This window comes from Klebsiella ornithinolytica (assembly GCF_030505655.1).
Taxonomy (GTDB): domain Bacteria; phylum Pseudomonadota; class Gammaproteobacteria; order Enterobacterales; family Enterobacteriaceae; genus Klebsiella; species Klebsiella ornithinolytica.
Window position 1 is genome coordinate 2,115,540 of sequence record NZ_CP130153.1, and the last position, 114,082, is coordinate 2,229,621.

At 56.1% G+C, this 114,082-nt stretch carries 107 protein-coding genes, 2 tRNA genes, 1 other RNA gene and 1 other annotated feature (2 of these 111 only partly in view); of the genes, 69 read left to right on the plus strand and 41 right to left on the minus strand.

Annotated features, from left to right (window positions below; translation table 11 throughout):
- The 3 genes from prs to lolB all read right to left on the minus strand — a co-directional run.
- On the minus strand, positions 1-7 hold the beginning of the coding sequence (gene prs, locus Q1L34_RS09870) for a ribose-phosphate diphosphokinase (protein WP_004863536.1). The gene continues 941 nt to the left of window position 1, outside the view; 7 of the gene's 948 nt are visible here — the first part of the coding sequence; it begins with the start codon at positions 5-7; its stop codon lies beyond the left edge, outside the window.
- A 180-nt stretch (positions 8-187) separates the two neighbouring features.
- Entirely contained in the window at positions 188-1,039 is an 852-nt protein-coding gene (gene ispE, locus Q1L34_RS09875; RefSeq protein WP_162098182.1) for a 4-(cytidine 5'-diphospho)-2-C-methyl-D-erythritol kinase, read from the minus strand.
- Positions 1,039-1,650, minus strand: a complete 612-nt coding sequence (gene lolB / locus Q1L34_RS09880; RefSeq protein ID WP_004863531.1) for a lipoprotein insertase outer membrane protein LolB — start codon at positions 1,648-1,650, stop codon at positions 1,039-1,041. The genes ispE and lolB overlap by 1 nt, the downstream gene beginning before the upstream one ends.
- 273 nt (positions 1,651-1,923) lie before the next feature.
- On the opposite strand from lolB, the gene hemA reads away from it, so the two are divergent.
- Genes hemA through kdsA form a run of 6 tightly spaced genes read left to right on the plus strand, consistent with a single transcriptional unit; the run spans position 1,924 to position 7,254 of the window.
- Entirely contained in the window at positions 1,924-3,180 is a 1,257-nt protein-coding gene (gene hemA, locus Q1L34_RS09885; protein WP_004863529.1) for a glutamyl-tRNA reductase, read from the plus strand.
- 41 nt (positions 3,181-3,221) lie between these two features.
- A complete protein-coding gene (gene prfA / locus Q1L34_RS09890) occupies positions 3,222-4,304 on the plus strand; it encodes a peptide chain release factor 1 (RefSeq protein WP_004863527.1) in 1,083 nt (360 codons plus the stop codon).
- A complete protein-coding gene (prmC, locus tag Q1L34_RS09895; RefSeq protein ID WP_327204576.1) occupies positions 4,304-5,155 on the plus strand; it encodes a peptide chain release factor N(5)-glutamine methyltransferase in 852 nt (283 codons plus the stop codon). Before prfA ends, prmC begins: the two co-directional genes overlap by 1 nt.
- Entirely contained in the window at positions 5,152-5,544 is a 393-nt protein-coding gene (gene sirB2 / locus Q1L34_RS09900; RefSeq protein ID WP_004863518.1) for an invasion regulator SirB2, read from the plus strand. The genes prmC and sirB2 overlap by 4 nt, the downstream gene beginning before the upstream one ends.
- A gap of 3 nt (positions 5,545-5,547) precedes the next feature.
- Entirely contained in the window at positions 5,548-6,360 is an 813-nt protein-coding gene (gene sirB1, locus Q1L34_RS09905; RefSeq protein WP_004863515.1) for an invasion regulator SirB1, read from the plus strand.
- Positions 6,361-6,399: 39 nt separating this feature from the next.
- Entirely contained in the window at positions 6,400-7,254 is an 855-nt protein-coding gene (gene kdsA, locus Q1L34_RS09910; RefSeq protein ID WP_004863512.1) for a 3-deoxy-8-phosphooctulonate synthase, read from the plus strand.
- A gap of 107 nt (positions 7,255-7,361) precedes the next feature.
- Here the strand turns inward: kdsA and chaA are convergent, their stop codons facing one another.
- Positions 7,362-8,462 carry a sodium-potassium/proton antiporter ChaA gene (chaA, locus tag Q1L34_RS09915; protein ID WP_004863510.1) on the minus strand — a complete coding sequence of 367 codons (1,101 nt, stop codon included), beginning with the start codon at positions 8,460-8,462 and terminating at the stop codon, positions 7,362-7,364.
- A gap of 264 nt (positions 8,463-8,726) precedes the next feature.
- Here chaA and chaB point away from each other — a divergent pair, with 264 nt between their 5' ends.
- Together chaB and Q1L34_RS09925 are read left to right on the plus strand one after the other, a co-directional pair.
- Positions 8,727-8,957: a putative cation transport regulator ChaB gene (chaB, locus tag Q1L34_RS09920; RefSeq protein WP_032717148.1), complete on the plus strand. Its 231-nt coding sequence runs from the start codon at positions 8,727-8,729 to the stop codon at positions 8,955-8,957.
- A gap of 150 nt (positions 8,958-9,107) precedes the next feature.
- On the plus strand, positions 9,108-9,788 hold the full coding sequence (locus Q1L34_RS09925; protein ID WP_004863506.1) for a gamma-glutamylcyclotransferase: 681 nt from the start codon (positions 9,108-9,110) through the stop codon (positions 9,786-9,788).
- 31 nt (positions 9,789-9,819) lie between these two features.
- Here the strand turns inward: Q1L34_RS09925 and Q1L34_RS09930 are convergent, their stop codons facing one another.
- Both Q1L34_RS09930 and Q1L34_RS09935 read right to left on the minus strand, forming a co-directional pair.
- A complete protein-coding gene (locus Q1L34_RS09930) occupies positions 9,820-10,062 on the minus strand; it encodes a DUF1883 domain-containing protein (protein WP_004863495.1) in 243 nt (80 codons plus the stop codon).
- Positions 10,063-10,302: 240 nt separating this feature from the next.
- The gene (locus Q1L34_RS09935; RefSeq protein WP_004863493.1) at positions 10,303-10,656 is read right to left on the minus strand and encodes a DsrE/DsrF/TusD sulfur relay family protein; all 354 of its coding nucleotides are present in this window, start codon (positions 10,654-10,656) and stop codon (positions 10,303-10,305) included.
- A 70-nt stretch (positions 10,657-10,726) separates the two neighbouring features.
- Between Q1L34_RS09935 and nasR the strand changes: the two genes are divergently transcribed.
- From nasR to Q1L34_RS09970, 7 genes are all read left to right on the plus strand, one after another.
- Positions 10,727-11,914: a nitrate regulatory protein NasR gene (gene nasR / locus Q1L34_RS09940; protein ID WP_004863491.1), complete on the plus strand. Its 1,188-nt coding sequence runs from the start codon at positions 10,727-10,729 to the stop codon at positions 11,912-11,914.
- Between the two features lie 269 nt (positions 11,915-12,183).
- Positions 12,184-13,440 (plus strand): ABC transporter substrate-binding protein, encoded by a 1,257-nt coding sequence (locus Q1L34_RS09945; protein WP_004863490.1) that lies wholly within the window; start codon positions 12,184-12,186, stop codon positions 13,438-13,440.
- 1 nt (position 13,441) lies between these two features.
- Positions 13,442-14,326: a nitrate ABC transporter permease gene (gene ntrB / locus Q1L34_RS09950; protein ID WP_004863487.1), complete on the plus strand. Its 885-nt coding sequence runs from the start codon at positions 13,442-13,444 to the stop codon at positions 14,324-14,326.
- Between the two features lie 10 nt (positions 14,327-14,336).
- Positions 14,337-15,125: an ABC transporter ATP-binding protein gene (locus Q1L34_RS09955; protein ID WP_327204484.1), complete on the plus strand. Its 789-nt coding sequence runs from the start codon at positions 14,337-14,339 to the stop codon at positions 15,123-15,125.
- A 9-nt stretch (positions 15,126-15,134) separates the two neighbouring features.
- Positions 15,135-19,196, plus strand: coding sequence for a nitrite reductase large subunit NirB (gene nirB, locus Q1L34_RS09960; protein WP_152305696.1), 4,062 nt, complete (start codon positions 15,135-15,137; stop codon positions 19,194-19,196).
- Positions 19,196-21,796, plus strand: a complete 2,601-nt coding sequence (locus Q1L34_RS09965) for a nitrate reductase (protein WP_327204485.1) — start codon at positions 19,196-19,198, stop codon at positions 21,794-21,796. The genes nirB and Q1L34_RS09965 overlap by 1 nt, the downstream gene beginning before the upstream one ends.
- Before the next feature lie 104 nt (positions 21,797-21,900).
- Positions 21,901-23,277, plus strand: a complete 1,377-nt coding sequence (locus Q1L34_RS09970; protein WP_327204486.1) for a YchO/YchP family invasin — start codon at positions 21,901-21,903, stop codon at positions 23,275-23,277.
- On the opposite strand, the gene narL is transcribed toward Q1L34_RS09970, so the two are convergent.
- Both narL and narX read right to left on the minus strand, forming a co-directional pair.
- Positions 23,274-23,924 carry a two-component system response regulator NarL gene (gene narL, locus Q1L34_RS09975; RefSeq protein ID WP_004863467.1) on the minus strand — a complete coding sequence of 217 codons (651 nt, stop codon included), beginning with the start codon at positions 23,922-23,924 and terminating at the stop codon, positions 23,274-23,276. The genes Q1L34_RS09970 and narL overlap by 4 nt on opposite strands.
- A 10-nt stretch (positions 23,925-23,934) precedes the next feature.
- Positions 23,935-25,713 (minus strand): nitrate/nitrite two-component system sensor histidine kinase NarX, encoded by a 1,779-nt coding sequence (narX, locus tag Q1L34_RS09980; protein ID WP_004863464.1) that lies wholly within the window; start codon positions 25,711-25,713, stop codon positions 23,935-23,937.
- Between the two features lie 311 nt (positions 25,714-26,024).
- Here narX and Q1L34_RS09985 point away from each other — a divergent pair, with 311 nt between their 5' ends.
- The 5 genes from Q1L34_RS09985 (at position 26,025) to narI (ending at position 34,422) form a co-directional block, all read left to right on the plus strand.
- On the plus strand, positions 26,025-27,416 hold the full coding sequence (locus Q1L34_RS09985) for a NarK family nitrate/nitrite MFS transporter (protein WP_004863461.1): 1,392 nt from the start codon (positions 26,025-26,027) through the stop codon (positions 27,414-27,416).
- Between the two features lie 343 nt (positions 27,417-27,759).
- Positions 27,760-31,503: a nitrate reductase subunit alpha gene (locus Q1L34_RS09990; RefSeq protein ID WP_032717155.1), complete on the plus strand. Its 3,744-nt coding sequence runs from the start codon at positions 27,760-27,762 to the stop codon at positions 31,501-31,503.
- Positions 31,500-33,038 carry a nitrate reductase subunit beta gene (gene narH / locus Q1L34_RS09995; protein ID WP_015584094.1) on the plus strand — a complete coding sequence of 513 codons (1,539 nt, stop codon included), beginning with the start codon at positions 31,500-31,502 and terminating at the stop codon, positions 33,036-33,038. Before Q1L34_RS09990 ends, narH begins: the two co-directional genes overlap by 4 nt.
- A complete protein-coding gene (gene narJ, locus Q1L34_RS10000; protein WP_004863449.1) occupies positions 33,035-33,745 on the plus strand; it encodes a nitrate reductase molybdenum cofactor assembly chaperone in 711 nt (236 codons plus the stop codon). Before narH ends, narJ begins: the two co-directional genes overlap by 4 nt.
- Positions 33,745-34,422, plus strand: a complete 678-nt coding sequence (gene narI / locus Q1L34_RS10005) for a respiratory nitrate reductase subunit gamma (RefSeq protein WP_004863445.1) — start codon at positions 33,745-33,747, stop codon at positions 34,420-34,422. The genes narJ and narI overlap by 1 nt, the downstream gene beginning before the upstream one ends.
- Positions 34,423-34,440: 18 nt before the next feature.
- Here narI and Q1L34_RS10010 read toward each other — a convergent pair whose 3' ends face one another.
- On the minus strand, positions 34,441-35,337 hold the full coding sequence (locus tag Q1L34_RS10010) for a DMT family transporter (protein WP_327204487.1): 897 nt from the start codon (positions 35,335-35,337) through the stop codon (positions 34,441-34,443).
- A gap of 108 nt (positions 35,338-35,445) precedes the next feature.
- On the opposite strand from Q1L34_RS10010, the gene Q1L34_RS10015 reads away from it, so the two are divergent.
- Positions 35,446-35,889, plus strand: a complete 444-nt coding sequence (locus Q1L34_RS10015) for an Lrp/AsnC family transcriptional regulator (protein WP_004863438.1) — start codon at positions 35,446-35,448, stop codon at positions 35,887-35,889.
- A 119-nt stretch (positions 35,890-36,008) separates the two neighbouring features.
- Here the strand turns inward: Q1L34_RS10015 and Q1L34_RS10020 are convergent.
- From Q1L34_RS10020 to Q1L34_RS10035, 4 genes are all read right to left on the minus strand, one after another.
- Positions 36,009-36,093, minus strand: a tRNA-Tyr gene (locus Q1L34_RS10020).
- Positions 36,094-36,228: 135 nt separating this feature from the next.
- Positions 36,229-36,313 (minus strand) — tRNA-Tyr (locus Q1L34_RS10025).
- Between the two features lie 159 nt (positions 36,314-36,472).
- Entirely contained in the window at positions 36,473-37,315 is an 843-nt protein-coding gene (purU, locus tag Q1L34_RS10030) for a formyltetrahydrofolate deformylase (RefSeq protein WP_004863432.1), read from the minus strand.
- A 43-nt stretch (positions 37,316-37,358) separates the two neighbouring features.
- Entirely contained in the window at positions 37,359-37,817 is a 459-nt protein-coding gene (locus tag Q1L34_RS10035) for a YchJ family protein (protein ID WP_064357764.1), read from the minus strand.
- 111 nt (positions 37,818-37,928) lie between these two features.
- Here Q1L34_RS10035 and rssA point away from each other — a divergent pair, with 111 nt between their 5' ends.
- The 3 genes from rssA to galU all read left to right on the plus strand — a co-directional run bounded on the left by rssA (position 37,929) and on the right by galU (position 41,028).
- Entirely contained in the window at positions 37,929-38,825 is an 897-nt protein-coding gene (rssA, locus tag Q1L34_RS10040; protein WP_071359553.1) for a patatin-like phospholipase RssA, read from the plus strand.
- Positions 38,826-38,915: 90 nt separating this feature from the next.
- A complete protein-coding gene (gene rssB, locus Q1L34_RS10045; RefSeq protein WP_004863426.1) occupies positions 38,916-39,929 on the plus strand; it encodes a two-component system response regulator RssB in 1,014 nt (337 codons plus the stop codon).
- A gap of 196 nt (positions 39,930-40,125) precedes the next feature.
- On the plus strand, positions 40,126-41,028 hold the full coding sequence (galU, locus tag Q1L34_RS10050) for a UTP--glucose-1-phosphate uridylyltransferase GalU (RefSeq protein WP_004863423.1): 903 nt from the start codon (positions 40,126-40,128) through the stop codon (positions 41,026-41,028).
- A gap of 117 nt (positions 41,029-41,145) precedes the next feature.
- Here galU and hns read toward each other — a convergent pair whose 3' ends face one another.
- Entirely contained in the window at positions 41,146-41,553 is a 408-nt protein-coding gene (gene hns / locus Q1L34_RS10055; RefSeq protein ID WP_004863421.1) for a histone-like nucleoid-structuring protein H-NS, read from the minus strand.
- Between the two features lie 559 nt (positions 41,554-42,112).
- On the opposite strand from hns, the gene tdk reads away from it, so the two are divergent.
- The gene (tdk, locus tag Q1L34_RS10060) at positions 42,113-42,730 is read left to right on the plus strand and encodes a thymidine kinase (RefSeq protein ID WP_104896389.1); all 618 of its coding nucleotides are present in this window, start codon (positions 42,113-42,115) and stop codon (positions 42,728-42,730) included.
- Positions 42,731-43,083: 353 nt separating this feature from the next.
- Here tdk and adhE read toward each other — a convergent pair whose 3' ends face one another.
- Positions 43,084-45,762 carry a bifunctional acetaldehyde-CoA/alcohol dehydrogenase gene (gene adhE / locus Q1L34_RS10065; RefSeq protein ID WP_004863415.1) on the minus strand — a complete coding sequence of 893 codons (2,679 nt, stop codon included), beginning with the start codon at positions 45,760-45,762 and terminating at the stop codon, positions 43,084-43,086.
- A 475-nt stretch (positions 45,763-46,237) separates the two neighbouring features.
- Here adhE and Q1L34_RS10070 point away from each other — a divergent pair, with 475 nt between their 5' ends.
- Positions 46,238-46,885 (plus strand): YchE family NAAT transporter, encoded by a 648-nt coding sequence (locus tag Q1L34_RS10070; RefSeq protein ID WP_004863410.1) that lies wholly within the window; start codon positions 46,238-46,240, stop codon positions 46,883-46,885.
- Positions 46,886-47,259: 374 nt separating this feature from the next.
- Here the strand turns inward: Q1L34_RS10070 and Q1L34_RS10075 are convergent, their stop codons facing one another.
- Positions 47,260-47,550, minus strand: coding sequence for a hypothetical protein (locus Q1L34_RS10075; protein WP_123656516.1), 291 nt, complete (start codon positions 47,548-47,550; stop codon positions 47,260-47,262).
- A gap of 89 nt (positions 47,551-47,639) precedes the next feature.
- Here Q1L34_RS10075 and oppA point away from each other — a divergent pair, with 89 nt between their 5' ends.
- From oppA to Q1L34_RS10105, 6 genes are all read left to right on the plus strand, one after another.
- A complete protein-coding gene (oppA, locus tag Q1L34_RS10080) occupies positions 47,640-49,271 on the plus strand; it encodes an oligopeptide ABC transporter substrate-binding protein OppA (protein ID WP_004863408.1) in 1,632 nt (543 codons plus the stop codon).
- Positions 49,272-49,355: 84 nt separating this feature from the next.
- Positions 49,356-50,276, plus strand: coding sequence for an oligopeptide ABC transporter permease OppB (gene oppB, locus Q1L34_RS10085; RefSeq protein WP_004863406.1), 921 nt, complete (start codon positions 49,356-49,358; stop codon positions 50,274-50,276).
- 14 nt (positions 50,277-50,290) lie between these two features.
- The gene (gene oppC / locus Q1L34_RS10090; protein WP_015584100.1) at positions 50,291-51,199 is read left to right on the plus strand and encodes an oligopeptide ABC transporter permease OppC; all 909 of its coding nucleotides are present in this window, start codon (positions 50,291-50,293) and stop codon (positions 51,197-51,199) included.
- Between the two features lie 11 nt (positions 51,200-51,210).
- Positions 51,211-52,224, plus strand: a complete 1,014-nt coding sequence (locus Q1L34_RS10095; RefSeq protein ID WP_004863400.1) for an ABC transporter ATP-binding protein — start codon at positions 51,211-51,213, stop codon at positions 52,222-52,224.
- Positions 52,221-53,225, plus strand: a complete 1,005-nt coding sequence (gene oppF / locus Q1L34_RS10100; protein WP_004863396.1) for a murein tripeptide/oligopeptide ABC transporter ATP-binding protein OppF — start codon at positions 52,221-52,223, stop codon at positions 53,223-53,225. Before Q1L34_RS10095 ends, oppF begins: the two co-directional genes overlap by 4 nt.
- Before the next feature lie 46 nt (positions 53,226-53,271).
- Positions 53,272-54,105 (plus strand): ion transporter, encoded by an 834-nt coding sequence (locus Q1L34_RS10105; RefSeq protein ID WP_004863394.1) that lies wholly within the window; start codon positions 53,272-53,274, stop codon positions 54,103-54,105.
- A gap of 75 nt (positions 54,106-54,180) precedes the next feature.
- Here the strand turns inward: Q1L34_RS10105 and Q1L34_RS10110 are convergent, their stop codons facing one another.
- Positions 54,181-54,510 carry an HI1450 family dsDNA-mimic protein gene (locus tag Q1L34_RS10110; protein ID WP_004863389.1) on the minus strand — a complete coding sequence of 110 codons (330 nt, stop codon included), beginning with the start codon at positions 54,508-54,510 and terminating at the stop codon, positions 54,181-54,183.
- A 34-nt stretch (positions 54,511-54,544) separates the two neighbouring features.
- Positions 54,545-56,005, minus strand: coding sequence for a cardiolipin synthase (cls, locus tag Q1L34_RS10115; protein WP_004863387.1), 1,461 nt, complete (start codon positions 56,003-56,005; stop codon positions 54,545-54,547).
- Between the two features lie 144 nt (positions 56,006-56,149).
- Here cls and Q1L34_RS10120 point away from each other — a divergent pair, with 144 nt between their 5' ends.
- Entirely contained in the window at positions 56,150-56,323 is a 174-nt protein-coding gene (locus Q1L34_RS10120) for a YciY family protein (protein ID WP_004863385.1), read from the plus strand.
- 50 nt (positions 56,324-56,373) lie between these two features.
- Here Q1L34_RS10120 and Q1L34_RS10125 read toward each other — a convergent pair whose 3' ends face one another.
- Positions 56,374-56,670 (minus strand): YciI family protein, encoded by a 297-nt coding sequence (locus tag Q1L34_RS10125; RefSeq protein WP_004863379.1) that lies wholly within the window; start codon positions 56,668-56,670, stop codon positions 56,374-56,376.
- 210 nt (positions 56,671-56,880) lie between these two features.
- Between Q1L34_RS10125 and tonB the strand changes: the two genes are divergently transcribed.
- On the plus strand, positions 56,881-57,624 hold the full coding sequence (gene tonB, locus Q1L34_RS10130; RefSeq protein WP_069475855.1) for a TonB system transport protein TonB: 744 nt from the start codon (positions 56,881-56,883) through the stop codon (positions 57,622-57,624).
- A gap of 20 nt (positions 57,625-57,644) precedes the next feature.
- Here tonB and Q1L34_RS10135 read toward each other — a convergent pair whose 3' ends face one another.
- From Q1L34_RS10135 to pfkB, 3 genes are all read right to left on the minus strand, one after another.
- Positions 57,645-58,517, minus strand: coding sequence for a fructosamine kinase family protein (locus Q1L34_RS10135; protein WP_004863375.1), 873 nt, complete (start codon positions 58,515-58,517; stop codon positions 57,645-57,647).
- Between the two features lie 105 nt (positions 58,518-58,622).
- The gene (gene ghoS / locus Q1L34_RS10140) at positions 58,623-58,907 is read right to left on the minus strand and encodes a type V toxin-antitoxin system endoribonuclease antitoxin GhoS (protein WP_004863372.1); all 285 of its coding nucleotides are present in this window, start codon (positions 58,905-58,907) and stop codon (positions 58,623-58,625) included.
- A gap of 89 nt (positions 58,908-58,996) precedes the next feature.
- Complete coding sequence (pfkB, locus tag Q1L34_RS10145) at positions 58,997-59,929, minus strand: 6-phosphofructokinase II (RefSeq protein WP_004863368.1); 933 nt, start codon at positions 59,927-59,929, stop codon at positions 58,997-58,999.
- 419 nt (positions 59,930-60,348) lie between these two features.
- On the opposite strand from pfkB, the gene Q1L34_RS10150 reads away from it, so the two are divergent.
- The 10 genes from Q1L34_RS10150 to ihfA all read left to right on the plus strand — a co-directional run bounded on the left by Q1L34_RS10150 (position 60,349) and on the right by ihfA (position 69,350).
- Positions 60,349-61,107 carry a DUF481 domain-containing protein gene (locus Q1L34_RS10150; protein ID WP_004863367.1) on the plus strand — a complete coding sequence of 253 codons (759 nt, stop codon included), beginning with the start codon at positions 60,349-60,351 and terminating at the stop codon, positions 61,105-61,107.
- Positions 61,108-61,377: 270 nt separating this feature from the next.
- A complete protein-coding gene (locus Q1L34_RS10155; RefSeq protein WP_015584102.1) occupies positions 61,378-61,611 on the plus strand; it encodes a YdgH/BhsA/McbA family protein in 234 nt (77 codons plus the stop codon).
- Positions 61,612-62,064: 453 nt separating this feature from the next.
- Positions 62,065-63,993 (plus strand): threonine--tRNA ligase, encoded by a 1,929-nt coding sequence (thrS, locus tag Q1L34_RS10160; RefSeq protein ID WP_015584103.1) that lies wholly within the window; start codon positions 62,065-62,067, stop codon positions 63,991-63,993.
- 3 nt (positions 63,994-63,996) lie between these two features.
- Complete coding sequence (gene infC / locus Q1L34_RS10165; protein WP_049267827.1) at positions 63,997-64,539, plus strand: translation initiation factor IF-3; 543 nt, start codon at positions 63,997-63,999, stop codon at positions 64,537-64,539.
- Between the two features lie 96 nt (positions 64,540-64,635).
- Positions 64,636-64,833: a 50S ribosomal protein L35 gene (rpmI, locus tag Q1L34_RS10170; protein ID WP_001124225.1), complete on the plus strand. Its 198-nt coding sequence runs from the start codon at positions 64,636-64,638 to the stop codon at positions 64,831-64,833.
- Between the two features lie 51 nt (positions 64,834-64,884).
- Complete coding sequence (gene rplT, locus Q1L34_RS10175; protein WP_004102963.1) at positions 64,885-65,241, plus strand: 50S ribosomal protein L20; 357 nt, start codon at positions 64,885-64,887, stop codon at positions 65,239-65,241.
- Between the two features lie 118 nt (positions 65,242-65,359).
- Positions 65,360-65,485 (plus strand) — a sequence feature (Phe leader region).
- The gene (pheM, locus tag Q1L34_RS10180; protein ID WP_001386830.1) at positions 65,365-65,409 is read left to right on the plus strand and encodes a pheST operon leader peptide PheM; all 45 of its coding nucleotides are present in this window, start codon (positions 65,365-65,367) and stop codon (positions 65,407-65,409) included. Its footprint overlaps the feature before it by 45 nt.
- Positions 65,486-65,659: 174 nt before the next feature.
- Entirely contained in the window at positions 65,660-66,643 is a 984-nt protein-coding gene (gene pheS / locus Q1L34_RS10185; RefSeq protein ID WP_004863355.1) for a phenylalanine--tRNA ligase subunit alpha, read from the plus strand.
- A 15-nt stretch (positions 66,644-66,658) separates the two neighbouring features.
- Positions 66,659-69,046 (plus strand): phenylalanine--tRNA ligase subunit beta, encoded by a 2,388-nt coding sequence (gene pheT / locus Q1L34_RS10190; protein ID WP_004863353.1) that lies wholly within the window; start codon positions 66,659-66,661, stop codon positions 69,044-69,046.
- Between the two features lie 4 nt (positions 69,047-69,050).
- Positions 69,051-69,350, plus strand: a complete 300-nt coding sequence (ihfA, locus tag Q1L34_RS10195) for an integration host factor subunit alpha (protein ID WP_004102960.1) — start codon at positions 69,051-69,053, stop codon at positions 69,348-69,350.
- Positions 69,351-69,403: 53 nt separating this feature from the next.
- On the opposite strand, the gene Q1L34_RS10200 is transcribed toward ihfA, so the two are convergent.
- From Q1L34_RS10200 to admX, 3 genes are read right to left on the minus strand one after another with little or no spacing between them, the layout of a single operon-like run.
- A complete protein-coding gene (locus tag Q1L34_RS10200) occupies positions 69,404-69,757 on the minus strand; it encodes a RidA family protein (protein ID WP_004863350.1) in 354 nt (117 codons plus the stop codon).
- Complete coding sequence (locus Q1L34_RS10205; RefSeq protein ID WP_032717755.1) at positions 69,754-71,007, minus strand: D-amino acid dehydrogenase; 1,254 nt, start codon at positions 71,005-71,007, stop codon at positions 69,754-69,756. The genes Q1L34_RS10200 and Q1L34_RS10205 overlap by 4 nt, the downstream gene beginning before the upstream one ends.
- Positions 71,008-71,048: 41 nt before the next feature.
- Complete coding sequence (gene admX / locus Q1L34_RS10210; protein ID WP_004863346.1) at positions 71,049-71,972, minus strand: HTH-type transcriptional regulator AdmX; 924 nt, start codon at positions 71,970-71,972, stop codon at positions 71,049-71,051.
- 278 nt (positions 71,973-72,250) lie between these two features.
- Here admX and Q1L34_RS10215 point away from each other — a divergent pair, with 278 nt between their 5' ends.
- Together Q1L34_RS10215 and btuC are read left to right on the plus strand one after the other, a co-directional pair.
- Complete coding sequence (locus Q1L34_RS10215) at positions 72,251-73,684, plus strand: gluconate:proton symporter (protein WP_327204488.1); 1,434 nt, start codon at positions 72,251-72,253, stop codon at positions 73,682-73,684.
- Between the two features lie 152 nt (positions 73,685-73,836).
- On the plus strand, positions 73,837-74,823 hold the full coding sequence (gene btuC / locus Q1L34_RS10220) for a vitamin B12 ABC transporter permease BtuC (RefSeq protein ID WP_015584105.1): 987 nt from the start codon (positions 73,837-73,839) through the stop codon (positions 74,821-74,823).
- A gap of 52 nt (positions 74,824-74,875) precedes the next feature.
- On the opposite strand, the gene Q1L34_RS10225 is transcribed toward btuC, so the two are convergent.
- The gene (locus Q1L34_RS10225; RefSeq protein WP_004863338.1) at positions 74,876-75,676 is read right to left on the minus strand and encodes a MetQ/NlpA family ABC transporter substrate-binding protein; all 801 of its coding nucleotides are present in this window, start codon (positions 75,674-75,676) and stop codon (positions 74,876-74,878) included.
- A 226-nt stretch (positions 75,677-75,902) separates the two neighbouring features.
- Here Q1L34_RS10225 and Q1L34_RS10230 point away from each other — a divergent pair, with 226 nt between their 5' ends.
- From Q1L34_RS10230 to selO, 4 genes are all read left to right on the plus strand, one after another.
- Positions 75,903-76,454, plus strand: coding sequence for a glutathione peroxidase (locus Q1L34_RS10230; protein WP_004863334.1), 552 nt, complete (start codon positions 75,903-75,905; stop codon positions 76,452-76,454).
- Positions 76,454-77,203 (plus strand): vitamin B12 ABC transporter ATP-binding protein BtuD, encoded by a 750-nt coding sequence (gene btuD, locus Q1L34_RS10235; RefSeq protein WP_327204489.1) that lies wholly within the window; start codon positions 76,454-76,456, stop codon positions 77,201-77,203. Before Q1L34_RS10230 ends, btuD begins: the two co-directional genes overlap by 1 nt.
- Before the next feature lie 81 nt (positions 77,204-77,284).
- Entirely contained in the window at positions 77,285-77,749 is a 465-nt protein-coding gene (locus Q1L34_RS10240; RefSeq protein ID WP_004863328.1) for an NlpC/P60 family protein, read from the plus strand.
- A 116-nt stretch (positions 77,750-77,865) separates the two neighbouring features.
- Positions 77,866-79,308: a protein adenylyltransferase SelO gene (selO, locus tag Q1L34_RS10245; RefSeq protein WP_015584107.1), complete on the plus strand. Its 1,443-nt coding sequence runs from the start codon at positions 77,866-77,868 to the stop codon at positions 79,306-79,308.
- A 41-nt stretch (positions 79,309-79,349) separates the two neighbouring features.
- Here selO and hemP read toward each other — a convergent pair whose 3' ends face one another.
- The 3 genes from hemP to ppsR all read right to left on the minus strand — a co-directional run bounded on the left by hemP (position 79,350) and on the right by ppsR (position 81,730).
- Entirely contained in the window at positions 79,350-79,529 is a 180-nt protein-coding gene (gene hemP / locus Q1L34_RS10250; protein ID WP_046852335.1) for a hemin uptake protein HemP, read from the minus strand.
- Positions 79,530-79,694: 165 nt separating this feature from the next.
- Positions 79,695-80,741: a 3-deoxy-7-phosphoheptulonate synthase AroH gene (gene aroH, locus Q1L34_RS10255; RefSeq protein WP_004863320.1), complete on the minus strand. Its 1,047-nt coding sequence runs from the start codon at positions 80,739-80,741 to the stop codon at positions 79,695-79,697.
- Positions 80,742-80,896: 155 nt separating this feature from the next.
- Positions 80,897-81,730, minus strand: a complete 834-nt coding sequence (ppsR, locus tag Q1L34_RS10260) for a posphoenolpyruvate synthetase regulatory kinase/phosphorylase PpsR (protein WP_004863318.1) — start codon at positions 81,728-81,730, stop codon at positions 80,897-80,899.
- Between the two features lie 340 nt (positions 81,731-82,070).
- On the opposite strand from ppsR, the gene ppsA reads away from it, so the two are divergent.
- A complete protein-coding gene (gene ppsA / locus Q1L34_RS10265; RefSeq protein ID WP_004863315.1) occupies positions 82,071-84,449 on the plus strand; it encodes a phosphoenolpyruvate synthase in 2,379 nt (792 codons plus the stop codon).
- A gap of 130 nt (positions 84,450-84,579) precedes the next feature.
- On the opposite strand, the gene rprA is transcribed toward ppsA, so the two are convergent.
- Both rprA and ydiK read right to left on the minus strand, forming a co-directional pair.
- An RNA gene (rprA, locus tag Q1L34_RS10270) (antisense sRNA RprA) lies at positions 84,580-84,687 on the minus strand.
- Positions 84,688-84,859: 172 nt separating this feature from the next.
- On the minus strand, positions 84,860-85,984 hold the full coding sequence (gene ydiK, locus Q1L34_RS10275; protein ID WP_044350647.1) for an AI-2E family transporter YdiK: 1,125 nt from the start codon (positions 85,982-85,984) through the stop codon (positions 84,860-84,862).
- A gap of 370 nt (positions 85,985-86,354) precedes the next feature.
- Here ydiK and ydiJ point away from each other — a divergent pair, with 370 nt between their 5' ends.
- Both ydiJ and menI read left to right on the plus strand, forming a co-directional pair.
- A complete protein-coding gene (ydiJ, locus tag Q1L34_RS10280; protein WP_004863306.1) occupies positions 86,355-89,411 on the plus strand; it encodes a D-2-hydroxyglutarate dehydrogenase YdiJ in 3,057 nt (1,018 codons plus the stop codon).
- The gene (menI, locus tag Q1L34_RS10285) at positions 89,408-89,818 is read left to right on the plus strand and encodes a 1,4-dihydroxy-2-naphthoyl-CoA hydrolase (RefSeq protein WP_004863303.1); all 411 of its coding nucleotides are present in this window, start codon (positions 89,408-89,410) and stop codon (positions 89,816-89,818) included. Before ydiJ ends, menI begins: the two co-directional genes overlap by 4 nt.
- Positions 89,819-89,894: 76 nt before the next feature.
- On the opposite strand, the gene Q1L34_RS10290 is transcribed toward menI, so the two are convergent.
- The gene (locus Q1L34_RS10290) at positions 89,895-90,083 is read right to left on the minus strand and encodes a YegP family protein (RefSeq protein ID WP_004863298.1); all 189 of its coding nucleotides are present in this window, start codon (positions 90,081-90,083) and stop codon (positions 89,895-89,897) included.
- 166 nt (positions 90,084-90,249) lie between these two features.
- Here Q1L34_RS10290 and Q1L34_RS10295 point away from each other — a divergent pair, with 166 nt between their 5' ends.
- Positions 90,250-90,498, plus strand: coding sequence for a GlsB/YeaQ/YmgE family stress response membrane protein (locus Q1L34_RS10295; protein ID WP_004863295.1), 249 nt, complete (start codon positions 90,250-90,252; stop codon positions 90,496-90,498).
- A gap of 163 nt (positions 90,499-90,661) precedes the next feature.
- Here Q1L34_RS10295 and Q1L34_RS10300 read toward each other — a convergent pair whose 3' ends face one another.
- The gene (locus Q1L34_RS10300) at positions 90,662-90,979 is read right to left on the minus strand and encodes a hypothetical protein (protein WP_004863292.1); all 318 of its coding nucleotides are present in this window, start codon (positions 90,977-90,979) and stop codon (positions 90,662-90,664) included.
- Between the two features lie 767 nt (positions 90,980-91,746).
- Here Q1L34_RS10300 and sufA point away from each other — a divergent pair.
- The 7 genes from sufA (at position 91,747) to ldtE (ending at position 98,383) form a co-directional block, all read left to right on the plus strand.
- Entirely contained in the window at positions 91,747-92,124 is a 378-nt protein-coding gene (gene sufA, locus Q1L34_RS10305) for a Fe-S cluster assembly scaffold SufA (RefSeq protein WP_004863289.1), read from the plus strand.
- 2 nt (positions 92,125-92,126) lie between these two features.
- A complete protein-coding gene (gene sufB / locus Q1L34_RS10310) occupies positions 92,127-93,614 on the plus strand; it encodes a Fe-S cluster assembly protein SufB (protein ID WP_015584111.1) in 1,488 nt (495 codons plus the stop codon).
- A gap of 31 nt (positions 93,615-93,645) precedes the next feature.
- Entirely contained in the window at positions 93,646-94,392 is a 747-nt protein-coding gene (gene sufC, locus Q1L34_RS10315) for a Fe-S cluster assembly ATPase SufC (RefSeq protein ID WP_004863281.1), read from the plus strand.
- The gene (sufD, locus tag Q1L34_RS10320) at positions 94,367-95,641 is read left to right on the plus strand and encodes a Fe-S cluster assembly protein SufD (protein ID WP_015584112.1); all 1,275 of its coding nucleotides are present in this window, start codon (positions 94,367-94,369) and stop codon (positions 95,639-95,641) included. The genes sufC and sufD overlap by 26 nt, the downstream gene beginning before the upstream one ends.
- Positions 95,638-96,858 (plus strand): cysteine desulfurase SufS, encoded by a 1,221-nt coding sequence (gene sufS, locus Q1L34_RS10325; protein ID WP_015584113.1) that lies wholly within the window; start codon positions 95,638-95,640, stop codon positions 96,856-96,858. Before sufD ends, sufS begins: the two co-directional genes overlap by 4 nt.
- Before the next feature lie 11 nt (positions 96,859-96,869).
- Positions 96,870-97,286 (plus strand): cysteine desulfuration protein SufE, encoded by a 417-nt coding sequence (gene sufE, locus Q1L34_RS10330; RefSeq protein ID WP_004863272.1) that lies wholly within the window; start codon positions 96,870-96,872, stop codon positions 97,284-97,286.
- 98 nt (positions 97,287-97,384) lie between these two features.
- The gene (gene ldtE / locus Q1L34_RS10335; RefSeq protein ID WP_048024815.1) at positions 97,385-98,383 is read left to right on the plus strand and encodes a L,D-transpeptidase LdtE; all 999 of its coding nucleotides are present in this window, start codon (positions 97,385-97,387) and stop codon (positions 98,381-98,383) included.
- Between the two features lie 72 nt (positions 98,384-98,455).
- On the opposite strand, the gene lpp is transcribed toward ldtE, so the two are convergent.
- The 3 genes from lpp to ynhH all read right to left on the minus strand — a co-directional run bounded on the left by lpp (position 98,456) and on the right by ynhH (position 100,696).
- A complete protein-coding gene (gene lpp, locus Q1L34_RS10340) occupies positions 98,456-98,692 on the minus strand; it encodes a murein lipoprotein Lpp (protein ID WP_001082307.1) in 237 nt (78 codons plus the stop codon).
- A gap of 308 nt (positions 98,693-99,000) precedes the next feature.
- The gene (gene pykF, locus Q1L34_RS10345; RefSeq protein ID WP_327204490.1) at positions 99,001-100,413 is read right to left on the minus strand and encodes a pyruvate kinase PykF; all 1,413 of its coding nucleotides are present in this window, start codon (positions 100,411-100,413) and stop codon (positions 99,001-99,003) included.
- Positions 100,414-100,420: 7 nt separating this feature from the next.
- Complete coding sequence (ynhH, locus tag Q1L34_RS28475; RefSeq protein ID WP_418338559.1) at positions 100,421-100,696, minus strand: protein YnhH; 276 nt, start codon at positions 100,694-100,696, stop codon at positions 100,421-100,423.
- Positions 100,697-100,918: 222 nt separating this feature from the next.
- Between ynhH and fumD the strand changes: the two genes are divergently transcribed.
- Complete coding sequence (gene fumD / locus Q1L34_RS10350; RefSeq protein WP_015584115.1) at positions 100,919-101,134, plus strand: fumarate hydratase FumD; 216 nt, start codon at positions 100,919-100,921, stop codon at positions 101,132-101,134.
- 27 nt (positions 101,135-101,161) lie between these two features.
- Here fumD and Q1L34_RS10355 read toward each other — a convergent pair whose 3' ends face one another.
- A complete protein-coding gene (locus tag Q1L34_RS10355) occupies positions 101,162-101,800 on the minus strand; it encodes a TetR/AcrR family transcriptional regulator (protein ID WP_004863188.1) in 639 nt (212 codons plus the stop codon).
- Between the two features lie 125 nt (positions 101,801-101,925).
- Between Q1L34_RS10355 and Q1L34_RS10360 the strand changes: the two genes are divergently transcribed.
- From Q1L34_RS10360 to Q1L34_RS10375, 4 genes are all read left to right on the plus strand, one after another.
- The gene (locus Q1L34_RS10360) at positions 101,926-103,779 is read left to right on the plus strand and encodes a bifunctional sugar phosphate isomerase/epimerase/4-hydroxyphenylpyruvate dioxygenase family protein (protein ID WP_032717733.1); all 1,854 of its coding nucleotides are present in this window, start codon (positions 101,926-101,928) and stop codon (positions 103,777-103,779) included.
- A gap of 82 nt (positions 103,780-103,861) precedes the next feature.
- Entirely contained in the window at positions 103,862-105,184 is a 1,323-nt protein-coding gene (locus Q1L34_RS10365) for an MFS transporter (RefSeq protein WP_015584118.1), read from the plus strand.
- A gap of 11 nt (positions 105,185-105,195) precedes the next feature.
- Positions 105,196-106,032 (plus strand): shikimate dehydrogenase family protein, encoded by an 837-nt coding sequence (locus tag Q1L34_RS10370; RefSeq protein ID WP_004863178.1) that lies wholly within the window; start codon positions 105,196-105,198, stop codon positions 106,030-106,032.
- Between the two features lie 59 nt (positions 106,033-106,091).
- Positions 106,092-106,832, plus strand: a complete 741-nt coding sequence (locus Q1L34_RS10375) for a substrate-binding domain-containing protein (protein ID WP_015584119.1) — start codon at positions 106,092-106,094, stop codon at positions 106,830-106,832.
- Here Q1L34_RS10375 and Q1L34_RS10380 read toward each other — a convergent pair.
- The 4 genes from Q1L34_RS10380 to Q1L34_RS10395 form a co-directional block, all read right to left on the minus strand.
- The gene (locus tag Q1L34_RS10380) at positions 106,816-107,565 is read right to left on the minus strand and encodes an ABC transporter ATP-binding protein (protein ID WP_004863172.1); all 750 of its coding nucleotides are present in this window, start codon (positions 107,563-107,565) and stop codon (positions 106,816-106,818) included. The two genes, Q1L34_RS10375 and Q1L34_RS10380, sit on opposite strands and share 17 nt — an antisense overlap.
- On the minus strand, positions 107,565-108,569 hold the full coding sequence (locus Q1L34_RS10385) for a FecCD family ABC transporter permease (protein ID WP_327204491.1): 1,005 nt from the start codon (positions 108,567-108,569) through the stop codon (positions 107,565-107,567). Before Q1L34_RS10385 ends, Q1L34_RS10380 begins: the two co-directional genes overlap by 1 nt.
- Entirely contained in the window at positions 108,559-109,620 is a 1,062-nt protein-coding gene (locus Q1L34_RS10390) for an ABC transporter substrate-binding protein (RefSeq protein ID WP_004863165.1), read from the minus strand. The genes Q1L34_RS10385 and Q1L34_RS10390 overlap by 11 nt, the downstream gene beginning before the upstream one ends.
- A 98-nt stretch (positions 109,621-109,718) precedes the next feature.
- Positions 109,719-110,525 carry a DNA-binding transcriptional regulator gene (locus tag Q1L34_RS10395; protein ID WP_004863162.1) on the minus strand — a complete coding sequence of 269 codons (807 nt, stop codon included), beginning with the start codon at positions 110,523-110,525 and terminating at the stop codon, positions 109,719-109,721.
- Between the two features lie 187 nt (positions 110,526-110,712).
- Between Q1L34_RS10395 and Q1L34_RS10400 the strand changes: the two genes are divergently transcribed.
- The 3 genes in view from Q1L34_RS10400 to mhpC are tightly spaced (at most 17 nt apart) and all read left to right on the plus strand, a layout consistent with a single transcriptional unit that may run on beyond the window.
- The gene (locus tag Q1L34_RS10400) at positions 110,713-112,377 is read left to right on the plus strand and encodes a bifunctional 3-(3-hydroxy-phenyl)propionate/3-hydroxycinnamic acid hydroxylase (RefSeq protein WP_004863158.1); all 1,665 of its coding nucleotides are present in this window, start codon (positions 110,713-110,715) and stop codon (positions 112,375-112,377) included.
- A gap of 1 nt (position 112,378) precedes the next feature.
- Entirely contained in the window at positions 112,379-113,323 is a 945-nt protein-coding gene (gene mhpB / locus Q1L34_RS10405) for a 2,3-dihydroxyphenylpropionate/2,3-dihydroxicinnamic acid 1,2-dioxygenase (RefSeq protein WP_004863155.1), read from the plus strand.
- 17 nt (positions 113,324-113,340) lie between these two features.
- Positions 113,341-114,082: the 5' portion of a 2-hydroxy-6-oxonona-2,4-dienedioate hydrolase gene (gene mhpC, locus Q1L34_RS10410; RefSeq protein ID WP_015584125.1), read on the plus strand. It continues 125 nt past the right edge of the window; only the first 742 of its 867 coding nucleotides appear in the window; it begins with the start codon at positions 113,341-113,343; its stop codon lies beyond the right edge, outside the window.

Below are 114,082 nucleotides of genomic sequence, written 5' to 3' on the forward strand. Positions count from 1 at the left end.
CAGGCACGAGAAGAACCTCAGGCATGCGTCCAGTGGTGGATGAAAAGCGCCAGAAACCGTGCGGGCGGCACTCTTCTATCCAGGCGGTGTATTTAAAGAGAACGATGCAACGTCTGGAACAGGGTGACGTTGTCACCGTTACTCAATTTGCCCGGCGTACTAAGGTAATTCGTGCAAAAAAGCAGAACTACCTGGGTAGGGCTAGCTTGAGCGGGGAGATATTAACTCCTCGCGCTACAAAGCCTTGTAGCCATTCCGGGGCTTGCTCCAGCACCTGACGAGCGGCAGATTCGGTGTCAAATTCAGCAAAGACACAGGCTCCTGTGCCTGTCAGGCGCGACGGCGCATATTCTAACAGCCAGGAAAGCGCCGCATCAACCTCGCGAAAACGTTTTCTTGCGATAACCTCGCAATCATTGCGAAATTCACATTTTAGTAACGTACTTATTGACCTTACCGGGGTGTTTCGTGGTAGCTCGGGGTCGCGGAAAATGGTCGGCGTCGGAATACTGACTCCGGGATGAGCGACCAGGTACCACTTTTCTGGCGGTTCGACCGGCGTCAGGATCTCACCAATGCCCTCGGCAAAGGCGGCGTGGCCGCGCACGAATACCGGCACATCGGCGCCAAGACTCAGCCCCAGCGTCGCCAGTTGCTCTTCCGACAAACCACAGCCCCACAGATGATTCAGCGCCACCAGTACCGTCGCGGCGTTGGACGAGCCGCCGCCCAGACCGCCGCCCATCGGCAGACGCTTGTCGATGCTGATATCGGCGCCGCTACCGGGAGGAAGCTGTCCGGATGCCGTCGCCGCCTGCATCAGCAGCCTTGCGGCGCGAATAATCAGATTCTCTTCATCGGCTACGCCGGCAACCGGCGTCAGCAGGCGCAGCGCGCCGTCATGACGCGGTTCGATCGTTAAGGTATCGCCATAGTCAAGGAACTGAAACAGCGTCTGCAGGGTGTGATAACCATCGGCGCGCTGTCCAGTGATGTACAAAAACAGGTTCAGCTTTGCAGGAGAGGGCCAGCGGGTCATCATTTCACAATCCAGTTATCCATTTTCAGCTTGATACGCTGACTGCCGTTATTCAGCTCCATGTTGGCCGGCAGCGATGGCTGGGTATCGCTGGTATAGCCGCCGTAGGTGACGTGCCAGGTTTTGCCGTTCTGGGTATAGTTCAGTTCGCTCAGGCGGTATTTATCGTCAAGCGAGTAGTCGGTGGCATCGCCCGGCAGGCCGACGATCCACTGGCGCAGGCTGTTTAGCGGAATCGGCATCCCGGTCAGGCGGCCAATCATCTCTTCGGCATCGGTCGCCGTATAGGTCTGGCCCTTGTTATCGATCAGCGTCACGCTGCCCGGCTGGGCGGTCAGCGACAGTTCGGTGCTGCCTAACGGGTTGGTCAGCAGCAGGCGATAGCGATCCTGGCCGGTTTGCTGCCAGAAGAAGCGGGCGTAAACTTTTTGTTCATCGGAGAGGTAAGCGAAGGCGCCGCGGGTCTGGTACTGGCTCAGATTGCGGACATCCTGCTGGTGCTGACGCCACTGAGGAGAGTCAGGGCTTTTGCCAGGGCCTTTCGGGGCGGTGAGTGTACAGGCGGTCAGGACCAGGCTTGCCAGCGGTAACAGGCGGAGCAGTCGATTCATAATGATGACAAATCCTTGATGTCTACAGTGAAATCCGGCGACGGGGTGGTACGCACACGATTTGTGTAGCGGGTTACAATTATAACCCTTAATGCTAGCGTTGCCCGGCGATAGCGTCTACGTTCAAATTGTCTGAAATCAAAAAATTACCGTTAATGGCTTTTAAGCCCGATGCCTATTACTCCAAAAGGGGAGCGTCTCTTTTATTGATTCCGCGCATCCTGTATGATGCGCTCAGACTAACCTTAGCAACGCTGGTACTACTCCCTCACAATGACCCTTTTAGCTCTTGGCATTAATCACAAAACAGCCCCGGTCGCGCTGCGAGAACGCGTAACGTTTTCGCCGGACACGCTCGATAAGGCGCTGGAGAGCTTGCTGGCTCAGCCAATGGTGCAGGGCGGTGTGGTGCTGTCGACCTGTAACCGCACGGAGCTGTATCTCAGCGTTGAAGAACAGGATAATCTGCAGGAAGCGCTCATCCGCTGGCTGTGTGATTACCACCATCTTAATGAAGAAGACCTGCGTAAAAGCCTGTACTGGCACCAGGATAATGATGCGGTCAGCCACCTGATGCGCGTCGCCAGCGGCCTCGATTCGCTGGTGCTCGGCGAACCGCAGATTCTGGGGCAGGTCAAAAAAGCCTTCGCCGATTCCAGCCGCGGTCACCTCAACGTCAGCGAACTGGAGCGGATGTTCCAGAAGTCGTTCTCGGTGGCAAAACGCGTGCGGACCGAAACCGATATCGGCGCCAGCGCGGTTTCCGTGGCTTTCGCCGCCTGTACCCTGGCGCGACAAATCTTCGAATCCCTTTCAAGCGTGACGGTGCTGCTGGTCGGCGCCGGGGAAACCATCGAACTGGTGGCGCGTCATCTGCGTGAACACAACGTGCGCAACATGGTGATTGCTAACCGTACCCGCGAGCGCGCGCAGGCTCTGGCCGAGGAGGTCGGTGCCGAGGTTATCGCCCTGAGCGATATCGACGAGCGGCTGAAAGAGGCCGACATTATTATTAGTTCGACCGCCAGCCCGCTGCCGATTATCGGCAAGGGGATGGTGGAGCGTGCGCTGAAGGCGCGGCGTAATCAGCCGATGCTGCTGGTTGATATCGCGGTGCCTCGCGATGTCGAACCCGAAGTGGGTAAGCTGGCGAACGCCTATCTGTACAGCGTGGACGACCTGCAAAACATCATTCAGCATAACCTGGCGCAGCGTAAAGCCGCGGCGGTACAGGCGGAAACGATCGTCGAGCAGGAAACCAGCGAATTTATGGCCTGGCTGCGTGCCCAGAGCGCCAGCGAGACTATCCGCGAATATCGTTCCCAGTCCGAGCAGGTCCGTGAGGAGCTGACGGCGAAAGCGCTGGCTGCGCTGGAGCAGGGCGGCGATGCGCAGGAAATCATGCAGGATCTGGCGCGTAAACTGACCAATCGCCTGATCCACGCACCAACCAAATCTCTTCAGCAGGCAGCCCGTGACGGGGATGATGAACGCCTGCATATTCTGCGCAACAGCCTCGGGCTGGAATAGCGCACATTTCTCTTTTTTCAGGACAGGGTGAATTCACGCCTATGAAGCCTTCTATTGTTGCCAAACTGGAAGCTCTGTACGAACGCCATGAGGAAGTTCAGGCGCTGCTGGGTGATGCTGCGACCATCGCCGATCAGGATCGATTCCGCGCGCTGTCGCGGGAATATGCGCAGCTGAGCGACGTGGCGCGCTGCTATACCGAATGGCGCCAGGTGCAGGACGATATCGAAACTGCACAGATGATGCTCGACGATGCGGAAATGCGCGAAATGGCGCAGGAAGAACTGCGCGACGCGAAAGCGAAAAGCGAGGAGATGGAGCAACAGCTGCAGGTGCTGCTGCTGCCGAAGGATCCGGATGATGAACGCAACGCCTTTGTCGAAGTCCGCGCCGGTACCGGCGGTGATGAAGCGGCGCTGTTTGCCGGCGATCTGTTCCGTATGTACAGCCGTTACGCCGAATCCCGCCGCTGGCGCGTGGAGATCATGAGCGCCAACGAAGGCGAACATGGCGGTTATAAAGAGGTGATTGCCAAAATCAGCGGCGATGGCGTGTATGGTCGTCTGAAATTTGAGTCCGGCGGTCATCGCGTACAGCGCGTGCCGGCCACCGAATCCCAGGGGCGTATTCACACCTCCGCCTGTACCGTGGCGGTGATGCCGGAGCTGCCGGAAGCCGAAATGCCGGATATCAACCCGGGCGATTTGCGTATTGATACTTTCCGCTCCTCCGGGGCCGGCGGTCAGCACGTTAACACCACCGATTCGGCGATCCGTATTACCCACTTACCGACCGGGATAGTAGTGGAGTGCCAGGACGAGCGTTCGCAGCACAAAAACAAAGCCAAAGCGCTGTCGGTGCTCGGCGCGCGTATTCGCGCGGCGGAAATCGCTAAGCGTCAGCAGGCGGAAGCGTCAACCCGTCGTAACCTGCTGGGCAGCGGCGATCGCAGCGATCGCAACCGCACCTATAACTTCCCGCAGGGCCGCGTGACCGACCACCGCATCAACCTGACCCTCTACCGTCTGGACGAAGCGATGGAAGGGAAACTGGATATGCTGATTGAGCCGATTGTTCAGGAATATCAGGCCGATCAGCTGGCCGCGCTTTCCGAGCAGGAATGATGACCTTTCAACAGTGGCTGGCGCAGGCGATTGCCCGACTGAGCGCGAGTGAAAGCCCGCGACGCGACGCCGAGATCCTGTTAGGGCACGTCACCGGCAGGGCGCGGACCTGGCTCCTCGCCTTCGGTGAGACGGTGCTGACTCTGGAACAGCAGGCGCAGCTGGAGACGCTGCTGAGCCGCCGCCAGCGCGGCGAGCCGGTGGCCCATCTGGTGGGCGTGCGTGAGTTCTGGTCGCTGCCGCTGCTGGTTTCCCCCGCAACGCTCATTCCGCGCCCGGATACCGAATGCCTCGTCGAGCAGGCGCTGGCGCGGCTGCCGGCTACGCCGTGCCGGATTCTGGATTTAGGTACCGGCACCGGCGCGATCGCCCTGGCGTTGGCCAGTGAACGCCCGGACTGCCAGGTCACGGCGGTGGATTTCATGCCCGATGCGGCGGCATTAGCCGCGCGTAACGCCGAGCGCCTTGCCATCACGAACGTTAGCGTCCTGCAAAGCCACTGGTTCAGCGCGCTGGCCGGGCAGCGGTTCACCATGATTGTCAGCAACCCGCCCTATATCGACGAAACCGATCCGCATCTTGAGCAGGGCGATGTTCGTTTTGAGCCAAAAACGGCGCTGGTTGCTGCCGATAACGGCCTTGCCGACCTCGCGCATATCATCCGGGAAGGACGCCGTTTCCTGACCTCCGACGGCGTGATGCTGCTGGAACACGGCTGGAAGCAGGGGGACGCGGTACGGGCGCTGTTCCGGGAAGCGGGTTACCACGATGTGACGACCTGCCGTGACTACGGCGATAACGATCGCCTGACGACAGGGCGATTTTCCGGCATGGAGAAAGCGGGCATATGAATCTGTTTAGCGCGGTGCTGTATCTGCATATAGCGTGTGTGGTGGTTTCCGTCAGTTTATTTACCTTACGCTACTGGTGGACCTACAGCGGCAATGCCCGGCTGAACCAGCGCTGGGTGCGCATTGCGCCGCACTGCAGCGACACGCTGTTATTTCTGAGCGGCGCAGGATTAATGGCCATAACGCACTATCTGCCTTTCACTGAAGACGGCTCATGGCTGACTGAAAAGCTGTTTGGCGTTATTATTTACATCGCATTGGGTTTTATCGCGCTGGGCCGTCGTCGCCCGCGCAGCCAGCAGAGCCGGTTTATTGCCTTTCTGCTGGCTTTGGTGGTGTTGTTCATCATCATACAACTCGCCATTACAAGAACACCGTTACTGGGGTAAGTCATGAGGTCATTAGCTGATTTCGAATTTAATAAAGCGCCATTGTGCGATGGCATGGTCCTCATTTCTGAATTAATCCGCGACGATTTTCCGACGCACTATGTGCAGGATGAACTGGAGCGGCTGCTGGGTCTGGCGCAGGAGGAAATTGCCTCTTCCTGGGATCAGGAGCGTCAGCTGGAGCGGCTGCTGGAGCTGTTCTACCATGAGTGGGGCTTTCGCGATTCCCACGGCGTTTACCGGCTGTCTGATGCTTTGTGGATCGACAAAGTCCTGATTAATCGTCAGGGGAGCGCGGCGTCATTAGGCGCTATCGTCCTGTGGATTGCTCAGCGCCTGTCGCTGCCGCTGGTCCCGGTTATCTTCCCGACGCAGCTGCTGCTGCGCGCCGACCCGGAAACCAGCGAAGAGATGTGGCTGATTAACCCGTTCAACGGTGAAACGCTCAACGAACACACGCTGGAAGTCTGGCTGAAGGGCAATATTAGCCCGGTTGCCGAGCTGTTCAACGAGGATCTCGACGAGGCGGATAACGCCGAAGTGATCCACAAGCTGCTCGACACCTTAAAATCGGCGCTGATGGAAGAGCGGCAGATGGAGCTGGCCCTGCGCGCCAGCGAAGCGCTGCTGCAGTTTAATCCGGAGGATCCGTATGAGATCCGCGATCGCGGGCTGATCTACGCCCAGCTTGAGTGCGATCATGTTGCGCTGCTGGACCTGAACTATTTCGTCGAACAGTGTCCGGAGGACCCGATCAGCGAAATGATCCGCGCGCAAATTAACACCATTTCGCATAAACAAATTACTCTTCACTAATCTGGAATGAATCCGGTTACACCCTGATAAGGCGATCTTATGAAACAAAAAGTGGTTAGCATTGGTGATATCAACGTAGCAAACGACCTGCCTTTCGTCCTGTTTGGTGGGATGAACGTGCTGGAATCCCGCGATCTCGCGATGCGCATCTGCGAACACTATGTGACCGTCACGCAGAAGCTGGGCATTCCTTACGTGTTCAAAGCCTCTTTTGATAAAGCCAACCGTTCTTCCATTCACTCCTATCGTGGTCCGGGCCTGGAAGAAGGGATGAAAATTTTCCAGGAGCTGAAGCAGACCTTCGGCGTGAAAATCATCACCGACGTTCATGAAGCAAGCCAGGCGCAGCCGGTTGCCGACGTGGTTGACGTTATCCAGCTGCCGGCATTCCTGGCGCGCCAGACCGACCTGGTCGAAGCGATGGCAAAAACCGGCGCGGTGATCAACGTGAAGAAACCGCAGTTTGTCAGCCCGGGCCAGATGGGTAACATCGTCGACAAGTTTATCGAAGGCGGCAACGACAAAGTTATCCTCTGCGATCGCGGGGCGAACTTCGGCTATGACAACCTGGTTGTCGACATGCTGGGCTTTGGGGTGATGAAGAAAGTGTCTAACAACTCGCCGGTTATCTTCGACGTGACCCACGCGCTGCAGTGCCGCGACCCGTTTGGCGCCGCGTCCAGCGGTCGTCGTGCTCAGGTGACCGAGCTGGCGCGTGCCGGTATGGCAACGGGCCTGGCAGGCCTGTTCCTCGAAGCGCATCCGGACCCGGAACATGCGAAATGCGACGGCCCGTCCGCGCTGCCGCTGGCTAAACTGGAGCCATTCCTGAAGCAGATCAAAGCAATTGACGATCTGGTGAAGAACTTTGAAGAGCTGGATACCAGCAACTAATTCATCGCTCCTGAGCGCGAAAAGCCTGCCCGTTGTAAAACCGGCAGGCTTTTTTTTGCGCCAGTAACGGCGCAGAACTCTCCCCGGTCGACGCCGGGGAAGAGCGGTCAGGCAAAAATGGTCATCAGATAAGCGGCGAAGAGCGCCAGGTGCGCGGCGCCGTTCAGCACATTGGTGCGCCCGGTAGAGAAGGAGATCTGGCACAACAGCAGCGAGGCGACCATCACAATCATTTCCGGTGCGCCAAGCCCGAATTGCAGCTCATTGCCGGTTAAGAAGGCGATTAAGGTGACCACCGGCACGGTCAGCGAAATCGTCGCCAGCACCGAACCGAAGAACAGGTTCATCGCGCGCTGCACCTGATTGTTGAGTACCGCTTTCAATGCACCGAGTCCTTCCGGCGAGAGAATCAGCAGCGCGACCAGGAAACCGGTAAAGGCCACCGGCGCGTTCATGCTGGTCAGCAGCGTCTCCAGCGGGTTCGCATTCATCTTAGTGACCGCGATAACCGCGACCAGGTGAATTAACAGCCACGCGGTGTGCCAGGCGCTGCTGTGGGCGGACGGTTTGCCGTGATGCGGGTCGTCGTCGTCGCCGTCGTCTTCATGCTCATAAATAAACAGGCTCTGGTGCGTTTTGGTCTGAATCAACAGAAATACGCCGTACATGGCGGCGGAAATCAGCGCAACCAGCAGCGCCTGCCCGGTGCTGAAATTCGCGCCCGGTAGCGCCATCGGAAAGACCAGCACAATAATCGCCAGCGGAAACAGGGCGATGAGATACTGCTTAATACCAAACAAATTCATGTACTGGGTGGCGAATTTACGTCCGCCCAGCAGCAGAGCAAAGCCGACCAGGCCGCCGGTGACAATCATAATGATTGAATAGAGCGTATCGCGCATCAGCGTCGGGGCCGCGTCGCCGGTGGCCATTAATGCAGAAATCAGGCTGACTTCAAGAATCACCACGGAAAGACTTAAAATTAACGAACCGTACGGCTCGCCGAGGCGGTGGGCGAGAACGTCCGCGTGGCGTACAACGCTGAATGCGCTACACAGAATACCCACTAAGGCCAGAATGTTAATGCCAATGACCGCTGGCAGTGACTGACTACTTCCGAAGAAGATAAGCACCGCCAGCGCCAGAATCGGGAAAACAAGCGATGTCTCCTTGTGGCGGGTTTTCACCGCCTCATGTACATGCGTCATGAACCATCTCCATTTATGCAGGTGTTATAATTATAGATACCGTAAGTAGATAAAATAACAGACATTTTGCTATCTGAATTGTTTTTTTACTTAAATTTACGGCTATTGGTAACTAATGCCTTGAGATTGTCATAACTTATCATTATTGCGATTTTGTATTTATTATTCAGACAATTACTAAAAATGCTTCTGGATTATATCCCGCCTTGAAAACCCGGAATTAGCGTCCCAGACTTATCTTTTTACCACCATCCGGAGGTGCATATGCCTTATCGCAGTAAACAAGCGCTACCCGATAGCGTCCGGCACGTGTTGCCGGCGCATGCCCAGGAGATCTATAAAGAAGCGTTTAATAGCGCCTGGGAGCAGTATAAGCGCCAGGCGGACCGGCGGGACGACGCCAGCCGTGAAGAGACGGCGCATAAGGTCGCCTGGGCGGCGGTCAAGAATGACTATCAAAAAGGAGACGATGATAAGTGGCATAAGAAAAAATAATCGTTCCTGCTGCCTCATCTGCTGCTCCGCGCCTTGCCAGCGTGTCGTTCATTGCTTATTGTCGATGAAAGCTGGATAATAATTCGGCAATATTTCACGGATGCCATCAGATAATCGCCGGGAAGCGGGCAGTGGCGGAGGTAGTAGAAAGTGTTAACTCGTGATTTCTTAATCAATGCGGATTGTAAGACGGCGTTTGGTGCTATTGAGGAATCGCTTCTCTGGTCGGCAGAGCAACGGGCCGCTTCCCTTGCGGCAACGCTGGCCTGTCGTCCGGATGCTGGCTCAGTATGGATTTTTGGCTACGGTTCGCTGATGTGGAACCCGGCTCTTGAGTATCGCGAAACCTGTACCGGTACGCTTCCGGGCTGGCACCGCGCCTTCTGCCTGCGGCTGACCGCCGGGCGCGGCAGCGCCTGCCAGCCGGGGCGCATGCTGGCGCTGAAAGAGGGCGGGCGTACCACCGGCGTGGCCTATCGACTCCCTGATGAGACGCTGGAAGAGGAGCTGACGCTGCTGTGGAAGCGGGAGATGATCACCGGGTGCTATCTGCCGACCTGGTGTAAGCTGGAGCTCGATGACGGGCGGACGGTGAACGCGCTGGTGTTTATTATGGATCCTCGTCATCCGCTGTTCGAACCGGATACCCGCGCCCAGGTCATTGCGCCGCTGATCGCTAAAGCCAGCGGGCCGCTCGGCACCAATGCCCAGTACCTGTTCTCTCTGGATCAGGAGCTACGCAAACTCGGTATGCACGATGATTGTCTTGACGATCTGGTCGGGACGGTACGGACGCTGCTGGGAGAAAACAGCCAGCCGGGGCTGGCCTGAAAAATGCCCGGGCTATCCCGGGCAGGTGATATCAGGCGGGAACGTAGCTAATGGAGTGCTCCAGTGACTGGCTGTGGCTATCGATCAGTACGTTCCAGGTGCCGTTATACGGCACGGTCAGATAGGCGCTGTCGCGATCCTGGACGCTCAGAATATCCGCATGGCTGTCGCCGGCAGCCTTCGCGCTCATCAGGTGAATATGGCAGCGTTCAGAACAACGAACCACCAGCGTATCACCGCCAAACAACATCAAACTTGCTTTAACCATCGCCATTTATCTACCCCGTTGTTGTCTGTCTACAGCATCCTGCCTGCTCAATCCCGCGCGTGATATTGTTCACACTTTACTCATGGCATAACACCAAATGGGGAGCAGACGAATGCTGATTTTGATCAAAAAAAGGGATAAAGATTAAACAAAAATGATGTTGTGCCTGAAAGCATTCAGCTGACTTAGTTTTTTGATTAACAAACGCTGCCTCGGTGATATTAAATCCCGCCAGAGGCCCTTTCTTCAGAAGGTCAGGATTTTATCGGCCGCCAGCGTCCACTGCGCCAGCTCCACCAGAGTGCCAATCTCCACGCCGTCAATCAGCGGCAGCGCGGTGATCCCGCGGCCGTCGGCGCAGGTTTTGCACAATTTCACCGGGACATTCTGGGCGGTGAGGATCTCCAGCATTTGCTGAATGTTATAGCCTTCCGCCGGCTTTTGTCCGCGCAGGCCTGCCGTCACCGCGTCAGACATTAAAAACAGTTTCAGATCGAGTTCAGACTGCTGTTCGCGCAGGGCAATCGCCAGGCGCAGGCTATTAAACAGCGATTCGCTACCGTAGGCAGCACCGTTGGCGATAATCACAATACTTTGCATAAGGACTCCTTGGTATAAGGCACGGTTATTGCTTGTGGTTAAAGTATAAAGCGTTGACCCGGGAGGGGGTATGAATAATACGGCTGGCATCACGCCTGAGGCCAACAGGTGGTTTCACCGCGCGCGGCAGCTGCAAAAAGAGCAGCTACGCCAGCTGGCGCAGCAGGGTACGCTGGCAAGCCGGATAAGCGCGCTGGTACACATGCTACAGTGCGAACGCGGTGCGTCCAACCTTTGGCTCTGCTCCGCTGGACGGCTCTATGCCGCGGAGTGCCGGGCGGGCTCGGCACTGGTGGATGAGCAGCTTATCGCCTTTCGCGAGGCGCTGGAAGCGGTGCGGGAGTGCGCCAGCGGCGCGCTATGCTGGCGGATTGCCAGCGCGCTCTGGTACCTGGAGCAGTTGCTGACGCTGCGCCACGCCGTGCGCGGCCGCGCTATCATCGCCGAAGAGGCGACAAACCAGTTTAGTCGCATTATCCGCCACTTATTAAATATTGTCCCGCAGCTCAACGACAGCATTGACGACCCGCAAATTGCCGGGCGCATGGTGGCGCTCTACAGTTTTATGCAGGGGAAAGAGCTGGTGGGGCAGGAGCGCGCGCTGGGGGCATCCGGCTTTGCCCGCGGCCAGTTTAGCGATGAGCTCCGCCAGCTGCTGGTGGACAGAATCGATGGTCAGCAGCCCTGTTTTGACAGCTTCCAGGCGCTGGCGGAGGCGCCGCAGACTGCGCTGTTTATGACCCAGTGCCAGGCCAGTCTGGAAATTGAGCAGCTGCGGCGGATCGCCTGTACCCGACAGCCCCCGGCAGACGAGGGGGAGACGGCGCTGCGTTGGTTTTGCGCCCAGACGCAGCGTCTGGAGCAGATGCGAGGTCTGGAAGAGCGGCTGATTGACGACCTGCTGAGCGTCGCCGATAACCTGCTCAGCGGCGAAGCGCCGCCCGCCAGCTGGCCGGAGGAAGAGGGTGATGACGGCATCGCGCGCCGTCTCGATAAACAGCTGCTGCCGCTGGTTCGCCAGCAGGCCTTTGAGCTCCAGCAGCTCTCCGGGCAACTGGCCTCGCTAAAAGATACGCTCGAAGAGCGCAAGCTGATTGAAAAAGCGAAAAGCGTGCTGATGGTTCATCAGGGAATGCAGGAAGAGCAGGCCTGGCAGGCGTTGCGGAAAATGGCAATGGATAAGAATCAGAGGATGGTGGAAATCGCCCGCGCGCTGCTGACGGTAAAGGCGTTGTGGTCCATAACCCCAAAGGAGTAGATGCACGATGGTTGGGCAGCGGCTGCCTGTCAGCGGTGCAATGAGCGGCGGGAAGCCGCCCGGCGCACAGCGGAAAACGGCCTGACACCGCCTCTGTGAACATTGGCATCTGTTTTGCAATATCCTGCAGACAACGGTTAATGCGTTAAATCGTTCAGTAAACAATTTTGGGCAACAGGCCAACGGCGGTTTGTGTGTCCATGGATAAAGGCGTCCTGCAGTGCATCAGCACTGTCGGGCGCTTTTTTTTTGCGTGTTCTGGAGCGGGTATGGGCGATAAATTTTCGATTTCACGACGGCATTTTTTACAGGCAGGCGCCGCGCTGGGCGGGGCGATGTTGTTGCCCGGCGTGATGCAGAGCGCATGGGCGGCAGGATCCGATAAGCCGGAGCAATCTACCGTACGAGTCGGATTTATTCCGCTGACGGACTGCGCGCCGATCGCGATCGCGTCGCTGAAAGGGTTCGATAAAAAATATGGCATTACCCTGGTACCGACCAAAGAAGCCAGCTGGGCGGCGGTGCGCGACAAACTGATCGCCGGTGAACTCGATGCGGCACACATTCTCTACGGCCTGCTGTATGGCCTCGAACTGGGGATCGCCGGCAAGCCGCACGCAATGGCAAACCTGATGACCCTCAACCGCAATGGCCAGGCGATTACGCTCTCCAGCGACCTGCGGGAGAAAGGGGTGACCGACCTCGGGGGGTTGAAACGGCTGATCGGCCAGCGCGCGCCGGGCAGCTACACCTTTGCCCACACCTTTCCCACCGGGACGCACGCGATGTGGCTCTATTACTGGCTGGCCAGCGGTGGCATCGACCCGTTTACGGACGTACGCACCGTGGTGGTGCCGCCGCCGCAAATGGTGATGAACATGCGTATCGGCAACATGGTTGGTTTTTGCGTCGGCGAACCGTGGAACGCGCGGGCGATCAACGACCGTATCGGTTTTACCGCAGCCACTTCGCAGGCCATCTGGCCGGAACACCCGGAAAAAATTCTCGGCACCCGCAGCGAATGGGTCGAACGCAATCCGAACACCGCCCGCGCGCTGGTCGCGGCGGTGCTGGATGCGGCGCGCTGGATTGACGCCTCGGAAGAGAACAAACGAGAGACGGCGCGCATTCTGGCAAAACGCGCCTGGCTGAATACCAAAGAGCAGTATCTCACCGGACGAATGCTTGGGGAGTACGACAACGGGCTGGGACAGCGCTGGCAGGACGCACACCCGATTCGCTTTTACGACCAGGGAGAGGTGAGTTTTCCCTGGCTGTCGGACGGAATGTGGTTTTTAACCCAGTTCCGCCGCTGGGGATTACTAAAAACGGCCCCGGATTATCAGGCGGTGGCCGGGCGCATCAACCGCATTGACGTCTGGAAAGAGGCGGCGCAGGCGGTGGGCGGCATCTCTACGCCGGCTGCGCTCATGCGCAGCAGCACATTAATAGACGGTACGGTCTGGACGGGGGCCGATCCGGAAGGTTACGCCCGCGGCTTCGCGATTCAACGTAAGGGGGCATGAAATGAAACACGCGCACAGTACGCAACCTGTTATTGCCACAGAAAAAACGCCGGGCGAAGTGATTGTCCTGCCACCGGTACAGGTCCGACGTCCGACGCCGCCCGTCAGGCGCTGGCTACGTGAAACCGTACAGCGGCTCCTGCCACCCCTGCTCGGGCTGGGGCTGCTGTTGCTCTGCTGGCAGCTGGCGGCGATCAACGGCAAGGGCTTTCCGACGCCGCTGAGTACGCTCGATTCCGCGCTGACCCTGTTTGCCGATCCTTTCTATCAGGACGGGCCGAACGACATGGGCATCGGCTGGAACGTGTTGGCGTCACTGCAGCGGGTGGCGGTGGGCTTTGGGCTGGCGGCGCTGGTGGGGATCCCGCTGGGCTTTTTGATTGGCCGCTCGCTGTTCTTTGCCCGCATGTTTAATCCGCTGATTGCGCTGCTGCGCCCGGTCAGTCCGCTGGCGTGGCTGCCTATTGGCCTGCTGCTGTTCCAGAAGGCGGAGCCGGCATCGAGCTGGACCATTTTTATCTGCTCTATCTGGCCAATGGTGATTAACACTGCCGAAGGGGTACGCCGCATTCCGCAGGATTATCTCAACGTGGCTCGCGTTTTACAGCTGTCGGAGTGGACGGTGATGCGGCGCATTCTCTTCCCGGCCGTGCTGCCCGCGGTGCTGACCGGCGTGCGTCTCTCTATTGGCATTGCCTGGCTGGTGATCGTCGCTGCTGAAATGCTGACCGGCGGCCTGGGGATCGGCTTCTGGATCTGGAATGAATGGAACAATCTCAACGTGGAAAACATCATCATCGCCATCGTCATTATCGGCGTCGTCGGCCTGCTGCTGGAGCAGGGGCTGATGTTGATCGCTCGTCGCTTCAGCTGGCAAGAAAAATAGGGGAATCGCTATGAAACCATTAATTCAGGTGCAGGCCGTCAGCCAGCGCTTCCATACCGCCAGCGGCGAATTTCTGGCCCTGCAAAACGTCTCTTTCGACATTTATGAAGGGGAGACCGTGAGCCTGATTGGCCACTCAGGATGCGGTAAATCCACGCTGCTGAACCTGATTGCCGGCATTACCTTACCCACGGAAGGCGGACTGCTGTGTGATAACCGCGAAATCGCCGGGCCGGGTCCCGAGCGCGCGGTAGTCTTCCAGAACCACTCCCTGCTGCCGTGGCTGACCTGCTTTGACAACGTGGCGCTGGCGGTCGACCAGGTTTTTCGCCGCACCATGAGCAAAGCCGAGCGCAAGGCGTGGATCGAACACAACCTTGAGCGGGTGCAAATGGGTCATGCGCTGCACAAGCGTCCGGGGGAGATCTCCGGCGGCATGAAGCAGCGGGTAGGGATTGCCAGAGCGCTGGCGATGAAGCCGAAGGTGCTGCTGCTGGATGAACCGTTTGGCGCGCTCGATGCCTTGACCCGCGCCCATTTGCAGGATGCGGTGATGCAGATTCAGCAGGCGCTGAACACCACCATCGTGATGATTACCCATGATGTTGATGAGGCGGTGCTGCTCTCTGACCGCGTCATGATGATGACCAACGGCCCGGCGGCGACGGTGGGCGAGATTCTCGCTATCGACCTGCCCCGGCCGCGTAATCGTGTTCAGCTGGCGGATGACAGCCATTATCACCACCTGCGTCAGCAGATTCTCCATTTCCTCTACGAAAAACAGCCGAAGGCGGCGTAAGGGGCGGCGATGAAGCGGCGACTGGTGATTATCGGCAATGGTATGGCGGCCACCCGGCTGGCGGAGACGCTGGTGGCGCGGGGGGGCGACAAATTTCAGATAGTGATTATCGGGGATGAACCCTGGCAGGCCTATAACCGTATCCAGCTGTCACCGGTACTGGGTGGGGAAAAAACGCTGGCGCAAACGCGGCTGCTGCCAGAGGAGTGGTATCACCAGCACGGCGTGACGGTACGCAGCGATGAATCGGTGCTGGCGGTGGAGATGACGACGCGAACGCTGCGCACCACCCGCGGCGAGCTCTCCTGGGATGAGCTGATTTTCGCCACCGGTTCACAGGCTTTCATCCCGCCGCTGCCCGGTGTGGCGCTGCCGCACGTCTACGCATTTCGCACCTTTGCCGATGTGGCCGCCATTCTGGCAACCGGTGGCCCGGCGGTCGTGATCGGCGGTGGGGTGCTCGGCGTCGAGGCTGCGGCTGCGTTACGACGTCATGGTGACAATGTCACTTTGCTGCATCGCGGCGACCGGCTGATGGAACAGCAAACCGATGCCTTTGCCGGTCAGCAGCTACAGCAACAGCTGGAGGAGCGAGGGATCCAGTGCGTCACCGGCTGCGGGATTGCCGCGATTCGCGAGCATGAGGTTGTGCTGGAGGATGGCCGGGCGTTTGCCGCCAGTCGCGTAGTGCTGGCGACCGGCGTGCGCCCCAACATTCAGCTGGCGCAGCGAAGCGGCCTGGCCTGTCGGCGCGGCATTATCGTGGACCGTCAGCTGGCGACCGCGCTGCCGGGGGTTAGTGCTCTTGGCGAATGTTGCGAAATTGACGGCCAGACCTGGGGACTGGTGGCGCCCTGTCTGCGCCAGGCTGAGGTGCTGGCCGGGCGGCTATGCGGCACGCCGGAGGCGGATTTTCACTGGCAGGATAGCGGTACCCGCCTGAAAGTCACCGGCATCGCGCTGTTCAGCGCCGGCGATCCGCAGGCCAGCGACCACGATGAGATCTGGACCAGCTGGGACCCGCTGGCCCGCCACTACCGCCGTCTGCTGGTCCGCGACGGCAAACTACAGGCTGTTTTGCTGCTGGGCGACTGCGCAAATGCCGCGCCGCTCACCGCGCTGCTGGCTACCCCCGCGCAGCCAGACTGGCTTTTTGATCCTTCTTCAACGCAGCCGCGCGCTGCAGGTGAATTTTCTATGACAAAACCTGTTTTGGTGCTGGTCGGACACGGCATGGTCGGCCACCATTTTCTCGAGCAATGCGTCAGCCGTAACCTGCATCAACAGTTTCGGATCGTGGTGTTTGGCGAAGAGCGTTACGCCGCCTACGACCGGGTGCATTTATCAGAATATTTTGCCGGTCGTAGCGCGGAATCGCTGTCGCTGGTGGACGGCGATTTCTTCGCCCGGCACGGAATTGAACTGCGGCTGTCCGAGACGATTACGGCCATTGACCGTGAAGCGCGGGTGGTACGCGATACCTGCGGCCATGAAACCCACTGGGATAAACTGGTGCTGGCGACCGGCTCATATCCATTCGTTCCGCCGGTGCCGGGCCACGATCTGGAGGGCTGTTTCGTCTACCGCACCCTCGACGACCTCGACCGTATTGCCGCCTGCGCCAGCAGCGCAAAACGCGGGGTGGTGATTGGCGGCGGGCTGCTGGGGCTGGAGGCCGCCAACGCGCTCAGACAGCTGGGGCTGGAAACCCACGTGGTGGAGTTTGCGCCGAATCTGATGGCGGTCCAGCTGGATAGCCCGGGCGCCGCGATGCTGCGGGAGAAAATCAATGATATTGGCGTCGGTGTCCATACCAGCAAGACGACTCAGAGTATTGCGCGCGGTGATAATGGCCTGGTGCTGAACTTTGCCGATGGCGGATCGCTGGCTACCGACATGGTGGTCTTTTCCGCCGGGATTCGTCCGCAGGATACGCTGGCGCGCGGCAGCGGACTGACGGTAGGAGAGCGCGGCGGGATCGTCATCGACAATCAGTGCCGCACCTCCGATCCGCAAGTGCTGGCGATTGGCGAATGTGCCCTGTGGCAGGACAAAATCTATGGCCTGGTGGCGCCGGGCTACCAGATGGCGAGAACGGCGGCGGCAATGTTGGCTGGAGAAGAGGCGAGCTTCAGCGGCGCCGATATGAGCACCAAACTGAAACTGCTGGGCATCGATGTAGCCTCTTTCGGCGACGCCCAGGGACGCACGCCCGGTAGCCAGAGCTACCAGTGGACGGATGGTCCGGGGCAAATCTACAAGAAAATTGTCGTCTGCCAGCAGAACAAAACGCTGCTGGGCGGCGTGCTGGTGGGCGATGCCAGCGATTACGCCACGCTGCTGCAAATGATGTTGAACGCGATGGCGCTGCCCGCGCGCCCGGAAAGCCTGATTCTGCCGGTGCAGGAGGGGAGCGCGCCAAAAGCGCTGGGGGTAGCGGCGCTGCCGGACAGCGCGCAGATCTGCTCGTGCCACAACGTCACTAAAGGTGATATCTGCCGGGCGGTCAGCGCGGGCGCCAGCGATATCCCGGCGATAAAAAGCTGTACCCGGGCGGCGACCGGTTGCGGTGGATGCAGCGCGCTGGTCAAGCAGGTGATGGAATATCAGCTCTCGGCGCAGGGCGTGGAAGTGAAAAAAGATATCTGCGAACACTTTCCGTGGTCGCGTCAGGAGATCTATCACCTCGTGCGCGTGAATCATATCCACACCTTTGATCAGCTGATTAGTCGTTACGGTCAGGGACACGGCTGCGAAATCTGTAAGCCGCTGGTGGCTTCAGTTCTGGCCTCCTGCTGGAATGAGTATCTGCTGAAACCGGCGCATTTACCGCTGCAGGATACCAATGACCGCTACTTCGCCAATATTCAGAAAGATGGCACCTATTCAGTGGTCCCGCGTATGGCGGCAGGCGAAGTGACACCGGACGGACTGATTGCCATCGGACAAATTGCCAAACGCTACCAGCTGTACAGCAAAATTACCGGTGGCCAGCGTATCGATCTGTTTGGCGCCCGGCTCGAAGAGCTGCCGGCTATCTGGCGCGAGCTGGCGGAGGCCGGCTTTGAAACCGGTCACGCCTACGGCAAGTCGCTGCGAACGGTGAAATCCTGCGTCGGCTCGACCTGGTGTCGCTACGGCGTTCAGGACTCGACGGCGCTGGCGGTCACCCTTGAACATCGTTACAAAGGATTGCGTGCGCCGCACAAGATAAAAATGGCGGTCTCCGGTTGTACCCGCGAATGCGCCGAGGCGCAGGGGAAAGATATCGGGGTGATTGCCACGGAAAAAGGCTGGAATCTTTACGTCTGCGGCAACGGCGGGATGAAGCCGCGACATGGCGATCTGTTTGCCAGCGACCTCGACGACGCGACGCTGATCCGCACGGTTGATCGGCTGCTGATGTTCTATATTCGCACTGCCGACCGGCTGCAGCGAACCAGCACCTGGATGGATAACCTCGAAGGCGGAATCGACTACCTGCGCGAGGTGATCCTGGAAGACAGCCTCGGGATTGGCGAAGAGCTGGAGCAGGAGATGGCGCGGGTGGTGGCGAGCTACCAGTGTGAATGGCAGACCACTCTGAACGATCCGCAGCGGCTGGCGCTGTTCCGTTCCTATGTTAACAGCGATCGGCCGGATGAGGCCGTGCAGCGGCAAATGTTGCGCGGTCAGCCTCAGCCGGTCATCGCGCCGGTACGCCGCGAAGGTGAGGTGTCGACCCGGCCATGGCAGGCCATTTGCGAACTGGCGGCGATTCCCGCCCAGGCCGGGATCGGCGCGCGGCTGGGCGAACGGCAGATTGCGCTGTTTCGTTTTGGCGAACAGGTTTATGCCCTCGACAACCTGGAGCCCGGTAGCGACGCCAACGTGCTGTCGCGCGGTATGCTGGGCGATGCCGGCGGGGAGCCGATGGTCATTTCGCCGCTGTATAAACATCGTATCCGGCTGCGCGACGGGCGTCCCTGCGATGGCGGTGAACCGATGGTCCGCGCCTGGCCGGTGAAGATCGAAAACGGCACGGTGTGGGTCGGGAACCAGCTTCTGCTGGCGCGTGCGGAGGCCTCCTGATGGATGAAATACGCACCACCTGTCCCTATTGCGGCGTGGGCTGCGGCGTGCTGGCACGAAGGGAGGAAAATGGCCAGGTCAGCGTGCGCGGTGATGAGCACCATCCGGCAAACCTGGGACGCCTGTGCGTAAAGGGCGCGGCGCTCGGCGAAACCACTGGCCTGGAGGGGCGATTGCTGAGGCCTGAGCTGGAGGGGGAACCTGTCAGCTGGTCACGGGCGCTGACGGTTGCCGGTAGCCGGCTGCGGCAAATCATTGAGCAACACGGGCCGCAGGCGGTGGCGTTTTACGCCTCCGGACAGCTGCTCACCGAGGACTACTACGCGGCGAATAAACTGATGAAGGGATTTATCGGCGCCGCCAATATCGATACCAATTCCCGGCTCTGTATGTCCTCGGCGGTGACCGGATATAAGCGCGCCTTTGGCGCCGACGTGGTGCCGTGCAGCTATGAGGACGTGGAAAACAGCGATCTGGTGGTGCTGGTGGGCTCGAACGCCGCCTGGGCGCATCCGGTGCTCTATCAGCGGCTGGTTCAGGCGAAACGTGATAATTCGCGGATGAAAGTGGTGGTGATTGATCCGCGTCGAACCGCCACCTGCGATATCGCCGATAGCCACCTGGCGGTTGCGCCCGGCAGCGATGGCGGGCTGTTTGTCGGTTTACTGAACGCCATTGCCGAGGCCGGTGCGCTGACGGGCGATTTTCGCGACCAGGCGCAGGCGCTGGCCGCCGCTGCAGCCTGGGACACGGAACAGGTGGCCGAATTCTGCGGGCTGGACATGGAGCAGGTCGCCGGGTTCTATCGTGATTTCATCGCTGCGCCGCGGGCGATAACGCTCTACACCATGGGGATCAATCAGTCGGCCAGCGGTAGCGACAAGTGTAATGCCATTATTAACGTCCACCTCGCCAGCGGGAAGTACGGGCGTTCGGGCTGCGGGCCGTTTTCGCTGACCGGACAGCCAAATGCGATGGGCGGCCGCGAGGTGGGCGGCCTGGCGACGATGCTGGCTGCCCATATGAATTTTGAGCCGCAGGATCTGCACCGGCTGTCGCGCTTTTGGGGCAGCGAACGGCTGGCGCAGACGCCGGGACTGACGGCGGTGGACCTGTTTGCCGCCATTGGCCGCGGTGAGGTGAAAGCGGTGTGGATTATGGGCACCAATCCGGTGGTGTCGCTGCCGGACAGCCTTGCCGTCAGCCAGGCGCTGGCCGGCTGTCCGCTGGTGATCGTTTCCGAAGTGAGCGCCCGGACGGATACGGCAGCGTTTGCCCATATCCGTTTCCCGGCGCTGGCGTGGGGAGAAAAAAATGGCACCGTCACCAACTCGGAACGCCGTATTTCCCGTCAGCGCAGCTTTCTGCCGCCGCCGGGGGAAGCCAAAGCCGACTGGTGGATAATCGCGCGCATGGCCGAACAGCTCGGCTTTGGCGCCGCCTTTGCCTGGCGCCATCCGCACGAAGTCTTTAGCGAGCATGCCGCGCTTTCGGGGTTTGAAAATAACGGCCAACGGGCGTTCGATATCGGTGGGCTGGCGGATCTCAGCCGTGAGGCGTGGGACAACCTGGCGCCGGTTCGCTGGCCGGTCAGCCGCAGCGGCAGCGGTCTTGATTTACAGCAGGGCTGGCACGGCGATGGCAAATTGCGCATGGTGCCGGTGACGCCCCAGGCCACGCGTGCCGCGACCGACGCCTTTTATCCGCTGATCCTCAATAGCGGCCGCATTCGCGATCAGTGGCACACTATGACCCGTACCGGCAGCGTGCCGCGCCTGATGCAGCATATTGCCGAACCGATCGTGGAGATCGCGCCAGCGGATGCCCGACGCCTGCAGCTGCGCGAGGGAGAACTGGCGCGAATCTGGTCGCGCAATGGAGTGATGGTGGCCAAAACGGTGGTCAGCCGCGGGCAGCGTCCCGGCTCGCTGTTTGTGCCGATGCACTGGAATAATCAGTTTGCCCGACGGGGGCGGGTCAACGACCTGCTGTCGGCGGTAACGGATCCCTGGTCCGGACAGCCGGAAAGCAAACAGGTGGCGGTGGCGATTGCACCCTGGCGTCCCGCCTGGCACGGTGAACTATTTTGTCGCCAGCCGGTTCCGCTGCCGGTCGCGGTCCACTGGCGTCGGCGGGCCGCGCTGGCGGTAAACCATCTCTCTTTAGCCGGAGAACACCCTCCGCAGGGATGGCTAACCAACTGGTGTCGTCAGCAGGAGTGGCAGATACAAACCGCGCAGGCCGGAGCAGTATGGAGCCTGCTGGCCTGGCATGAGGGAAGGCTGATGTTGGGCTGGTGGAGCAATCCTGGCGAGCCGCAAATCGATGCCGGGTGGATCGCCGATGCGTTTCACTCTCCGCCGCAGACGCCCGAGCAGCGGCACGCGCTGCTCGGCGGGAGAAAAAGCGGCGAGACAGCCCCTGCGGGGCGGATTGTCTGCAGCTGCATGAGCATTGGTGAACGCGCGATTGGTGAGGCCATCGCCAGCGGTTGCCGCACGGTCGGCGAACTGGGCAAGGTGCTGAAATGCGGTACCAACTGCGGCTCTTGTATTCCCGAGCTCAAAGCGCTGCTGGCAGAGGAGCAGATACGGGCATGAGGTTCGGGTTATTCCTGGAATTGCCTTTGGGGCTACGGGAGAGGGAAAAAAACGGTAAACTTAAAGGCTGTCATTATCCTACGTGAGCCAATGTAACCGATTTAATGCCTGTGTCGTACCGCGTGACCCCACTCCTTTCAATACTCCTGCTGCTGGCAGGCGTTCCTGCTTGTGCTCTGCAGGGAAATACGGCGTTCAGTGAAAAACAGGCGGCGCTGCCGGATCTGGGGATTGCGCCGCAGGTGGATGACGACGCCCGCCATTTTGCCGAAGTCGCGAAAAAGTTTGGTGAGGCCAGCATGAGCGATAATGGCCTGACGACCGGCGAACAGGCGCGAATGATGGCCATCGGCAAGCTTGGCAATGAGCTGAGTCATCAGCTGGAAAACTGGCTCTCGCCGTGGGGCAACGCCAATGTCGATCTGCGGGTGGATAAAGAAGGCAACTTCACCGGCAGTCAGGGCAGCTGGTTTATCCCGCTGCAGGATAACGGCGATTACCTGACCTGGAATCAGTATTCCGTCACCCGGCGGGAAAACGATCTGGTGGGGAACATCGGTCTGGGACAGCGCTGGCGAACGGGCGACTGGCTGCTGGGCTATAACTCGTTCTACGACAAAGTGCTCGGTGAAAACATGGCGCGAGGCAGCGTTGGTGCCGAAGCCTGGGGCGAATATTTGCGCCTGTCGGCCAACTATTACCATCCCGTCGGGAGCTGGCAGCAGGGCGAAAGCCTGACTCAGGAACAGCGGATGGCAAGCGGCTACGATGTCACCGCCCAGGCGCGGCTACCGTTCTATCAGCATATTAATACCAGCGTCAGCGTCGAGCAGTACTTTGGCGATAGCGTCGACCTGTTCCATTCCGGTACCGGCTACCGTAACCCGGTGGCGGTGTCGGTGGGGCTGAACTATACCCCCGTGCCGTTAGTGACTATGACCGCAAAACATAAGCAGGGCGAAAGCGGGCTCAGTCAAAACAACGTCGGACTGAATCTGAACTACCGTTTTGGCGTGCCGCTTAAACAGCAGCTGGCGGCCGATGAGGTGGCGGTCAGCCGCTCCTTGCGCGGCAGTCGTTACGACAGCCCGGAGCGCGATCATTTACCGGTGGTCGAGTATCGTCAGCGTAAATCGCTGTCGGTCTACCTGGCGACGCCGCCGTGGGATTTACAGCCGGGGGAGACGGTTCAGCTGAAGCTGCAAATTCGTAGCCTGCATGGGATAAAGTCGCTGAAATGGCAAGGCGATACGCAGTCGCTGAGCTTAACGTCTCCCGTGGATACCCGCAGCCCGGACGGCTGGAGCGTGATTCTTCCGGCCTGGAACAGCGAGCCGGGAGCGACCAATCTGTGGCATCTGTCGGTGGTCGTGGAAGACAAAACGGGTCAGCGCGTTTCATCCAATGAGATCGCGCTGGCGCTGACCGAGCCGCTGGTCAAATTCTCGGCCGACGGCGTCACCTGGCGGGATACTCCTTAGAAAATCCGCTCCTGGTGTACCCATACCGCCGCTTCAACACGTGATTTCAGCTTCATTTTCTTCAGCATATGCTTAACGTGCACCTTCACGGTACTCTCGGTTATCTCCAGACGACGGGCGATCATTTTGTTCGGCAGCCCCTGGGCGATGAGCTTGAGAATATCCCGCTCGCGCGGCGTCAGCTGGCTGATATCGCGGTCTGAGGTGGCGCGGTTGGCGCGCAGGCTGGCTGCCAGCACCGGCGTGAGCGCTTCGCTGAGGACCATCTCGCCTGCCGCGGCCTGCTGCAACGCTTTTAAGAGATCTTCTGGCTCCATGTCTTTCAGCAGGTAGCCGTCAGCGCCGCGTTTGAGGGCGGTGACCACATCTTCTTCGTGGTTAGAGACGCTGAATACCACGATTCGGCCGGAGAGCGACTTTTCACGCAGCTTATCGAGGGTTTCCAGACCGTTCATGCCGGGCATGTTGAGATCCAGCAGGATCAGATCGGGGTCCAGCGTCTCCGCGAGGGCGATACCTTGTTCACCGTTGCTGGCCTCGCCAATAACCTGAATATCGCTGGCCATACTGACCAGCTGTTTGACGCCGGTGCGCAGCATCGGATGATCGTCAATGAGAAGGATGGTGGCCCGTTCCTGTTGACTCATAGGGTTCTCCTTATTGGATTGAAAACGATTTTTCCGGGATAAAAGTGACGACCACTTCGGTACCGCCGTTTTCCCGGCGACGAACCTGACAGTCTCCGCGCAAACTCTGGGCGCGATCCCGCATGATAATTAAGCCGTAATGGTTGCTTCGTTCCGCCTGATCGGGCACGCCGCGGCCGTTGTCTGCAACCACCAGCCGTACCTGGTTGTCCCGTAGCGAAACGGTCACGGTCACTTCGGTCGCCTGCGCGTGCTTCAGCGCATTGCTCAGCGCCTCACGAGCGATTTGCAGGACGTGAATAGCCTGATGAGACGGGACAAAGCGCGGCGGTAGCTGGTAATCAAGCTGGACGGTAAAGCCAAAATGGGCGCTATACTCCTGGCAGCTGGACTCCAGCGCCGGGCGCAGTCCTGGTTCGGTTAATTGCAGGCGGAAGGTCGTCAGCAGTTCACGCAGCTGTGCCCACGACGTATTCAGCTCATTGCGAATCTGGCCCAGCAGCTGGCGGCTCTCTTCCGGCAGGTTTTCGCCCTGCATTTGTAAACAGCTGACCTGCATTTTCATACAGGAGAGCGATTGGGCGATGGAGTCGTGCAGCTCGCGGGCGATGGTGGCGCGCTCCTCCATCACGATCAGCTGCTGCTGATGCTCCTGGTGTCTGTCGAGCGCCAGCGTGGAGGTTAGCTGCTCGACTAACGTATCGACCAGCTGCTGCTGATCGTGACTCAGGTGACGGCCTACGGGCAACGTCGCCAGCAGGATCCCGTACTGGTTGTGGGCATCGGACAGCCGCCATTTCAGCGTGGTGCCGGCATCCGGCAGCGGCGGCAGATCGCGCGGACATAAATAGCAGCCTTTGTCATCGCACTCTAAGTCTGAGTGACAGGCGAACTCCTGATGATTGTCCTCATCTTCGAAGTCGTACACCCGCACCTCAATATCACGCAGCAGCGTCAGCCCCTGCAGGCCGTTGAGCACCGGTGAAATACGTTCACAAAGCGGGGCGCTGGAGTGCAGACGACGGTTGGCCTGCCACAAAAAGGCGAGGATTTCATTTTTCTGCTCCAGGCCGGCGGTTTTTTCCTGTACTCGTCGTTCGAGTACCGAATAGCTTTCCGCCAGCTCTTTTGACATGTTGTTAAGCGCCATACCGAGGCTGGCCATCTCATTGCGGCCGCTGATATGGACGCGTTGGGTAAAATCACGATGGCTGACCGCCCGGGCCATGGCCAGCAGCTGTTTCCACGGGCGCAGCAGACGGGCCCGCAGCCAGACGATAGTGAACAGAAACAGCAGCGCCATGCCGATAGCCATCACCCGCTGCAGCCAGACGACGTAGCGGATGCGCTGCTCGGTGGTGTGATCAAAAGAGGTGACCAGGTGGTCTATCCGGTCGACAAAGCTGGCGACGTCCGTGGCGACGGTAGCCTGATTCTGCGCATGTTTCATCCCCGGCGCCAGTTCCAGCTGCCAGTACTGCTGTAGCGCTTTAAGCTGGCTATCCTGGCCGTCTCTGAGGGCGGCATTCTGCAGCTCTTCGCTGAAGACGGTGGCGTTCATGTCGTCGAGCAGCTTGCTATCGCCCTCGGTGAGCGGGATTGCCGCCAGCAGACGATAGCTTTGCATTCTCAGCGAACCGGCTTTATTGATCGCGTGTGCGCTGCCCTGTACGCCGTGTACCAGACGGGCAGAGATACCGATTCCTGCGACGCCAATCGCTGTCGATAGCAGCACGATTAACGCCAGTTGATTCACTAACGTAAGCGGGGTAAAAAGACGTTTTAACATAGCGTGCGTGGCTCCTGACCGGCAAACCATCCGGGAGTGGCGTCTATTCTCGGATATCCCATGGAGTATACCCATACCTATAAGGGATTACCCCTTAATTGTCGGTGGTGGGTAGGTTTGCGGGAGACGATGGCTTAAACCCGGCAGCCATGTGAAAAACCACACTTTTTTTAGCGAAAATGGCTACTCACTTCGGGTGATGGGTTTTTTTTAAGCAATTTAATGACCACTTTTCCTTTGATTTATATCAACTTACCGCCCTCTGTAACCCCTAAGGTAGCGGCAGGATATATGAATAATCAGAGGTATTTATGAGTCAATCTTCCCTACCGGAGAAGGCCAGTACTTCAGTCATCACCGACTGGCGTCCTGAAGATCCCGAGTTCTGGCAGCAGCGCGGCCACCGCGTTGCAAGCCGGAATTTGTGGATCTCCGTTCCCTGTCTGCTGCTGGCGTTTTGCGTCTGGATGTTGTTCAGCGCGGTGGCGGTCAATCTGAATAAGGTCGGCTTCCAGTTCTCGACCGACCAGCTGTTTATGTTGACCGCGCTGCCGGCGCTCTCCGGGGCGTTATTGCGTGTTCCCTATGCCTTTATGGTTCCGCTGTTTGGTGGCCGTCGCTGGACCGCCTTCAGTACCGGGATCATGATCGTCCCCTGCGTGTGGCTGGGCTTCGCGGTGCAGGATACCTCTACGCCGTTCAGCGTCTTTGTGATCATCTCTCTGCTTTGCGGTTTTGCCGGGGCGAACTTTGCTTCCAGCATGGCCAACATCAGCTTCTTCTTCCCGAAACAGAAGCAGGGCGGCGCCCTCGGTCTTAACGGCGGCCTTGGCAATATGGGCGTCAGCGTGATGCAGCTGGTTGCCCCGCTGGTGGTTTCACTGTCTATTTTCGCCGTCTTTGGCGGTACGGGCAGCGAGCAGCCGGACGGTTCCATGCTGTATCTGGAAAACGCGGCGTGGATCTGGGTGCCGTTCCTGATTATCTTCACCCTGGCGGCGTGGTTCTTTATGAACGATCTGTCGGCGTCGAAGGCATCGTTGAGCGAGCAGCTGCCGGTACTGAAGCGCGCCCATCTGTGGGTTATGGCGCTGCTCTATCTGGCCACTTTTGGCTCATTCATCGGCTTCTCGGCGGGCTTTGCGATGCTGTCGAAAACCCAGTTCCCGGATGTTCAGATTCTGCACTTTGCCTTCTTCGGGCCGTTTATCGGCGCGCTGGCGCGTTCGATGGGCGGGGCTATCTCTGACCGTCTGGGCGGTACCCGCGTCACGCTGGTGAACTTTGTGGTGATGGCTATCTTCAGCGGCCTGCTGTTCCTGACGCTGCCAACGAATGGCGTCGGCGGCAGCTTCATTGCCTTCTTCGGCGTGTTTATGGTGCTGTTCCTGACCGCCGGTCTGGGCAGCGCGTCTACCTTCCAGATGATTTCGGTTATCTTCCGTAAAATGACGATGGAACGCGTAAAAGCGCAGGGCGGTAATGAAGAGCAGGCGATGCGTGAAGCCGCAACGGATACGGCGGCAGCGCTGGGCTTTATCTCTGCCATCGGCGCTATCGGCGGGTTCTTTATCCCGAAAGCGTTTGGTATTTCTCTGGAACTAACCGGTTCTCCGGCTGGCGCCATGAAGATCTTTTTCGTCTTCTATGTCGCCTGCGTTCTGATTACCTGGGCGGTTTACGGTCGTAAGCAGAAGTCTTAAGCCATCTCTGTTTGCTCACGGGGCGCAATGTATATTGCGCCCCTTTTTTATGTCGTCAGGACTGAATTCAACCCGCCGACAGGGGTATCTACCCCTTAATACCCTGGCGCACGCCACAGGCGTACAACAATCGCTCATTTTTCATTAAATTCCTTAAAAAACATAAAGATAAAAATAGAAAATGCTACCACTTCGGAGGTATTTGTCGCTTGAGGGGCTATTTATAAGCCCTATCGCATTGATCGTTATCAATTCTCTCCCTCTTTCATAGCGTTACCTTCGCTGCAAATCCAGCAATGTCGATTTATCAGAGAGCCGTCAGGCTCCAAACAGGAGAAACCCGATGAGTAAATTCCTGGACCGGTTTCGCTACTTCAAACAGAAGGGTGAAACCTTTGCCGATGGGCATGGCCAGCTTCTAAAAACCAACCGGGACTGGGAGGATGGATACCGCCAGCGCTGGCAGCATGACAAAATTGTGCGCTCCACTCACGGGGTAAACTGCACCGGCTCATGCAGCTGGAAGATTTACGTTAAAAACGGTCTCGTCACCTGGGAAACCCAGCAGACCGACTATCCGCGTACTCGCCCGGATATGCCAAACCACGAGCCTCGCGGCTGCCCGCGTGGCGCCAGCTACTCCTGGTATCTCTACAGCGCCAACCGTCTGAAGTATCCGCTGATGCGCAAACGGCTGATGAAAATGTGGCGCGAAGCGAAAGCGCAGCATTCAGATCCGGTGCATGCCTGGGCATCCATTATTGAAGACGCCGATAAAGCCAAAAGCTTCAAACAGGCGCGTGGGCGCGGCGGTTTCGTTCGTTCCTCCTGGCAGGAAGTGAATGAGCTGATCGCGGCTTCTAACGTCTACACCGTCAAAACCTACGGCCCGGACCGCGTGGCCGGCTTCTCGCCAATCCCGGCGATGTCGATGGTCTCCTATGCCTCCGGCGCGCGCTATCTGTCGCTGATTGGCGGCACCTGTCTCAGCTTCTATGACTGGTACTGCGATCTGCCGCCGGCCTCCCCGCAGACCTGGGGCGAGCAGACCGACGTCCCTGAATCAGCCGACTGGTATAACTCCAGCTACATTATCGCCTGGGGCTCCAACGTACCGCAGACCCGTACGCCGGACGCGCACTTCTTCACCGAAGTTCGCTATAAAGGCACCAAGACCGTGGCGATTACTCCGGACTACGCCGAGATCGCCAAGCTGTGCGACCTGTGGCTGGCGCCGAAGCAGGGCACCGATGCGGCGATGGCGCTGGCGATGGGCCACGTCATGCTCCGCGAATTCCACCTCGATAAACCGAGCCAGTATTTCACCGACTACGTTCGCCGTTACAGCGATATGCCGATGTTGGTGATGCTGGAAGAGCGAGACGGCTATTACGCCGCGGGCCGCATGCTGCGCGCGGCCGACCTGGTGGATGGTCTGGGCCAGGAAGAACATCCGGAATGGAAAACCGTCGCCTTTGATGAAAAAGGTGAAATGATGGCGCCGAACGGCTCTATCGGCTATCGCTGGGGTGAAAAAGGGAAATGGAACCTTGAGCAGCGTAACGGTACCACCGGCGAAGAGGTTGAACTGCGCCTGAGCCTGCTCGGCAGCCACGACGATGTGGCGCAGGTTGGCTTCCCGTACTTCGGCGGTGACGGCACCGAACACTTCGCCAGCGTTGAACTGGAAAACATTCTGCTGCACAAGCTGCCGGTGAAACGCCTGCAGCTGGCGGATGGCACCACCGCGCTGGTGACTACCGTCTACGATCTCACCATGGCCAACTACGGTCTGGATCGCGGCCTCAACGATGAAAACTGCGCAACCAGCTACGACGATCTTAAAGCGTATACCCCGGCGTGGGCTGAAAAAATTACCGGCGTCTCCCGCGCGCACATCATTCGTACCGCGCGTGAATTTGCCGATAACGCCGATAAGACCCACGGTCGTTCGATGATCATTGTCGGTGCCGGTCTGAACCACTGGTACCACCTCGATATGAATTATCGTGGTCTGATCAACATGCTGGTCTTCTGCGGCTGCGTCGGCCAGAGCGGCGGCGGTTGGGCGCACTACGTGGGCCAGGAAAAACTGCGTCCGCAGACCGGCTGGCAGCCGCTGGCGTTTGCACTCGACTGGCAGCGTCCGGCGCGTCACATGAACAGCACCTCTTACTTCTATAACCACTCCAGCCAGTGGCGTTATGAAACCGTCACCGCGCAGGAGCTGCTGTCGCCGCTGGCGGACAAGTCGCGCTACAGCGGCCACATGCTGGACTTCAACGTACGCGCGGAACGCATGGGCTGGTTACCGTCGGCGCCTCAGCTGGGCACCAACCCGCTGCGCATTGCCGATGCGGCGAAAAAAGCTGGCATGAGCGCGGTGGATTACACCGTTAAATCCCTGAAAGAAGGCTCGATTCGCTTTGCGGCGGAGCAGCCGGAAAACGGCAAAAACCATCCGCGCAACCTGTTTATCTGGCGTTCCAACCTGCTGGGCTCCTCCGGTAAAGGCCACGAGTACATGCTGAAGTACCTGCTGGGTACCGAGCACGGTATTCAGGGGCTGGATCTGGGCAAGCAGGGCGGCGTGAAGCCGGAAGAGGTGGAGTGGCGAGATAACGGCCTCGACGGCAAACTGGATCTGGTGGTGACGCTGGACTTCCGTCTGTCGAGCACCTGTCTCTATTCTGACATCGTGCTGCCGACCGCCACCTGGTACGAAAAAGACGACATGAATACCTCGGATATGCATCCGTTTATTCACCCGCTGTCTGCCGCCGTCGACCCGGCCTGGGAATCGAAAAGCGATTGGGAAATCTACAAAGGCATCGCGAGGAAATTCTCCGAAGTCTGCGTCGGTCATCTGGGTAAAGAAACCGACGTGGTTACGCTGCCTATTCAGCACGACTCCGCCGCCGAACTGGCGCAGCCGCTGGACGTCAAGGACTGGAAAAAAGGCGAGTGCGACCTGATTCCCGGTAAAACCGCGCCGCATATCATTCCGGTTGAGCGCGACTACCCGGCAACCTATGAACGCTTCACCTCTATCGGTCCGCTGATGGAGAAAATCGGTAACGGGGGCAAAGGTATCGCCTGGAACACCCAGAGCGAAATGGACCTGCTGCGTAAGCTCAACTACACCAAGGCGGACGGCCCGGCAAAAGGCCAGCCGATGCTGGATACGGCGATTGACGCGGCAGAAATGATCCTCACGCTGGCGCCGGAAACCAATGGCCAGGTGGCGGTGAAAGCCTGGGCGGCGCTGAGCGAATTTACCGGTCGCGACCATACTCACCTGGCGCTCAACAAAGAAGACGAGAAGATCCGCTTCCGTGATATTCAGGCGCAGCCGCGCAAGATTATCTCCAGCCCGACCTGGTCTGGCCTGGAAGACGAGCATGTCTCCTACAACGCCGGTTATACCAACGTTCATGAGCTGATTCCGTGGCGTACGCTTTCTGGTCGCCAGTCCCTCTATCAGGATCATCAGTGGATGCGCGACTTCGGTGAAAGCCTGCTGGTGTACCGTCCGCCGATCGACACCCGCTCGGTGAAATCGGTGATGGGAGAGAAGTCCAACGGCAACCCGGAGAAGGCGCTGAACTTCCTCACGCCGCACCAGAAATGGGGCATTCACTCCACCTACAGCGACAACCTGCTGATGTTGACTTTAGGTCGCGGTGGGCCGGTCGTCTGGATGAGCGAAGAAGATGCCAAAGAGATTGGGGTTGAAGACAACGACTGGATTGAAGTTTTCAACAACAACGGCGCGCTGACCGCACGAGCGGTAGTGAGCCAGCGTGTGCCGGCCGGGATGACCATGATGTACCACGCGCAGGAACGTATCGTAAACCTGCCGGGGTCAGAAATTACCGGGCAGCGCGGCGGTATTCATAACTCGGTGACGCGTATTACGCCGAAACCGACCCATATGATCGGTGGCTATGCGCACCTGGCATATGGCTTTAACTACTATGGCACCGTCGGTTCTAACCGCGATGAGTTCGTAGTAGTCCGTAAGATGAAGAACATTAACTGGCTGGATGGCGAAGGCAATGACCAGGTACAGGAGAGCGTAAAATGAAAATTCGTTCACAAGTCGGCATGGTGCTGAATCTCGATAAATGCATCGGCTGTCATACCTGCTCAGTGACCTGCAAAAACGTCTGGACCAGCCGTGAAGGAACCGAGTACGCGTGGTTCAACAACGTTGAAACCAAGCCCGGTACCGGCTTCCCGACCAACTGGGAAGATCAGGAAAAATGGAAGGGCGGCTGGATCCGTAAGATCAACGGCAAGCTGGTGCCGCGCATGGGTAACAAAGCGCTGCTGCTGGGTAAAATATTTGCTAACCCGCATCTGCCGGGTCTGGACGATTACTACGAGCCGTTTGATTTTGACTACCAGACGCTGCACAACGCGCCGGCAGACAGCAAGGCGCAGCCCATCGCGCGCCCGCGCTCGCTGATTACCGGTCAGCGGATGGACAAGATCGAGAAAGGCCCGAACTGGGAAGACGATCTGGGCGGTGAGTTCGAGAAGCTGTCGAAAGACAAAAACTTCGAGAACATGCAGAAAGCGATGTACGGCCAGTTCGAAAACACCTTCATGATGTATCTGCCGCGCCTGTGCGAGCACTGCCTCAACCCGGCGTGCGTGGCAACGTGCCCGAGCGGCGCTATCTACAAACGTGAAGAAGACGGCATTGTGCTGATCGATCAGGACAAATGCCGCGGCTGGCGGATGTGTATTACCGGCTGCCCGTACAAGAAGATCTACTTCAACTGGAAGAGCGGCAAATCCGAGAAATGTATCTTCTGCTACCCGCGTATTGAAGCGGGTCAGCCGACGGTCTGCTCTGAGACGTGCGTCGGGCGTATTCGTTACCTTGGCGTGCTGCTGTACGACGCGGATGCGATTGAGCAGGCGGCCAGCACCGAGAACGAGAAAGACCTGTACCAGCGTCAGCTGGACGTGTTCCTCGATCCGCACGATCCGAAAGTGATTGAGCAGGCGCAGAAAGACGGCATTCCGCTGAGCGTCATTGATGCGGCGCAAAAATCGCCGGTCTATAAAATGGCGATGGACTGGAAGCTGGCTCTGCCGCTGCACCCGGAATATCGCACGCTGCCGATGGTCTGGTATGTGCCGCCTCTGTCGCCGATCCAGTCCGCCGCCGATGCGGGGGAACTGGGCAGCAACGGCATCCTGCCGGATGTCGAAAGCCTGCGGATCCCGGTCCAGTATCTGGCCAACCTGCTGACCGCAGGCGATACCCAGCCGGTGCTGCTGGCGCTGAAACGCATGCTGGCGATGCGTCACTTCAAACGTACGGAAACCGTCGATGGGGTTATCGATACGCGGGCGCTGGAAGAGGTCGGGCTGACCGAAGCGCAGGCGCAGGAGATGTACCGCTATCTGGCGATTGCCAACTACGAAGACCGTTTCGTGGTGCCGAGCAGCCATCGTGAGCTGGCGCGCGAAGCCTTCCCGGAGAAAAACGGCTGTGGCTTTAGCTTCGGTGACGGCTGTCACGGGTCTGATTCGTCCTTCAACCTGTTCAACAGCCGCCGCATCGATGCCGTGGATGTGACCAGCAAAACGGAGCCGCACGCATGATCGAACTCGTGGTTGTTTCACGTCTGCTTGAGTACCCGGATGCGGACTTATGGCAGCATCAAAATGAACTCTTCGACGTTCTGGCTACGTCAGAGAAACTGGAAAAAGCGGATGCCCAGGCCCTGGGCGTCTTCCTGCGTGATTTAACCGCGCAGGATCTGCTGGATGCCCAGGCCGCCTACAGCGAACTGTTTGACCGGGGGCGCGCAACCTCGCTGCTGCTGTTTGAGCACGTGCACGGCGAATCTCGCGACCGCGGGCAGGCGATGGTCGATCTGCTGAACCAGTATGAGCAGCACGGTCTGGTGCTCGACAGCCGCGAGCTGCCCGATCATCTGCCGCTGTATCTGGAATATCTCGCGCAGCTGCCGGAGAGCGAAGCCATTGGCGGTCTGCAGGATATCGCGCCGATTCTGGCGCTGCTTTGCGCGCGTCTGCAGCAGCGTGAAAGCCGCTATGCCGTTCTGTTTGAACAGCTGCTGAAGCTGGCAAACAGTGCGCTAGATGAAGCGAAAGTTGCGGAAAAAATCGCTGATGAAGCGCGTGACGATACGCCGCAGGCGCTGGATGCCGTCTGGGAAGAAGAACAGGTGAAATTCTTTGCCGATCAAGGCTGCGGTGAGTCCGATATCGCCGCTCACCAGCGTCGTTTTGCCGGAGCCGTGGCCCCGCAATATTTGAATATCTCTAACGGAGGACAGCAATAATGCACTTCCTGAATATGTTCTTCTTTGACATCTATCCCTACATTGCCGGAGCGGTGTTCCTGATTGGGAGCTGGCTGCGCTACGATTACGGACAGTACACCTGGCGCGCCGCCTCCAGTCAGATGCTGGATCGCAAAGGGATGAATCTGGCGTCTAACCTGTTCCACATCGGGATTCTGGGGATTTTCGCCGGACACTTCCTTGGGATGCTGACGCCGCACTGGATGTATGAAGCGTGGCTGCCGCTGGAAGTGAAGCAGAAAATGGCGATGTTTGCCGGCGGCGCCTCCGGCGTGATGTGTCTGGTGGGGGGCGTGCTGTTGCTGAAACGTCGTCTGTTCAGCCCGCGCGTACGGGCAACCACGACCGGTGCCGATATTCTGGTGCTCTCCGTGCTGATTCTCCAGTGTGCGCTGGGCCTGCTGACTATTCCGTTCTCCGCCCAGCATATGGATGGCAGCGAAATGATGAAGCTGGTGAACTGGGCACAGTCCGTGGTGACGTTCCACGGCGGGGCGTCCGCACACCTGGACGGCGTCGCCTTTATTTTCCGTATGCACCTGGTGCTGGGGATGACGCTGTTCCTGCTGTTCCCGTTCTCCCGTCTGGTACATATCTGGAGCGTGCCGGTAGAATACCTGACGCGCAGATATCAGATAGTCCGCGCCCGCCGCTGATCGCCCGGTCCGGCAGAATTATACCCCGCTCTGGCGGGGTTTTTTGTGGCCAGACGCCAGCCTGTCGCCCCAGCCGAGATTATTTCCCGCCGCCGCAAACAGAATCAGCAGGCCTCCGACCAACTGCACCGGCGTCAGCGCATGATGGAAGAGCAGATAATCGACAACCATCGCCACAAGCGGATAGATAAAGGAGAGCGTACCGGTTATGGGCGTCGGCAGTTTCTGAATCGCGCTATAGAGCAGCTGGTACATAATGCCGGTATGCACAATGCCCAGAATCAGCAGGTAATGCCAGGGGAACGCGGCGGTGAAATCGGGGGCGTGAACCAGCGGTAGCAGCATGATTGTCCCGACGATAACCTGAATAAAGGCTATATGCTGAGGCGGAAGCGGACGCAGCTTGCGGGCGATCATCGCAGTCAAGGCGTAGAAAAAGGCGGCGCCAAGGGCCAGCGCAATACCCGTAGCCAGCTGGCTACCATGAGCCTGCATCAGCTCGCTGGAGAGCAGGACGACCACGCCGAAAAAAGCCAACGTTAGCCAGCCCCATTTAATCAGCGTCACCCGCTCGCCTGTCAGCATTCCCATCAGTACCAGCATAAACGGCTGAGTGTTATACACCACGGTAGCCATGCCAATCGAAATTCGGGCGTAAGCGGCAAACAGCAGCAGCCAGTTAATGACCAGCGCGATGCCACCGAGGATCGCCAGCAGTAGCGTTAGCCGCGTGAGCTGGCTGAACGGCTGTCGGCTGAAAGAGATAAACCCCAGTAAGGTCAGGGCGCCAGTCAGGCAACGCCAGAAGACCACATCGATAACCGGCAAGCCGGAGAGTAAAACGAAGGCGCCGATCGAACCCGAAATGATCATCGCCAGACTCATTTGCCAGACGCCCGTTACTGTATGTGCCATTTTTCTACCTCCGTGATGATGCCGATATTGTCGTTAATCTGCTGACAGGTTGACATGCATGATCTAAGGTAAAAGACGAGTATTGCTTTTATTTATCAGGTAAAACGAATGGAACACTTAATTGATAATATCGATCGCGCCATTCTGGCCTGTCTGGCAGAAGATGCGCGTATATCGCTCAAGGTGTTGAGCGCGCGGGTGGGATTGACGTCACCCAGTACCGCAGAGCGGGTGAAGCGACTGGAGGAGCGCGGGGTGATTCAGGGATACGGCGCCCGGGTTAACCTTGCGGCGCTCGGTTATACCCTACAGGCGCTGGTTCGCGTCAGACCGCTACCGGGCTTGCTGCAGAAGGTCGATAAATATATCCAGGCAATGCCAGAATGCATTGAATGTGACAAGGTCACGGGCGAGGATTGCTTTGTGATGCGCCTGGTGGTGCGGGATATTGCGCAGCTTGATACCCTGCTGGATGGTCTGGCCGAGCATGCCCAGTGTAATACCTCGATAGTAAAAAGCTCGCCGGTAACCCGCCGTCTGCCGCCGATGTAATGTCACCTGAATAGCAGCATCAATGTGTTAACCGTTTCGCTTGATGCGGAGCTAATTCCCATACGGGCAGAATATAGTGCAAACGAGATGGGTATAACGAAGAAGTCGCAGGAAAGTGATGGTGGCGGGGGAAGGATTCGAACCTTCGAAGTCGATGACGGCAGATTTACAGTCTGCTCCCTTTGGCCGCTCGGGAACCCCGCCAGGGGTATGAACTACTTGAGCGTAATACTTTTGATGGTGGTTGAAGGATTATTTATCGCTTCGCGCCTCACCCTTCCCGATAAGTGCAAACCTCGCTAAGGCCTACCGGGGTTACCACGTTGCTGTGGTGAATAATGGTGGTGGGGGAAGGATTCGAACCTTCGAAGTCGATGACGGCAGATTTACAGTCTGCTCCCTTTGGCCGCTCGGGAACCCCACCACGGGGCAATGCTTAATACTGGCCTGCTTCCTTCTGGGGAAGCGGGGCGCATCATATCAAATGATGCGCCCCTGTAAAGCTTTCCGTTGATAAAATTAAACTGGTTGCCTGAAATTTACGCGTAAAGACGCAATGCTAACCAGTTCATTTCATTATCGATTAAAGAATAATCGTTCGGTTGCCGTAAACAAACACGCGCTGGGCCAGAACCTGATACAGCGCGCGGCTCAGCACATTCTTTTCCACATCGCGGCCCGCGCGCATCATATCTTCCGCCGTATAGGTGTGATCGACATGAATAACATCCTGCATAATGATCGGGCCTTCATCCAGGTTGTCATTAACGTAGTGGGCGGTAGCGCCGATGATCTTCACGCCGCGCTCATAGGCCTGATGATAAGGACGGGCGCCAATAAAGGCTGGCAGGAAGGAGTGATGAATGTTGATAATCTGGTTCGGGAAACGGGAAACGAATTCCGGCGTCAGAACGCGCATATACTTCGCCAGCACCACATAATCCGGCGCGTAGGATTCAATGGCATCGCCCATCAGCTTGTCGTGTTCTTCGCGCGTCAGCCCTTCGTGACTGACCAGCTGGAACGGGATATCAAAACGTTCGACCAGCGAGCGCAGGGTTTCATGATTGCCGATGACGGCCGCAATCTCAACATCCAGGCCGCCATAGTTGGCTTTCATCAGCAGATCGCCCAGACAGTGCGCTTCTTTGGTGACCAGGATCACCACGCGACGGCGGCCGGCGGGCGTCAGTTCGCGTATAGAGCCTTCCGGCAGCGCGCTATCAAGGTCGGCGAGCAGAATGGCATCATTAAAAATACCTTCCAGTTCGGTACGCATAAAGAAGCGACCGGTACGGTGATCGACAAACTCGTTGTTCTGCACGATATTCAGCTCGTGCTTGTAACAAATATTCGTGATACGCGCGATGAGTCCTTTCTGGTCAGGGCAAATGGTGCGTAGTACTTTACGTTGTAATGAATGCATCGCGAGGAAAATCCTGTAGTGTTTGCTATTGCCGGCGCCAGCTTTACTGGCCGCAGCATTTTTTAAATTTTTTACCTGAACCGCAAGGGCAGGGGTCGTTACGACCAATCAGCGGTCGTGTGCCGTCGATATAATACCACCGTCCATTTTCTTTTAAGAATCTGGAACGTTCAATAATCGCGCCGGGGCGGTTATCGTCGTGATATCGCGCGATGAAACTGACGAAACCCTCGTCGGGGTGACGGCCTTCATCGGTAGCAAATACGGTTAAGCCTTGCCATTGTGTTTTAGCGAACCCCTGTTCCAGATCGTCCCGGAAGTGCTGCGGCTGGCAGGAAGGGTGCCAGGTGGCGATCAGGTAATCGGCATCCTTCATGACAAACGCGCTGTAGCGGGATCGCATCAGCTGTGAGGGATCCGGTGCGGGCAGCGAGCCGCTCAGATATCGCTGACAACATGAGCTATACTCCAGAGCGCTGCCACAAGGGCATAATGGCGACAAATCGGCCTCCATGGAAAAAGAATCACGGCGCATCGGCGCCAAAGTGTTTTATGTTAACTGAGCTGTGGCAATGATGCCATGCTCGGAGTGGAAGGAAGTATACCGGTCATAATGAGAAAGCTTAAAATTGGTCTGGCGTTAGGGGCGGGAGCTGCCCGCGGATGGTCGCATATCGGGACGATTAAAGCGCTACAGCGCGCGGGCATTGAAATTGATATCGTCGCAGGATGTTCAATCGGTGCGCTGGTGGGGGCCGCCTTTGCCTGCAACCGGCTTCCGGTCCTTGAGAAATGGGTCTCCTCTTTTAGCAACTGGGACGTGCTGCGATTGATGGATCTTTCCTGGCGTCGCGGTGGACTGCTGCGCGGTGAGCGCGTATTCAACCGCTTTCGACAGGTATTGCCCGTCTCCGATATTGAGCGCTGCGACCGTCGCTTTGCTGCGGTGGCGACTAATTTAAGCACCGGGCGCGAACTGTGGTTTACCGAGGGCGATCTGCACCAGGCCGTGCGCGCCTCCTGCAGCATGCCGGGCCTGATGTCACCGGTTATGCATAATGGCTACTGGCTGGTCGATGGCGCGGTGGTCAACCCCGTTCCGGTTTCCCTGGCGCGCGCGCTGGGGGCGGATATCGTGATTGCCGTCGACTTACAGCACGATGCGCACCTGATGCAGCAGGATTTGTGGTCAATTGAAAAACCTCAGCCTGAAGAAGACAAAGAATTTTCCTGGCATGCGAGGATTCGCGCGCGTCTGAGCGGAATGACCTCCCGCCGCGCGGCGACGCCAACGGCGATGGAGATTATGTCGACCTCTATTCAGGTGCTGGAAAATCGCCTGAAACGCAATCGTATGGCGGGCGATCCTCCCGATATTCTGCTACAGCCTTTTTGCCCACAAATATCCACGCTTGATTTTCATCGTGCCGGGGAGGCGATTGCTGCCGGACATCAGGCGGTTGAAAAGAAGATGGATGAGCTACTACCCTTGGTGCGCACCGCGGTGTGACGCCATTTAACCAGGACTTAAGTAAATTCTGACAGGCGATAGTGTGAATTGCATGCCACTATTTAACTATCGTCAGCCAGAGGAGAGATCATGACGCAGCCATTGGCGGGAAAACTGATTCTGATAGTTGAAGACGAAGCCGTTTTCCGCTCACTCTTGCACTCCTGGCTAACCTCACTGGGCGCGACAACGGTTCAGGCGGGGGATGGCGTGGAAGCACTCCAGAAAATGGCCGAGTCCAAACCCGACCTGATGATTTGCGACATCTCTATGCCGCGAATGAATGGTCTTGAGCTGGTGGAGCAGCTGCGCAACCGGGGCGAAAAACTGCCGATTCTGATGATTTCGGCAACGGAAAATATGGCCGACATTGCCAAAGCGTTGCGCCTTGGCGTCCAGGATGTGTTGCTAAAGCCGGTAAAAGATTTCAACCGCCTGCGGGAAACGGTGTATGCCTGTCTGTATCCCAATATGTTCAACTCGCGGGTTGAGGAAGAAGAGCGGTTGTTTGAGGACTGGGATGCGCTGGTTAGCGACCCTACCGCAGCGTCAAGGCTACTGCAGGAGCTTCAGCCTCCCGTACAGCAAGAAATTTCGAAGTGCCGTATCCATTATCGTCAGCTGGTGTCGGCGGATAAACCCGGTCTGGTGCTCGATATTGCGCCATTATCGGAAAATGATCTGGCATTCTATTGTCTGGATGTCACACGAGCAGGAGATAATGGGGTGCTTGCGGCGCTGTTGCTGCGGGCTTTGTTTAATGGATTGCTTCAGGAGCAGCTGGCCCATCAGGGGCAGCGCCTGCCGGAAATGGGGAGCCTGTTAAAACAGGTTAACCAATTACTCCGTCAGGCCAATTTACCTGGGCAGTTTCCATTGCTGGTGGGTTATTACCATAGCGGTCTGAAAAATTTGATATTGGTATCCGCAGGTCTGAATGGCACACTCAATACCGGAGAACATCAAATTCAGATTAGCAATGGCGTTCCGTTAGGGACATTGGGTAACGCTTATCTCAACCAAATTAGCCAGCGCTGCGCATCATGGCAGTGCCAAATTTGGGGGGCCGGAGGGCGTTTGCGACTGATGTTGTCTGCGGAATGAACAATTACCGGTTTTTTTAAGCTGGTAGGATTACCGGGTAATCTTTTGCGGTGGTACTATCATTGCGTTTTATAAGTAAAGTCCTAATTCGAGGGAACACAAACCTTTTCAGACCAGGTTTGCCTGAGTGGACTGATATACTCGACACGTTATTATTAACGAAAAGTTTAAAAAACGAACAGTCCAGGAGATTTCAATGGCTGCCCTTAATTCTAAAGTAAGAAAAGCTGTTATCCCGGTTGCGGGATTAGGTACCAGGATGCTACCCGCCACCAAGGCTATTCCGAAAGAAATGCTGCCACTGGTAGATAAGCCTTTAATTCAGTACGTTGTTAACGAATGCATCGCAGCCGGAATTACTGAAATTGTTCTGGTGACCCATTCGTCTAAAAACTCTATCGAAAACCATTTCGATACCAGTTTTGAACTGGAAGCGATGCTGGAAAAACGTGTTAAACGTCAGCTTCTGGAAGAGGTTCAGTCTATTTGTCCGCCGCATGTCACCATTATGCAGGTCCGTCAGGGGCTGGCTAAAGGTCTGGGTCATGCGGTACTGTGCGCGCATCCGGTGGTGGGTGACGAGCCGGTCGCGGTTATTCTGCCAGACGTTATTCTGGATGAATTTGAGTCGGATCTTTCCCGTGATAACCTGGCCGAAATGATCGCCCGTTTTGATGAAACAGGATCCAGCCAGATTATGGTTGAGCCTGTTGCTGATGTTACCGCCTATGGCGTTGTCGACTGCAAAGGCGAATCCCTGCAGCCGGGCGAAAGCGTCCCGATGGTGGGTGTGGTTGAGAAGCCGAAAGCCGATGTGGCGCCGTCTAACCTTGCTGTCGTCGGTCGCTACGTGCTGAGCGCAGACATTTGGCCGCTGCTGGCAAAAACACCTCCGGGAGCCGGGGATGAAATCCAGCTGACCGATGCGATCGACATGCTGATCGAGAAAGAGACCGTTGAAGCCTATCATATGAAAGGTAAGAGCCACGACTGCGGTAATAAACTGGGCTATATGCAGGCGTTTGTGGAATATGGCGTGCGCCATAAATCCCTCGGCGCAGATTTTAAAGCCTGGCTGGAAAAAGCAGTAGCTAAGTAATCGTTTTCTGCTTAATGATAAACCGGGAGCGAATTTCGTTTCCCGGTTTTTTTATATCGCCGGGCGGCAGATAAAAAAATCCCGCCGAAGCGGGATTTTTCAAATACAGATGCTCGATTACAGCAGGAAATCGTCCAGGGTTTTACCCTGCTCGTCCATGGCTTTTTTGATCACTGCCGGGGTGCGACCTTGACCTGTCCAGGTTTTGGTTTCGCCGTTTTCATCAACGTAGCTGTATTTAGCCGGACGCGCAGCGCGTTTAGCTTTAGTACCCGCTTTGACTGCCGCCATGGTGCTCAGCAGTTCGTTCGGGTCAATACCATCTGCAATCAGCATTTCACGGTATTGTTGCAGTTTACGAGTACGCTCTTCAATTTCTGCAGCTGCAGCGCTTTCTTCTTCGCGACGTTCGTTAACGACAACTTCTAATTTTTCCAGCATTTCTTCTAGCGTTTCAAGGGTGCATTCTCTTGCCTGCGCACGAAGAGTACGGATGTTGTTCAAAATTTTAAGTGCTTCGCTCATTGTAGTAATCTCAAACTTATATTGTGGGGTGGTTTGTTGGACTAATAATAGAGCGATATAATCGGATGTGCAATAGGGGAGAATGTAAGGAATTCAAAATTACTTGTTATTTGTCGCAGCAATTAATTAATTTAAGTTAAATTCTACGTGCGACTTCACATCTTTTTTGCTTATAGCCTGACCCGAATCCTGCGCTAAAACCCTGAGATAGTATGCTTTTCTCTGCTGGCCGGGAGTAAAATTATACTTTGCAGGGATAAATATCCCTCTTGAGTATTAGCGTATTAGTAACGGCAATCTTTAATATAATCTGGTGAGCAAAAAACGTTATAGCGGGTTGGCTCATGCTACGATTCGCACAAAAGGACAATCGCCGGGCGCCAGCCAGGGGGGCTGTACAAATTGCCGGCACCTGCATTCAATTAAAAAAGCGTAATCTATCAGCAGGGGGGACGGACATAGCGTATGCCGCTATACCCATGCTGAAAGGGGGGATAGCACGGGAAAATATGCTACAATTTTGCCGCGATAAAACACACTGATTGGGGTGATGCAGCCGATGGCTCAACTTTATTTCTACTATTCTGCAATGAATGCAGGTAAGTCGACCGCTTTGTTACAGTCGTCATACAATTACCAAGAGCGAGGCATGCGTGCCCTGGTTTATACCGCCGAGATTGATGACCGCTTTGGTTCAGGTAAGGTCAGTTCAAGAATTGGTCTCTCCTCGCCAGCCCGCCTGTTTAACCCTCAGACCTCGCTCTTTAGCGATATTGCGGTCGAGCATGCGCAACAGCCTGTTCATTGTGTCCTGGTGGATGAGAGTCAGTTTCTGACCCGCGAGCAGGTACATGAATTGTCTGAAGTCGTCGATCGGCTGGATATTCCGGTGTTGTGTTACGGCCTGCGTACGGATTTCCGTGGCGAGTTGTTTATTGGCAGTCAGTATTTATTAGCATGGTCCGATAAGCTGGTTGAATTAAAAACGATCTGCTTCTGCGGACGTAAAGCGAGCATGGTGCTGCGTCTCGATCAGGAAGGTCGGCCATATAATGAAGGCGAGCAGGTCGTGATTGGCGGGAATGAGCGCTATGTTTCCGTCTGCCGTAAACATTATAAAGAGGCGTTAAGTGAAGGCTCGCTGACCCGGGTGCAGAGTAAACATCGCCCCTGCTAATCGTCCACATCATTCCCCACCCAGGCGCCTGTATGGCGCCTGCTGCGTCTCTTTACTGTGAACCGATGTCCTGACCTTTCCCCGGAACGGATTATGCCTGGCACGCCTGCTGCTGACGATTCTCCGCGACGGGCTTCTCCTGACCGGGTATCAACGGCATGAGGGCGTAATGAGCCTGACCAGGCTGCCGTGCCGCCGAAAACAAACCGCCAACAGCGTTAGCGTAGATATCCAGGTCTCAATGCGCGTCAGGAAAAAGCGTTTGCGACCGCTTATCCGGTCATGCTCTACCGGAATGAGATAAAAAAAGCCCCATCCGGAGATGGGGCTTTTACCAGCGTTATCAGAGTCGATTAAGCAGATTTCTTCGCTTTTTTATCGGCTTTTGGCGCTGCTGCGGTCTCTTTCTTCGCGGCAGTTTCACCTTCGCTGAACTCGTTACCGTAGAAGGTATCCAGCAGAATCTGTTTCAGCTCGGCAATCAGCGGATAGCGCGGGTTAGCGCCGGTGCACTGGTCATCGAATGCATCTTCAGACAGCTTGTCAACGTGGGCCAGGAAGTCAGCTTCCTGTACGCCGGCTTCACGGATAGACTTAGGAATACCCAGTTCAGCCTTCAGGCTTTCCAGCCATGCCAGCAGTTTTTCAATTTTCGCTGCGGTACGGTCGCCCGGTGCGCTCAGACCCAGGTGGTCCGCGATTTCAGCGTAGCGACGGCGTGCCTGCGGACGGTCGTACTGGCTGAATGCAGTCTGCTTGGTCGGGTTGTCATTCGCGTTGTAACGAATCACGTTACAAATCAGCAGGGCGTTAGCCAGGCCGTGCGGAATGTGGAACTGAGAACCCAGTTTGTGCGCCATGGAGTGGCATACGCCGAGGAAGGCGTTAGCAAACGCGATACCGGCGATAGTTGCTGCACTGTGCACACGTTCACGTGCTACCGGGTTCTTAGAACCTTCGTGGTAGGACGCTGGCAGGTACTCTTTCAGCAGTTTCAGCGCCTGCAGAGCCTGGCCGTCGGAGAACTCAGATGCCAGTACGGAAACATAGGCTTCCAGGGCGTGAGTCACGGCGTCAAGACCACCGAAAGCACACAGGGACTTCGGCATATCCATCACGAGGTTAGCATCAACAATCGCGACGTCCGGAGTCAGCGCGTAGTCAGCCAGCGGATATTTCTGACCCGTTGCATCGTCGGTAACAACGGCGAATGGCGTAACTTCAGAACCGGTACCGGAAGTGGTGGTGACGGCGATCATCTTCGCTTTCACGCCCATTTTCGGGAACTTGTAGATACGTTTACGGATGTCCATAAAGCGCAGCGCCAGGTCTTCGAAGTGAGTTTCCGGATGTTCGTACATTACCCACATGATTTTCGCGGCATCCATCGGGGAACCACCGCCCAGGGCGATGATAACGTCCGGCTTGAAGGAGTTAGCCAGATCCGCACCTTTACGTACTACGCTCAGGGTCGGGTCAGCTTCAACTTCGAAGAAGACTTCAGTCTCAACGCCGGATGCCTTCAGCACGGAGGTGATCTGGTCTGCATAACCGTTGTTGAACAGGAAGCGGTCAGTCACAATCAGCGCGCGTTTGTGACCATCAGTAATCACTTCATCCAGTGCGATTGGCAGTGAGCCACGACGGAAGTAGATAGATTTCGGAAGTTTGTGCCACAACATGTTTTCAGCTCGCTTAGCAACGGTTTTCTTGTTGATCAGGTGTTTCGGACCAACGTTTTCAGAGATGGAGTTACCACCCCAGGAACCACAACCCAGAGTCAGGGAAGGCGCGAGTTTAAAGTTGTACAGGTCACCGATACCACCCTGAGAAGCCGGGGTGTTAATCAGGATACGTGCGGTTTTCATCATCTGGCCGAAGTAGGCAACGCGAGCCGGCTGGTTGTCCTGGTCGGTGTACAGGCAAGAGGTATGACCGATACCGCCCATCGCAACCAGTTTTTCAGCTTTATCAACAGCATCTTCGAAGTTCTTCGCGCGGTACATCGCCAGCGTCGGAGACAGTTTTTCGTGAGCAAACGGCTCGCTTTCATCAACGTCGGTCACTTCACCAATCAGAATCTTGGTGGTAGCCGGAACGGTGAAGCCTGCCAGTTCAGCAATTTTGTATGCCGGCTGACCTACGATTGCCGCGTTCAGTGCGCCATTTTTCAGGATGATGTCCTGAACGGCTTTCAGCTCTTTGCCCTGCAGCAGGTAGCCGCCGTGGCTGGCGAAACGCTCGCGAACGGCGTCATAGACAGAGTCAACAACAACGACTGACTGCTCAGACGCACAGATAACGCCGTTATCAAAGGTTTTAGACATCAGTACGGAAGCGACCGCGCGCTTAACGTCTGCAGTTTCATCAATAACAACCGGAGTGTTACCTGCACCCACGCCGATAGCCGGTTTACCGGAGCTATAGGCTGCTTTAACCATGCCTGGACCGCCGGTCGCGAGGATCAGGTTAATGTCAGGGTGATGCATCAGCGCGTTAGACAGCTCAACGGAAGGCTGGTCGATCCAACCGATCAGATCTTTCGGTGCGCCTGCAGCGATAGCGGCCTGCAGCACGATATCTGCCGCTTTGTTGGTCGCATCTTTCGCACGCGGATGTGGAGAGAAGATGATCGCGTTACGCGTCTTCAGACTGATCAGTGATTTGAAGATTGCTGTGGAAGTCGGGTTAGTCGTCGGAACGATACCGCAGATAATACCGATAGGTTCGGCGATGGTGATAGTCCCGAAAGTGTCGTCTTCAGAGAGAACACCGCAGGTCTTTTCATCTTTATATGCGTTATAGATATATTCGGAAGCAAAGTGGTTTTTGATAACCTTGTCTTCGACAATGCCCATGCCAGATTCGGCTACGGCCATTTTTGCGAGAGGGATTCGAGCATCTGCGGCGGCCAAAGCGGCGGCACGGAAGATCTTATCAACTTGTTCTTGAGTGAAACTGGCATATTCACGCTGGGCTTTTTTTACGCGCTCTACGAGTGCGTTAAGTTCAGCGACATTAGTAACAGCCATAATGCTCTCCTGATAATGTTAAACTTTTTTAGTAAATCAGTAGCTCGATTCGACAGTATAGACAGGCTGTTAACAGCTTGCATCTAAATGTTAAGGTGCCGTTTCTGGCGCCGCTGGCTTCATTGATTTACTAAAGAAGCTTGATCTTTTTGATTCTCAGGTACCGCTATGCTGCACTCTTTTGGTGTCAACAAGGTTACTCACTTCTGAGTATAATTTACGTGATTTAGATCAAGTTTGCGCGAAGCTGACACCTTTCAGCAGTCTGTTTTTTGACCGGTCAAATCAAGTGTAATAATTGGTATGCAAACTAAGTGAATAAGTAACCGGGGGAAACAAATATATAACATGCCATTTTGTCGCCGCTATACGTATATTTGAGATGAATTATGCTGCTAAAAAGCGTATCTTCTGCGCGAATATTTTATGTGGCTAACTGTCAACAGCCATTTTTAATGATGCTGCGGAGCGCACTGTGACTCTACCGTTGTTTGATTTTTCAACCTACTTCAAGTTTTTCATCGGGTTATTTGCGCTGGTTAACCCGGTAGGCATCATCCCGGTCTTCATTAGTATGACCAGTTATCAGACGGCGGTGATCCGCAATAAGACCAACCTGACGGCGAATCTTTCGGTCGCCATCATTCTGCTGACGTCGCTGTTTCTCGGTGACTCGATTTTGCAAATTTTCGGCATCTCTATTGATTCATTCCGTATTGCCGGCGGGATCCTGGTCGTGACGATTGCGATGTCGATGATCAGCGGCAAACTCGGCGAGGACAAACAAAACAAGCAGGAAAAATCGGAAACCGCAATTCGTGAAAGTATTGGCGTCGTGCCGTTGGCGCTGCCGCTGATGGCAGGGCCGGGCGCAATCAGCTCGACTATCGTCTGGGGAACGCGCTACCACACGGTAACCTACCTTTTAGGGTTCTCCCTTGCCATTGCCCTGTTTGCCTTATGCTGCTGGGGGATTTTCCGCATGGCGCCATGGCTGGTGCGCCTGTTAGGGCAGACCGGCATCAACGTCATCACGCGTATTATGGGGCTGTTGCTGATGGCGCTGGGGATTGAGTTTATCGTCACCGGAATAAAAGCGCTGTTTCCCGGCCTGGTGAGTTAAACGAGCCTGCGCGATGCGGAGCCCAGCGCTCCGCGTTTGCTTCATTATTAGCAAAACATATCCATAAAGCGGAAAAGGCGGTACAAGATAGCTTTCTGTAATACCTTTAAATATTCTTATTTATCAAATTGTTGTGCAAATTATCGAACGTCTCCTCTCTTTTTATCCCTCCTCCGCCACTGTTATTTTCTTCACATCATTCTCTGGTGCTTGCCGTCGCATAATTGAAATGATATTAGTAATTTCATAACCGGGGCAGATGAATGTGCTAAATAATAACCGATTGTTAAATTTTCGTACAAAAATGCATCTTCGCGTGGTTATGGGACACCCATAACGGCCTGTTGACAGTATCTGTATGAAAACTAAATTCTTTAATGATTTTCACGCCGAAAGACAGGGCAAGATAGCGGCGCAGAGAAAACCATAAAAGAGAATCCGGTAACATATTTGCAAATTGCATTGGCGGATGAGATGGCCTTTTGGTACTTTCCGCCGTGATCGCTAACTGAATAATACACGTAAATGAGAATTATTATTAAATAACTCATTGCGGCTGAAAACGCCCCGCCACAGGGGATAAAAGAATCGACGCCAAGGTCGCCGTTTGAGCGGCCGTAATAAATAAGTCGGTGATAGCAAGCAGTAACGTCTGACAGCAGCATAAACTCCTGCACTGTACAGAATCCCGTAAGGGGAAAAAAAACAGGCTGGTTAAATAGCCAGTAATTATAATGAATGGAGTAACAACACAATGACCATCATCACCAAAAAAAGTCTGGTAGCCGCGGGGATTTTGTCTGCGCTAATTACCGCGAATGTTGCCATGGCAGCGGATGTACCTGCAGGGGTGCAGCTGGCGGATAAACAATCGCTGGTACGTAATAACGGCGCAGAAGTGCAATCCCTGGACCCGCATAAAATTGAAGGCGTTCCGGAATCCAACATTAACCGCGATTTGTTTGAAGGGTTAGTGATTGGCGATATTCAAGGCCATCCGATCCCTGGGGCCGCAGAATCCTGGGATAATAAAGATTTTAAAGTCTGGACCTTCCATCTGCGCAAAGATGCCAAATGGTCCGATGGCACGCCGGTTACCGCGCAAGATTTCGTTTATAGCTGGCAGCGTCTGGCGGATCCGAAAACCGCTTCACCTTACGCAAGCTACCTGCAATATGGCCACCTGCTGAACGTTGATGACATTATCGCGGGCAAAAAGCCGATCACCGATCTGGGCGTCAAAGCGATTGATGATAAAACCTTCGAAGTGACGCTGAGCGAACCGGTTCCTTATTTCTATAAACTCCTCGTTCACCCATCCGTTTCTCCGGTGCCAAAAGCCGCTATCGAAAAATACGGCGAGAAATGGACCCAGCCTGCCAATATCGTGACCAACGGCGCTTATAAGCTGAAAGACTGGGTCGTTAACGAACGTATTGTGCTTGAGCGCAATCCGCAATACTGGGATAACGCGAAGACCGTCATTAATCAGGTGACCTACCTGCCGATTTCTTCCGAAGTGACCGACGTTAACCGCTACCGCAGCGGCGAAATCGACATGACCTATAACAACATGCCGATTGAACTGTTCCAGAAGCTGAAAAAAGAGATCCCGCAAGAAGTCCATGTTGACCCGTATCTCTGCACCTATTACTACGAAATTAATAACCAGAAAGCACCGTTTACCGACGCCCGCGTTCGTACCGCGCTGAAAATGGCGCTGGATCGCGATATTATCGTTAATAAAGTGAAGAATCAGGGCGACCTGCCGGCCTATAGCTATACACCGCCGTATACCGATGGCATGAAGGTTGTCAAACCAGAGTGGTTTACCTGGTCTCAGGACAAGCGTAACGAAGAAGCGAAAAAACTGCTGGCGGAAGCCGGATATACCGCCGATAAACCGCTGACCTTTAATTTACTGTATAACACTTCCGATCTGCATAAAAAACTGGCTATTGCCGTGGCGTCCATCTGGAAGAAAAACCTGGGTGCTAACGTCAAGCTGGAAAATCAGGAATGGAAAACCTTCCTCGATAATCGTCATCAGGGGACCTTCGACGTGGCGCGTGCCGGCTGGTGTGCGGATTACAACGAACCGACCTCATTCCTGAATACGATGCTGAGCGACAGCTCAAATAACACCTCTCATTATAAGAGCCCGGCTTTCGATAAAATCATCGCCGAAACATTACAAACGAATGATGACGCGAAGCGTGCCGATCTGTATGCGCAAGCAGAACAGCAGCTCGATAAAGATTCTGTGATCGTGCCGGTCTTCTATTACGTCAACGCCCGTCTGGTTAAACCGTGGGTGGGTGGCTATACCGGTAAAGACCCGTTAGATAATATCTACGTTAAAAACCTTTATATTATCAAACATTAATGGCAATACGTGGGGCAGGCGACGCTTGCCCCACCGTGTCTGAATTCATCGCACTCGATAGGCACAGGCCAGAAGGTACGGGCAATGTTAAAATTTATTTTTCGTCGCTGTCTGGAAGCGATTCCGACGCTATTTATTCTTATTACGATCTCTTTCTTCATGATGCGTCTTGCGCCGGGAAGTCCATTTACCGGTGAACGCACGCTGCCGCCAGAAGTGATGGCGAATATTGAAGCCAAATACCATTTAAACGACCCCATCATGACCCAGTACTTCAATTATCTGAAGCAGCTGGCGCACGGTGATTTCGGTCCCTCTTTTAAATATAAAGACTATTCGGTAAACGATCTGGTGGCGTCGAGCTTCCCGGTCTCCGCTAAATTAGGGCTGGCCGCCTTCCTGTTGGCGGTAGTTCTCGGCGTGACGGCAGGGGTTATTGCGGCCCTGAAGCAGAATACGAAATGGGATTATGCGGTCATGGGGGTGGCAATGACCGGCGTGGTGATACCCAGTTTCGTGGTTGCGCCGCTGCTGGTGATGATATTCGCCATCACGCTGCACTGGCTGCCCGGCGGCGGCTGGAACGGCGGGGCGCTGAAATTTATGATTCTGCCGATGGTGGCCTTATCGTTAGCCTATATCGCCAGTATCGCGCGTATTACCCGCGGTTCAATGATTGAGGTCCTGCATTCTAACTTTATCCGCACCGCGCGAGCCAAAGGGCTGCCGATGCGGCGCATCATTTTACGTCATGCGCTGAAACCCGCGCTGCTGCCGGTTCTTTCTTATATGGGGCCAGCATTCGTGGGGATCATCACCGGCTCAATGGTTATCGAAACGATCTACGGTCTTCCGGGTATTGGTCAGCTGTTTGTGAATGGCGCGCTTAACCGCGACTATTCGCTGGTGCTGAGCCTGACCATTCTGGTCGGTGCGCTGACTATTCTGTTTAACGCGATTGTTGACGTGCTGTACGCCGTTATCGATCCGAAGATTCGCTATTGAGGCTGGAGTTCGCCATGATGTTAAGTAAGAAAAGCAACGAGGCGTTGGAAAACTTCAGTGAAAAGCTGGAAGTCGAAGGACGTAGTTTATGGCAGGACGCCCGCCGTCGCTTTATGCATAACCGTGCCGCTGTTGCCAGCCTGATTGTGCTGGTGATTATCGCGCTGTTCGTGACTATTGCACCGATGGTTTCGCAGTTCTCCTACTTCGATACCGACTGGGGCATGATGTCCAGTGCGCCGGACATGACGTCCGGCCACTATTTTGGTACTGACTCTTCCGGCCGCGACCTGCTGGTGCGTGTCGCTATCGGCGGGCGTATCTCGCTGATGGTCGGGGTGGCTGCGGCGCTGGTGGCGGTGGTTCTTGGGACACTCTACGGTTCACTTTCCGGCTACCTGGGCGGCAAAGTCGATTCCGTGATGATGCGTCTGCTGGAGATCCTCAACTCCTTCCCGTTCATGTTCTTCGTTATCCTGCTCGTCACCTTCTTTGGCCAGAACATCCTGCTGATTTTCGTTGCCATCGGTATGGTCTCCTGGCTGGATATGGCGCGTATTGTTCGCGGCCAGACGCTGAGCCTGAAGCGCAAAGAGTTTATCGAAGCGGCGCAGGTCGGCGGCGTCTCAACATTCAGTATTGTGGTTCGGCATATCGTGCCTAACGTACTGGGCGTGGTGGTGGTGTACGCCTCTCTGCTGGTGCCGAGCATGATCCTGTTTGAATCCTTCTTAAGCTTCCTTGGCCTGGGGACTCAGGAACCCCTGAGCAGCTGGGGTGCACTGCTCAGCGATGGTGCGAACTCTATGGAAGTGTCGCCGTGGCTGCTGCTGTTTCCAGCGGGGTTCCTGGTGATTACGCTGTTCTGTTTTAACTTTATCGGCGATGGCCTGCGTGATGCCCTCGACCCGAAAGATCGCTAAGGAGCGCCGTCATGAGCACAATTGAAACGGCAAAAGCGCCGCAGGCACAGCAACAATCCGGCCTGCTGCTGGATGTCAAAGATCTCCGCGTCACGTTCAAAACGCCGGATGGCGATGTCACGGCGGTGAACGACCTCAATTTTAACCTGCGTGCCGGGGAAACGCTGGGTATCGTCGGCGAATCGGGTTCCGGTAAGTCGCAAACCGCGTTTGCTTTGATGGGCCTGTTGGCCTCCAACGGTCAGATTGGCGGGTCGGCTCTGTTTAACGGCCGCCAGATTCTCAATCTGCCGGAGCGCGATCTGAATAAGCTTCGCGCCGAACAAATTTCAATGATATTCCAGGACCCGATGACCTCCCTGAACCCGTATATGCGGGTGGGTGAACAGCTGATGGAAGTCCTGATGCTGCATAAAGGTCTGGGAAAAGCCGAAGCCTTTGAAGAGTCGGTGAAGATGCTGGATGCGGTTAAAATGCCGGAAGCGCGTAAGCGCATGAAAATGTATCCTCACGAATTCTCCGGCGGGATGCGCCAGCGCGTGATGATTGCAATGGCGCTGCTGTGCCGGCCTAAACTGCTGATTGCCGATGAGCCGACAACCGCACTGGATGTCACGGTTCAGGCGCAAATCATGACCCTGTTGAATGAGCTTAAGCGCGAGTTCAATACGGCGATCATTATGATTACCCACGATCTTGGGGTCGTCGCCGGGATCTGCGACAAAGTGCTGGTGATGTATGCCGGGCGAACCATGGAATACGGCATGGCGCGGGATGTCTTTTATCATCCTTCGCATCCGTACTCGATAGGCTTGCTGAACGCGGTTCCGCGTCTGGACGCCGAGGGCGAGTCGCTGTTGACCATCCCGGGTAATCCGCCAAACCTGCTGCGTCTGCCGAAAGGCTGCCCGTTCCAGCCGCGTTGCCCGCACGCGATGGAGATTTGTCATAGTGCTCCACCTCTGGAGGAGTTTGCACCGGGCCGCCTGCGCGCCTGCTTTCAACCGGTAGGGGATCTGCTATGAACGCCGTTACGGAACAAAGAAAAGTCCTGCTCGAAATTGCCGATCTGAAAGTCCACTTTGATATTAAAGATGGCAAGCAGTGGTTCTGGCAGCCGGCCAAAACGCTGAAAGCGGTGGATGGCGTCACGCTGCGTCTCTACGAGGGCGAAACGCTGGGCGTGGTCGGGGAATCCGGCTGCGGCAAATCGACTTTTGCCCGGGCGATTATTGGTCTGGTGAAGGCGACCGACGGCAAAGTCGCCTGGCTTGGCAAAGATCTGTTAGGCATGAAGCAGGAAGAGTGGCGCGATGTTCGCAGCGATATCCAGATGATTTTCCAGGATCCGCTGGCTTCGCTCAATCCGCGTATGACTATCGGCGAAATTATTGCCGAGCCACTGCGCACCTATCATCCAAAAATGTCGCGTCAGGAAGTGCGTGACCGCGTGAAAGCGATGATGATGAAAGTGGGGCTGCTGCCGAACCTGATTAACCGCTATCCGCACGAGTTTTCCGGCGGCCAGTGCCAGCGTATCGGTATCGCCCGTGCGCTGATCCTTGAGCCGAAGCTGATCATCTGCGATGAGCCGGTCTCGGCGCTGGACGTATCGATTCAGGCGCAGGTTGTTAACCTGCTGCAGCAGCTGCAGCGCGAAATGGGGCTGTCGCTGATCTTTATCGCTCACGATCTGGCGGTGGTGAAGCATATTTCCGATCGCGTTCTGGTGATGTATCTGGGCCATGCGGTGGAGCTGGGCACTTATGATGAGGTGTACCATAATCCGCTGCACCCCTATACCAAAGCGCTGATGTCCGCGGTGCCGATTCCAGACCCGGATCTGGAAAAGAACAAAACCATACAGCTGCTGGAAGGGGAGCTGCCGTCGCCGATTAACCCGCCGTCGGGGTGCGTTTTCCGTACGCGTTGTCCCATCGCCGGGCCAGAATGTGCGAAAACGCGGCCGGTGCTGGAGGGGAGTTTCCGACATGCGGTTTCCTGCCTGAAGGTAGACCCGTTATAATCTCTGGGGCTGACGTAGGTCAGCCCTTTTTTTTGCGAGGTTAAACGTGGCTGTTCATTTTCACGCCGCTCGCCAGCGGCTGTATCATCTACTCTTCGATCAAACCCGTCGTTCCGGACGACGATTTGAAGGTCTGTGCGGTATTTTTGCGCTCTTGAGCGTGCTGGTGATTTTTATTGAGTCCGGTCTTGGCACGCAATATCACCTGACGTTTGATGAATGGCATGTTTTTGTCTGGCTGGAGCTGTTTGTCACCGCTGTTTTTACCCTCGAATATTTCCTGCGTATTATCAGCTGGCCGAAACCCCTTAGCTATATTTTCAGCTTTTGGGGGGTGATAGATTTAGCCACCATCCTGCCGCTCTATGTGATGTGGATGTGGCCGGAGATGGGGCTTAATTATGTCTTTGCGTGGCGGGCGATGCGGGCGATTCGCTGCCTGCGTATTCTTAAACTGCTGCGCTTTATGCCGTCATTGAATATTTTCTGGGCGGCTATCGTCAGCGCCCGCCATCAGCTGATCCTCTTTTATTCCTTTATTGCCATCGTGATGGTTATCTTTGGATCGCTGATGTACCTGATTGAAGGGCCGCAATATGGGTTTACCACCTTAAATGCGTCGGTCTACTGGGCGATTGTGACCATTACGACGGTCGGGTATGGCGATATTACGCCGCATACGCCGATCGGCAGAATTCTGGCCTCGGTTCTGATCTTAATCGGTTATTCCATTATCGCCATTCCGACCGGACTTATCACCACGCATATGACCAGCGCATTACAACATCGCCGCGCGCGCGCGTGTCCAAACTGTCAGCACGCCGCTCATGATAAAAATGCGCGTTTTTGCAACGCCTGCGGCAGTGAATTAGCGGAATAGTCAGGGAACAAAAATAAAACGGCAGGCGGTGTGGTGACCGTCTGCCGTTTTTTTGTGGTTCAGTATGGGGGACGCTTATTCACGCCACAGAATATGGCACAGCTTATGGTCTTTTTCGCGGCACAGCAGAATGCGCGCAAAGATATCGTTAATTTCGCCGCCATCGGTATCGGCAAGACCAATCACGACTTCGGCGAAAAAGTCCGGGTTGAGGTCATAATCGACATGCTCTTCCCAGTCCGGCGCAGGGTCAAACAGCTCGGCGCCGCCGCGTTCTTCAAACTGCAGGTTAAACAGAATGACATCCGCCGGATCGAGGTTGTCGACAGCCAGCTCCAGGAAGATGTCATAAGCTTGTTCAAGCGTTTCGTCTTCGGTCAGGCGATTGTTTAAATCCATATCCATGATTGCTACCCGTTAAACATCTGATTGGCACGTTTTACAGCAACGGACTGAAGAAGTAAAACAGTCGCTCGGTGATCCGCTGCCAGAGCGGTCGTTTTAACCACAACCGGGCGTCCAGCAGGCGCGAACGGGAAATATAATCGTCCTGAACGGCCGCCAGATCGCCGCCGAATCCGACGTCGTCAATGACCAGCGTGATTTCAAAATTCAGCCACAGGCTGCGCATATCGAGATTCACGGTACCGACCAGGCTGAGCTCGCCGTCGACCAGTACGCTTTTGGTATGCAGCAGGCCGCCTTCAAACTGATAAATTTTAACCCCGGCTGCCAGCAGCTCGGTAAAGAAGGCCCGACTGGCCCAGCCAACCAGCAGCGAATCATTCTTGCGCGGCAGGATAATGCTGACGTCGACCCCGCGTTGCGCCGCGGTGCAGATCGCATGCAGCAGATCGTCGCTGGGCACGAAGTACGGGGTGGTCATGATCAGATGTTCTTTGGCGGAATAGGCGGCGGTGAGGAGCGCCTGATGAATCAGATCTTCCGGGAATCCGGGGCCAGAGGCAATGGTATGAATCGTGTGTCCGCTGGCTTCTTCAAAGGGCATAATATTGAGGTCCGGCGGCGGCGGTAAAATACGTTTGCCGGTTTCAATCTCCCAGTCGCAGGAGTAGACGATGCCCATCGCCGTGGCGACCGGGCCTTCCATACGCGCCATCAGATCAATCCACTGCCCGACGCCGGAATCCTGTTTAAAGAAGCGCGGGTCGACCATGTTCATACTGCCGGTATAGGCAATATAGTTATCAATCATCACCATTTTGCGGTGCTGGCGCAGATCCATGCGGCGCAGAAAAACACGCATCAGGTTGACCTTCAGCGCTTCGACCACCTCGATGCCGGCGTTACGCATCATGGCTGCCCACGGGCTGCGGAAAAAGGCGACGCTGCCGGCGGAATCGAGCATCAGGCGGCAGTGAACGCCGCGTCGCGCCGCCGCCATTAAGGATTCCGCGACCTTATCGGCCATGCCGCCCGGTTGCCAGATGTAAAATACCATCTCAATATTGTGCCGCGCCAGCTGGATATCGCGCATCAGCGCCTGCATCACGTCATCAGACTCGGTCAGCAGCTGAAGCTGATTGCCCTTAACGCCGGCGATCCCCTGACGCCGTTCGCAGAGCTTAAACAGCGACTCGGCAACCGGGCTGTTATCCTCGGCAAAAATATGTTTGCAGGCTTTGAGATCGTTAAGCCATTTGGCGGTGGAGGGCCACATCGCCCGGGCCCGTTCCGCACGACGTTTACCCAGATGCAGCTCGCCAAATGAGAGATAGGCGATAATCCCCACCAGCGGAAGAATATAGATAATCAGCAACCACGCCATTGCTGAAGGTACGGCGCGCCGTTTCATCAGAATGCGTAATGTTACACCGGCGATGAGTAACCAGTAACCGAGGATGACCAGCCAGTTCACCACCGTGTAAAAGGTTGTCATAGATGAAAAATCCTTTTGAATAACTCTATGTCATGAGTTTACGCATCAACATCCATCTGGCAAATAAAAACGCAGCGAAAGCGTTGGTCAGCCGGATTCATGGGTTTATAATGTGGTCTGTTTTTCACTTGTAGAGTAGTAGCAATGAAGCGTAGTAGAACGGAAGTAGGGCGCTGGCGCATGCTAAGACAGGTGAGTCGCCGCAAGTCCCGCTGGCTGGAAGCCCAATCGCGCCGCAACATGCGCATCCTCTCCATCAGGAAGGAACTGGTGAAACGACAACGAGGTTCCCTGCTGTTTGTCTTCACTGAGTACTGATATAAAAGGCACCGTTTACGGTGCCTCTGTTATTTTAGCGTCGGACGGTCTCAGAATACTTTCTTATAAGGCTTCACGGAGACGTTCTGGTACACGCCAGCCGCGATGTAAGGGTCATCATTTGCCCATGCTTTGGCGACTTCCAGCGATTCGAACTCCGCAATGACCGTTGAGCCAGTAAACCCGGCGGCGCCAGGCTCATTACTGTCGACGGCAGGCATTGGCCCGGCGGTCAACAGACGACCTTCATCTTGTAATAGCTGCAAACGTGCCAGGTGGGCGGGACGTACCGACAAGCGCTTTTCCAGAGAATCGGCAATGTCTTCAGCGTAGATAACGTAAAGCACGGCAAGGCTCCTTATCAATAAACAGGCGAATCACGTTAAGTGAATCCGCCGTTGACTGCAATGTAAAGATGCGTACCGACTTAAAATGCCATGCTTCAGACGTTTTTTCCCACAAAACGGGGCAAATTTTGATGCAAGATAACAAGGCTTATTGAATATGATTGCTATTTGCATTTAAAATCGGGGCATCATTTTTCAACAGAAACGACTATGAGCGCAATGACCCTTGATTTACCTCGCCGCTTCCCGTGGCCGACGCTGCTGTCCGTGGCTATCCACGGTGCCGTTGTGGCGGGGTTGCTTTATACCTCGGTACATCAGGTTATTGAACGGCCCTCTCCCTCGCAACCGATCGAAATTACGATGGTTGCGCCGGCAGATCTCGAACCGCCTCAGGCGGCACAGCCGGTAGTGGAACCCGTTGTTGAACCGGAGCCTGAACCGGAAGTGGTGCCGGAGCCGGAGCCACCAAAAGAAGCGCCGGTGGTGATTCACAAGCCCGAACCCAAACCGAAGCCTAAGCCTAAGCCTAAACCGAAGCCGGAGAAGAAGGTTGAGCAACCGAAGCGGGATGTGAAACCGGCGGAAACGCGCGTGGCTTCACCGTTCGAAACGACCAATACGGCGCCAGCACGTACGCAGCCGAACTCCGCACCGGCAACGGCAAAACCGACCCTGACCGCGCCGAGCGGCCCGCGGGCGATAAGCCGCAACCAGCCGGCGTATCCGACACGTGCCCAGGCGCTGCGTATCGAAGGTTCTGTACGCGTCAAGTTTGATGTCACGCCGGATGGGCGAGTGGATAACGTCGAGATTCTCTCCGCGCAGCCCGCCAATATGTTTGAACGCGATGTGAAAAATGCGCTGCGCAAATGGCGCTACGAAGCGGGCAAGCCGGGAACTGGCGTCACCATGACGATCAAATTCCGTCTGAAAGGCGTAGAGATTAGCTAACCGTGTTGTCATCAGGCCCCTTATGGGGCCTTTTCCATTAAGACCGCATCCAGCGCTTTCTGCGCCGTCACCAGATGCTGCCCGCCGAACAAGATCGCCCGGTTTAACAACGTGTAGAGCTGATAAACCGGCTGACGATCAAGGAAACCAGAGGGCAGCGGCGATATCGACTGGTAGCCATCGTAGATCTGCGGCGGCTGTTCAGGGTGCAGCGGCAGCATCGCCAGGTCGCACTCTCGGTCTCCCCAGTAACAGGCGGGATCGAAGATATAGGGGCCGTTCGGGCCTAGCGCGCAGTTCCCCGACCACAAATCACCATGCAGCAATGACGGTTGAGGCTGGTGATTGCTCAGGCGCTGCTGCACATTATCGACGATGCTGTCGATATCGCCGAAGCTGAGCCCTTTTTCGGCAGCCAGCTCCAGCTGCCAGCCGATACGCTGTTCGGCAAAGAAAGTCGACCAGCGGCGCTGCCAGGCGTTGGGCTGCGGCGTGGTGGAAAGGTCGTTATCAAAATCCAGACCAAACTGCGGCTGATCGCTCCACTGATGCAGATGTGCAATATGCTGACCGAGTAAGAAGGCGTTGTGCGCGTCCAGCGGGCGAGGGGGCAGATATTCCATTACCAGGAAACTGTAGTCGCGATCGCTGCCAACCGCATAAACCTGCGGAACGCTAACGGTTTTACTCCGTGACAGCAGCTCAAGCTGGTCTGCTTCAGCGGTAAAGATAGGCAGAAGTTCACGCTCATCACATTTAACAAAGTAGTCCCGACCGCCGAAACGTAAATGCCAGGCCGCATGAATTTCACCGCCGGGCAGTTCGTTGCGGAGTTCGATTTCAGCTGCTTCGGAATGCCAGTCGCTTAACAACGTGCTGATAGCTTGCCACATGCTGTCTCTCCCCTTGTTTTCCACCATTTCATAAGGTTAGCCCATAACCCCGGTGTAAAATTCGAACTGACGCACAACTGGCGCGCTCCGTTGCACGAATCGCACTTATTGAGCTTTCAACCACTCAGCAAATGTGGTGACGGTAACGTCGACGGGGCGACCCAGCGCCGTTTCCGCCAATCCGGCGCTAAGCGCTTTGACCTCGTCGGCGCTTTGCGCGGAAATCAGGCCAAAGGTATTCGTACCCAGTTCATGGACCTTGCCGTTTTCATCATTCAGCACAAGAGTAAATCCTGCGCGGGTGAGATGATTACTTAGCTCGTTAATTTCGGTCAGCGTCTCTTCCTGAAAGTTAACCGTGACGACGCGGGTAACAATTTCTGTGCTCATTTTTCACCCTGTTGTAATCCATGGAATTTTCAGCATAGACCATGATGATGATTTGGCGACTCCCTCTGCGCCAGCAGAGGGAAGGAGAACTAGCGACCACACAGGTAAGTGTAGATTTTGTGCGTGTTTTCCAACGAGCACAGACGGGTACCCTGGTTAATGGTGGCGGCGCTACCGGCGGCGACGCCGAAGCGGACCATATCCTCCAGACTGGCATCTTCCGCCAGGCGCAGGGTCATTGCGCCGACCATGCTGTCGCCGGCGCCAACGGTACTTTGGCTTTTCATCGGCGGCGGCACGACCTGTACACTGCCGCTGGCATCAACGCCCAGCGCACCCTGCGGGCCGAGTGAGACCACAACCCGGCGGACCTTACCCGAACGAATCAGCTCCTCCGCCGCGCGTCGAACGTCATCCGGCTGGCTCAGATCGCGCCCCACCAGAGCACTCAGCTCTTTTTGGTTAGGTTTGACGAGCTCAATATTCCCGACATCAAGAGCGGCGGCCAGCGCCTCGCCCGAACTATCAATGATGCAGCGAAGTCCGTGACGCTGTGCGCTTTTGACTAACTGAGTCAGGTTGTCAACGCCGATGCCAGGCGGCAGGCTGCCGCTTACGACCAGCAGTGAGCCGGTCTCGATCGCCAGAACCTTTTCTTCGAGGCGACGGAACTCCTCTTCCGTTAAGGCGGCACCAGGCATCACGAAGCGATATTGTTCGCCGCTGGCGCCTACGTGGACATGCAGATTTTGTCGCGTCCAGTCTTGCGCCTCGACAGGCTCAACCGGGACCTGTTCTGCGGTGAGCAGCGCCGTAAGATGTTCGCCGGTGGCGCCACCGGCCGGGTAAATGGCCGTTGCTTCACCACCGAGAAAGGTGATGGCACGTGCGACGTTGATACCGCCGCCGCCGGGTTCGAAAATCGGTGCGCTGCAGCGGAGTTTTCCTTCGGGGTACATTTGCGGGGTCAGCGTTGCGCTATCGAGTGAGGGAGCCAGCGTTAGCGTATAGATTTTGGTCATCTAATTTCCTCCATGATACGGGTTAAGCTGTTCTGTTTTTAAGCATGGCACTTCTTAGCGGGAAGGGGAAGCCATTGCCGGTCGCGATTTGTAAAGCGCTTTTTATTTTTATCTTTATGAAATAAAGATTGTTCTAAGAGCTGTCTTATTCAAAAAATGAAATAGTAATTGATTGCTATGTTAATCGTGCTTTTTTATAATTCTTTGCCTTTCATTGGACCTGCAAGATACAAAAATCATTCAAGATGCGTCGAGGCGGCGAGGGAAGCCATCCCACGAAAGCACAGTTCATGCTGTGTGGGGGATGTCTTAGTGACGCCAACAAAGAAGTAGCCTGAAGGATGACGCGTATAGCGATCCTTGCGAAAGTTTCCGGGACCAGCTGGGTCTCTCTTTTTGTTGTACGGACTCTAAATTAAATGAAGCTTTTGAAGACAGTACCCGCAGCGGCATTGCTGGCGGGGGGGCTCTTTGCGTCTGCGCACGCATTGGCCGATGATTCCGTTTTTACTGTTATGGATGACCCTTCCACTGCCAAAAAACCTTTCGAAGGTGCGGTTAACGCCGGTTATCTGGCGCAGTCCGGAAATACGAAAAGTTCTTCAATGACCGCGGATTCTACGTTGACCTGGTACGGCGATACGACGGCATGGTCGCTGTGGGGTAATGCCAGCAACACGTCATCCAACGATCAGCGCTCCTCCGAAAAATACGCGGTTGGTGGCCGTAGTCGCTACAACCTGACCGACAGCAACTACGTGTTTGGCCAGGCCAGCTGGTTGACCGATCGCTATAATGGCTATCAACAACGCGACGTTTTAACCGCGGGTTATGGTCGTCAGATCCTGAACGGTCCGGTTCACAGCCTGCGCTTTGAATTTGGTCCGGGCGTGCGCTATGACGAGTATACCGATGGCGATAATGATACTCAGCCGCTGGGCTATGCTTCCGGTACCTGGGCCTGGCAGATGACCGATAACACCAAGTTCACCCAGGGGGTGTCGGTGTTCGGTGCCCAGGACACTACGCTGAACTCGGAAAGTGCGTTGAATGTCGCCATCAATGCGCATTTTGCACTGCGGGTTGCCTACAACCTGACCTGGAACTCCGAGCCGCCGTCATCGGCGCCGAATCATACCGATCGCCGCACGACGCTGTCTCTGGGTTATAAGATGTAATGTATTTCAGGCCGGGAAACCGGCCTGATTGTTTTAAAATTAGCAACCATCGGCATTATTATTTTTGGTCATTCGTTTTATTTTTTATAAAAAGAAAATAACTCCACAATTTCCTCATAATTCATTTTTTCCTGACAACTCTGTAGATAATTTGACACAAATAGCTAAATATTTAGTCGGACAAAAGTGTGATCGGGATCTATACTGTTGACTATCGACGAAGATGAGATCTTTGCCGGACAACCTTCAGTAAATAAGAGAATCACCATCATGAAAAATAGCAAAATCGCAACTGCGGCTGTGATGCTGTGCACCCTGTCTTTTGGCGCATTCGCCGCGAACCCGGTCCCGCAGCCAGGCAACACCGACCATACGCAGGTTGGTATTGCGAAAGCGACCGATGTTGAAGCCGGATCGAATATTGCTCCCGGTTCACAATCAACCGGTCACTCTATGGATGATGCATTTAATGTCCATACTCTTGTTGCCGGCGAGTGGTCCTGATTTTCATCTGTAGATAATATGATGACGTTTCAGGGAATATAAAGCCGGGTAGAGATGTACCGGTTTATTTCCTGAATGGTGGTCAACACTGATTCTTCCACTTTGCTATTTCTTGCCATTACCTATTGTGGCACGAGCTATTTTTCTTTTTTCGTCCGCCGTCCCGCCACGTTGTTCCTGTGGCTGAATATCCAGCATATGATTCTGTCCCCCTTGTTTTATCCATAACCGCCACCATTTATCTTGTTCTGACTTTTAACACGCACTAATGATGTGTAAACTAAGGGTCGGTGTTATCAGCAGGCGGCTGCAGGTGGGAACGACTCGGTAAACGATCGTCCTCATATTTCGCAGAGTGAAGCGGGAACTGAGCTATAACTTGTTGATAATTATTATTATATTGTTTTGTATGTGCTCTTTCGTGTGGGGCACCACTGCAAATAAGGACATAAAATGCCTGTAATTACGCTTCCTGATGGCAGCCAACGCCATTTTGACCACGCCGTTAGCCCGCTGGATGTTGCTCTGGATATCGGTCCAGGCCTGGCGAAAGCCACGATCGCGGGACGAGTGAATGGTGAGCTGGTCGATGCCAGCGACCTCATCGAAAACGATGCAACCCTCTCCATCATTACTGCAAAAGATGAAGACGGCCTGGAAATCATTCGTCACTCCTGCGCGCATCTGCTCGGTCATGCGATTAAGCAGCTGTGGCCAAACACCAAGATGGCTATCGGCCCGGTTATCGATAACGGCTTCTATTATGACGTCGACCTCGATCATACGCTGACCCAGGAAGATATCGACGCGCTCGAAAAACGTATGCATGAGCTCGCCGAGAAGAATTATGACGTCATCAAGAAGAAAGTCAGCTGGCACGAAGCGCGTGAAACCTTTGTGAAGCGTGGCGAGACTTATAAAGTTTCCATTCTTGATGAAAATATCGCCCATGATGACAAGCCTGGCTTGTATCATCATGAAGAGTACGTCGACATGTGCCGTGGACCGCACGTGCCGAATATGCGTTTTTGTCATCACTTTAAACTGATGAAAACCGCAGGCGCGTACTGGCGCGGCGACAGCAACAACAAGATGTTGCAGCGTATTTACGGTACCGCATGGGCAGATAAAAAAGCGCTTAACGCGCATCTGCTGCGTCTGGAAGAAGCGTCCAAGCGTGACCACCGCAAGATTGGCAAGCAGCTCGACCTGTATCATATGCAGGAAGAGGCGCCGGGTATGGTCTTCTGGCATAACGACGGCTGGACAATCTTCCGCGAGCTGGAAGTGTTCGTTCGCTCCAAGCTGAAAGAGTACCAGTACCAGGAAGTAAAAGGTCCGTTCATGATGGACCGCGTGCTGTGGGAAAAAACCGGGCACTGGGACAACTACAAAGATGCGATGTTCACCACCTCTTCTGAGAACCGTGAATACTGCATCAAGCCGATGAACTGTCCGGGTCACGTGCAGATCTTTAATCAGGGTCTGAAATCGTACCGCGATCTGCCGCTGCGTATGGCGGAGTTCGGTAGCTGCCATCGTAACGAGCCTTCGGGCGCGCTGCATGGTCTGATGCGCGTACGTGGCTTTACTCAGGATGATGCGCACATCTTCTGTACAGAAGAGCAGGTCCGTGAGGAAGTGAACGCCTGTATTCGTATGGTCTACGATATGTACAGCACCTTTGGCTTCGAGAAAATCGTCGTCAAACTCTCAACTCGTCCGGAAAAACGTATCGGAAGCGACGAGACCTGGGATCGTGCTGAGGCGGATCTGGCGGTCGCGCTGGAAGAAAACAATATCCCGTTTGAATATCAACTGGGTGAAGGCGCGTTCTACGGTCCGAAAATTGAATTTACTCTGTATGACTGCCTCGATCGTGCATGGCAGTGCGGAACAGTACAGCTGGACTTCTCTCTGCCGCAGCGTTTAAGCGCTTCTTATGTGGGCGAAAATAACGAGCGTCAGGTACCGGTAATGATTCACCGCGCAATTCTGGGGTCTATGGAGCGCTTCATTGGCATCCTGACCGAAGAGTTTGCCGGCTTCTTCCCAACCTGGCTTGCGCCGGTGCAGGTCGTGGTGATGAATATTACCGATTCTCAGTCTGAATACGTTAACGAATTGACTCGTAAACTACAAAATGCGGGCATTCGGGTAAAAGCGGACTTGAGAAATGAGAAGATTGGCTTTAAAATCCGCGAGCACACTTTACGTCGTGTCCCGTATATGTTGGTCTGTGGCGACAAAGAAGTCGAAGCCGGCAAAGTGGCCGTGCGTACCCGTCGTGGTAAAGACCTCGGCAGCATGGACGTAAATGAAGTGATCGAAAAGCTGCAACAAGAGATTCGCAGCCGCAGTCTTCAACAACTGGAGGAATAAGGTATTAAAGGCGGAAAACGAGTTCAAACGGCGCGTCCGAATCGTATTAATGGCGAAATTCGCGCGCAAGAAGTTCGCTTAACAGGTCTGGAAGGCGAGCAGCTTGGTATTGTGAGTCTGAGAGAAGCTCTGGAAAAAGCTGAAGAAGCCGGAGTAGACTTAGTCGAAATCAGCCCTAACGCCGAGCCGCCGGTTTGTCGTATTATGGATTACGGCAAATTCCTCTATGAAAAGAGCAAGTCTTCTAAGGAACAGAAGAAAAAGCAAAAAGTTATCCAGGTTAAGGAAATCAAATTCCGTCCTGGCACCGATGATGGCGACTACCAGGTAAAACTCCGCAGCCTGGTTCGCTTTCTGGAAGAGGGTGATAAAGCTAAGATCACGCTGCGTTTCCGCGGTCGTGAGATGGCTCACCAGCAGATCGGTATGGAAGTGCTTAACCGCGTCCGTGACGATCTGAGTGAACTGGCAGTGGTCGAATCCTTCCCATCGAAGATCGAAGGCCGCCAGATGATCATGGTGCTCGCTCCTAAGAAGAAACAGTAAGGCCTTCAAGTAGCAACTCCTGTGGAGCCCTCAGGCTTCGCAGGCGTTGTTCGCCTATGTTTCGTTTATTAACAATGCGAAGTGGAAGTTATTAAAATGCCAAAAATTAAGACCGTACGCGGTGCTGCTAAGCGCTTCAAAAAAACCGGTAAAGGTGGTTTTAAGCACAAGCACGCTAACCTGCGTCACATTCTGACTAAAAAAGCTACCAAGCGTAAACGTCACCTGCGTCCGAAAGCCATGGTTTCCAAAGGCGATCTGGGCCTGGTAATCGCGTGCCTGCCGTACGCATAAGTCGTTAACCCTTTTAAACTTTTTAATTAGAATAGATACAGGAGAGCACATATGGCTCGCGTAAAACGTGGTGTAGTTGCCCGTGCACGTCACAAGAAAATTTTGAAACAAGCTAAAGGCTACTACGGTGCGCGTTCTCGCGTATACCGCGTTGCCTTCCAGGCTGTTATCAAAGCTGGTCAGTACGCTTATCGTGACCGTCGTCAGAAAAAGCGTCAGTTCCGTCAACTGTGGATTGCGCGTATCAACGCAGCAGCACGTCAGAACGGTATTTCTTACAGCAAATTCATCAACGGCCTGAAAAAAGCCTCTGTTGAAATCGACCGTAAGATCCTGGCTGACATCGCCGTATTCGACAAATTAGCGTTCACCGCGCTGGTCGAAAAAGCGAAAGCAGCTCTGGCATAAGCCAGTTGAAAGAGGGAGCTTGTCTCCCTCTTTTCGTTTCAACACCATCAATACATTGACTTTTATTGCCGTAAGCTTTTCAATACAGGTCTTACGTTTCGTACCAGACAAGGTAATGCAAGCATGAATGCTGCTATTTTCCGCTTCTTTTTTTACTTTAGCACCTGAACTCAGGAGGCTAGCGCGTGAAAGAAGAAACGGAAAACAGCGCCAGAAAGCCTCCCACTGTGGAGGCTTTTTTCGTATATGAACGTGTTCATTCTATTTCAAGCTGCAGGTGCGCGGGCTGAGTGCGCATCCGGCGACAGCGATTTTTCTGTGCTAAGTGCCATGCGGCCCGACGCCGCCTGTGACTCGAAATAGTCAGAATAAAATAATGATCATAACCGGTGTCTGCACCGACATAATGAGGAAAACCATGTCACATCTCGCAGAGCTGGTTGCCAGTGCGAAGGCAGCCATTAATGAGGCATCAGATGTTGCCGCGCTGGACAACGTCCGCGTGGAATACCTGGGGAAGAAAGGGCATCTGACCCTTCAGATGACAACCCTGCGTGAACTGCCGCCAGAAGAGCGTCCGGCGGCTGGTGCGGTCATCAACGAAGCGAAAGAGCAGGTTCAGCAGGCGCTTAACGCGCGTAAAGCGGATCTGGAAGGCGCAGCGCTGAATGCGCGTCTGGCCGCAGAGACTATCGATGTCTCTCTGCCCGGTCGTCGGATCGAGAACGGCGGGCTGCATCCGGTGACGCGCACCATCGACCGTATCGAGCACTTCTTCGGTGAGCTTGGCTTCACCGTCGCGACCGGTCCGGAAATCGAAGATGACTACCACAACTTTGATGCGCTGAACATTCCGGGCCACCACCCGGCCCGTGCCGATCACGATACCTTCTGGTTTGATGCGACGCGTCTGCTGCGTACCCAAACCTCCGGCGTGCAAATTCGTACTATGGAAAACCAGCAGCCGCCGATCCGCATTATTGCGCCGGGCCGCGTTTACCGTAACGACTACGACCAGACCCATACGCCGATGTTCCACCAGATGGAAGGTCTGATTGTTGATACCAATATCAACTTCACCAACCTGAAAGGGACGCTGCACGACTTCCTGAATAACTTCTTCGAGGAAGACCTGCAGATTCGTTTCCGTCCGTCCTACTTCCCGTTTACCGAACCTTCCGCGGAAGTTGACGTTATGGGTAAAAACGGCAAGTGGCTGGAGGTCCTCGGCTGCGGCATGGTGCATCCGAACGTTCTGCGCAACGTTGGCATCGATCCGGAAATCTATTCCGGCTTCGCCTTCGGCATGGGGATGGAGCGTCTGACGATGCTGCGCTACGGCGTGACCGATTTACGCGCGTTCTTCGAAAACGATTTGCGTTTCCTCAAACAGTTTAAATAAGGGCAGGACAGAATAATGAAATTCAGTGAACTGTGGTTACGCGAGTGGGTTAACCCGGCGATCGACAGCGAAGCGCTGGCTAACCAGATCACCATGGCGGGCCTCGAAGTGGACGGCGTTGAGCCGGTAGCCGGTAGCTTCAACGGCGTTGTTGTCGGTGAAGTGGTTGAGTGCGGTCAGCACCCGAATGCCGACAAACTGCGCGTCACGAAAGTTAACGTCGGCGGCGAACGTCTGCTGGACATCGTCTGCGGGGCGCCAAACTGCCGTCAGGGGCTAAAGGTTGCCGTAGCAACCATCGGCGCCGTGCTGCCGGGCGACTTCAAAATTAAGGCCGCGAAGCTGCGCGGTGAACCTTCCGAAGGGATGCTGTGCTCGTTTTCTGAGCTGGGCGTATCCGACGATCATAGCGGAATTATCGAACTGCCGGCGGATGCGCCGATTGGCACCGATATCCGTGAATATCTGCAGCTGGACGATAACACGATCGAAATCAGCGTCACGCCGAACCGTGCGGACTGCTTAGGTATCATCGGCGTCGCCCGCGACGTGGCCGTTCTGAATAAAGAACCGCTGAACGCACCGGAGATTACCCCCGTTGCCGCCACCATTACCGATACTCTGCCTGTCACCGTTGAAGCGCCGGAGGCCTGTCCTCGCTACCTGGGCCGCGTGGTGAAGGGTATCAATGTTAAAGCGCCAACGCCGCTGTGGATGAAAGAGAAGCTGCGTCGCTGCGGGATTCGCTCCATCGATGCGGTCGTTGACGTCACCAACTACGTGCTGCTCGAGCTGGGTCAACCGATGCATGCGTTCGATTGCGACCGTATTGACGGTGGGATCGTGGTCCGAATGGCGAAAGAGGGTGAGAAACTGGTTCTGCTGGACGGGACCGAAGCCAAACTGGATACCGATACCCTGGTTATTGCCGACCATCACAAAGCGCTGGCTATGGGCGGCATCTTTGGCGGTGAACACTCTGGCGTCAATGACGAAACGCAGAACGTGCTGCTGGAATGCGCGTTCTTCAGCCCACTGTCGATCACTGGCCGCGCGCGTCGCCACGGTCTGCACACCGATGCGTCTCATCGCTATGAGCGCGGCGTGGATTCAGCGCTGCAGTATAAAGCGATGGAACGTGCAACCCGCCTGCTGATCGATATCTGCGGCGGCGAAGCGGGCCCGGTTATCGATGCGACCAACGAAGCTGCGTTGCCGAAGGCGGCGACCATTACCCTGCGTCGTAGCAAACTGGATCGTCTGATTGGCCATCATATTGATGATGCGCAGGTGAGCGATATTCTGACTCGCCTGGGCTGTGAGGTGACCGTCGGCGACGGTGAGTGGCAGGCCGTTGCACCGAGCTGGCGCTTCGATATTGCCATCGAAGAGGACCTGGTCGAAGAGGTGGCCCGCGTTTACGGGTATAACAATATTCCGGATCGGCCGGTGCAGGCGGGGCTGATTATGGGCACCCACCGCGAAGCTAATCTGTCGCTGAAACGTGTAAAAACGCTGCTTAACGACAAGGGCTACCAGGAAGTCATCACCTACAGCTTTGTTGACCCGAAAGTGCAGCAGCTGATTCACCCGGGTGAAGAAGCCCTGATTCTGCCGAGCCCTATCTCCAGCGAAATGTCGGCGATGCGTCTGTCGCTGCTGACCGGTCTGCTGGGTACGGTGGTGTACAACCAGAACCGTCAGCAAAGCCGCGTCCGCATTTTTGAAAGCGGTTTGCGCTTTGTTCCGGATACCCAGGCTCCGCTGGGCATTCGTCAGGACGTGATGCTGGCCGGTGTGATTTGCGGCAACCGCTACGAAGAGCACTGGAATCTGGCAAAAGAGACCGTTGATTTCTACGATCTGAAAGGCGATCTGGAGTCCATTCTCGACCTGACCGGCAAATTAGCGGATATCGAATTCCGCGCAGAAGCGAACAGCGCACTGCATCCGGGGCAGTCAGCCGCGATTTATCTGAAAGGTGAACGTATTGGTTTCATTGGGGTTGTTCATCCTGAACTGGAACGTAAACTGGATCTGAACGGCCGGACTTTAGCGTTCGAGCTGGAGTGGAACAAGCTTGCAGACCGCGTGGTGCCTCAGGCGCGCGAGATTTCTCGTTTCCCGGCGAACCGTCGTGATATCGCCGTTGTCGTCGCGGAAAACGTACCTGCAGCCGATGTTTTGACAGAGTGTAAGAAAGTTGGCGTAAATCAGGTAGTTGGCGTAAACTTATTTGACGTGTACCGTGGTAAAGGGGTGGCGGAAGGCAGTAAGAGCCTTGCGATTAGCCTCATCCTGCAGGATACCAGCCGTACACTCGAAGAAGAGGAGATTGCCGCTACCGTTGCCAGATGTGTAGAGGCATTAAAAGAGCGATTCCAGGCATCATTGAGGGATTGAACCTATGGCGCTTACAAAAGCTGAAATGTCAGAATATCTGTTTGATAAGCTTGGGCTTAGCAAGCGGGATGCCAAAGAGCTGGTAGAGTTGTTTTTCGAAGAGGTGCGTCGTGCTCTGGAAAACGGAGAACAGGTAAAACTCTCCGGGTTCGGCAACTTCGATTTGCGGGATAAAAACCAACGCCCGGGTCGTAACCCGAAAACGGGGGAAGATATTCCCATTACAGCCCGGCGTGTGGTGACCTTCAGACCCGGTCAGAAACTTAAAAGCCGTGTCGAAAACGCTTCGCCCAGAGACAAATAATCTGAACTAACTAAAAAGGCCGCTGATGCGGCCTTTTTCTTTTGTGGCGTAAATCAACTTCTTACGGCAGTAACCATCACCTCGACGAGGATATCAGGGCGTGCCATTTCCGCCTGGACGGCCGCGCGTGCCGGGCTGTGACCTTCCGGCATCCAGGCGACCCAGACCTCGTTAAACCCGGCAAAATCACGTGCCATCGTCTTCAGCCACACCTGAGCAGACAGAATATGACGATTATCACTGCCGGCTTCGGCCAGCAGTGCGTCAATTTTTGCTAAAACCTCCCGGGTTTGCTGGCGGATATCGTCATCGCTGCTTGCCGGGGTTTGCCCTGATAAAAAGATCAGATCGCCGTACCCGACGCTGGCGGAAAGACGGGGCTGCGAATGATGACGTTCTATTTTCATGCTGAGTGTTCCCATGTCAGACCTTCTAAAGAAATGGCGGGACTTGCGCCGTTGAGTAGCGCGCTGAGCACCACCGCGCTGCCGGCGGCCAGAGTAAAGCCGAGGCTACCCTGACCGAGGTTCATCCACAGGTTCTGATACCCGGCACGACCAAGCAGAGGGGGACCCGCGGGGGTTGAAGGGCGCATACCGCACCAGGCCTCTGCATCCTCAACGCCCTGCAACTCAGGGAAGCTGCGGGTGACGATCTTTTTTAGCGCCTGGATACGCTCGGGGCGCAGTTCATCGCCGTCGTAGCCAATATCGACCATGGCGGCAATGCGCAGCCGATCGCCCAGCCGGGCGTAGACCACTTTATGGCCATAATCCGTTACGCTGATATCAGGCGCAATCCCGGGCTTTGTGGGGTAGGGGAGCGTCAGGCTGTAGCCTTTCAGAGCGCACAGCGGCACGCGAATACCGGTACCGGCCAGCAGGGGACCGCTGCCGTTTCCTGCCGCCACGATGTACTCATCGCCGACCATCGTTCCCTGACGGGTATCGACAGAATCAATGCGGGCGCCTTTTTTATTCAGGCGCAGCACCTCACAATCGCTGGTCAGAGTAAAGCTGGCGCTGGCATGCAGCTTCTCCAGCAGCGCCTGGCAGAATTTTTGACAGTCGGCGGTCTCATCGCCGGGCGAATAAATACCGCCCTGCAGCGAAGGGTGAATATATTTCAGCGCCGGTTCAAGTTGAATACACTCGTCGGCATTCAACGCTTGCTGATATTGCGGGCTGATACCTTTGGCGGCTTTATTAAAATCATATGTCCGGCGATGAACGATCAATTTCCCGGAACGCCGCCAGTGAAAGTCGTGCAGATTATCCGCCGTCAGCCACTCCTGCATCACCTGACGGCTGAGCAGCGACAAGCGCAATATATGATCGCCGTTGAGCTTATTCGTCTGGCTATTACAGGCGCGGAGAAACTGCAGCAGCCAGCGCCATTGATCCGCCGACATTTTCAAACGCATATTAAGAGGCGAGTCGGCTTTACCCATCCATTTCATCCCCTGCAGGGGAACGCCACGATCGGCCAGGGGGGCCACATACCGGTAGCTAAGCTGCCCGCCGTTGGCAAAGCTGGTTGCCAGACCTGGCTTCGCCTGACGTTCCAGCAACTGGACCTGATGACCGCTCTTGATTAACTCATAAGCTGTTGCCAGCCCGATAACACCGCCGCCGATAATGACAATGCGCTTTTTCATAACCTGATAAACCCACCGCTGATAAATGCATGGGCTTTATGTCAAAGCATTTGCCTCTGCGGCGCAATTGACTTTTTATTTTCAGGGTATAACTCCAGGTTAATCTCCTGCAGCTGCTGGCGGAGCCGGGTACAGAGAAAATCGACAAACTTCTGGCTGATCGGGCTGAGTGAAACGTCTGCCCGACGCAGTAAACACAGGGTGATCATCATCGGCGGCGCGATCGGATGAATCATCGCCGGCGCCAGGTTATGCCGGGCGGAAAAAATATCGGTAATGCTGCATCCCATGCCGCGTTTCACAAATTCGGTGGCCATGTAGTAGGTCTGCACGTTCAGACGGGTGGTCGAAAAATCGCGGCGGGTCGCAATGGCCGCGGAGAGGGAGTGTGGTCCTGGCGAGATCCACCGCTGCTGGTCAATCTCCTCAATCGCCACTTCTCCCTGGCGATAGTCGCGGTCAATGTATACCAGCGGGACCTCAGCGATAGCGGTGCTGGTGATCTCCCCTTGCTGGACGGGCTGTAGCGTCAGGGCCAGATCGATCTCGCGCAGATCCAGTTTTTTGACCAATGTCTCAGTGTGTTCGGTGGTGAGTGTCATCACCAGATTGGCATTTTGTTGATAGAAATCGGTGACCAGTTCCGGGACCAGACTCAACCCAAGGCTCGGCAGACAACCGAGGCTCATTTTGGCCCGGGGGTCGCGGGCCAGGTTATCGGCGAGCAGGCGGAGGTTATCCAGATCCTGATAAATATTCTGAGCTTTTTCAAACAGCATCAGCGCTTCGCTACTGGGCAGCAGTTTACCGCGTACCCGCTGAAAAAGTTTAAAACCGAGCTTCTGCTCGGCGTTTTTTAGCGCTTTGCTGGCGGCGGGTTGAGAGATATTGAGCGATTCCGCTGCTCGGGAAAGCGTGCCGCAAGTCATCACGGCGTGGAAGATTTCCAGGTGACGCAGTTTCATGAGGAGTTAACTCAGGGTTATAGAGGCCAGATAAAAAGTCATTTTCCAATAACATTAAGTTAACATAAATTTAATCCGCAATCAGCGAGCTGTTTACTTATCGCGCTGACTGCGCCGCCTTCCGGCGGATAATCCGATTCTCAGAACAATACCTGTTGTCCCTACATACACCCTCAGGCAACCAAGCCAACACATTATAACGAGGGGGATATTTTCTGAGCAGGCCCGAATACACCGCGTCCCAATAGCGGCCGGTTTTATTGGCATCAAGGAGTTATATGAGTGACTCAACGCTCTCTGGCAACCCGGTAGCCAGACAGAATATCACCAGAAAAAATATTATTATTGGCCTGTTATTAGGGCTGTTTTTAGCGACGGCATTTTGGTGCCATGGACACCCCGCAGACGAACTCGGCTTGCTGAGTTTTACACCGCTTGTCGCCCTCGCCATCCTCTCGCTCGTCGGGGTAGATATTGTGCTGGCGGTGATCTCATCCATTATTATTGCGATGATTATGACCTCGACCAGCTTGCCTGAAATGGGAACAATGCTGGCAAAATCGACCGGCTCTTTTATTGCCACAGTCGGGTTAATCATTATGCTCGGTGCCGGTGTCGGAGAAGTGGCGACTCGTACCGGCGCCGCGGTGGAGCTGGTGAAATTTGTGGTTCATCGTATCGGGCTGTCGAGTCAGACCCGGGTTAAACTGGGTATTGTCATTTCGTCGATTCTCATCTGCGGCGCCCTGGGGACCATGGCCGGGGGAAATGCGATCATCGTGGCGGTAATTATTCCGGTTGCCGCGGCGGTCAGACTGACGCCGCCGACGGTGGCCGCGCTGATGATGACCGCCGGCTCCATCGGGCTTTTTACCGGGCCGTTTACGCCGAGTACCGTGACGATTCTCAAGCTCGGCGGCCTCAGCTATCCGGACTATTTGCTGTATGTCGGGTTGCCAATGAGTGCGGTGACTTTGCTGGCCGGCTGGGTGATGGCGGGGCGCATTCAGAAGATGACCGAAGGGAAGCTGCGGTATGAGGTCGACCTGTCTGAAAAAACGCAGGAGCAAGCCAGTGCCGCCGTTTCAAGGCGCAAAAAGCTCAGCGCGCTGGCGTTTGCGGCAACGATTATCGTGATGGCGGTGGTTGGGGTAGTGATAAAAGCCGGCTTTAGCTTCGCGATTATTGTGATGCTGCTGGTGGCGTTGATCACCGGACTGGTCGGCGGCCTACGGCCCACGCAGATTTTGCAGGCGCTGTATCACGGCTGCGGCCGTCTGGTGTGGATGTTTATCCTCTACTGGCTCTATAACCCGATTCTTGAACTGATGGATGGGCTCCATGCCTATCAGGGGCTGCTGGACTACACCCAGCCGCTGTTGGAAGGGATCTCCCCGGCCTGGCTGTGCTTTTGTATTTTCGCCTTCAATATCATTGGCCATGTTCCCGGCGCGGCGGTGGCGCAGATGACCTTTACCCACAAGATTTTTGGCCCGATGTTGATGGCTGCCGGCGTCCCGCCGCAGGGAACCACTGCGGTTCTGCTGGCTTCATCGCAGGTGGACTGGTTTGGCCCGTTCCCCTCTTCGGACATGTTCGGGCAGATGGGGCTGGCGCAGTCGACCCATCTCAAGTACATGCTCTATAACGGCTGGGCTATCGTGATTGCTAACATTATTCTCTTCGCTCTGCTGTTTCAGGTGCTGGTGTAAGAGACCTTTCTGCTCAGCGCGGCGGGGCCGATGTCCCGCCGTTGTGGCCATTGGATCATCAGGTTATCTCTTCCCCTGCGGGAGGTTTTGCTTTTCTCACCTCTATCGCCACCGTAAAATCAACGGCATCTCTTTCTGGCATGACGGAAATTATGCTGACCTTTGTCCAAACTCAACAGCGCCGCAGCCGGCGCTGGCTTATTGCACTCCTGCTGCTGCTCCTCGCCATGTTGACCGTCAGTCTCTGCGCCGGAGACCAGTGGATTGGTCCGCAGGAGTGGTTCAGCGCCAAAGGGCAGCTGTTTATCTGGCAGATTCGTCTGCCGCGGACGTTGGCCGTTCTGCTGGTGGGCGCCGCGCTGGCACTCTCCGGGGCGATCATGCAGGCATTATTCGAAAACCCGCTGGCGGAACCGGGGCTGCTGGGCGTTTCTAACGGCGCTGGCGTGGGGTTAATTGCTGCGGTGTTGCTGGGCAAAGGCTATCTGCCGGGATGGGCGCTGGGGCTGTGCGCGATTGCCGGTGCGCTGGTGATTACTTTTATTCTGCTGCGTTTTGCCCGGCGGCATCTGTCAACCAGCCGTCTGCTGCTGGCGGGCGTCGCGCTCGGCATTATCTGTAGCGCGTTGATGACCTGGGCGGTCTATTTCTCCACCTCTTTCGACTTGCGTCAACTCATGTACTGGATGATGGGCGGGTTTGGCGGCGTGGACTGGCAGCAGCTGTGGCTGATGCTGGCGCTGTTGCCGGTACTTATCTGGGCGTGTCTGCAATCACAGCCGCTGAATCTCCTGGCGCTGGGAGAGGTGTCCGCTCGTCAGCTGGGGCTGCCTCTCTGGCTATGGCGCAGGCTGCTGGTGGTGGCGACAGGCTGGCTGGTTGGCGTGAGCGTGGCGCTGGCTGGGGCAATTGGATTTATTGGGCTGGTGATACCGCATATTCTTCGCCTGTGCGGCTTGAGCGATCATCGGGTGCTGCTTCCGGCCTGCGTGCTTGCCGGCGCCAGTGCGCTGCTCGGCGCCGATATCATTGCCCGCCTGGCGCTGTCGGCGGCGGAATTACCGATCGGCGTGGTCACCGCGACGCTGGGCGCGCCGGTCTTCATCTGGCTACTGCTGAAATCCGTGCATTCGCAATAAGCGGTGGGCTGGCGCAGCCATGATCGCTGCGCCAGGGGCGGGACGCTGGGGCTTACCAGCCTTTGATCGCATCGCCTTTGTATACTTCCATGGCTTTATCGGCGACTTCTTTGGTCTGGAAGGCCTCTTTCAACTGCTGAATCTTTTTACTGTCTTTATTCTCTTCACGTGAAACGATGGCATTCACATACGGAGAGTCCGGTCCTTCCATAAATAAACCATCGCGGGCCGCGGAAAGACCTGCCTGCGCGGAGAAGTTGGTGTTAATAATCGACAGCGCGACGTTCGGATCGTCGAGAGTACGGGTCAGCTGCGGCGTATCGACTTCAACAATTTTCAAATGTTTCGGGTTGTCGATAATATCCAGCGACGTCGGCAGATAGCCCACGCCCTCTTTCAGTTTGATTAAGCCCTGCGCCTGCAGCAGGAGCAGGCTGCGGCCTAAGGTCGTGGTTTCGTTAGAGATAGATACCGTTGCGCCGTCCGGCAGCTCGTTGATATGTTTAATTTTGCGTGAATAAGCGGCAATCGGGAAGACGAACGTTTTGCCAACGATGGCAAATTTGTAGCCGCGCTCTTTGGACTGCGCCTCGAGATAGGGCAGCGTCTGGAAGGCGTTAGCATCGACGTCTTTATTATTTAACGCTTCATTTGGCAGTACGTAGTCATTGAAAGAGATAACCTCAACGTCGAGGTTGTATTTATCCTTCGCCACCTGCTCAACCACTTTCCAGATGGCTTCATCCGGTCCGGTGTTAATTGCCACCTTAACTTTGTTGTTATCGTCAGGAGAGCAGGCCGATAACAATACTACCGATGTGGCGATTAACACTGAGCTTAACAACTTTTTCATCTATAAAAACTCTCTCAAATTAGTCCATAACAAAAGGCTATTACATCCATTTAACACTGTACACTGAATTGTCTGCTGACCATATTGAGAGGAATTCATGTTAGCGGCGCGTACGGTGCGGTATTCCTGGCCGCCGATTAGACGTACAATGAGCGCCCGTGAATCCGCTACAGTAGATAGGGATCACCTTAAATCAGAAACCCGTTTTATGGACGGAGGGAAGGCTATGCAACACGATATTCTGAATACTGAAGTCACCACGATTGATGGTCAAAAAACGACGCTGGCGGACTATGCGGGTCGCGTTCTGCTGATTGTGAACGTGGCCTCAAAATGTGGTCTCACGCCGCAGTATGAGCAGCTGGAGACATTGCAAAAAGATCTCGGGCACGATGGGCTTACCGTGCTTGGCTTCCCTTGCAACCAGTTCCTGGGCCAGGAGCCTGGGAGCGAAGAGGAGATTAAGACGTTTTGTAGTACGACCTATGGCGTCACTTTCCCGCTGTTCAGCAAGGTAGACGTCAACGGTGAACATCGTCATCCGCTGTACCAGAAACTGGTTGAGGCCGCGCCGCAGGCCGTGGCGCCAGAAGGCAGCGGTTTCTACGAGCGTATGGCAAGCAAAGGCCGTGCGCCGGCCAACGTCGGCGACATTTTGTGGAATTTCGAAAAATTCCTGCTGGGCAAAGATGGCCAGGTTATCCAGCGCTTCTCGCCGGATATGACCCCGGACGATCCGCTGCTGGTTGCCGCCATTAAAGGGGCGTTAGCGAAATAATGCCGTTTCTGATGCAGCTGCGGAATGTCAAAGAAGCGGGGCGTCTGGCGCCGTTTAGCGCCCAGGTGCGTCCGGGTGAAATGGTCCATCTGGTAGGGCCAAACGGCGCAGGCAAAAGCACGCTGCTGATGCGAATGGCCGGTCTGACTGCGGGGCCCGGAGACGTTATTCTTAACGAACGTAAACTGGGCCAGTGGTCGGCACAGGAGCTGGCGCGTCACCGGGCCTACCTGAGCCAGCACCAGATGCCGCCTTTTGCCATGCCGGTATGGCACTATCTGTCGTTGCATCTGCAAAATGGCGGGCAAAGCGAACTGCTCGCCAGCGTTGCCGATAAGCTGGGCCTGAGCGATAAGCTCGGGCGCCAGGTGAATCATATTTCTGGCGGCGAGTGGCAGCGCGTACGCCTGGCGGCGGTCATTCTGCAGGTTCATCCGCTGGCGAATCCGGCGGGGCAATTGCTGGTGCTGGATGAACCGATGAACAGTCTGGACGTGGCGCAGCAGGCGGCGCTAGATCGCGTTCTGGGTGAACTGTGCGAGGCGGGCGTGGCGGTAGTGATGAGCAGTCACGATCTTAACCATACCCTGCGACACGCCCATCAATCCTGGCTTATCTGCCGGGGGCAGGCCATTGCCTGCGGTGAGACATCGGTAGTGTTAACCGAAGAAAACTTAACCGCGGCCTATGCGATTCCTTTTCAGCGCATCGCGGTTGCCGGTCATTTTATGCTCGTTGCGTCACAGTAGCACGAAGCAACCTTGCCAGTGCATTGATAAACCAGCTAAATTATCCTGACGAATTGATAAGGAACAGAGGAATCGTCTGAGATGCGTTTGTGGTTCATTTTATTGACGGCTCTATTTCTGGCTGGCTGCAGCAGCCACCGGGCGCCGCCGCCGAATCCGCGGCTTGCAGATTCCATTACCGTTATCGCGAACCTGAACGAGCAGCTGCGCAACTGGCGGGGCGCGCCGTATCGCTATGGCGGTATGTCTCCGCGCGGGGTCGATTGTTCCGGATTTGTCCTCATGACCTTCCGCGATAAGTTTGCCCTGCAGCTGCCGCGTGAAACTCGCGATCAGGCAGAGATTGGCACTAAAATTGATAAAAGTGAGTTGTTGCCGGGGGATCTGGTCTTTTTCAAAACCGGGTCCGGCGACAGCGGTCTGCATGTGGGTATCTACGATACCGACAATCAGTTTATCCATGCTTCGACCAGCCAGGGCGTGACGCGTTCCTCCCTGGATAACGTCTACTGGAATAAGAAGTTCTGGCAGGCTCGCAGGATATAGCGACGGACGTCGTGGCGAAGGGGAAGCACTGGCTTCCCTTTTTTTATGTCGATAACCCTGCGTTTCTCCCGTGTTAATACCTTGTTGAAGGCACTACACTGGAGAGAGGAGGAACCATGACCCTGTCTTTTACTACCCACTGGCGTGATGAACTGCCGGATTTCTATACCCCTTTAGCGCCCACTCCGCTGAAAAATGCCCGACTTATCTGGCACAATGCGCCGCTGGCGCAAACCCTGGGCATTCCCGAGGCGCTGTTTCATCCGGCGCAGGGCGCCGGCGTGTGGGGAGGCGAAACGCTGCTGCCGGGCATGTCGCCGCTGGCGCAGGTCTACAGCGGCCATCAGTTTGGCGCCTGGGCCGGCCAGCTTGGCGATGGCCGGGGGATTTTGCTTGCTGAACAGCAGCTGTCGGACGGCCGTCGTCTCGACTGGCATCTTAAAGGCGCCGGACTGACGCCCTATTCGCGAATGGGCGACGGGCGGGCGGTGCTGCGTTCCACGATCCGCGAAAGTCTGGCCTCGGAGGCCATGCATGCGCTGGGGATCCCGACGACGCGCGCGCTCGCCATGGTCACCAGCGATACCCCCGTGCAACGCGAAACGCTGGAAAGCGGCGCGATGTTGATGCGTCTGGCCGAAAGCCACGTGCGCTTTGGCCATTTCGAACATTTTTATTATCGCCGTGAGCCGGAAAAGGTACAGCAGCTGGCCGACTACGTGATTCGTCATCATTGGCCGGAGCTGGTTGATGACGCTGATAAATATGTTCTATGGTTCCGTGACGTTGTCACGCGGACGGCGACGCTGATCGCCAGCTGGCAGACGGTTGGCTTCGCCCATGGGGTGATGAATACCGATAACATGTCGATTCTTGGGCTGACGATGGACTACGGCCCCTACGGCTTCCTGGACGACTTCAAACCCGATTTTATCTGCAACCACTCCGATTATCAGGGCCGCTACAGCTTTGAAAACCAGCCGGCGGTTGGCCTGTGGAATTTACAACGTCTCGCGCAGTCGCTGTCGCCGTTTATTGCGGTGGATGCGCTTAATGCCGCGCTGGATGACTACCAGCATGCTTTGCTGACGGTATACGGCCGCCGGATGCGCGATAAGCTGGGTCTGTTCACCCAGCAGAAAGGTGATAACGACCTGCTGGATGGGCTGTTCGCGCTGATGATACGGGAAGGCAGCGATTACACCCGGACTTTCCGGATGCTGAGCGTGAGTGAACAACACAGCGCGGCATCGCCGCTGCGCGATGAGTTCATCGATCGCGCGGCCTTCGATAGCTGGTTTGCAGGCTATCGCGCGCGCCTGCGCGATGAGCCGATCGACGATGCGCAACGCCAGCAACAGATGCAGAGCGTCAACCCGGCGCTGGTGTTACGAAACTGGCTGGCACAGCGGGCCATTGAGCAGGCGGAGCAAGGGGATATGAGCGAACTGGCGCGTCTGCATGAGGTATTAAGCCAGCCGTTTGCAGATCGGGACGATGAGTATATCAATCGTCCGCCCGACTGGGGAAGGCGTCTGGAAGTGAGTTGCTCCAGCTGATGTTACCCCGGACTTTCTCTGTGCTCGCGGGCGGAGAAGGTCTATTTAGTCAGAATCAGTTTCCCCGCATGGGTCTGGCGCAGTAAATAGCGCTGGCCACCATGCTCAATCACCACCCGGCCTTCAGCGCCGAGTAAGGTGCGGCTGTTGATCTTACGGTCCGTGGGGATGGGGTAAGGGGCATTGTCTTTTGTTTTTTCTGCTGTGGCAGTGTTATCCATACGCGTCATAGCACCAAATAAAAATAAAAGAAACAATGATAATCATTATCAATAATGTTAATTTTCACGGCAAGCGTTATTTGCGAAAACCCTGTTTTTTGGGGGGAGGCTGCGCCAGACTGCGCGGAAAGAATCTCCCCCACCACGACGTGGCGGGGGCAGGGACTACAGGCGGGTTGCGGTGGCCGCGGCCAGTTCGGCCAGCAAACGTTCGCTGTCTTCCCAGCTCAGGCAAGGATCGGTAATGGACTGGCCCCGCGTCAGCGGCTGCCCGGCAACCACCTTCTGCGTGCCTTCCTGCAGGAAGCTTTCGGCCATGATGCCGGCAATCGAAGTGGAGCCGGCGCGAATCTGCTGGCAGATATCGGCACACACCTCCAGCTGACGACGGTGCTGCTTCTGGCAGTTGCCGTGGCTGAAATCAACCACCAGCTGTTCCGGCAGATCAAATTCACGCAGCGCATCGCAGGCGGCGGCGATATCTTCAGCATGATAATTCGGCTGTTTACCGCCGCGCATGATGATATGGCCGTACGGGTTGCCGCTGGTCTGATAGATGGTCATCTGTCCCTGTTTATCCGGCGACAGGAACATATGGCTGGCGCGGGAGGCACGGATGGCATCGACGGCAATACGGGTATTACCATCGGTACCGTTTTTGAAGCCGACCGGGCAGGAGAGCGCGGAGGCCATTTCCCGGTGGATCTGGCTTTCGGTGGTACGCGCGCCGATAGCACCCCAGCTTATCAGGTCGGCAATAAACTGTCCGGTCACCATATCGAGAAATTCGGTGGCGGTGGGGACCCCCAGCTCGTTGACCTGCAGCAGCAGCCGACGTGCCAGCTCAAGACCGTGATTCACCCGATAGCTGCCGTTAAGGTCAGGATCCGAAATTAACCCTTTCCAGCCAACAACGGTACGCGGTTTTTCAAAGTAGGTACGCATGACGATTTCCAGCTGCGGCTGGTAGCGTTCACGCATCCCCTGCAGGCGGCGCGCGTAGTCCATCGCCGCGTCGGTATCATGAATGGAGCACGGTCCGATAATCACCAGCAGGCGGCGATCTTCACCGTTGAGGATCTTTTCAATCCGGCGGCGGGAAGCGGCAACGTGCGCCGCAACGTCGGCAGACACGGGATGCCGCTGCGCCAGTTCCGCGGGCGTCACCAGGCTTTCAATGCGCGCGGTACGCAATTCGTCTGTTTTATTCATTGGAGTCTCAAAAAATCTGTTTCTTCCGCGGCGAAAATGCCGGGAAGTGATGCGCATCACGATAAACCAATCTCTGCTTATTGCAAGGGCAGGTCATGATCCTGTATAGGCCACGGGCGATAGCATAAACAAATTTTCTCCAATGCACTAGTTCGTTAGTACATTCTTCGATTCAGCCCCATGATGTCCATGATTTTAGTCGCAATTTCTTCAACAGAATAATTGGTGCTATTCAGGCACGGAATTTTATTCTTGCGATACAGGGCCTCCACCTCGGTCACCTCCATGCGACACTGGCGCATCGATGCATAGCGGCTGTTTTCACGGCGTTCTTCGCGGATCGCGGCCAGCCGTTCCGGATTAATGGTTAAACCGAACAGCTTATGTTGTAAGGGTTTAAGCGAAGCCGGGAGGATCAGGTTGTCCATATCGTCGGCGATAAACGGGTAGTTTGCCGCGCGGATACCGTACTGCATCGCCAGGTAAAGACTGGTCGGGGTTTTGCCGCAGCGCGAGACGCCCAGCAAAATGACCTGTGCCTGATCGAGATTACGCAGCGAGATCCCGTCGTCATGGGCGAGGGTGTAATCAATCGCCGCAATACGTGCATCGTATTTGTTGAGGTTACCCGGCGTCAGGCCGTGGGTGCGGTGCGCGATGGGCGTCGGGTCGAGCCGCAGTTCCTGCTGAAGCGGAGCCACCAGGGCCTGCACGATATCCTGACAAAACCCCTCACTTTGCAAAATAATATCGCGAATTTCAGGGATAACGATGGAGTAGAACACCAGCGGGCGGATGCCGGTCTGCTGATAGATGGCGTCAATTTGTTCCTTTACTGCCCGCGCGCGGCTGATATTTTCGACGAACGGCAGCGTAAAACTGCTGATCGCGACCGGGAATTGCGACATCACCGCATGCCCCAGTACTTCGGCCGTAATGGCGGTACCGTCAGAAATATAAAATACGTGGCGATCTACAGCACTTTCCATTTTGACCATCCGGTATAATGAGTTTAATTATCTGAAAGCAGAAATTAAATTTAAGCATATCCCTTTAGGCTTTGTCTCACTTTTAAAATGAAACGGTATTTTTATTTTTAATGAAAAGGTCGGTTCAGTTTTCGATTTTGCCGGCATTTTGTATCTTATTGCAGCAGATTTCAGCAGAATCATTGGGTTAGCTATATCGGGAAAAGTATCCTAAAAAATGAAAAATAATTTGCTTGAACGATTCACCGTTTTTTTCAGCCGCATAAATATGTCAGGATAAATCCCGTAGTTGATCGTGAGTTTTTTATCACTGGTATTAAATCACAAAAGGATTGTCTCGATGTCCAACAATGGCTCGTCACCGCTGGTGCTTTGGTATAACCAACTCGGCATGAATGATGTAGACAGAGTTGGGGGCAAAAATGCCTCCCTTGGTGAAATGATTACGAATCTGTCCGGTATGGGTGTTTCCGTACCGAACGGCTTTGCCACCACCGCTGATGCCTTCAATCAGTTCCTGGACCAAAGCGGTGTAAACCAGCGCATTTATGAACTGCTGGATGAAACCGACATTGACGACGTTTCCGCATTAGCGAAAGCGGGCGCTCAGATCCGTCAGTGGATCATTGATACGCCGTTCCAGAGCGAACTGGAAGACGCCATTCGTGATGCCTATACACAGCTGTCCGCGGATAATGCCGAGGCCTCCTTTGCCGTCCGTTCCTCCGCCACGGCGGAAGATATGCCGGATGCCTCCTTCGCCGGGCAGCAAGAGACATTCCTCAACGTGCAGGGCTTCGATGCCGTGCTCGTCGCGGTGAAGCACGTGTTTGCTTCGCTGTTTAACGATCGCGCGATCTCCTATCGCGTGCATCAGGGTTATGACCACCGCGGCGTGGCGCTATCCGCCGGGGTACAAAGGATGGTGCGTTCCGACCTTGCCTCATCCGGCGTCATGTTCTCCATTGATACCGAGTCCGGCTTTGACCAGGTGGTATTTATTACCTCCGCCTGGGGCCTCGGGGAAATGGTGGTGCAGGGCGCGGTTAACCCGGATGAGTTCTATGTGCATAAACCGACGCTGGCGGCGGGTCGTCCGGCCATCGTGCGTCGCACCATGGGGTCGAAGAAGATCCGCATGATTTATGCCCCGACCCAGGAACACGGCAAGCAGGTGCGTATCGAAGACGTTCCGCAGGCGCAGCGCGATATTTTCTCGTTAACCAACGAGGAAGTGCAGGAGCTGGCGAAGCAGGCGGTACAGATTGAGAAGCACTACGGCCGTCCGATGGATATCGAATGGGCGAAAGATGGCCACACCGGTGAGCTGTTCATCGTCCAGGCCCGTCCAGAGACCGTCCGCTCGCGCGGCCAGGTGATGGAACGCTATACCCTGCATGCGCAAGGACAGATTGTGGCTGAAGGCCGCGCTATCGGTCATCGCATCGGTGCTGGCCCGGTAAAAGTGATTCACGATATCAGTGAAATGAACCGGATTGAGCCGGGCGATGTCCTGGTGACCGACATGACCGACCCGGACTGGGAACCGATCATGAAGAAAGCCTCGGCTATCGTCACCAACCGCGGCGGTCGTACCTGCCACGCGGCGATTATTGCCCGCGAGCTGGGGATTCCGGCGGTCGTTGGCTGCGGTGACGCGACCGATCGCATTCAGGAAAACCAGAATGTAACCGTCTCCTGTGCCGAAGGCGATACCGGCTACGTCTACGCCGAGCTGCTGGATTTCAGCATTAAGAGCTCAAGCGTGGGGGAAATGCCCGATCTGCCGCTGAAAATCATGATGAACGTCGGTAACCCGGATCGCGCATTTGATTTCGCTTGTCTGCCGAACGAAGGCGTTGGTCTGGCGCGTCTGGAGTTCATCATCAACCGTATGATTGGCGTTCACCCGCGCGCGCTGCTGGAGTTTGACGACCAGGAGCCGGCGCTGCAGAACGAAATCCGCGAGTTGATGAAAGGTTACGATTCCCCGAGAGAGTTTTACGTCGGTCGTCTGACCGAAGGGATTGCGACTCTCGGCGCGGCGTTCTATCCGAAGCGGGTAATCGTGCGTCTGTCCGACTTCAAATCTAACGAATACGCCAACCTGGTGGGCGGCGAGCGTTATGAGCCGGAAGAGGAGAACCCGATGCTCGGCTTCCGCGGTGCCGGTCGCTACGTCTCAGACAGCTTCCGCGATTGCTTCGCGCTGGAGTGCGAAGCGGTGAAGCGCGTGCGCAATGAGATGGGGCTGAGCAACGTCGAAATCATGGTGCCGTTTGTCCGCACCGTCGCCCAGGCGAAAGCGGTGGTAGAAGAGCTGGCGCGCCAGGGACTCAAGCGTGGCGAAAACGGTCTGAAAATCATTATGATGTGTGAAATTCCATCGAATGCGCTGCTGGCCGAACAGTTCCTCGAGTACTTTGACGGCTTCTCTATCGGTTCAAACGATATGACTCAGCTGACGCTTGGCCTCGATCGTGACTCCGGCGTGGTTTCTGAGCTGTTTGATGAACGTAATGACGCGGTGAAAGCGCTGCTGTCGATGGCGATTCGCGCGGCGAAGAAGCAGGGTAAATACGTCGGTATTTGCGGCCAGGGGCCTTCTGACCACGAAGATTTTGCCGCATGGCTGATGGAAGAAGGGATTGATAGTCTGTCTCTGAACCCGGATACCGTGGTGCAGACCTGGCTTGGTCTGGCTGAACTGAATAAGTAAGCCCTCGCTTTACATTCCCCCAATCCCCGTCAGCAATGGCGGGGATTTTTTTATTTTCAGCGTCTGGCGACCGCTATTGACAGCCGTATGGGCAAACAAGAAAAAATAGCGGGCAGCTAGCGGAACCAGGTAAAAAAAAAGCCCATCGTGGGAGATGGGCAAAGACTACACACAGCAATTCGTTGTTTCACTCAGGGGATTTCCATGCTTATAAATCAAGGTGTTGATCTATAACCGTGCCCTAATAGTAGACACAGCCTTTTTTGGCGTCGATCGGATTCATCTCAATAGTTAAACAGCTGTGAAGAATATGTCGATTGCGTAACATGAGAGAGGGAATAGTGGGGGAGAACGGTATTATTTTTATCAGTTTTTCTTATGATTAAGGCGGGTTTCCCCGCCTTAATTTTTTACTTTTCGCTGTTGATATTACTGACGTTTAACGCTTCAAGTTCCGCCAGTACCTGATCGGGATCTTTCGGCGGCGGCGGCACCTCCTGCAGCCAGGCATCAAACAGGCGCCAGGAGACGGCGAGCAGCACCGGACCGATAAACAGGCCAATCATTCCGAAGGCGATCAGCCCGCCGATAACGCCGGAGAGAATCAGGATCATCGGCAGGTCGGCGCCCATACGAATCAGCACCGGGCGGATAACGTTATCCATGGTCCCCACCACGCAGCTCCATACCAGCAGCACCGTGCCCCAGGTGGTATCTCCGCTCCAGTAGAGCCAGATAATCGAGGGGATCAAGACAAGCAATGGCCCCAGCTGTACCAGACAGGTGAAGATCATGACCACGGTCAGCAGCGCGGCGTAAGGGACGCCGCTAATCGCCAGACCAATCCCTCCGAGCACCGCCTGAACCAGCGCAGTCACCACCACGCCCAGCGCCACGGCGCGAATGGCCTGACCGGCCAGCAGGACCGCCGCATCGCCGCGTTTTGCCGCCAGACGCGTTGCGAAGTAACGGAATCCATAGGCGACTTTCTCACCCTGCCAGTACAGCAGGGCGCTGAACAACAGCATCAGCCCGCAATAGACCAGCAGTTTGCCGATATGCGCCGCCTGACCGACGAACCAGGTCGTGGTGGTGCCGATATAGGGACGGATTTTGGCCATAATGGCCGCACCGCCCATATCCAGCAGACCGTGCCAGGCCGCGTAGAGCTTGTCGCCAATCAGCGGAACGCTATTGAGCCAGGCGAAATCCGGCAGCGTGACATTCCCGGTGGAGATAAGTTTTATCAGCGGAATGCTGTTATCTACCAGGCTATTCACCAGCAGCGCAATCGGGATGACGAACAGTAAAAACAGCAGCACGGTCATGACCAGCACGGCGAGGGCGCGTTTACCGAACAGCAAACGCTGCAGACGCAGCAGAACGGGCCAGGTGGCGATGACGACGGTGCCAGCCCAGGCGAAGGACAGAATAAAGGGTTGCACCACCCACAGGCAGGAGATAATTATCAGGGATAAGAACAGTACCGACAGCAGTATTTGCGGTATATCCCGGGGTTGGCGATCGTTAATCATAGAGAAATTTTACCTTTCCAGTCGCGTCAAAATGCTGACGCCGCGTAAATCCATATACTGATAATAATATCAATAATTTCACGGGCCTGATTTTGCACATAAATCTCGTGGGCGCATATGAAAAAAATGTGATAAAAAGTTGACTGCGCCACGCAATCGTTTAGTTATCCATAGACAAAATCATCCGGATGCATCGAGTCGGCGACAGACTCCCGGCTCTCAGGCTATTTTTGCCCGCCGTGGTGGACGTGGTTTACATTGCCCGCAAGGGTCAGCTTCACGCAAGGATTCGGCAGCAAATGCGCCAACAAGAGGCAGTCTGAAGGATGACATCACTACAACACAACATAGTCAGGCAGGGTCAAGCATTATGATCCCACAAATTTCTCAAGCACCAGGCGTCGTTCAACTGGTATTGACTTTTTTGCAGGTACTGGAGCAACAAGGATTTACCGGCGATACCGCCACTAGCTATGCCGACAGGCTAACGATGGCGACAGATAACAGCGTTTATCAACTGTTGCCGGATGCCATTTTATTTCCCCGTTCGACGGCCGATGTCGTCCTGCTGGCGCGGCTTGCCGCCGAAGATCGCTTCAAATCGCTGGTCTTTACCCCGCGCGGGGGCGGCACCGGCACCAACGGCCAGTCGCTGAATGCGGGAATCATCGTCGATATGTCCCGCCATATGAACCGCATACTCGAAATCAACCCGGAAGAGGGATGGGTTCGTGTCGAAGCAGGCGTAATTAAAGATCAGCTGAACCAGTATCTTAAGCCGTACGGTTACTTTTTTGCCCCGGAGCTTTCCACCAGCAACCGCGCCACTCTGGGCGGGATGATCAATACCGATGCCTCCGGCCAGGGGTCATTGGTTTATGGCAAAACTTCAGACCATGTTCTGGGCGTTCGTTCGGTGCTGATGGGCGGCGATATTCTCGATACCCAGGCGATGCCCGTCGCTCTGGCGGAGACACTGAGCCGGGAACAGTCGGCGATTGGGCGGATTTACCGAACGGTATATCAGCGTTGCAAAGCGCAACGTCAGCTCATTATCGATAAATTTCCAAAACTTAACCGCTTCCTGACCGGATATGATCTGCGCCACGTCTTTAATGATGACATGAGCGAGTTCGATCTGACCCGTATTCTCACCGGTTCGGAAGGGACGCTGGCCTTTATCACCGAAGCGCGTCTCGATATTACCCGTCTGCCGAAAGTTCGCCGTCTGGTGAATATCAAATACGATTCGTTTGATTCCGCGCTGCGCAACGCGCCGTTTATGGTCGAGGCGAAAGCGCTGTCGGTGGAAACCGTCGATTCAAAAGTCCTTAACCTGGCGCGCGAAGATATCGTCTGGCATTCGGTCAGTGAGCTGATTACCGATGTCCCGGATAAAGAGATGCTGGGGCTGAATATCGTCGAATTTGCCGGCGATGACGCGGCGCTTATCGACAACCAGGTGACCACGCTGTGTCAGCGCCTTGATGAGCTGATTGCCGCCAGCGAAGCGGGCGTCATCGGTTGGCAGGTCTGTAACGAACTGGACGGCGTTGAGCGCATCTACGCGATGCGTAAAAAAGCGGTGGGGCTGCTGGGGAATGCCAAAGGTGCCGCCAAGCCGATTCCCTTTGCGGAAGATACCTGCGTGCCGCCGGAACATCTGGCCGATTACATCGTTGAGTTTCGTGCGCTGCTCGACAGCCACGGCCTGAGCTACGGCATGTTTGGCCACGTAGACGCCGGCGTTCTGCACGTGCGTCCGGCGCTGGATATGTGCGATCCGCAGCAAGAAGTGCTGATGAAACAAATTTCCGACGAGGTCGTGGCGCTGACCGCCAAATATGGCGGCCTGCTGTGGGGGGAACACGGCAAAGGCTTCCGCGCCGAGTACAGTCCGGCATTCTTTGGCGAAGAACTTTATGGCGAGCTGCGAAAAGTCAAAGCGGCGTTCGATCCGCACAACCGTCTTAATCCGGGGAAAATCTGTCCGCCGGAAGGCGTAGATGCTCCGATGATGAAAGTGGATGCCGTGAAGCGCGGCACCTGGGATCGGCAGATTCCGATTGCGGTGCGCAGCGCATGGCGTGGCGCGATGGAGTGTAACGGTAACGGCCTGTGCTTTAACTTTGATGTTAAAAGCCCGATGTGCCCGTCGATGAAGGTCAGCAATCATCGTATCCACTCGCCGAAAGGGCGCGCAACGCTGGTGCGCGAGTGGCTGCGCCTGCTGGCGGATCGCGGCATCGATCCCAATCAGCTGGAAAAAGATCTGCCGGAAAAACGCGCCAGCCTGCGTACTCTGGTGGCGCGGACCCGCAACAGCTGGCACGCGCGCAAGGGGGAATATGACTTCTCCCATGAGGTCAAAGAGGCGATGTCCGGCTGTCTGGCCTGTAAAGCGTGCTCTACCCAATGCCCGATTAAAATCGATGTGCCGGAATTCCGCTCGCGCTTCCTGCAGCTTTACCACAGCCGCTATTTGCGGCCGGTTCGCGATCATCTGGTGGCAACGGTGGAATCCTATGCGCCGCTGATGGCTCAGGCGCCGAAGACGTTTAACTTCTTTATTAACCAGCCGTGGATGCGCAAGCTGTCAGAGAAGCACATCGGGATGGTGGATCTGCCGCTGCTCTCGACGCCGTCGCTGAAGCAGAGGATGGTGGGACATCGCTCGGCAAACATGACGCTGGAGCAGCTGGAAACGCTCAGCGCTGAGCAGAAAGCCAAAATGGTGCTGGTGGTGCAGGATCCGTTCACCAGCTATTACGACGCGCAGGTGGTGGCCGATTTTGTGCGCCTGGTTGAAAAAGTGGGCTACCAGCCGGTACTGCTGCCGTTCTCGCCAAACGGCAAGGCGCAGCATATCAAAGGGTTCCTCACGCGCTTTGCGCGTACGGCGCAGAAAACCGCAGATTTTCTCAACCGTGTGGCGCAGCTGGGGATGCCGATGGTTGGCGTCGATCCGGCGCTGGTGCTGTGCTATCGCGATGAGTACAACCAGGTTCTGGGGGACAAACGCGGTGATTTCCGCGTGATGCTGGTGCACGAGTGGCTGCCACAGGCGTTGCCGGAAGCTCGCGAGCAGGAGAATGGCGGCGAAGCGTGGTATCTGTTTGGTCACTGTACGGAAGTCACGGCGCTGCCCGCGGCGCCGAAGCAGTGGGCCGAGATTTTTGCGCGCTTTGGCGCGAAACTGGAAAACGTCAGCGTGGGCTGTTGTGGGATGGCCGGAACCTACGGTCATGAGGTAAAAAACCACGCCAACTCGCTGGATATCTACGCGCTTTCCTGGCAACAGGCGATCCAGCGTTTACCGCGCAACCGGTGCCTGGTGACCGGATATTCCTGTCGCAGTCAGGTGAAGCGCATTGAAGGCAGCGGTGTTCGTCATCCGCTGCAGGCGCTGCTGGAGATTATTGGATGATTTGGAAACGTCAGACAACGCTGGAACAGCTTAACCGCATGGGCGAAGGCAATATGGTCGGGCTGCTGGATATTCATTTTGATAGCTTCACCGATGAGACCATCGAAGCGACCATGCCGGTGGATAGCCGCACGCACCAGCCGTTTGGTCTGCTACATGGTGGAGCATCGGTGGTACTGGCGGAAACGCTGGGCTCGGTTGCCGGCTATTTGTGCAGTGAAGGCGAGCAAAAGGTGGTAGGGCTGGAGGTCAATGCCAACCACATTCGCTCGGTGCGCGGTGGCCGGGTCAGAGGCGTCTGTAAAGCGCTGCATGTCGGATCGCGCCATCAGGTGTGGCAGATTGAAATCTTCGATGAACAGGGGCGCCTGTGCTGCTCTTCGCGCCTGACCACGGCGGTAGTCTGAGATAGCTACCGCGGGCTGAGATTCTACTTGTCCAAATATAAGGGGGAATATATTTCCCCCTTATATTCAGCAGATTTTATTGTGTTTCATCCTTAATCGTTTCGCTGGGACCATTCTTCTGCACCGAGGCAATTCCTTTTTTCGCCGCCTCCTTCGAGGAATACATTTCACTGGTGGCGATGGTTTCATGGTTATCCGCTTTTAGCAGGAAATACCATGGCTGGGAAACGCTTTTCTCGGATTTTTTAATAACGTAATAGCCCATTGTTAACTCCTTTGCGCATTAGCATCGACATCATGATATGTAGACCATCGCGGCTTATACAGCAAGCTATCGGCGCTAAAAATATAATTCATGAATTGTTCACGCTACTTATGCTACTATTTTAAGTACGAAATACTTATGTGTAACCAAGAGGACGGAGTTAACTATGGGTATCATTTCCTGGATCATTTTTGGTCTTATTGCCGGTATTTTGGCTAAGTGGATTATGCCAGGCAAAGACGGCGGCGGGTTTATCGTCACTATCGTTCTGGGTGTCATTGGTGCGGTTGTAGGTGGTTGGATCAGTACGTTCTTTGGCTTCGGCAAGGTCGACGGCTTTAATTTTGGCAGCTTTGTCGTGGCGGTAATTGGTGCATTAGTGGTACTGTTTATCTACAGAAAGATTAAGAGTTAATATACCGTCATCATACCCGCATCCTCATTGCCGTCGGTGGTGAGGATATAGATATTGAGCACTAAAGAAGACGCAAAATAAAAGCTGCCACGTTCACTGGCAGCTTTTTTTATGAGGCTGACATCAGCCGCTCAAGGCTACCGGTATATGACCCCAGGATAACTCAGGGCATATCGGGAGCGGGAACGACTTCCACGCGCACTTCATAATGTTTCGCGCTACCTGTCGGGATCAGCGCGGTCAGTTTATTAATGGTCTCAACCGGGTTATCGGTGGCAACCGTTGCAGAGAATAATACCGGTTTTCTCGGCGGGAATGGCGGCAGAGGCATAGGCATTGGACCACGCCCTTGCGGCATGTCCATCACCGGCTGTCCGGCATTATTACCGGCGGGAGCAGGGCCGTCATTTTTATCTGCCGCAAATGCACTGGCCGCGACAATTGACGCGGTGGCTAACAGAGCAATGATTGTTCCTTTCATCTTCGTTACCTCGTTGGAATGTGGCTGGAATCTTAGAGGCAAGGTCATTGACGAACAATCCCACGGCGGGCGAATCCTCCAAAACTCCTCATTTCATAACGAATGTGAAGCTCCGGCGTGGCAGGCAGGGTTTGTGGCTGGCTTAGTTCAGCAGTACGCTCATCACCAGCAGTACCACCATGCACATCGACATAATACTGATATCTATCATCCTGTACGGACAAACTCCAGGTAAGCAGTGCCTCCGACACAGGGCCGAAAACTGTAGGAAATTTAGGCGGGAATTGTACATCAATTTACCAGTAGAGAAAAAACCTTTATTCCTGGTTTTTGTCCGAATTTAACATGATAACCGCTTCGCTTTACCGGATAACAAATAGCCATCCAGAAGGATGGTTATAGATAATGCTAAAGGGGTAGATCCGATAGCGCCTTGTCGTCGTCCGGTACAAATAACAAGCTATTGATTTGACAGTAAGTGCTACGGATGCTGAATGGACTCTTTTCGATTTCAAAAATAGGTATTTCCGATGCACCTTTCCCATTGCCCGCCATACCTCCGCAAAACACTAAATAACTTATTATTTATCAATATATTAAATTACAAAATAGTCACCTGATAACCTGCGGGGGAGGGTCTATGCTTATAAAAAGCGAGATAAAAGGGTTCGCAAGGGGAATATCCCTTCTCCGGCTGGGTTGAAGTGATAATCGTTATCATTAACATGGTCGTATGCCCTTATGGCGCTAACCAATGAGGTAGAGCGATGGAATTAGATACAGGAACCTTCAATCCCGATGAATTTAGCTGGCGGGGTCTGATGATGACCCCAGCGGCAGCCGCCCATATTCGCGATCTGGTGAGTCAACAGCCCGATAAGCAGGGGTTGCGTCTGGGGATCAAAACCAGCGGCTGCGCCGGGTTTGGTTACGTACTCGAGTTGATTGCCGAGCCGGCAGAAGACGACCTGCTGTTTGAGCGCGACGGGGCGAAACTCTGGGCACCGCTGCAGGCTATGCCGTTTATCGATGGGACGGAGCTGGATTATGTTCGGGAAGGATTAAATGAAATCTTTAAGTTTCATAACCCGAAAGCACAGCACGAATGTGGCTGCGGCGAAAGCTTTGGGGTTCAGGCGGAGTAACTATGTCTCGTAATACTGAAGCAACTGACGATGTCAAAACCTGGTCCGACGGGCCGCTCAATTATAAAGAAGGCTTTTTTACCCGCTTAAAGACCGATGAGCTGGCGAAAGGCATCAACGAAGAGGTGGTGCGCGCCATTTCCGCCCGCCGCAACGAGCCCGAGTGGATGCTCGAATTCCGGCTAAAGGCATATCACGCCTGGCTGGAGATGGAGGAGCCGCACTGGTTGAAAGCGCATTATGAAAAGCTCAACTACCAGGATTACAGCTATTACTCGGCGCCGTCCTGCGGTAACTGCGACGACACCTGCGCTTCTGAGCCTGGTGCGGTGCAGCAAACCGGCCCCGGCGCCTATCTGACTCAGGAAGTCGAAGAGGCCTTTAACCTGCTGGGCGTGCCGGTACGCGAAGGGCGTGAAGTCGCGGTTGATGCGATTTTCGACTCCGTCTCGGTAGCGACAACCTACCGGGAAAAACTGGCGGAGCAGGGGATTATTTTCTGTTCGTTTGGTGAAGCGATCCACGACCACCCGGAGCTGGTGAAGCAATATCTTGGCACCGTGGTGCCGGGGAATGACAACTTTTTTGCCGCCCTCAACGCGGCGGTAGCTTCTGACGGCACCTTTATCTACGTGCCAAAAGGAGTGCGCTGCCCGATGGAGCTGTCGACCTATTTCCGCATTAATGCGGAAAAAACCGGCCAGTTCGAACGTACCATTCTGGTGGCCGATGAAGGCAGCTATGTCAGCTATATCGAAGGGTGTTCTGCCCCGGTGCGCGACAGCTATCAGCTGCATGCGGCGGTGGTCGAGGTGATTATTCACAAAGATGCCGAAGTGAAATATTCCACGGTGCAGAACTGGTTCCCCGGAGATAACAACACCGGCGGGATTTTGAATTTCGTCACCAAACGCGCGCTGTGCGAAGGTGAAAACAGCAAGATGTCATGGACGCAGTCAGAAACGGGGTCCGCCATCACCTGGAAGTATCCGAGCTGCATTCTGCGCGGCGATAACTCCATCGGCGAATTTTTCTCCGTGGCGCTGACCAGCGGGCACCAGCAGGCAGACACCGGCACCAAGATGATCCACATCGGCAAAAACACCCGCTCGACGATTATCTCGAAAGGGATCTCCGCCGGGAAAAGCCAGAACAGCTACCGTGGGCTGGTCAAAATTATGCCGACGGCCACTAACGCGCGTAACTTCACCCAATGTGACTCGATGCTGATTGGGCCGGACTGCGGTGCGCACACTTTCCCGTACGTGGAGTGTCGCAACGACAGCGCGCAGCTGGAGCACGAAGCCACCACTTCGCGGATCGGCGAAGACCAGTTGTTCTACTGCCTGCAGCGCGGCATCAGCGAAGACAATGCCATCTCGATGATCGTCAACGGCTTCTGTAAAGATGTCTTCTCGGAGCTGCCGCTGGAGTTTGCCGTCGAAGCGCAAAAACTGCTGGCTATCAGTCTGGAACACAGCGTCGGCTAAGCGCCAGGCTTTACGAATTAAGGGAAATGAGATGTTAAGTATCAAAAACTTGCAGGTCGCCGTTGAAGACAAAGAGATCCTGCGCGGATTGAATCTGGAAATCCGCCCTGGCGAAGTGCACGCCATTATGGGGCCGAACGGCTCCGGCAAAAGCACGCTTTCTGCAACGCTTGCCGGGCGCGAGGACTATGAGGTCGTCGGCGGTAGCGTGGAGTTCAAAGGCAAAGATTTGCTCAGCCTGGCGCCGGAAGACCGCGCCGGTGAAGGCATTTTTATGGCCTTCCAGTACCCGGTAGAGATTCCCGGCGTCAGCAACCAGTTCTTCCTGCAGACCGCGCTGAATTCGGTGCGCGACTATCGCGGCCAGGAAGAGTTAGACCGTTTCGATTTCCAGGATCTGATGGAAGAGAAAATTAAGCTGCTGAAGATGCCGGAGGATTTGCTGACCCGTTCGGTGAACGTGGGCTTCTCCGGCGGTGAAAAGAAGCGCAACGATATCCTGCAAATGGCCGTGCTGGAGCCGGACCTGTGCATTCTTGATGAATCGGATTCCGGGCTGGATATTGACGCCCTGAAGATCGTCTCTGACGGCGTCAACGCGCTGCGCGACGGCAAGCGCGCATTTATTATCGTCACCCACTATCAGCGTATTCTCGACTATATCAAGCCTGACTACGTCCATGTGCTCTATCAGGGGAGAATCGTCAAATCCGGCGATTTTACCCTGGTCAAACAACTGGAGGAGCAGGGCTATGGCTGGCTTACCGAACAGCAGTAACGCGCTGCAGCAGTGGCATCATCTGTTTGAGGCGCTGGGTGAAAGGCGAACGCCTGAAGCCCGCCGGCATCTCCAGCAGGTCCTGCGCCTCGGTCTGCCGACGCGCAAACATGAAGACTGGAAATATACGCCGCTGGATACACTGAACAAAGGCACTTTTGTCGCGCTTCCACCGGGTGCCTTAACGGCAACAGAGCGCGATCAACGGGCGCTGTCGGTGGATGCCTGGCGGCTGGTGTTCATCGACGGGCAGTTCAGCGAGACGTTAAGCGACAACCTGGCCGGCAGCGGCTACGACGTCAGCGTGGCGGACGATCGTCAGGGATTGCCTGACGCGGTGCAGCCGGAAGTGTTCCTGCATCTCACGGAGAGCCTTGCTCAGACGGTGACGCGAATCCGCGTAAAACGCCATCAGCGGCCCGCTAAGCCGCTGCTGCTGATGCATGTGACGCGTGGAGGAACGGGCGACGACCTGAACACCGCGCACTATCGCCATCATCTTGAGCTGGAGAGCGGCGCCGAGGCGACGATTATCGAGCACTATCTGAGCCTGGATGAACAGCGCCACTTTACCGGCGCGCGTCTGACGATGTCGGTGGCGGATAATGCCCATCTGCAGCATATCAAACTGGCGTTTGAAAATGCGCAGAGCAACCATTTTGCCCACAACGATCTCGCGCTGGGCCGCGACGCTTCGGCCTTCAGCAGTAGCTTCCTGCTTGGCGGCGCGGTATTGCATCACCGCACCAGTACCCAGCTGCTGGGGGAGAACAGCACCCTACGGATCAACTCCCTGGCGATGCCGGTCAACAATGAGGTCTGCGACAGCCGAACCTGGCTCGATCATCGCGTTGGCTACTGTAATAGCCGCCAGCTGCATAAGACCATCGTCAGCGATAAAGGGCGGGCGGTGTTTAACGGTCTGATTAATGTCGCGAAGCACGCGATTAAAACCGACGGTCAGATGACCAACAATAATTTGCTGCTGGGGCGCCTGGCTGAAGTGGACACCAGGCCGCAGCTGGAAATTTATGCCGACGACGTCAAGTGTAGCCACGGCGCCACCATCGGGCGCATCGACAACGAACAGCTGTTCTATCTTCGTTCTCGCGGCATTCCCTACCGGGCGGCGCAGCATATGATCCTGTACGCTTTCGCCGCCGAGCTGACGGAGGCGATTGGCGATGAGACGCTCAGGGCGCAGATTCTGGCGCGTATTGGCCAACGTCTACCGGGAGAAAAAGCATGACATTTTCTGTTGAACGGATACGCGCGGATTTTCCGTTGCTTAGCCGGGAGGTCAACGGTCAGCCGCTGGTCTATCTCGACAGCGCCGCCAGCGCGCAAAAACCAGAGGCGGTGATTCGCGCCGAGGCGGAGTTTTATCGCCACGGCTATGCCGCCGTCCATCGCGGTATCCATACGCTGAGCGCAGAGGCGACGGCGCGGATGGAACAGGTACGTCAGCAGGCGGCGAGGTTCCTGAATGCCCGCTCAGCGGAAGAGCTGGTCTTCGTCCGGGGGACCACCGAAGGGATCAATCTGGTGGCCAATAGCTGGGGGAACGCCAACGTCGGCGCCGGCGATAACATCATCATCAGCGCCATGGAGCACCACGCGAACATCGTCCCCTGGCAGATGCTCTGTGCCCGGGTGGGCGCCGAGCTGCGGGTTATCCCGCTCACTCCGGACGGCACCCTGCAGCTGGATGCCATTCCGGCGCTGTTTGATGAGCGGACCCGCCTGCTGGCCATTACCCAGGTCTCCAACGTGCTGGGGACGGAGAACCCGCTGGCGGCCTTGATTCCGCTCGCCCGCCAGCATGGAGCGAAAGTGCTGGTGGACGGGGCGCAGGCGGTGATGCACCACGCGGTGGATGTGCAGGCGCTGGACTGCGATTTTTATGTTTTCTCCGGCCACAAGCTGTACGGCCCGACCGGGATTGGCATTCTGTATGTCAAAGAGGCGCTGCTGCAGGAGATGCCGCCGTGGGAAGGGGGCGGGTCGATGATTGCCACCGTCAGTCTGACCGAAGGGACGACCTGGGCGAAAGCGCCGTGGCGCTTCGAGGCGGGCACGCCCAATACCGGCGGGATTATCGGCTTCGGCGCCGCGCTGGAGTATGTCAGCGCGCTGGGGCTGGCGCACATTGGCGAATATGAACAGACGCTCATGCGCTACGCTTTGCAGGCGCTGAAGGCGGTGCCGGATTTGACCCTCTATGGCCCTGACGAGCGCCTGGGGGTGATTGCCTTTAACCTTGGCGCACATCATGCCTACGACGTGGGCAGCTTCCTGGATAATTACGGTATTGCCATCCGCACCGGCCACCATTGCGCGATGCCGCTAATGGCGTTTTACAACGTACCGGCCATGTGTCGGGCTTCGTTGGCGATGTACAATACCACGGAAGAGGTGGATCGCCTGGTCGCAGGACTGCAGCGCATCCACACGCTATTGGGCTAAAGGAAGCAATCATGGCGGCATTACCGGATAAAGACAAACTGCTGCGCAACTTTAGTCGTTGCGCGAACTGGGAAGAGAAGTACCTCTATATTATCGAACTCGGCCAGCGGCTGGCGCCGCTGAGCGCCGAAGAGCATACCGCGCAAAACATCATTCAGGGCTGCCAGAGCCAGGTGTGGATCGTGGTAGAACAAGGCGAAAACGGAGGGCTGTCGCTGCGCGGCGATAGCGATGCGGCGATTGTCAAAGGGCTGATTGCCGTGGTCTTTATCCTCTACGACCAGATGACGGCCAAGGATATCACCGACTTTGACGTACGGCCGTGGTTTGAAAAAATGGCGCTGACCCAGCATCTTACCCCTTCGCGATCTCAGGGCCTGGAAGCCATGATTCGCGCAATTCGCGCGAAAGCCGCAAATCTTAGCTAGAATAAACAGGTAGATTTCATTCTGTTACGTCAGGCCGGAGATGATGCCGGCCCGACGGCAGATCCTGGCGTTTTATCAGCGAAAGAAGGAATCTCAGTATGAAACGCGCATCTCTTATCACCGTAGCGCTTCTGACAGCCCTTAGCGTCTCACATGGCGCCTGGGCGGTAGATTACCCACTTCCCCCGGCGAACAGTCGGCTCATTGGCCAGAATCAATGGTGGACGGTACAGGAAGGGGATCGCAATCTGCAGGCGATTGCCCGCCATTTCGACACGGCGGCGATGCTGATTCTCGAAGCTAACGACACCCTCGCACCGGTGGAGCCGAAACCCGGGACTCAGGTATTAATTCCTTCACAGATGCTGCTGCCGGATGTGCCCCGGGAAGGTATCGTTGTGAACCTGGCGGAACTGCGGCTGTACTACTTCCCGCCGGGACAGAACCAGGTTCAGGTTTATCCGCTGGGTATTGGTCAGCAGGGGCTGGAGACGCCGGAGATGACCACGCGCGTCGGGCAGAAGATCCCCAATCCGACCTGGACGCCGACAGCGGGCATCCGCGCGCGTTCGCTGGAGAAGGGCATCAAGCTGCCGCCCGTGGTGCCGGCCGGGCCGAACAACCCGTTAGGGCGCTATGCGCTGCGTCTGGCGTACGGCAACGGCGAGTACCTTATCCACGGCACCAGCGCGCCGGATAGCGTTGGCCTGCGGGTCAGCTCGGGCTGTATGCGCATGAACGCCGCGGACATCCAGGCGCTGTTTAGTCAGGTAAAAACGGGGACGCCGGTTCGCGTTATCAACCAGCCGGTGAAATTTGCGATTGAGCCGGACGGTAAACGCTATGTCGAAGTGCATCGGCCTCTGACGCAGGATGAAGCGGGCGACACCCGTACGATCCCGCACACGCTGCCAGCGGCCTTCCATCAGTTTGCCGGAGATAAGACCGTAGACGATGCGCAGCTTAAGAAAGCGCTGTCCCGACGTGCGGGCTATCCGGTGGTCGTCTCCACGGGCAATGAGGCGGCGAGCGGCGCAGCGCTATCGACGATGTCTGTGCAGAATGGCGCGATGGACGAAGCGAAAAGAGTGCAGTAGCGCGAGGCGGAAGGGGAGAGAGGACAAAAAAAATGGCGCACAATGTGCGCCATTTTTATTACACAGGTACTATTACTTACGGTATTTAGTAGCCTGGTTGTCCAGACGCTGGTTAGCGCGTGCTGCGTCGTCTTTAGCAGCCTGGACGTCAGAACGCATTGCGTTCACGTCGTTGCTCAGCTGGTCAACTTTAGCGTTCAGAGTCTGAACGTCAGAAGACAGCTGATCGATTTTAGCATTGCTGGAGCAACCAGCCAGCAGAGTAGAACCCAGGATTACCGCGCCCAGTACCAGTTTAGTACGATTCATTATTAATACCCTCTAGATTGAGTTAATCTCCATGTAGCGTTACAAGTATTACACAAACTTTTTTGGGATGAGAATATTTTTTTACGGTAATACGCTTATTTTTGATCGTTCGCTCAAAGAAACATCGAATTTGGCAGATTAGTTTAAAAATCTTTGTGAAAACAGCACGCTTCCATCGGATTCATCTTAGATAATCTCTTATTAAATAGTAAATTCCGATTTGCATTTTTATTAAGAGTAGCTAGTGATTGAATAAAAAAAAGCGCCTCGAAGAGGCGCCTTTAAAAAACGAATTAACCTGTAAATTATTACAGCACGTGTACGGAGGCTGTATTGGTGGTTCCGCTCGGGACCAGCGCACCAGAGACCATAACAACCACGTCGCCTTTACGCGCCAGGCCGCTCTGCAGCGCCAGTTCTTTACCCAGGATGTAGAAATCATCGGTAGAGGAGAGCTGGTCAACCAGCTGCGGCACCACGCCTTTGGTCAGCACCAGCTGACGAGCAGTGGTTTCGTTGGTGGTCAGCGCCAGAATGGTGGCGTCCGGGAAGTATTTACGCACGGCGCGCGCAGATTTACCGCCCTGGGTCGCGACAACAATCAGCGGAGCTTCCAGTTTTTCTGCCGTTTCTACCGCACCACGGCACACGGCTTCGGTGATGCGCAGTTTACGGTTGTCGTTGTTGAATTCCAGACGGCTGGTCATCACGCGGTCGGTACGTTCGCAGATGGTAGCCATGATGGTGACCGCTTCCAGCGGGTATTTCCCTTTGGCGGATTCGCCAGACAGCATAACCGCATCGGTACCGTCGAGGATGGCGTTCGCAACGTCACCGGCTTCTGCGCGGGTCGGACGCGGGTTTTTGATCATGGAATCCAGCATCTGGGTGGCGGTGATAACCACTTTACGCGCGCGGATACATTTTTCGATGATCATTTTCTGGGCGAAGATAACTTCTTCAACCGGGATTTCAACGCCCATGTCGCCACGAGCAACCATGATGCCGTCAGACGCTTCGAGGATCTCGTCGAAGTTGTTCAGGCCTTCCTGGTTTTCAATTTTGGAGATGATCTGGATGTTTTCGCCGCCGTGCGCTTTCAGATGCTCGCGGATTTCGACGACGTCAGAACGCTTACGGATAAAGGAAGCAGCAACAAAATCAACGCCTTGCTCGCAACCGAAGATCAGGTCCTGCTTATCTTTCTCCGCCAGCGCCGGCAGGGCAATAGAAACACCCGGCAGGTTAACGCCTTTGTTTTCGCCCAGGTCGCCGTTGTTCAGCACTTTACAGATGACGTTCTTACCTTCAATGGCAGTCACTTCCATGCCGATCAGACCATCGTCGACCAGAACGGTGTTGCCGACGGACAGGTCGGTAGTGAAACCTTCATAGGTCACGGCGACGATTTCTTTGTTGCCGACGACGGATTTATCGGTAGTGAAGGTGAAAGTCTGACCGGCTTTCAGGGAGACGTCATTGCCGCCTTCCAGCTTGATGGTGCGAATTTCCGGGCCTTTGGTGTCCAGCAGGATAGCCGCGGTCTTACCGGTTTTGCTCAGCACGTTACGCAGGTTCTTGATGCGTTGACCGTGTTCAGCATAGTCACCGTGAGAGAAGTTCAGACGCATGACGTTCATGCCCGCGTCCAGCATTTTGGACAGCATCTCTTCGGATTCGGTTTTCGGACCGATGGTGCAAACAATTTTGGTCTTTTTCATGAAAGTTTTAGTCTTTAAGTTGTGAAGGATATGGAAATCTCGCTCCGTGGGCGCACGGCCGTGGAGTCAAACCTGTATTGCGAAAGTTGCTATGCCACGCTCTAAGAATAGGTGACAACAAAAGAGCGTGCAGAAGAAAGTGTGCTGGCGGTTCAGCCCATGAAAAGAGGCAGTATTTTATGCGTTTAGTTGTGCAGTCCAATGTGCTGAAACCATTCAAGAAAGAATCGGTGGGCATTATACGACGCTGGAACAAAAAAAGAAAATGAAAACGACGTTTCATTCTTTCCCATAAAAATGTAACAAAACTCAAACTAATCTAAATCTTCTCCGCAACACATTTTTTCACCAGCCGACAAAAATCAACGCCGCTATTTCGCGGATTTGCTCGCGGTTAGCCGCTGGAAACAGCGCACTGGCGCAAAAAAAGTGCGCTGGTTTGATTTATCACGAAAACATATCAATAATAATTTGATTGATAATGATAATTTGTGAGTCGACAAGAATGGGAAATAAAGCCAAAGACGACGAGTTGTACCAGGAAATGTGCCGGGTGGTAGGGAAAGTGGTGCTTGAAATGCGCGATCTCGGCCAGGAGCCAAAACATATCGTGATCGCCGGGGTGGTACGGACCTCGCTGGCTAACCCGAAAATCGCCCGTTCTGAACTGACCAAAGAAGCGATGGCGAAGGTGATCCACGCCTTATCCGGACACGATTAACTTTCCCGGCGCGCGGATCGCGCAGGCTCAGGAAATCACGAAACGCACGACCGCTTTCACCGCGATATCGCAGTGGTGGGCGACCATCTCTTCATCGTCGATAGCCGGCAAAGGGTCGTCGAGGAAGAGACTGTTGAAGGTGTAAAAGTTCGACACCTGATAAAAGCTAAAGCTGCTGATCAGGCGATGGACATCCCGCGCCTGCAGACCCTCCTGAAAAATTCCCTGCTGCTGCCCGCGCTGCAGAATATCCTCCAGAATCGACAGGGCGGTTCGATTCAGCGGCTTAAGCTGCCCTGACGACTGTAACCACTTCCCGCGCTGCATATTCTCCATACAAATCACCCGCATAAAGTTCGCATGGGTGGCGTGATAACGCACGCTCCAGCGCACCAGCTGAACCAGCGCTTCGACCGGCGGAAGCTGTTCCAGCCCGAGCTGCTGTTCAGTCTCGCGAATGCGCGCGTAGACATGCTGCAGTACCTCCTGGTACAGCTGCTCCTTCGTCTTAAAGTAGTAAACCACCATGCGTTTAGTTGTCTGCGCCTCGGTGGCAATTTGTTCCATGCGCGCCCCGGACAGCCCGTGTTCGGCAAAGACGACGATCGCGGCGGTGAAAATCCGCTCCTTCAGGGACTGTGCTTCATCATGAGCCACGACAGACATAACCACTCCTTTTTTCTGAGAGACAAAAAATACACATAATGATCACAAATTAGCAACCTTGTATGGCGCAAATGAACCAAATGATACATATTCAGGACTCACGTCTGTTGATGACACGAGGACCTATGCTGCGCTCTATTGCTACCGTTTCGATTTCCGGCACCTTGCCCGAAAAGCTCCATGCTATTGCGGCTGCGGGTTATCAAGGCGTCGAAATCTTTGAAAACGATCTGCTTTATTATACCGGCACGCCGGCGGATATTCGCAATCTGGCGGCTGATTTAGGGCTAAAAATCACGCTTTTTCAACCCTTTCGCGATTTTGAAGGTGCCAGCCGCAGCCAGTTTGCGGCGAATATGGCGCGGGCGAAGCGCAAATTCGCCCTGATGCATGAGCTGGGCTGCGACACACTGCTCCTGTGCAGCAATGTGCAGCCGGACTGTTCCGCAGATGTTGCGCTGCAGGTGGCGGATCTCGCCGCGCTGGCGGCGCTGGCGGAGCAGGAAAAGATCGTCATCGGCTACGAAGCACTGGCCTGGGGAACGCACGTCAACCGCTGGTATCAGGCCTGGGAACGGGTGAAAAGCGTGAACAGCCCGGCATTGGGGATCGTTCTGGACAGCTTTCATATTCTGGCCCGCGGCGACAACCTGCAGCGGTTGCCTGAAGTCCCGGTGGACAAAATCACCTTCCTGCAGTTGGCGGATGCGCCGCTGATGAAGATGGATGTCCTCGAATGGAGTCGCCATTTCCGCTGTTTCCCGGGGCAGGGTGAGCTGCCGCTGGTGGACTTTGCCTGTGATCTGACCCGCTGCGGCTACCGCGGCCCGTGGTCGCTGGAAATTTTCAATGATGGCTTCCGCGCGTCGCCGAACGGCGCAACGGCGAAAGATGGCTACCGCTCGCTGCAATGGCTGGAAGAGCAGACCCGCCGGCGGCTGGAGGACAGCGATGCGTCGCTGTTTCACGCTGCGACAGTGCCGGACTATCTCGGCCTGGAATTTATCGAATTTGCCGCCAGCCCAGCGGAAGCGCAGGCTCTCGGCCAGCGCCTGTCGCAGCTGGGGTTCTGTCAGGAAGGCAGCCACCGTTCGAAACAGGTGGCGCTGTGGCGTAACGGCGGGGCAAGAGCGATTGTCAACTCCCAGCCGCACAGCTGGGCCGACCATTTTCACCAGCGCCACGGGGTCTCGCTGTGTGCAATGGCGCTGCGCGTCAGCCGCAGCGCGGCGATTGTTGAGCGCGCCCGAGCCTATGGTTACGCCACCTGGCAAGGGGATGCCGGGCCAAATGAAAGCCCGATTCCGGCGATTTGCGCCCCCGACGGCAGCCTGATCTATTTAATCGAAGCCGGTGACGATATCTACGCCCGCGATTTTCATCTGCATGACGCGCCGGCGCTGCGCGATGACTACCGCGGCATCGATCATCTGGCGCTGGGAATGGAGGCGGAAAGTCGCGATAACTGGATTATCTTTTTCCGCACCGTCTTTGGTTTCACCCTCGAACATGAACAGACGCTGCCGGATCCGTATGGTCTGGTGCGCAGCCTGGCGGTTCACAGCCCGCAGGGCAATATTCGCCTGGCCTTGAATATCTCCCAGAGCCGCGCCACCCAGATTGCCCGGTCGGTGGCCTGCTATCAGGGGGCGGGCTTGCAGCACGCGGCGTTTGCCTGCCGTCACCTGCCGGAAACCCTCGACGCCCTGCCGCAGGTCTCCCGTCAGGCGCTGCCGATTCCGGCTAATTACTATGATGACCTGCTGGCGCGCTATGGCGAGGCGGTGGATGTCGCGACGCTGCAACGTCTGCACATTCTCTATGACCGCGATCCGCGCGGCGGGGAGTTCCTCCACCTTTATACCCGCCCGTTCTCGGCAGGGCGCTTTTTCTTCGAATTGACCGAAAGACGCGATGGCTATGCCCTGTACGGTGCGGCAAATGCCGCCGTTCGCCTGTCGGCAATGCAATACAGCTAGTGATGTATCAAATGGTTCGTTGAGCACAACATCGTCAATACAATAACAACATTCATCTGCACCCTATGACAGGAAAACGACTATGAACGCGTACAGCCAGAATCACACGGCAGCGGCGCAAGCCGCGACCGCCGTGCCGCGCTCCCGGCGGCGAATGGGGATCCTCACGCTGCTGGCTATCGGCACGATGATTAACTACCTCGATCGGACGGTGTTGGGCATCGCGGCCCCCAGTTTAACTTCCGAACTGGGGATTGATGCGGCGGTCATGGGGATCGTGTTTTCCGCCTTCGCCTGGACCTACGCGCTGGCGCAAATTCCCGGCGGCCTGTTCCTCGACCGTTTCGGCAATAAAGTGACTTACTTCCTGTCGCTGACGCTGTGGTCGCTGTTTACGTTGTTTCACGGCATGGCGATAGGGCTGAAAACCCTGTTGCTGTGCCGCTTTGGGCTGGGGGTCAGCGAGGCGCCCTGTTTCCCGGTGAACAGTCGGGTGGTCAGCGCCTGGTTCCCGCAGCAGGAGAGGGCCAAGGCAACGGCGGTCTATACCGTCGGGGAGTACCTCGGGCTGGCCTGCTTCTCACCGCTGCTGTTCTGGATCATGGGCAGTTTCGGCTGGCGAGCGCTGTTTATCAGCGTCGGCGCGGTCGGGGTGCTGTTTGCGCTGGTGTGGTGGCGCTGCTACCGCGAACCGCATGAAGACAAACGCCTCAGCCAGCAGGAGCGAGATCATATTGTCAACGGCGGCGGTCTGGTGACGGCGAGCGACCAGCAGACGGCTTTCAGCTGGCCGCTGGTGCGTCAGCTGCTGGGGAAACGGCAGATTCTCGGCGCCAGCATCGGTCAGTTTGCCGGGAATACGGTACTGGTGTTTTTCCTCACCTGGTTCCCGACCTATCTGGCCACCGCGCGCCATATGCCGTGGTTGAAGGTGGGGATCTTTGCCATTCTGCCGTTCCTTGCCGCCGCCGGCGGCGTGATGTTCGGCGGCTGGATCTCCGACAAACTGCTGAAGGCCACCGGCTCGGCCAACCTCGCGCGTAAGCTGCCGATCGTTGCCGGTCTGCTGATGGCCAGCAGCATTATTTCCGCCAACTGGCTGAGCAGCGATCTGGCGGTGATTCTGGTGATGTCATTCGCCTTCTTTGGTCAGGGAATGGTCGGTCTGGGCTGGACGTTGATCTCCGATATCGCGCCGAAAGGGCTGGGTGGCCTGACCGGCGGCCTGTTTAACTTCTGCGCTAATTTCGCGGGGATCCTCACGCCGCTGGTGATTGGCTTTATCGTCGCGGCCTTCGGCGACTTCTTCTATGCGCTGATCTATATCGGCGGCGCGGCGCTGCTCGGCGTCGTGGCGTATCTGTTTATTCTGGGCGATGTCAAACGCATCGAGCTATCGCAGTAAAGGAGCAGGGGATGATAATTAGTGGTAATACGCAGCTGATCGCGCATCTGGGTTATCCGACCGGTGGTTTTAAGGCGCCGATGATCTACAACCCGTGGTTCGACCGACAGCAGGTGGATGTCAAAGTGGTGCCCACGGGCGTGAAGCCGGAGGCGCTGGCGACGGTGGTTCCGGCGCTGTTTACGCTGACCAATATTATCGGTGCGCTGGTCACGATGCCGCACAAGATTGCCACCTGCGGGCTGGTGCATCGCCTCAGCCCCACGGCGACCATTGCCGGCGCCTGCAACGCCATTCGCCGCGAGGCCGACGGCACTCTGAGCGGCGATATGTTCGATGGCGATGGTTTCGTGCTCGGTATCCGGCGTAAAGGCTTTCAGCCTGAGGGGGCTCGGGCGCTGGTGGTCGGCTGCGGCGGCGTGGGGTCGGCGATCGCGGCTTCGCTGGCAGCGGCGGGGGTACGCGCCCTGACGCTCTACGATAGCCACGCCGATGCTGCGCATGCGCTGGCGCTCCGTCTGCTGCAACACTATCCGCTGCTGGATATCAGCCTGATGCAGCGTGACCCGCAGGGGCACGATCTGGTGGTGAACGCCACGCCGCTGGGGATGAAGGCGGGGGACCCGCTGCCGCTCGATCCTCAGCGGTTGACGCCCGGTACCTGGGTAGGGGAAGTGGTGATGACCCAGGCCTTTACGCCGCTGCTGCAGGCCGCCCAGGCGCGCGACTGTCCGGTTCAGCGCGGTACCGACATGTTGTTTGAAATGATCCCGGCCTATCTGCGTTTCTTCAACCTGCCGGTAGCGACCCCGGAACAGCTGCGCGAACTGGCGGAAATTCGCTACTGAATCGCTGGCGGCCCGGTTAATATATCGTTCTGTTTCCGGGCATTTAGCGAGCCATCATGATGACCAACGCAGTCGTTCTGCTGGCGGCGGGGAGCCTGAAAGGGGCTTTTATCCCGCTGCTGGCAGGTTTCCATCAGCAAAGCGGTATTCGGGTCGAGGCCCATTTTGGTCCTGCAGGTTTACTGCGCGAGCGTATTGAAGGCGGGGCGGCGTGTTCGGTATTCGCCTCTGCCAACCGTCAGCATCCCCAGGCGCTGCGCCAGGCCGGGCGGGCGGGAGAATGTTATTCGTTCGCCCGCAACCAGCTGATGCTGACCGCCCGTCGCGCCGCCTGCGATGACCGCGCCGACTGGCTGGCGCTCCTCACTAACCCGCAGCTGCGTCTGGCGACATCGACGCCGGGCTGCGACCCGTCCGGCGACTATACCTGGCAGCTGTTTGAGCGCATTGAAGCCCGCTTCCCTGGCTGCGGCAGCGCCATGATGGCCCGCGCGCAGCAGCTGGTCGGGGGACGGCAGTCGCTCAGCGTCCCGCCGGGCGAGACGGCGGGAGCCTGGCTTATCCGCGAAGGGTTAACCGACCTGTTTATTGGCTATGCCCATTACGCCAGCCAGATGACGATGGCCGACGATCTGCGGACGGTAACGATTCCGGCGCCGTGGAATATCCAGGCTGATTATCAGCTGACGACGCTCGACGAGAGCGCCGGGGCGCAGCGTCTGTGCCGCTTTATCCTCGGCGCAGAAGGGCAGCAGTATCTGCAGGCCGCGGGTTTTTTACCGGCTAACGCCGAATCGTAAACTGCGGCGCCAGCAGCGGTGAGTCTGAGCCGGGGTAATCAATTTTACGCACCGCCAGGCCGTAGGCGCGCTGCAGATGCGGCTCGCTAAGCACTTCCCCGGAGCGTCCCGCCAGCCACTCGCCGTCCGGCAGTAGCAGCAGCGTATGGCTGGCGACCTGCAGGGCATGGGTGGGGTCGTGGGTGGTGAAGATCACGGTGCGCGACTGGCGATGGGCCAGGTCGCTGATGAGCTGCAGCACCACCTGCTGGTTGGACAGGTCCAGCGCCGAGCAGGGCTCATCCAGAAGGATATTCTGGCTGGCACCCACCAGCGCGCGGGCAATCAGCACCAGCTGCTGCTGGCCGCCGGAGAGCGAACGAAACGCGCGGCCCGCGAGGTCGGCGATGCTCAGCTGGCGTAACGCCTCCTCAACCCGGCGTTCATCGTCAACGGCCGGTTGGGCAAACAGACTGACTTGCCGGGCGCGGCCCATCAACACCACCTCCCGCACTTGCCAGTTGAACGCCGGGCGGAACGATTGCGGCACAATCGCTATCCCGCCTTCACTGTGGAAACTCCCGCCAAGCGGCGGCAGCACGCCGGTGAGGGTGTCGAGCAGGGTGCTTTTCCCGCGCCCGTTGGCACCGAGCACCGCCCAGATTTCACCGGGCAGGCACTGCAGGCTGAGCGGCCGGAAGAGCGGCTGACGGTGGCCGTAGCGCAGTTCCGCCAGCCGAAGCGACATGTTCATCAGACCATCCCCCGACGACGTGAGTGGATCAGTAGCCAGGTAAACAGCGGGGCGCCGAGCAACGCGGTAATGATCCCGACGGGTATCTCTGCCTGGGTCAGCGAGCGGGCCAGATCGTCGACCACGATCATTAATCCGCCGCCGAGCCAGAAGGCGGTGGGCAGCAGACGGCGGTGGTCGGCGCCGACCAGCAGCCGTGCCAGATGCGGGATCACCAGTCCCACCCAGGCGATGCTGCCGCTGACCGCCACCTGTGCGGCCACCAGCACCGCGCAGCATAGCAGCACGCCGCGGCGCAGCGCGGTGACCGAGACGCCGAGACCGCGCGCGTCTCTCTCCTCCAGCGCCAGCAGGTTGATTCGCCAGCGCAGCGCGATCAGGAGCGTGGTGCTGACGAGAATCGGCAGCGCCATGATCGCCACTTTGTGCCAGCTGGCGGTGGCGAAGCTGCCCAGCAGCCAGAAGACGATATTCGGCAGCGTCTCTTCGGTATCGGCCAGATATTGCATCAGGCTGACGAGAGCGGCGAAAAAGCCGCTGAGAATAATCCCGGAAAGAATCAGCACCAGCGTGTTTTCCCGCCCTTGCAGCGTGGCAATCAGGTACACCAGCATTAAGGCCAGCAGGCCGAAACCGAAGGTGGAGGTCATCATCAGTACGGTGTCCAGCCCCAGCAGGATGGCCAGCGTGCCGCCAAACGCGGAACCGGAGGTGACGCCAATGATATGGGGGTCCACCAGCGGGTTCTGGAACACGCCCTGCAGCGTGGCGCCGCACAGTCCGAGCGCGCCGCCGGCCAGCAGCGCCATGATGACGCGCGGCAGGCGCACCGACCAGACAATTTGCCCGGCCACGCCGTCTGCGGGCGACAGATGTCCCAGCTGGCTGAATACGTCGCTGAGGCTCAGGTGATACTGGCCGGCGCACAGCGAGGCGACAGCAATCAGCAAGGTTGCCAGCGCCAGCCCGCCTTGTAACAGCGCCGGGTGACGATTACTGAGCATCCGGCGTCCACTTCACGCGATAAAACCGCTGGTAGTACTCCTGCGCTTTGCTATCAACATCCACGCCGTTATAGCGGGAAGGATAAAGCTTTTTGGCCATCCACAGCTCGCCGAGGGCCAGCGCTTCCGGCATCGGGTAACCCCAGGCTTTGGCATACTCTGGCATCAGCCAGACGCGGTGATTTTTTACCGCGTCAATCCCTTGCCACTGCGGGTCGGATTCGATCTGTTTGACCACCTGCGGATAGCGGTCCTGGACAAAGATCACCTGCGGATTCCACTGTAAAACCTGCTCCAGTGAAACCTGACGCGCGCCCTTGACCGTGGCCGCCGCGACGTTCAGCGCGCCGGCATGTTTCATCATCAGGCCGGTGTATTTGCCGGAGCCGTAGGTATTGAGGTCTGGATTGGCCATATAGACGCGCACCCGCTGATTGTCGGGGATATCGGCGACCGGCGCGTTGGCCTCTTTGCGCGCGGCGAAGGCGGTGCGAATGAGCGTTTCCGCCTGATCTTTGCGATCGACCACCGCACCAATCAGGCGAATACCCTGCTTTAACCCTTCGTTATAGGCCTGCTCTTCATCGGCCATCGACGGGTTCATTTTGTTTTTTTCACCCGCGGCATCCTGGCGTAACGAAATAGCCACCACCGGGATCCCGGCGTTCTGAATCTGTTGAATCATCGCCTGCGGCGCATAGTTGGCGACAAACACCACCTGCGGATGCAGCGCCAGCAGGCTCTCGATATTGACCTGGGTTAAATCTCCCGGCGTTGGCAGTTGTTCAATCCCCGGCATAAAGCGGGCGAAAGCAGGGCCAAGCTGCTTTTTCCAGCTGCTCATCACGCCAACAATCTCGTCACTGGCATTAAGCTGCACCAGCAGGTTTAGGGTTTGATGCTGGAGAACGACGGCGCGGGTAATGTGGTCAGGAAGCGTCACCTCGCGGCCAAGCTGGTCGGTGACGGTACGGTCGGCAAAAGCATGACCGGCAAACAGGCAGGCGCTGACCAGCGTCAGCCCCGGTAACAAACGGGGTCGTTTTGACATGAGTGGACTCGGTTAGGTGAGAAGAATCGTCGTATATTAAAATATATAGCGTTAGCGGAAGCAATTCTTACCGGCCGGTCTACCCATTCAGGACAAGTTTACTCGTAAAAAACCGCTTCTTCGGTCATTCGCGACTCGATCTGCGCGGCGACTTTTTGCAACGGTGCCAGATATTTCTGCGCCGCTTGCTCAAGACTCATCGCCTTCGCCATATAAACCAGGTTCAGGCAGCCGATAACCCGCTGCTGGCTGCGGATCGGTACGGCGATGGAGGCGATTTTCTCCTCCTGCTGCCAGCCGCGAAAGTTTTCGCCGTAGCCCTGACGTCGTGTGCGCTCAAGTATTGCCGCCAGCTTTTCCGGCTCTCGCGCCAGCTGATACTCCTCTTCCGGGCGCGCCGCGAGGATCTCGATCATCGCCTGGCGCTCATGATCCGGGGCGAAGGCCAGCCAGGTGAGCCCCGAGGCGGTCAGCAGCAGCGGGAGCCGACGGCCGACCATCGCGCGATGAAACGACAGGCGGCTGAAGCGGTGCGTGGTTTCACGGACCACCATGGCGTCAACATCCAGGGTGGAGATATCCGTCGGCCACAGCACTTCGCGCAACAGCTCCCCCAGTAGCGGGGTGGCGAGGGCAGAAATCCAATGTTCGTCACGAAATCCTTCACTCAGCTGACGGATTTTGAGGGTTAAACGAAAGCTGTCATCGGATTGACTGCGGCGAACGTAACCCTCCTCCTGCAAGGTCTCCAGCAGTCGTCTGACGGTGGTGCGATGCAGGCCGCTAAACTCAGCCAGCGTGCCGACCGTGGCCCCGCCATCGAATTTATTTAACAAATTAAGTAACAATAATCCCCGACTCAATCCGCGGACCGTTTTGTAATCTGCCTGCCTGCTTTCGCGCATATTTCCTCAATTAATATCCAGATAAACAATGATGTGCACCTGGTGCACATCCGGTGATGTTTTGATTGTAGCGCATCCGGCCGACCCTATACTGACCTCACTATAAAAATGTATTTACATCTATTTAACAAAGTGCCGGGCGTCAGTTTGCGACGCAGGCACGGTGTCTGAGTCGTGAGGTTCTGAAATGACAACATCGAATCCGGATATTCAACCCGCTGTACAGCATACCGCCCAGGTCGCGATCGCCGGCGCGGGCCCGGTCGGCCTGATGATGGCCAACTACCTTGGTCAGATGGGCGTCAGCGTACTGGTTGTCGAAAAACTCGAGGCGCTGATTGATTACCCGCGGGCTATCGGCATCGACGATGAATCGCTGCGCGCGATGCAGGGCATCGGGCTGGTGGACCATGTTCTCCCGCATACCACGCCGTGGCACGCGATGCGTTTTCTGACGCCGAAAGGGCGCTGTTTCGCCGATATCCAGCCGATGACCGATGAGTTTGGCTGGCCGCGGCGTAACGCGTTTATTCAGCCGCAGGTGGATGCCGTCATGTATGAAGGATTGCAGCGTTTTCCCCATGTGCGCTGCCTGTTTTCTCGCGAAGTTGAAGCCTTTAGCCAGTCTTCGGATGCGGTGACCTTGCATCTGAAGGGACCGGCGGGCGAACGCGAAACGTTACAGGCCGACTGGCTGGTCGCCTGCGACGGCGGAGCCAGCTTTATTCGCCGTACGCTGAATATTCCCTTCGAAGGTAAAACCGCGCCGAATCAATGGATTGTTATCGATATCGCTAATGATCCGCTGGCGACGCCGCACGTCTATCTGTGCTGCGACCCGGTGCGTCCGTACGTCTCCGCCGCGTTGCCGCACGGCGTAAGGCGTTTTGAATTTATGGTGATGCCCGGCGAAACCGAAGCCCAGCTCAGCGAGCCGCACAAGATGCGCCAGCTATTGAGCAAGGTGCTGCCGGATCCGGACAACGTCGAGCTGATTCGCCAGCGCGTCTATACCCATAACGCGCGTATCGCCGAACGCTTTCGCGTCGATCGCGTGCTGCTGGCGGGCGATGCCGCCCACATCATGCCGGTCTGGCAGGGGCAGGGGTACAACAGCGGCATGCGCGATGCATTTAACCTCGCCTGGAAACTGGCGCTGGTGGTGAACGGCAAAGCCGGTGAGGCGCTGCTGGACAGCTACCAGCAGGAACGGCGCGATCATGCTAAAGCGATGATCGATCTCTCGGTCACCGCCGGCAATGTGCTGGCGCCGGCGAAACGCTGGCATGGCGCGGTGCGCGACGGAATTTCGTGGCTGCTCAACTATCTGCCGCCGGTCAAACGCTACTTCCTCGAGATGCGTTTCAAGCCGATGCCGCAATACCGTGCCGGCGCCCTGCTGCTGGAGGGGGAAAGCAAAAACTCGCCGGTGGGGAAAATGTTTATTCAGCCCAAAGTCACCCTGGAGAGCGGTACGGTCACGCTGCTTGATGAGGTCATTGGCGCGAATGTCGCCATTCTCGCCTGGGGCTGCAACCCACAATGGGGGCTGAATGCCGGGCAGATAGCCCAGTGGCGCGCCGTCGGCGTGCGATTTATCCAGGTCGTGCCGGAGGTACAGATTCATCGCCAGCAGGACAATTTTGCGGGCGTTATCCGCGTCGGCGATACGCAAAACCGTCTGAAAAGCTGGTTTGCGCAGCACGATACCGCGATTGCCGTAGTGCGTCCGGACCGCTTCGTCGCCGCTGTGGCAATCCCGCAAACCCTGGGTCAAAAGCTTGACGCGCTGGCGAGCAAGATGCAGCTGGCCTCCGTGCAGACCACAACAACGATTGAACAGGTGGCTTGATATGAACGCGTATCTTCATTGTCTCTCGCATACGCCGCTGGTGGGCTATGTTGACCCGGCACAGGCGGTGCTGGACGAGGTTAACGGCACCATTGCCGACGCCCGGGCGCGGATTGCCGCCTTCGCCCCGGAGCTGGTGGTGCTGTTTGCCCCCGATCATTACAACGGTTTTTTCTACGATGTGATGCCGCCGTTCTGTTTAGGCATCGGCGCGACTTCTATCGGTGATTTCAGCAGCGCCAGCGGCGTCCTGCCGGTGCCGACGGCGTTGGCGGAAGCCTGCGCCCACGCGGTGATGAAGGAGGGGATCGATCTGGCGGTCTCTTACTGCATGCAGGTGGATCACGGCTTTGCGCAACCGCTGGAGTTCCTGCTCGGCGGGCTGGATACGCTGCCGGTTCTGCCGGTGTTTATCAACGGTGTCGCATCGCCGCTGCCGGGCTTTCAGCGCACCCGCATGCTGGGCGAAGCCGTCGGCCGCTTCCTGACCACCCTCAACAAACGAGTATTAATCCTCGGCTCCGGCGGGCTGTCGCATCAGCCTCCGGTGCCGGAGCTGGCGAAGGCCGATGCCCATATGCGCGATCGGCTGCTGGGCAGCGGCAAACAGTTGCCGCCGGTCGAGCGGGAACTGCGCCAGCAGCGGGTCATCAGCGCGGCGAAACAGTTTATCGAAGACCAGAACTCGCTCTATCCGCTCAACCCCGTCTGGGACAACCGTTTTATGAGCCTGCTGGAGCAGGGACGGCTGATGGAGCTGGATGCCGTCAGTAACGAAGAGCTGTCGGCAATGGCCGGCAAATCGACGCACGAAATTAAAACCTGGGTGGCCGCCTTTGCCGCGCTATCCGCATTTGGCAGCTGGCGCTGCGAAGGCCGCTATTACCGACCCATCCCCGAGTGGATAGCCGGATTTGGCTCGCTGAGCGCCACCGCGCAGAACTGAATTAACGGGAGAATATGATGAGCTACCAACCGCAAACCGAAGCCGCCACCAGCCGTTTCCTCAACGTGGAAGAAGGCGGAGAAACACTACGCATTCATTTTAACGACTGCGGCCAGGGAGATGAAACCGTGGTCCTGTTGCACGGCTCCGGCCCCGGCGCCACCGGCTGGGCCAACTTTAGCCGCAATATCGATCCGCTGGTTGAGGCGGGCTATCGGGTGATTCTGCTGGACTGCCCCGGCTGGGGGAAGAGCGACTCGATTGTCAATCGCGGCTCGCGTTCCGACCTGAACGCCCGAGTATTGAAAAGCGTCATTGATCGGCTGGATATCAGCCAGGTGCATCTGCTGGGCAACTCCATGGGCGGTCACAGTGCGGTGGCCTTCACCCTGAGCTGGCCGGAACGGGTGGGCAAGCTGGTGCTGATGGGCGGCGGAACCGGCGGCATGAGTCTGTTTACGCCAATGCCGACGGAAGGCATCAAGCTACTGAACGGCCTGTATCGCGAACCGACCATCGAAAACCTGAAAAAGATGATGAACATCTTTGTTTTCGATACTCGCGATCTGACCGACGCCCTGTTCGACGCGCGTCTCAACAATATGCTGTCGCGCCGGGAACATCTGGATAATTTCGTCAAAAGTCTGGAAGCCAACCCGAAGCAGTTCCCGGATTTTAGCCCGCGTCTCGGCGAAATCCGCGCCCAAACCCTGATCGTCTGGGGGCGCAACGACCGCTTTGTCCCGCTGGACGCCGGCC

Coding starts and splice junctions, on each gene's coding strand:
- ispE (WP_162098182.1), bottom strand. CDS start 1,039: ATGACCCGCTGGCCCTCTCCTGCAAAGCTGAACCTGTTTTTGTACATC.
- lolB (WP_004863531.1), bottom strand. CDS start 1,650: ATGAATCGACTGCTCCGCCTGTTACCGCTGGCAAGCCTGGTCCTGACC.
- hemA (WP_004863529.1), top strand. CDS start 1,924: ATGACCCTTTTAGCTCTTGGCATTAATCACAAAACAGCCCCGGTCGCG.
- prfA (WP_004863527.1), top strand. CDS start 3,222: ATGAAGCCTTCTATTGTTGCCAAACTGGAAGCTCTGTACGAACGCCAT.
- prmC (WP_327204576.1), top strand. CDS start 4,304: ATGACCTTTCAACAGTGGCTGGCGCAGGCGATTGCCCGACTGAGCGCG.
- sirB2 (WP_004863518.1), top strand. CDS start 5,152: ATGAATCTGTTTAGCGCGGTGCTGTATCTGCATATAGCGTGTGTGGTG.
- sirB1 (WP_004863515.1), top strand. CDS start 5,548: ATGAGGTCATTAGCTGATTTCGAATTTAATAAAGCGCCATTGTGCGAT.
- kdsA (WP_004863512.1), top strand. CDS start 6,400: ATGAAACAAAAAGTGGTTAGCATTGGTGATATCAACGTAGCAAACGAC.
- chaA (WP_004863510.1), bottom strand. CDS start 8,462: ATGACGCATGTACATGAGGCGGTGAAAACCCGCCACAAGGAGACATCG.
- chaB (WP_032717148.1), top strand. CDS start 8,727: ATGCCTTATCGCAGTAAACAAGCGCTACCCGATAGCGTCCGGCACGTG.
- Q1L34_RS09930 (WP_004863495.1), bottom strand. CDS start 10,062: ATGGCGATGGTTAAAGCAAGTTTGATGTTGTTTGGCGGTGATACGCTG.
- Q1L34_RS09935 (WP_004863493.1), bottom strand. CDS start 10,656: ATGCAAAGTATTGTGATTATCGCCAACGGTGCTGCCTACGGTAGCGAA.
- nasR (WP_004863491.1), top strand. CDS start 10,727: ATGAATAATACGGCTGGCATCACGCCTGAGGCCAACAGGTGGTTTCAC.
- Q1L34_RS09945 (WP_004863490.1), top strand. CDS start 12,184: ATGGGCGATAAATTTTCGATTTCACGACGGCATTTTTTACAGGCAGGC.
- ntrB (WP_004863487.1), top strand. CDS start 13,442: ATGAAACACGCGCACAGTACGCAACCTGTTATTGCCACAGAAAAAACG.
- Q1L34_RS09955 (WP_327204484.1), top strand. CDS start 14,337: ATGAAACCATTAATTCAGGTGCAGGCCGTCAGCCAGCGCTTCCATACC.
- nirB (WP_152305696.1), top strand. CDS start 15,135: ATGAAGCGGCGACTGGTGATTATCGGCAATGGTATGGCGGCCACCCGG.
- Q1L34_RS09965 (WP_327204485.1), top strand. CDS start 19,196: ATGGATGAAATACGCACCACCTGTCCCTATTGCGGCGTGGGCTGCGGC.
- Q1L34_RS09970 (WP_327204486.1), top strand. CDS start 21,901: ATGCCTGTGTCGTACCGCGTGACCCCACTCCTTTCAATACTCCTGCTG.
- narL (WP_004863467.1), bottom strand. CDS start 23,924: ATGAGTCAACAGGAACGGGCCACCATCCTTCTCATTGACGATCATCCG.
- narX (WP_004863464.1), bottom strand. CDS start 25,713: ATGTTAAAACGTCTTTTTACCCCGCTTACGTTAGTGAATCAACTGGCG.
- Q1L34_RS09985 (WP_004863461.1), top strand. CDS start 26,025: ATGAGTCAATCTTCCCTACCGGAGAAGGCCAGTACTTCAGTCATCACC.
- Q1L34_RS09990 (WP_032717155.1), top strand. CDS start 27,760: ATGAGTAAATTCCTGGACCGGTTTCGCTACTTCAAACAGAAGGGTGAA.
- narH (WP_015584094.1), top strand. CDS start 31,500: ATGAAAATTCGTTCACAAGTCGGCATGGTGCTGAATCTCGATAAATGC.
- narJ (WP_004863449.1), top strand. CDS start 33,035: ATGATCGAACTCGTGGTTGTTTCACGTCTGCTTGAGTACCCGGATGCG.
- narI (WP_004863445.1), top strand. CDS start 33,745: ATGCACTTCCTGAATATGTTCTTCTTTGACATCTATCCCTACATTGCC.
- Q1L34_RS10010 (WP_327204487.1), bottom strand. CDS start 35,337: ATGGCACATACAGTAACGGGCGTCTGGCAAATGAGTCTGGCGATGATC.
- Q1L34_RS10015 (WP_004863438.1), top strand. CDS start 35,446: ATGGAACACTTAATTGATAATATCGATCGCGCCATTCTGGCCTGTCTG.
- purU (WP_004863432.1), bottom strand. CDS start 37,315: ATGCATTCATTACAACGTAAAGTACTACGCACCATTTGCCCTGACCAG.
- rssA (WP_071359553.1), top strand. CDS start 37,929: ATGAGAAAGCTTAAAATTGGTCTGGCGTTAGGGGCGGGAGCTGCCCGC.
- rssB (WP_004863426.1), top strand. CDS start 38,916: ATGACGCAGCCATTGGCGGGAAAACTGATTCTGATAGTTGAAGACGAA.
- galU (WP_004863423.1), top strand. CDS start 40,126: ATGGCTGCCCTTAATTCTAAAGTAAGAAAAGCTGTTATCCCGGTTGCG.
- hns (WP_004863421.1), bottom strand. CDS start 41,553: ATGAGCGAAGCACTTAAAATTTTGAACAACATCCGTACTCTTCGTGCG.
- tdk (WP_104896389.1), top strand. CDS start 42,113: ATGGCTCAACTTTATTTCTACTATTCTGCAATGAATGCAGGTAAGTCG.
- adhE (WP_004863415.1), bottom strand. CDS start 45,762: ATGGCTGTTACTAATGTCGCTGAACTTAACGCACTCGTAGAGCGCGTA.
- Q1L34_RS10075 (WP_123656516.1), bottom strand. CDS start 47,550: ATGCTGCTGTCAGACGTTACTGCTTGCTATCACCGACTTATTTATTAC.
- oppA (WP_004863408.1), top strand. CDS start 47,640: ATGACCATCATCACCAAAAAAAGTCTGGTAGCCGCGGGGATTTTGTCT.
- oppB (WP_004863406.1), top strand. CDS start 49,356: ATGTTAAAATTTATTTTTCGTCGCTGTCTGGAAGCGATTCCGACGCTA.
- oppC (WP_015584100.1), top strand. CDS start 50,291: ATGATGTTAAGTAAGAAAAGCAACGAGGCGTTGGAAAACTTCAGTGAA.
- Q1L34_RS10095 (WP_004863400.1), top strand. CDS start 51,211: ATGAGCACAATTGAAACGGCAAAAGCGCCGCAGGCACAGCAACAATCC.
- oppF (WP_004863396.1), top strand. CDS start 52,221: ATGAACGCCGTTACGGAACAAAGAAAAGTCCTGCTCGAAATTGCCGAT.
- Q1L34_RS10110 (WP_004863389.1), bottom strand. CDS start 54,510: ATGGATATGGATTTAAACAATCGCCTGACCGAAGACGAAACGCTTGAA.
- cls (WP_004863387.1), bottom strand. CDS start 56,005: ATGACAACCTTTTACACGGTGGTGAACTGGCTGGTCATCCTCGGTTAC.
- Q1L34_RS10120 (WP_004863385.1), top strand. CDS start 56,150: ATGAAGCGTAGTAGAACGGAAGTAGGGCGCTGGCGCATGCTAAGACAG.
- tonB (WP_069475855.1), top strand. CDS start 56,881: ATGAGCGCAATGACCCTTGATTTACCTCGCCGCTTCCCGTGGCCGACG.
- Q1L34_RS10135 (WP_004863375.1), bottom strand. CDS start 58,517: ATGTGGCAAGCTATCAGCACGTTGTTAAGCGACTGGCATTCCGAAGCA.
- ghoS (WP_004863372.1), bottom strand. CDS start 58,907: ATGAGCACAGAAATTGTTACCCGCGTCGTCACGGTTAACTTTCAGGAA.
- pfkB (WP_004863368.1), bottom strand. CDS start 59,929: ATGACCAAAATCTATACGCTAACGCTGGCTCCCTCACTCGATAGCGCA.
- Q1L34_RS10150 (WP_004863367.1), top strand. CDS start 60,349: ATGAAGCTTTTGAAGACAGTACCCGCAGCGGCATTGCTGGCGGGGGGG.
- Q1L34_RS10155 (WP_015584102.1), top strand. CDS start 61,378: ATGAAAAATAGCAAAATCGCAACTGCGGCTGTGATGCTGTGCACCCTG.
- thrS (WP_015584103.1), top strand. CDS start 62,065: ATGCCTGTAATTACGCTTCCTGATGGCAGCCAACGCCATTTTGACCAC.
- rpmI (WP_001124225.1), top strand. CDS start 64,636: ATGCCAAAAATTAAGACCGTACGCGGTGCTGCTAAGCGCTTCAAAAAA.
- rplT (WP_004102963.1), top strand. CDS start 64,885: ATGGCTCGCGTAAAACGTGGTGTAGTTGCCCGTGCACGTCACAAGAAA.
- pheS (WP_004863355.1), top strand. CDS start 65,660: ATGTCACATCTCGCAGAGCTGGTTGCCAGTGCGAAGGCAGCCATTAAT.
- pheT (WP_004863353.1), top strand. CDS start 66,659: ATGAAATTCAGTGAACTGTGGTTACGCGAGTGGGTTAACCCGGCGATC.
- ihfA (WP_004102960.1), top strand. CDS start 69,051: ATGGCGCTTACAAAAGCTGAAATGTCAGAATATCTGTTTGATAAGCTT.
- Q1L34_RS10200 (WP_004863350.1), bottom strand. CDS start 69,757: ATGAAAATAGAACGTCATCATTCGCAGCCCCGTCTTTCCGCCAGCGTC.
- Q1L34_RS10205 (WP_032717755.1), bottom strand. CDS start 71,007: ATGAAAAAGCGCATTGTCATTATCGGCGGCGGTGTTATCGGGCTGGCA.
- admX (WP_004863346.1), bottom strand. CDS start 71,972: ATGAAACTGCGTCACCTGGAAATCTTCCACGCCGTGATGACTTGCGGC.
- Q1L34_RS10215 (WP_327204488.1), top strand. CDS start 72,251: ATGAGTGACTCAACGCTCTCTGGCAACCCGGTAGCCAGACAGAATATC.
- btuC (WP_015584105.1), top strand. CDS start 73,837: ATGCTGACCTTTGTCCAAACTCAACAGCGCCGCAGCCGGCGCTGGCTT.
- Q1L34_RS10225 (WP_004863338.1), bottom strand. CDS start 75,676: ATGAAAAAGTTGTTAAGCTCAGTGTTAATCGCCACATCGGTAGTATTG.
- Q1L34_RS10230 (WP_004863334.1), top strand. CDS start 75,903: ATGCAACACGATATTCTGAATACTGAAGTCACCACGATTGATGGTCAA.
- btuD (WP_327204489.1), top strand. CDS start 76,454: ATGCCGTTTCTGATGCAGCTGCGGAATGTCAAAGAAGCGGGGCGTCTG.
- Q1L34_RS10240 (WP_004863328.1), top strand. CDS start 77,285: ATGCGTTTGTGGTTCATTTTATTGACGGCTCTATTTCTGGCTGGCTGC.
- selO (WP_015584107.1), top strand. CDS start 77,866: ATGACCCTGTCTTTTACTACCCACTGGCGTGATGAACTGCCGGATTTC.
- hemP (WP_046852335.1), bottom strand. CDS start 79,529: ATGGATAACACTGCCACAGCAGAAAAAACAAAAGACAATGCCCCTTAC.
- aroH (WP_004863320.1), bottom strand. CDS start 80,741: ATGAATAAAACAGACGAATTGCGTACCGCGCGCATTGAAAGCCTGGTG.
- ppsR (WP_004863318.1), bottom strand. CDS start 81,730: ATGGAAAGTGCTGTAGATCGCCACGTATTTTATATTTCTGACGGTACC.
- ppsA (WP_004863315.1), top strand. CDS start 82,071: ATGTCCAACAATGGCTCGTCACCGCTGGTGCTTTGGTATAACCAACTC.
- ydiK (WP_044350647.1), bottom strand. CDS start 85,984: ATGATTAACGATCGCCAACCCCGGGATATACCGCAAATACTGCTGTCG.
- ydiJ (WP_004863306.1), top strand. CDS start 86,355: ATGATCCCACAAATTTCTCAAGCACCAGGCGTCGTTCAACTGGTATTG.
- menI (WP_004863303.1), top strand. CDS start 89,408: ATGATTTGGAAACGTCAGACAACGCTGGAACAGCTTAACCGCATGGGC.
- Q1L34_RS10290 (WP_004863298.1), bottom strand. CDS start 90,083: ATGGGCTATTACGTTATTAAAAAATCCGAGAAAAGCGTTTCCCAGCCA.
- Q1L34_RS10295 (WP_004863295.1), top strand. CDS start 90,250: ATGGGTATCATTTCCTGGATCATTTTTGGTCTTATTGCCGGTATTTTG.
- Q1L34_RS10300 (WP_004863292.1), bottom strand. CDS start 90,979: ATGAAAGGAACAATCATTGCTCTGTTAGCCACCGCGTCAATTGTCGCG.
- sufA (WP_004863289.1), top strand. CDS start 91,747: ATGGAATTAGATACAGGAACCTTCAATCCCGATGAATTTAGCTGGCGG.
- sufB (WP_015584111.1), top strand. CDS start 92,127: ATGTCTCGTAATACTGAAGCAACTGACGATGTCAAAACCTGGTCCGAC.
- sufC (WP_004863281.1), top strand. CDS start 93,646: ATGTTAAGTATCAAAAACTTGCAGGTCGCCGTTGAAGACAAAGAGATC.
- sufD (WP_015584112.1), top strand. CDS start 94,367: ATGGCTGGCTTACCGAACAGCAGTAACGCGCTGCAGCAGTGGCATCAT.
- sufS (WP_015584113.1), top strand. CDS start 95,638: ATGACATTTTCTGTTGAACGGATACGCGCGGATTTTCCGTTGCTTAGC.
- sufE (WP_004863272.1), top strand. CDS start 96,870: ATGGCGGCATTACCGGATAAAGACAAACTGCTGCGCAACTTTAGTCGT.
- ldtE (WP_048024815.1), top strand. CDS start 97,385: ATGAAACGCGCATCTCTTATCACCGTAGCGCTTCTGACAGCCCTTAGC.
- lpp (WP_001082307.1), bottom strand. CDS start 98,692: ATGAATCGTACTAAACTGGTACTGGGCGCGGTAATCCTGGGTTCTACT.
- pykF (WP_327204490.1), bottom strand. CDS start 100,413: ATGAAAAAGACCAAAATTGTTTGCACCATCGGTCCGAAAACCGAATCC.
- ynhH (WP_418338559.1), bottom strand. CDS start 100,696: ATGAAACGTCGTTTTCATTTTCTTTTTTTGTTCCAGCGTCGTATAATG.
- fumD (WP_015584115.1), top strand. CDS start 100,919: ATGGGAAATAAAGCCAAAGACGACGAGTTGTACCAGGAAATGTGCCGG.
- Q1L34_RS10355 (WP_004863188.1), bottom strand. CDS start 101,800: ATGTCTGTCGTGGCTCATGATGAAGCACAGTCCCTGAAGGAGCGGATT.
- Q1L34_RS10360 (WP_032717733.1), top strand. CDS start 101,926: ATGCTGCGCTCTATTGCTACCGTTTCGATTTCCGGCACCTTGCCCGAA.
- Q1L34_RS10365 (WP_015584118.1), top strand. CDS start 103,862: ATGAACGCGTACAGCCAGAATCACACGGCAGCGGCGCAAGCCGCGACC.
- Q1L34_RS10370 (WP_004863178.1), top strand. CDS start 105,196: ATGATAATTAGTGGTAATACGCAGCTGATCGCGCATCTGGGTTATCCG.
- Q1L34_RS10375 (WP_015584119.1), top strand. CDS start 106,092: ATGACCAACGCAGTCGTTCTGCTGGCGGCGGGGAGCCTGAAAGGGGCT.
- Q1L34_RS10380 (WP_004863172.1), bottom strand. CDS start 107,565: ATGAACATGTCGCTTCGGCTGGCGGAACTGCGCTACGGCCACCGTCAG.
- Q1L34_RS10385 (WP_327204491.1), bottom strand. CDS start 108,569: ATGCTCAGTAATCGTCACCCGGCGCTGTTACAAGGCGGGCTGGCGCTG.
- Q1L34_RS10390 (WP_004863165.1), bottom strand. CDS start 109,620: ATGTCAAAACGACCCCGTTTGTTACCGGGGCTGACGCTGGTCAGCGCC.
- Q1L34_RS10395 (WP_004863162.1), bottom strand. CDS start 110,525: ATGCGCGAAAGCAGGCAGGCAGATTACAAAACGGTCCGCGGATTGAGT.
- Q1L34_RS10400 (WP_004863158.1), top strand. CDS start 110,713: ATGACAACATCGAATCCGGATATTCAACCCGCTGTACAGCATACCGCC.
- mhpB (WP_004863155.1), top strand. CDS start 112,379: ATGAACGCGTATCTTCATTGTCTCTCGCATACGCCGCTGGTGGGCTAT.